75 protein-coding genes (1 of these 75 running past the window's edge) are annotated in these 115,343 nt (G+C 74.1%); 18 read left to right on the top strand and 57 right to left on the bottom strand.

All coding sequences use genetic code 11. The annotated features are described in order from the left end of the window. The 10 genes from ACFWAR_RS15755 to ACFWAR_RS15710 all read right to left on the bottom strand — a co-directional run. Window positions 1-356 carry the 5' portion of an ABC transporter substrate-binding protein gene (locus ACFWAR_RS15755; protein WP_385777280.1) on the bottom strand. It extends 1,393 nt beyond the left edge of the window, so 356 of the gene's 1,749 nt are visible here — the first part of the coding sequence; its start codon is at window positions 354-356; its stop codon lies beyond the left edge, outside the window. 219 nt (window positions 357-575) lie between these two features. Further along, window positions 576-1,298 (bottom strand): GntR family transcriptional regulator, encoded by a 723-nt coding sequence (locus tag ACFWAR_RS15750; protein ID WP_385777278.1) that lies wholly within the window; start codon window positions 1,296-1,298, stop codon window positions 576-578. A gap of 40 nt (window positions 1,299-1,338) precedes the next feature. After that, window positions 1,339-2,256, bottom strand: a complete 918-nt coding sequence (locus tag ACFWAR_RS15745) for an ornithine cyclodeaminase family protein (RefSeq protein WP_385777296.1) — start codon at window positions 2,254-2,256, stop codon at window positions 1,339-1,341. Window positions 2,257-2,312: 56 nt separating this feature from the next. Then, a complete protein-coding gene (locus tag ACFWAR_RS15740; protein ID WP_385777276.1) occupies window positions 2,313-3,392 on the bottom strand; it encodes a proline racemase family protein in 1,080 nt (359 codons plus the stop codon). Further along, window positions 3,389-4,393 (bottom strand): proline racemase family protein, encoded by a 1,005-nt coding sequence (locus ACFWAR_RS15735; protein WP_385777274.1) that lies wholly within the window; start codon window positions 4,391-4,393, stop codon window positions 3,389-3,391. Before ACFWAR_RS15735 ends, ACFWAR_RS15740 begins: the two co-directional genes overlap by 4 nt. Window positions 4,394-4,463: 70 nt before the next feature. Then, the gene (locus tag ACFWAR_RS15730; RefSeq protein WP_385777272.1) at window positions 4,464-5,393 is read right to left on the bottom strand and encodes a dihydrodipicolinate synthase family protein; all 930 of its coding nucleotides are present in this window, start codon (window positions 5,391-5,393) and stop codon (window positions 4,464-4,466) included. Between the two features lie 88 nt (window positions 5,394-5,481). Next, window positions 5,482-6,891: an NAD(P)/FAD-dependent oxidoreductase gene (locus ACFWAR_RS15725; protein ID WP_385777270.1), complete on the bottom strand. Its 1,410-nt coding sequence runs from the start codon at window positions 6,889-6,891 to the stop codon at window positions 5,482-5,484. Next, a complete protein-coding gene (locus ACFWAR_RS15720) occupies window positions 6,872-7,210 on the bottom strand; it encodes a (2Fe-2S)-binding protein (RefSeq protein ID WP_385777268.1) in 339 nt (112 codons plus the stop codon). The genes ACFWAR_RS15725 and ACFWAR_RS15720 overlap by 20 nt, the downstream gene beginning before the upstream one ends. Next, complete coding sequence (locus ACFWAR_RS15715; RefSeq protein WP_385777266.1) at window positions 7,210-8,370, bottom strand: NAD(P)/FAD-dependent oxidoreductase; 1,161 nt, start codon at window positions 8,368-8,370, stop codon at window positions 7,210-7,212. Before ACFWAR_RS15715 ends, ACFWAR_RS15720 begins: the two co-directional genes overlap by 1 nt. Before the next feature lie 89 nt (window positions 8,371-8,459). Beyond that, on the bottom strand, window positions 8,460-10,871 hold the full coding sequence (locus tag ACFWAR_RS15710) for a collagenase (RefSeq protein ID WP_385777264.1): 2,412 nt from the start codon (window positions 10,869-10,871) through the stop codon (window positions 8,460-8,462). A 168-nt stretch (window positions 10,872-11,039) separates the two neighbouring features. Between ACFWAR_RS15710 and ACFWAR_RS15705 the strand changes: the two genes are divergently transcribed. Next, window positions 11,040-12,410, top strand: a complete 1,371-nt coding sequence (locus tag ACFWAR_RS15705; protein WP_385777262.1) for an aminopeptidase P family protein — start codon at window positions 11,040-11,042, stop codon at window positions 12,408-12,410. Between the two features lie 21 nt (window positions 12,411-12,431). Here the strand turns inward: ACFWAR_RS15705 and ACFWAR_RS15700 are convergent, their stop codons facing one another. From ACFWAR_RS15700 to ACFWAR_RS15690, 3 genes are read right to left on the bottom strand one after another with little or no spacing between them, the layout of a single operon-like run. Continuing rightward, the gene (locus ACFWAR_RS15700; protein WP_385777260.1) at window positions 12,432-12,878 is read right to left on the bottom strand and encodes a hypothetical protein; all 447 of its coding nucleotides are present in this window, start codon (window positions 12,876-12,878) and stop codon (window positions 12,432-12,434) included. Between the two features lie 55 nt (window positions 12,879-12,933). Further along, on the bottom strand, window positions 12,934-13,329 hold the full coding sequence (locus ACFWAR_RS15695; protein ID WP_385777258.1) for a RidA family protein: 396 nt from the start codon (window positions 13,327-13,329) through the stop codon (window positions 12,934-12,936). After that, the gene (locus tag ACFWAR_RS15690; RefSeq protein WP_385777256.1) at window positions 13,326-14,480 is read right to left on the bottom strand and encodes an acyl-CoA dehydrogenase family protein; all 1,155 of its coding nucleotides are present in this window, start codon (window positions 14,478-14,480) and stop codon (window positions 13,326-13,328) included. The genes ACFWAR_RS15695 and ACFWAR_RS15690 overlap by 4 nt, the downstream gene beginning before the upstream one ends. A gap of 163 nt (window positions 14,481-14,643) precedes the next feature. Here ACFWAR_RS15690 and ACFWAR_RS15685 point away from each other — a divergent pair, with 163 nt between their 5' ends. From ACFWAR_RS15685 to ACFWAR_RS15675, 3 genes are read left to right on the top strand one after another with little or no spacing between them, the layout of a single operon-like run. Further along, window positions 14,644-16,242 carry an AMP-binding protein gene (locus tag ACFWAR_RS15685; protein ID WP_385777294.1) on the top strand — a complete coding sequence of 533 codons (1,599 nt, stop codon included), beginning with the start codon at window positions 14,644-14,646 and terminating at the stop codon, window positions 16,240-16,242. 4 nt (window positions 16,243-16,246) lie between these two features. Next, window positions 16,247-17,068, top strand: coding sequence for a PaaX family transcriptional regulator C-terminal domain-containing protein (locus ACFWAR_RS15680; protein WP_385777254.1), 822 nt, complete (start codon window positions 16,247-16,249; stop codon window positions 17,066-17,068). A 36-nt stretch (window positions 17,069-17,104) separates the two neighbouring features. After that, window positions 17,105-17,962, top strand: a complete 858-nt coding sequence (locus tag ACFWAR_RS15675) for a GNAT family N-acetyltransferase (protein ID WP_385777252.1) — start codon at window positions 17,105-17,107, stop codon at window positions 17,960-17,962. Window positions 17,963-17,986: 24 nt separating this feature from the next. Here ACFWAR_RS15675 and ACFWAR_RS15670 read toward each other — a convergent pair whose 3' ends face one another. Beyond that, on the bottom strand, window positions 17,987-20,293 hold the full coding sequence (locus ACFWAR_RS15670; RefSeq protein WP_385777250.1) for a bifunctional salicylyl-CoA 5-hydroxylase/oxidoreductase: 2,307 nt from the start codon (window positions 20,291-20,293) through the stop codon (window positions 17,987-17,989). After that, window positions 20,247-21,074, bottom strand: coding sequence for an enoyl-CoA hydratase family protein (locus tag ACFWAR_RS15665; RefSeq protein ID WP_385777248.1), 828 nt, complete (start codon window positions 21,072-21,074; stop codon window positions 20,247-20,249). The genes ACFWAR_RS15670 and ACFWAR_RS15665 overlap by 47 nt, the downstream gene beginning before the upstream one ends. A 228-nt stretch (window positions 21,075-21,302) precedes the next feature. Between ACFWAR_RS15665 and ACFWAR_RS15660 the strand changes: the two genes are divergently transcribed. After that, window positions 21,303-21,716 (top strand): ATP-binding protein, encoded by a 414-nt coding sequence (locus ACFWAR_RS15660; protein WP_385777245.1) that lies wholly within the window; start codon window positions 21,303-21,305, stop codon window positions 21,714-21,716. 56 nt (window positions 21,717-21,772) lie between these two features. Here the strand turns inward: ACFWAR_RS15660 and argF are convergent, their stop codons facing one another. The 5 genes from argF to ACFWAR_RS15635 all read right to left on the bottom strand — a co-directional run bounded on the left by argF (window position 21,773) and on the right by ACFWAR_RS15635 (window position 28,913). Next, window positions 21,773-22,780 (bottom strand): ornithine carbamoyltransferase, encoded by a 1,008-nt coding sequence (argF, locus tag ACFWAR_RS15655; protein ID WP_385777242.1) that lies wholly within the window; start codon window positions 22,778-22,780, stop codon window positions 21,773-21,775. A 131-nt stretch (window positions 22,781-22,911) separates the two neighbouring features. Further along, entirely contained in the window at window positions 22,912-24,138 is a 1,227-nt protein-coding gene (locus ACFWAR_RS15650; RefSeq protein ID WP_385777240.1) for an arginine deiminase, read from the bottom strand. 46 nt (window positions 24,139-24,184) lie between these two features. Beyond that, the gene (locus tag ACFWAR_RS15645) at window positions 24,185-24,652 is read right to left on the bottom strand and encodes a hypothetical protein (protein WP_385777238.1); all 468 of its coding nucleotides are present in this window, start codon (window positions 24,650-24,652) and stop codon (window positions 24,185-24,187) included. 191 nt (window positions 24,653-24,843) lie between these two features. Beyond that, window positions 24,844-27,432: a polynucleotide kinase-phosphatase gene (locus ACFWAR_RS15640; protein ID WP_385777236.1), complete on the bottom strand. Its 2,589-nt coding sequence runs from the start codon at window positions 27,430-27,432 to the stop codon at window positions 24,844-24,846. Next, window positions 27,429-28,913, bottom strand: a complete 1,485-nt coding sequence (locus tag ACFWAR_RS15635; RefSeq protein ID WP_385777234.1) for a 3' terminal RNA ribose 2'-O-methyltransferase Hen1 — start codon at window positions 28,911-28,913, stop codon at window positions 27,429-27,431. Before ACFWAR_RS15635 ends, ACFWAR_RS15640 begins: the two co-directional genes overlap by 4 nt. Before the next feature lie 219 nt (window positions 28,914-29,132). Between ACFWAR_RS15635 and ACFWAR_RS15630 the strand changes: the two genes are divergently transcribed. Next, window positions 29,133-30,164 (top strand): S41 family peptidase, encoded by a 1,032-nt coding sequence (locus tag ACFWAR_RS15630; protein WP_385777232.1) that lies wholly within the window; start codon window positions 29,133-29,135, stop codon window positions 30,162-30,164. 12 nt (window positions 30,165-30,176) lie between these two features. On the opposite strand, the gene mmuM is transcribed toward ACFWAR_RS15630, so the two are convergent. After that, window positions 30,177-31,037, bottom strand: coding sequence for a homocysteine S-methyltransferase (gene mmuM / locus ACFWAR_RS15625; protein ID WP_385777228.1), 861 nt, complete (start codon window positions 31,035-31,037; stop codon window positions 30,177-30,179). A gap of 43 nt (window positions 31,038-31,080) precedes the next feature. After that, window positions 31,081-31,596: a GNAT family N-acetyltransferase gene (locus tag ACFWAR_RS15620; RefSeq protein WP_385777226.1), complete on the bottom strand. Its 516-nt coding sequence runs from the start codon at window positions 31,594-31,596 to the stop codon at window positions 31,081-31,083. A 252-nt stretch (window positions 31,597-31,848) separates the two neighbouring features. Between ACFWAR_RS15620 and ACFWAR_RS15615 the strand changes: the two genes are divergently transcribed. Continuing rightward, window positions 31,849-32,121: a hypothetical protein gene (locus ACFWAR_RS15615; RefSeq protein ID WP_385777225.1), complete on the top strand. Its 273-nt coding sequence runs from the start codon at window positions 31,849-31,851 to the stop codon at window positions 32,119-32,121. A 79-nt stretch (window positions 32,122-32,200) separates the two neighbouring features. Here the strand turns inward: ACFWAR_RS15615 and ACFWAR_RS15610 are convergent, their stop codons facing one another. The 4 genes from ACFWAR_RS15610 to ACFWAR_RS15595 form a co-directional block, all read right to left on the bottom strand. Continuing rightward, a complete protein-coding gene (locus ACFWAR_RS15610; RefSeq protein ID WP_385777223.1) occupies window positions 32,201-32,686 on the bottom strand; it encodes a DUF6099 family protein in 486 nt (161 codons plus the stop codon). A 126-nt stretch (window positions 32,687-32,812) separates the two neighbouring features. Continuing rightward, entirely contained in the window at window positions 32,813-33,196 is a 384-nt protein-coding gene (locus tag ACFWAR_RS15605; protein ID WP_385777221.1) for a nucleotide pyrophosphohydrolase, read from the bottom strand. After that, window positions 33,193-34,548: an AAA family ATPase gene (locus ACFWAR_RS15600; protein WP_385777219.1), complete on the bottom strand. Its 1,356-nt coding sequence runs from the start codon at window positions 34,546-34,548 to the stop codon at window positions 33,193-33,195. The genes ACFWAR_RS15605 and ACFWAR_RS15600 overlap by 4 nt, the downstream gene beginning before the upstream one ends. Before the next feature lie 66 nt (window positions 34,549-34,614). Beyond that, window positions 34,615-35,010, bottom strand: coding sequence for a cell division protein SepF (locus ACFWAR_RS15595; RefSeq protein WP_385777217.1), 396 nt, complete (start codon window positions 35,008-35,010; stop codon window positions 34,615-34,617). A gap of 98 nt (window positions 35,011-35,108) precedes the next feature. On the opposite strand from ACFWAR_RS15595, the gene ACFWAR_RS15590 reads away from it, so the two are divergent. The 3 genes from ACFWAR_RS15590 (at window position 35,109) to ACFWAR_RS15580 (ending at window position 37,563) form a co-directional block, all read left to right on the top strand. Further along, on the top strand, window positions 35,109-35,744 hold the full coding sequence (locus tag ACFWAR_RS15590; protein ID WP_385777215.1) for a TetR/AcrR family transcriptional regulator: 636 nt from the start codon (window positions 35,109-35,111) through the stop codon (window positions 35,742-35,744). A gap of 53 nt (window positions 35,745-35,797) precedes the next feature. Beyond that, the gene (locus tag ACFWAR_RS15585; protein WP_385777292.1) at window positions 35,798-36,571 is read left to right on the top strand and encodes a DUF2470 domain-containing protein; all 774 of its coding nucleotides are present in this window, start codon (window positions 35,798-35,800) and stop codon (window positions 36,569-36,571) included. Window positions 36,572-36,633: 62 nt separating this feature from the next. Further along, a complete protein-coding gene (locus tag ACFWAR_RS15580) occupies window positions 36,634-37,563 on the top strand; it encodes an NADP-dependent oxidoreductase (RefSeq protein ID WP_385777213.1) in 930 nt (309 codons plus the stop codon). A 97-nt stretch (window positions 37,564-37,660) separates the two neighbouring features. On the opposite strand, the gene ACFWAR_RS15575 is transcribed toward ACFWAR_RS15580, so the two are convergent. From ACFWAR_RS15575 to ACFWAR_RS15550, 6 genes are read right to left on the bottom strand one after another with little or no spacing between them, the layout of a single operon-like run. Next, the gene (locus ACFWAR_RS15575; RefSeq protein ID WP_385777211.1) at window positions 37,661-39,001 is read right to left on the bottom strand and encodes an LLM class flavin-dependent oxidoreductase; all 1,341 of its coding nucleotides are present in this window, start codon (window positions 38,999-39,001) and stop codon (window positions 37,661-37,663) included. Between the two features lie 56 nt (window positions 39,002-39,057). Beyond that, window positions 39,058-40,041, bottom strand: a complete 984-nt coding sequence (locus ACFWAR_RS15570; protein ID WP_385777209.1) for an ABC transporter permease — start codon at window positions 40,039-40,041, stop codon at window positions 39,058-39,060. Beyond that, window positions 40,038-40,850 carry an ABC transporter ATP-binding protein gene (locus tag ACFWAR_RS15565; RefSeq protein WP_385777207.1) on the bottom strand — a complete coding sequence of 271 codons (813 nt, stop codon included), beginning with the start codon at window positions 40,848-40,850 and terminating at the stop codon, window positions 40,038-40,040. Before ACFWAR_RS15565 ends, ACFWAR_RS15570 begins: the two co-directional genes overlap by 4 nt. Window positions 40,851-40,855: 5 nt before the next feature. Continuing rightward, window positions 40,856-41,899: an ABC transporter substrate-binding protein gene (locus ACFWAR_RS15560; protein WP_385777205.1), complete on the bottom strand. Its 1,044-nt coding sequence runs from the start codon at window positions 41,897-41,899 to the stop codon at window positions 40,856-40,858. Window positions 41,900-41,945: 46 nt separating this feature from the next. Beyond that, window positions 41,946-42,515, bottom strand: a complete 570-nt coding sequence (gene ssuE, locus ACFWAR_RS15555) for an NADPH-dependent FMN reductase (RefSeq protein ID WP_385777203.1) — start codon at window positions 42,513-42,515, stop codon at window positions 41,946-41,948. A gap of 35 nt (window positions 42,516-42,550) precedes the next feature. Next, the gene (locus tag ACFWAR_RS15550; RefSeq protein WP_385777201.1) at window positions 42,551-43,522 is read right to left on the bottom strand and encodes a TauD/TfdA dioxygenase family protein; all 972 of its coding nucleotides are present in this window, start codon (window positions 43,520-43,522) and stop codon (window positions 42,551-42,553) included. Between the two features lie 1,174 nt (window positions 43,523-44,696). Here ACFWAR_RS15550 and ACFWAR_RS15545 point away from each other — a divergent pair. From ACFWAR_RS15545 to meaB, 4 genes are all read left to right on the top strand, one after another. Further along, on the top strand, window positions 44,697-45,884 hold the full coding sequence (locus tag ACFWAR_RS15545; protein ID WP_385777290.1) for an ROK family protein: 1,188 nt from the start codon (window positions 44,697-44,699) through the stop codon (window positions 45,882-45,884). Window positions 45,885-45,962: 78 nt separating this feature from the next. Further along, window positions 45,963-47,837 carry a methylmalonyl-CoA mutase family protein gene (locus tag ACFWAR_RS15540; RefSeq protein WP_385777199.1) on the top strand — a complete coding sequence of 625 codons (1,875 nt, stop codon included), beginning with the start codon at window positions 45,963-45,965 and terminating at the stop codon, window positions 47,835-47,837. Then, window positions 47,834-50,032, top strand: a complete 2,199-nt coding sequence (scpA, locus tag ACFWAR_RS15535; protein ID WP_385777197.1) for a methylmalonyl-CoA mutase — start codon at window positions 47,834-47,836, stop codon at window positions 50,030-50,032. Before ACFWAR_RS15540 ends, scpA begins: the two co-directional genes overlap by 4 nt. 16 nt (window positions 50,033-50,048) lie before the next feature. After that, on the top strand, window positions 50,049-51,053 hold the full coding sequence (gene meaB, locus ACFWAR_RS15530; protein WP_385777195.1) for a methylmalonyl Co-A mutase-associated GTPase MeaB: 1,005 nt from the start codon (window positions 50,049-50,051) through the stop codon (window positions 51,051-51,053). Between the two features lie 52 nt (window positions 51,054-51,105). Here meaB and ACFWAR_RS15525 read toward each other — a convergent pair whose 3' ends face one another. Next, window positions 51,106-52,107 carry an asparaginase gene (locus ACFWAR_RS15525; protein ID WP_385777193.1) on the bottom strand — a complete coding sequence of 334 codons (1,002 nt, stop codon included), beginning with the start codon at window positions 52,105-52,107 and terminating at the stop codon, window positions 51,106-51,108. A 127-nt stretch (window positions 52,108-52,234) separates the two neighbouring features. Here ACFWAR_RS15525 and ACFWAR_RS15520 point away from each other — a divergent pair, with 127 nt between their 5' ends. Together ACFWAR_RS15520 and ACFWAR_RS15515 are read left to right on the top strand one after the other, a co-directional pair. Next, window positions 52,235-52,684, top strand: a complete 450-nt coding sequence (locus tag ACFWAR_RS15520) for an Lrp/AsnC family transcriptional regulator (protein WP_354379099.1) — start codon at window positions 52,235-52,237, stop codon at window positions 52,682-52,684. Window positions 52,685-52,786: 102 nt separating this feature from the next. Then, on the top strand, window positions 52,787-53,230 hold the full coding sequence (locus ACFWAR_RS15515) for a cold-shock protein (protein WP_385777191.1): 444 nt from the start codon (window positions 52,787-52,789) through the stop codon (window positions 53,228-53,230). Between the two features lie 55 nt (window positions 53,231-53,285). Here the strand turns inward: ACFWAR_RS15515 and ACFWAR_RS15510 are convergent, their stop codons facing one another. The 3 genes from ACFWAR_RS15510 to ACFWAR_RS15500 all read right to left on the bottom strand — a co-directional run bounded on the left by ACFWAR_RS15510 (window position 53,286) and on the right by ACFWAR_RS15500 (window position 57,028). Continuing rightward, complete coding sequence (locus ACFWAR_RS15510; RefSeq protein WP_385777189.1) at window positions 53,286-54,443, bottom strand: glycosyltransferase family 4 protein; 1,158 nt, start codon at window positions 54,441-54,443, stop codon at window positions 53,286-53,288. 50 nt (window positions 54,444-54,493) lie between these two features. Beyond that, window positions 54,494-55,903, bottom strand: coding sequence for an FAD-binding oxidoreductase (locus tag ACFWAR_RS15505; protein WP_385777187.1), 1,410 nt, complete (start codon window positions 55,901-55,903; stop codon window positions 54,494-54,496). A gap of 102 nt (window positions 55,904-56,005) precedes the next feature. Then, window positions 56,006-57,028 carry a hypothetical protein gene (locus ACFWAR_RS15500; RefSeq protein ID WP_385777185.1) on the bottom strand — a complete coding sequence of 341 codons (1,023 nt, stop codon included), beginning with the start codon at window positions 57,026-57,028 and terminating at the stop codon, window positions 56,006-56,008. A gap of 103 nt (window positions 57,029-57,131) precedes the next feature. Between ACFWAR_RS15500 and ACFWAR_RS15495 the strand changes: the two genes are divergently transcribed. Continuing rightward, window positions 57,132-58,247 (top strand): methyltransferase, encoded by a 1,116-nt coding sequence (locus ACFWAR_RS15495; RefSeq protein WP_385777183.1) that lies wholly within the window; start codon window positions 57,132-57,134, stop codon window positions 58,245-58,247. A gap of 60 nt (window positions 58,248-58,307) precedes the next feature. On the opposite strand, the gene ACFWAR_RS15490 is transcribed toward ACFWAR_RS15495, so the two are convergent. The 19 genes from ACFWAR_RS15490 to ACFWAR_RS15400 all read right to left on the bottom strand — a co-directional run bounded on the left by ACFWAR_RS15490 (window position 58,308) and on the right by ACFWAR_RS15400 (window position 111,907). Beyond that, complete coding sequence (locus ACFWAR_RS15490) at window positions 58,308-59,084, bottom strand: class I SAM-dependent methyltransferase (protein WP_385777181.1); 777 nt, start codon at window positions 59,082-59,084, stop codon at window positions 58,308-58,310. Further along, on the bottom strand, window positions 59,081-60,427 hold the full coding sequence (locus ACFWAR_RS15485; RefSeq protein ID WP_385777179.1) for an acyltransferase family protein: 1,347 nt from the start codon (window positions 60,425-60,427) through the stop codon (window positions 59,081-59,083). The genes ACFWAR_RS15490 and ACFWAR_RS15485 overlap by 4 nt, the downstream gene beginning before the upstream one ends. Continuing rightward, window positions 60,420-61,415 carry an alpha/beta hydrolase gene (locus ACFWAR_RS15480; protein WP_385777177.1) on the bottom strand — a complete coding sequence of 332 codons (996 nt, stop codon included), beginning with the start codon at window positions 61,413-61,415 and terminating at the stop codon, window positions 60,420-60,422. Before ACFWAR_RS15480 ends, ACFWAR_RS15485 begins: the two co-directional genes overlap by 8 nt. A gap of 144 nt (window positions 61,416-61,559) precedes the next feature. Further along, window positions 61,560-62,777 carry a sensor histidine kinase gene (locus ACFWAR_RS15475; RefSeq protein WP_385777174.1) on the bottom strand — a complete coding sequence of 406 codons (1,218 nt, stop codon included), beginning with the start codon at window positions 62,775-62,777 and terminating at the stop codon, window positions 61,560-61,562. Beyond that, window positions 62,774-64,108: an FtsX-like permease family protein gene (locus tag ACFWAR_RS15470; protein ID WP_385777172.1), complete on the bottom strand. Its 1,335-nt coding sequence runs from the start codon at window positions 64,106-64,108 to the stop codon at window positions 62,774-62,776. The genes ACFWAR_RS15475 and ACFWAR_RS15470 overlap by 4 nt, the downstream gene beginning before the upstream one ends. Beyond that, window positions 64,102-64,869, bottom strand: a complete 768-nt coding sequence (locus ACFWAR_RS15465) for an ABC transporter ATP-binding protein (protein ID WP_385777169.1) — start codon at window positions 64,867-64,869, stop codon at window positions 64,102-64,104. Before ACFWAR_RS15465 ends, ACFWAR_RS15470 begins: the two co-directional genes overlap by 7 nt. A gap of 261 nt (window positions 64,870-65,130) precedes the next feature. Next, window positions 65,131-65,778: a response regulator gene (locus ACFWAR_RS15460; protein WP_385777167.1), complete on the bottom strand. Its 648-nt coding sequence runs from the start codon at window positions 65,776-65,778 to the stop codon at window positions 65,131-65,133. A 48-nt stretch (window positions 65,779-65,826) separates the two neighbouring features. Further along, a complete protein-coding gene (locus tag ACFWAR_RS15455; protein WP_385777165.1) occupies window positions 65,827-66,813 on the bottom strand; it encodes a TauD/TfdA family dioxygenase in 987 nt (328 codons plus the stop codon). Further along, complete coding sequence (sbnA, locus tag ACFWAR_RS15450; RefSeq protein WP_385777163.1) at window positions 66,810-67,823, bottom strand: 2,3-diaminopropionate biosynthesis protein SbnA; 1,014 nt, start codon at window positions 67,821-67,823, stop codon at window positions 66,810-66,812. Before sbnA ends, ACFWAR_RS15455 begins: the two co-directional genes overlap by 4 nt. A gap of 29 nt (window positions 67,824-67,852) precedes the next feature. Beyond that, window positions 67,853-68,896 (bottom strand): 2,3-diaminopropionate biosynthesis protein SbnB, encoded by a 1,044-nt coding sequence (gene sbnB / locus ACFWAR_RS15445; RefSeq protein WP_385777161.1) that lies wholly within the window; start codon window positions 68,894-68,896, stop codon window positions 67,853-67,855. A gap of 16 nt (window positions 68,897-68,912) precedes the next feature. Beyond that, complete coding sequence (locus tag ACFWAR_RS15440; protein WP_385777288.1) at window positions 68,913-69,896, bottom strand: TauD/TfdA family dioxygenase; 984 nt, start codon at window positions 69,894-69,896, stop codon at window positions 68,913-68,915. Between the two features lie 2 nt (window positions 69,897-69,898). Beyond that, complete coding sequence (locus ACFWAR_RS15435; RefSeq protein ID WP_385777159.1) at window positions 69,899-72,973, bottom strand: amino acid adenylation domain-containing protein; 3,075 nt, start codon at window positions 72,971-72,973, stop codon at window positions 69,899-69,901. A gap of 78 nt (window positions 72,974-73,051) precedes the next feature. Next, window positions 73,052-73,879 carry an ABC transporter permease gene (locus tag ACFWAR_RS15430; RefSeq protein ID WP_385777155.1) on the bottom strand — a complete coding sequence of 276 codons (828 nt, stop codon included), beginning with the start codon at window positions 73,877-73,879 and terminating at the stop codon, window positions 73,052-73,054. Further along, a complete protein-coding gene (locus ACFWAR_RS15425; RefSeq protein WP_385777153.1) occupies window positions 73,876-74,808 on the bottom strand; it encodes an ATP-binding cassette domain-containing protein in 933 nt (310 codons plus the stop codon). Before ACFWAR_RS15425 ends, ACFWAR_RS15430 begins: the two co-directional genes overlap by 4 nt. A gap of 4 nt (window positions 74,809-74,812) precedes the next feature. Next, the gene (locus ACFWAR_RS15420; protein WP_385777151.1) at window positions 74,813-75,025 is read right to left on the bottom strand and encodes an MbtH family protein; all 213 of its coding nucleotides are present in this window, start codon (window positions 75,023-75,025) and stop codon (window positions 74,813-74,815) included. Further along, entirely contained in the window at window positions 75,022-78,663 is a 3,642-nt protein-coding gene (locus ACFWAR_RS15415) for an SDR family NAD(P)-dependent oxidoreductase (protein WP_385777148.1), read from the bottom strand. The genes ACFWAR_RS15420 and ACFWAR_RS15415 overlap by 4 nt, the downstream gene beginning before the upstream one ends. Continuing rightward, a complete protein-coding gene (locus ACFWAR_RS15410; protein ID WP_385777146.1) occupies window positions 78,660-79,448 on the bottom strand; it encodes a thioesterase II family protein in 789 nt (262 codons plus the stop codon). Before ACFWAR_RS15410 ends, ACFWAR_RS15415 begins: the two co-directional genes overlap by 4 nt. 60 nt (window positions 79,449-79,508) lie before the next feature. After that, window positions 79,509-89,540 (bottom strand): amino acid adenylation domain-containing protein, encoded by a 10,032-nt coding sequence (locus ACFWAR_RS15405; protein ID WP_385777145.1) that lies wholly within the window; start codon window positions 89,538-89,540, stop codon window positions 79,509-79,511. Then, window positions 89,540-111,907 (bottom strand): non-ribosomal peptide synthase/polyketide synthase, encoded by a 22,368-nt coding sequence (locus tag ACFWAR_RS15400; protein WP_385777142.1) that lies wholly within the window; start codon window positions 111,905-111,907, stop codon window positions 89,540-89,542. Before ACFWAR_RS15400 ends, ACFWAR_RS15405 begins: the two co-directional genes overlap by 1 nt. Window positions 111,908-112,101: 194 nt before the next feature. Between ACFWAR_RS15400 and ACFWAR_RS15395 the strand changes: the two genes are divergently transcribed. Continuing rightward, window positions 112,102-113,025: an ornithine carbamoyltransferase gene (locus tag ACFWAR_RS15395; protein ID WP_385777140.1), complete on the top strand. Its 924-nt coding sequence runs from the start codon at window positions 112,102-112,104 to the stop codon at window positions 113,023-113,025. A 24-nt stretch (window positions 113,026-113,049) separates the two neighbouring features. Here the strand turns inward: ACFWAR_RS15395 and ACFWAR_RS15390 are convergent, their stop codons facing one another. Beyond that, window positions 113,050-114,495: an amidase family protein gene (locus ACFWAR_RS15390; protein WP_385777138.1), complete on the bottom strand. Its 1,446-nt coding sequence runs from the start codon at window positions 114,493-114,495 to the stop codon at window positions 113,050-113,052. Further along, window positions 114,488-115,249 (bottom strand): thioesterase II family protein, encoded by a 762-nt coding sequence (locus ACFWAR_RS15385; RefSeq protein WP_385777136.1) that lies wholly within the window; start codon window positions 115,247-115,249, stop codon window positions 114,488-114,490. Before ACFWAR_RS15385 ends, ACFWAR_RS15390 begins: the two co-directional genes overlap by 8 nt. Window positions 115,250-115,343 lie beyond the last annotated feature (94 nt).

Below are 115,343 nucleotides of genomic sequence, written 5' to 3'. Positions count from 1 at the left end.
GAGGGGGTGCCGAGGTCGGTGGCGAGGTCGGGGACCAGCTCGCTGCCGCCCTTGCCCGGTTCGGCCTTGAAGGTGACCAGGGTGCGGTAGAGGAGCCGGGTGCCGAAGTCCATGGTCGGCATCACCCAGTTGCGGGCCGGGTCGAGGTGGGCGAAGTCCTGGTTGGACAGGACGGTAAGGGTGCCGCCCTTGGCCGGGGTGCCGCCGATGATCAGGCCGTCGTTGGCGGCGGCCGGGTTGGGCCTGCCCGCGCCCGCGCCCTCGGAGCCCTTCTTGGTGCCGGAACAGCCCGAGGCGCCGAGTGCGAGGGCCGCCACCAGGGCGGTGGCGAGGGCGAGTTGATGGCGCTTGGTCATGGGTCACTCCAGGGAAGGGCCGCGCTCTACGATGTGACCGGTAACATAGTAATGTGAAATTGCACTGACAAGGGGTCTGCACCGCCGTTATCCAGCCGTGTCCAAATACGGCGCGCGGCGGGCGAGTTGGGGCCGCACATGCCACCGGGGCCCCGACCGTTCAGGAGGTCGGGGCCCCGGTGGGGCGGGCGCGGCGGCCGGGGCGGCGGCCGCCGCCCATCAGGCCCGGGTGGCCGCCGCGCCGCCCAGGCGGACCGTGCTGCGGCCGACGGGCTCGTCGCGGCCCTGGGCCCACAGCGAGCGGACGTGCCCGAGGTGGCGGGTCATGCAGGCCTGGGCCGCCGCCGCGTCGCCCGCGATCATCAGGTCGAGCAGCTCGACGTGCTCCTCGGCCGAGGAGACCAGCTTGCCCGCCTCGTCCAGGCCCGTGAGCCCGTACAGCCGGGAGCGCTTGCGCAGGTCGCCGACCGTCTCGACGAGCCGGTCGTTGCCGGCGAGGGCCAGCAGCGAGAGGTGGAAGCGGCGGTCCGCCTCCAGGTAGCCGATGAGGTTGTGCTCGCGGGCGCTGGTGACGATCTCCTCGGCGATCGGCCGCAGGGCCTCCAGCTGCGCGACGGTGGCGATCTCGGTGACCCGGCCGATGGTCGGCACCTCGATCATCGTGCGCAGCTCGGTGTACTGGTCCAGGTCCCGCTCGCTGACCTCGGTGATCCGGAACCCCTTGTTGCGCACGGGCTCCACCAGGCCCTCGCGGGCCAGGTCCAGCATCGCCTCGCGCACCGGAGTGGCCGAGACCCCCAGTTCGCCGGCCAGCCCGGGCGCCGAGTAGACGTTGCCGGGGCGCAGTTCACCCGCTATCAGGGCTGCCCGCAGGGCGTGCCCGACCTGGTCGCGGAGCCGCTCCTGGGCCTTGATGAGACTGTTCTGCTTCAGGTCACCCATAGCTTTTCCTCCGAGGATCGCAGAGGCACAGCGTACAATGTCACGTTTCGCCGTTGCCCCCGGCGGCCGTGTACAGGGCCACCGCCACGGCAAGATCCTCCCAGGCCATGCCCACGCTCTTGAAGAGCTGTGGACAACCCTGCGGCCGCGCGCCCGCCGACCGCCCCGCGACCAGGTCGGCCAGGGTGCCGTTGATATGACCGGGGCCGATGGCGCCCTCGGCCTCCGGGATCAGCAGGTCCCCCGCCTCGCGCAGCGCGGCCGCGCGGGACTCGACGTAGACGGCGGCCCGGCGCACCAGCGCCGTGTCCACCTCGCGGGCGTCCGGCTCGTGCGAGCCCACCGCGACCACGGTGGCGCCGCCCGCCACGAGCCGCCCGTCGAAGAGCGGTTCGCGGGCGGTGGTGCAGCACAGGACCAGGTCCGCCCCGGCCACGTCGCCGGGGCCACCGGCGCGGGCGGGCACGCCGCGGGTGCGGGCGTGCGCGACCAGCTTCTCGACGCCCGCCGGGTCACGGGCGACCACCACCACCTCGGCCAGCTCCCGCACCGCCCGCGTCGCTTCGAGGTGCCCGTACGCCTGGGGGCCCGACCCGAACAGGACGAGCCGCAGCGGCCGCCCGACCGGGGCGAGGTGGCGCAGGGCCAGGGCGGAGACGGCCGGGGTGCGCAGGGCGGTGAGGGCCGCCCCGTCGAAGAGGGCCAGCGGGCGCAGGGTGGGGCCGTCCAGCAGCAGGTAGGAACCGGTGATCCGGGGCAGCCCGCGGGCCGGATTGCCGGGGGCCACCCCGGCGACCTTCACCCCCGCGTACGCGCCGGACGCGGCAGGCATCAGCAGCAGTTCGCCGCCGGGCACCGCCAGGGCGGTCCGCTGCGGGCAGCCCTCGGGGTCGGGGCCCTCGCGCAGCGCGTCCGCCAGGGCGTCGACCGCGGCGGCGGGGGTGAGCAGGTCCGCCATCCGCGCGGCCGAGAACTGGGGCAGCGCGCCGGGGTCGGCGCCCGCGCCATCGGCGCTCACAGGGCGAATCCGGTGCCGAGGACGTCGTGCGGGTCGCGCAGGAAGACGTGCTCGCCGGTGCGGTGGGCGGTGCCGGTGACCTCGGTGACCAGGCCGTCGGCGGCCGGTCCGGCGGAGTCGGCGGGCCGCAGCACCCGCCCGGTGAAGACCGTGCCGGTGACGGACTCGTGGAGCAGGTCCTCGTGCGCGCCCAGCCGACCGTCCTCGGCGAGGAGCGCGAGCCGGGCGGAGGTGCCCGAGCCGCAGGGCGAGCGGTCGATCTGGCCGTCGCCGAAGACGGTCACGTTGCGCTGGTGGGGCCCGAAGGGGGTGTCGGGCAGTTCCTCGTGGAGGATCACCCCGTACACCCCGGACAGCAGCGGGCCGTCCGGGTGCCAGGTGCCCGGGTGGCCGGCCAGCGCCGCCCGGATCTCCTGCCCGGCCCGCACCAGCGCGGGCAGCGCCTCCCGGTCGGTCTCCAACCCGAGGTCGCGTGCGGCGACCGAGGCGTAGCAGGCCCCGGCGTGCGCGAGGTCGACCTCGACCACGCCGTAGGAGGTGGCCACGGGCACCTTGCGGGCGGTGACCCTGGCCGGGACGTTGCGGAAGGTGACCCCGGTGGTGCGGCCGGCGGTGCGGTGGACGGTGGCGGTGACCCGGCCGGACGGTACGTCGATGCGCACCCGGGCGTCGCCGTCGTGCGGGGCGGGGACCAGCCCGCTGTCCACGGCCCAGGCGCCGAGCGCCATCGTGCCGTGTCCGCAGGCCGTGGAGTAGCCGTCCTTGTGCCAGAAGAGCACCCCGAAGTGGGCCCCGTCGTCATCGGGCGGGACCACGAACCCGCCGTACATCCCGGCGTGCCCGCGCGGCTCCTGGACGAGCAGGCGGCGTACGTCGTCCAGCGCGCCCCGCCGCGGCGCCGTGCCGCTGCCCCCGGGGCCGATGGCGGTGGCGCAGCGCTCGGCCACCGTGTCCCCGGGCACCGGCGGGAGGCCGCCGGTGACGATCCGGAAGGGTTCTCCGGCGGTGTGGTAGTCGGTGGTCCGCACGGACGCGGGCGCGGCGGTCGGGTCGTGCGGGGCGTGCTCGGCGGTCACAGCTGGAACCCTCCGGGGAAGGGGTCGGACGGGTCGAGGAAGTACTGGGCGGTGCCGGTGATCCAGGCCCGTCCGGTGACGGTGGGGACGACGGCGGGAAGGTCGCCGACGGTGGTGTCGCCGATCAGGCGGCCGGTGAACTCGGTGCCGATGAAGGACTCGTTGACGAAGTCGCGGCCGAGCGGGAGGAGGCCCCGGGCGTGCAGCTGGGCCATCCGCGCGGAGGTCCCCGTACCGCAGGGCGAACGGTCGAACCAGCCGGGGTGGATGGCCATCGCGTGCCGGGAGCGTTCGGCGTCGGAGCCGGGGGCGGCCAGGTAGACGTGCTTGACCCCGCCGATGGAGGGGTTCTCGGGGTGGACCGGCCGGTCCTCGCCCGCGTTGATCGCCTCCATGATCGCGAGTCCGGCGGCGAGCAGGTCGTTGCCCCGGGCGCGGTCGAAGGGCAGGCCTAGGGCGTCGAGTTCGACGAAGGCGTAGAAGTTGCCGCCGTAGGCGAGGTCGTAGGTGACGGTGCCGTGGCCGGGGACCTCGGTCTTGAGGTCGAGGCCGACGCAGAAGGAGGGGACGTTGGTGAGGGTGACGTGCTCGGCCACCCCGTCCCGGACCTGGACGTCGACGCTGACCAGGCCCGCGGGGGTGTCGAGGCGGACCGTGGTGACGGGCTCGACGACGGGCACCATGCCGGTCTCGACGAGGACGGTGGCGACCCCGATCGTGCCGTGGCCGCACATCGGGAGCAGCCCCGACACCTCGATGTAGAGGACCCCGAAGTCGGCGTCGGGGCGGGTGGGCGGCTGGAGGACGGCCCCGCTCATCGCCGCGTGTCCGCGCGGTTCGTTCATCAGCAGGGTGCGGATGTGGTCCATGTGCGCGATGAAGTGGAGCCGCTTGTCGGCCATGGTGGCGCCGGGAATCACCCCGACTCCGCCGGTGATCACCCGGGTGGGCATGCCCTCGGTGTGTGAGTCCACGGCGTGGTAGACGTTGCGGGTGCGCATGGGGTCCCCCAGGAGTCTCGGCCGGCGGCCGGGCGGGCGAATGGGCGGGCGGTGGGCGGTGGGCGGTGGGCTAGTTCAGGCCCTCGGCGAGGGCCTTCTCGGTGGCGGCGCGGACGGCTGCCTCGATCTCGCCCGTGAGCGGGAAGCGGGGCGGGCGCACCGAGCCGCCGGGGCGGCCGGCCAGGTCCATGGAGAGCTTGATGGCCTGGACGAACTCGGTCTTGGAGTCCCAGCGCAGCAGCGGGTGGAGGGACCGGTACAGCGGCAGTGCGGTCTCCAGGTCGCCGGCGACGGCGGCCCGGTAGAGGGTGGCACAGGAGCGGGGCAGGGCGTTGGGGTAGCCGGCGATCCAGCCGACGGCGCCGGCGAGGGCGAGTTCGACCAGGACGTCGTCGGAGCCGATGAGCAGGTCGAGGCCCGGCGCGAGTTCGGCGATCTCGTAGGCGCGGCGGACGTCGCCGGTGAACTCCTTGACGGCGACGATGCTGGCGTCGGCGTGCAGCCGGGCGAGCAGCGCCGGGGTCAGGTCGACCTTGGTGTCGATGGGGTTGTTGTAGGCGACGACGGGCACCCCGGCCCGGGCGACCTCGGCGTAGTGGGCGCGCACGGCGTCGTGGTCGGCGCGGTAGGCGTTCGGCGGGAGCAGCAGGACGGATCCCGCGCCCGCTTCGGCGGCCTGTTCGGCCCAGCGGCGGGACTCGGCGCTGCCGTAGGCGGCGACGCCTGGCATGACGCGGGCCCCGTCACCGGCGGCCTCGACGGCGGTGCGGACGACCCGGGCGCGCTCCTCGTCGGTGAGGGTCTGGTACTCGCCGAGCGAACCGTTGGGCACGACGCCGTCGCAGCCGTTGGCGATCAGCCAGGCCACGTGGTCGGCGTAGGCGTCGTAGTCCACTGAGTGGTCCGCGCGCATCGGCAGCGCGGTGGCGACCATGATGCCGTGCCAGGGGCGGGTGCGGGGCGTGGCGGTGCTGGGCGCGGGGGTGTGCGCGTGCGTCATGACAGAACTCCTTATGTGATGTGTGACATTTTACTAGGGGGCGAAGGGCGGCCACAAGGGGTGTGGCCGCCCGATCGGCGCAGGCCGGTCAGTGGTCCGCGGGCAGCTCGGCGAGCTGGCGCAGCGGTACCGGGCAGGACAACGGCCGCCGGTCCGCGGCCGCTTCGTCCCCGGCGAGCGCCGCGACGGCGGCGCCGCACATCCGCCCCTGGCACCAGCCCATGCCCGCACGGGTGAGCAGTTTGACGGTACGGGCGTCCCGCGCGCCCAGGTCGGCCACGGCCTCCCGGATCGGCCCGGCCGGGACCTCCTCGCAGCGGCAGACGACGGCGTCGTCCGGCAGCCATCCGGTCCATCCGGACCCCGGGCGGTGGGCCGCGCCCATCGCGTCGGCGAAGGCCCGCAGCCGGGCCCGCCGACGCACGAGGGCGGCCGGGGCGGTCCGCCCCGCGATCGACAGGGCCGCCAACTCCCCTTCGACCAGGGCCAGTCCGGCGCCGCCGATGCCCCCGGTCTCGCCCGCCGACCAGACGCCGGGGACGGAGGTCCGCTGGCTCGCGTCGAGGTCGAGCGCCACCGTCCCGTCCGCCGCGCGCACGGTGGCGCAGCCGAGCCCGGTGGCCAGCTCCAGCTGGGGCACCAGGCCGTGGCCCACCGCGAGCGCGTCGCAGGGGATCCGGCGCTCGGTGCCGGGTACGGGCTTCCAGTCGCGGTCGAGCCGGGCCACGACCACGGCCTCCACCCGGTCCTTCCCCTGGGCCTCGACGACGGCGCGGCGGGTGCGCAGCCGCACCCCGTGGCGCAGCAGCGCCCCACCGTGGACGGCGCCTTCGACGAGCTTGCCGGGGTTGCGCAGCAGGGTGGGCACCCGACCGGCGTAGGCGGCGTAGGAGGAGGCCTCGACGACGGCGGGCACCCGGGCCCCGGCGGCGGCCAGGGAGCCGGCGACCGCGAGCAGCAGCGGGCCGCTGCCCGCCACCACGATCCGGCGGCCGGGCAGCACGAGGCCGCCCTTGAGCATGGCCTGCGCTCCCCCGGCCCCGATCACGCCCGGCAGGGTCCAGCCGGGGAAGGGCAGTTGCCGCTCGTGGGCGCCGGTGGCGAGCAGGACGGCGCGGGCCCGCAGGGTGACGGCGCGCTCGTCCTCGCCGCGGGTTCCCGCGACGGCGTGCAGCAGCAGGCCGCCCCCGTCGGAGCCGGGGTCGGCGGCGGGGACCACCGTCCAGACGTGGTGGGCGGGCAGGAAGGTGATCCGGCCCGCCGACTCGTGGGCGCGCAGGCGCCGTTCGCGGGTCTCGAAGGCGGCCCAGTCGTGGTGCAGGGCCTCGGGCCGGGCGGCGCCGAGCCCGGGCGCGGGGTGGCGGTAGTACTGGCCCCCGGGCTGCTCCCCGGCGTCGACGAGGGTGACGCGCAGGCCCAGGTCGGCGGCGGTGACCGCGGCGGCGAGCCCGGCGGGACCCGCCCCGACGACGGCGAGGTCAGACGGCGAGGTCGGCACGGCCGGTTCCCTCCTGGGTCGTGATGGCGTCCCCGGGCCGGGCCGGGACCAGGCAGGCGCGCTGGTTGGGGCGGCCGTTGACGGTGACGAGGCAGTCGTAGCAGCTGCCGATCCCGCAGAACGCGCCGCGCGGGGCGCCGCCCTCCCGGGTGGTGCGCCAGGCGAGGATCCCGGCGGCCCACAGCACGGCGGCGACGCTCTGGCCGCTCTGCGCGGGCAGCGTACGGCCGTCGAACTCGACGGTGTGGACGGCCGGGGCCGCGCCGCCGACGAGGTCGCGCGGTTCCCGGGAGCGGCGGGTGCGGCGCAGGCTGGCCATCAGGCTTCCTCCGTGAAGCGGTCGGGGCGGAAGGGCGCGGGGTCCAGCGGGGCCCCGACGCCGGTGAGGGCGGCGGCGATCAGGACGCCGGTGCCGGGGGCGAGGCCGATCCCGGCGCCCTCGTGGCCGCAGGCGTGCAGCAGCCCCGGGACGCGCGGGTCGGGGCCGATGGCCGGCAGGTGGTCGGGGAGGTAGGGGCGGAAGCCGTGGTAGGCGCGCAGCACCCGGACGTCGGCGAGGACCGGGAAGAGGGCGGCGGCCTGGGCGGCGAGGCGGCGCAGGGCTTCGGTGGACAGACCGCGGTCGAAGCCGACCCGTTCCCGGGTGGCGCCGATGAGGACGGGGCCCGCGGGGGTGCCCTCGACCACGGCGGAGGACTGGAGGGCGGCGGAGCCGCTGGCGACGTCGGCGATGTAGTCGGCGGCGTACACCTTGTGCCGCACCACGCGCGGGAGGGGCTCGGTGACCAGGACGAAGCCGCGCCGGGGCATGACGGGCAGGGTGGTGCCCGCGAGCCCGGCGACCGCGCCGCCCCAGGTGCCGGCCGCGTTGACGACGGCGGGGGCGAGCAGTTCGCGGCGCGCGGTGCGCACGCCGCGCACCGCGCCGCCGGTCGAGCGCAGCACCGCGGTGACCTCCTCGCCGGTGAAGAGGCGGGCGCCGGAGGCGGCCAGCAGTCGGGCGGCCGCCTGCGCGGGCTGGACCTGGGCGTCCTCGGGATAGTGGAAGCCGCCCGCGAGGCCGGGGGCGAGGTGCGGCTCCAGGTCGTGGAGGGCCCCGCCCGCCACCTCGGTGGCCCGTACGCCGACGGCGCGCTGTCCGTCGGCGAAGACCCGCAGGGCCTTCAGGGTGGCTTCGTCGGGGGCGACGACCAGGCCGCCCTTGGCCTCGTACTCCGTCTGCGCCGGGAGGTCCGCGGCCAGTTCGCGCCACAGGGTGGTGGAGAGCAGCGCGAGGTCCAGTTCGGGGCCGGGCCCCTTGTCGGAGACGAGCAGGTTGCCCTCCCCGGCGCCGGTGGTGCCGCCCGCGACGGGGCCGCGGTCGACGACGGCTACGGAGAGTCCGGCGCGGGTGGCGTAGTAGGCACAGGCGGCTCCGACGACGCCCGCGCCGATGATGACGGCGTCCAGGGGCGCGTCCGTGGGTGGTCTGTTGGGCACGGCAGTAATATGTCACATTCTTTATCGGTCATCCAGGGTGTGGCCGGACCGGTCCCGCCCCCCGTCGAACGGGACCGGTCGGCGCTCGATCAGCTGCGGAGCGGGCCCTCGCAGCTGTAGCTCGACGTGCCCGCGACCTTGTTCGACCAGATCTCCACGGCGCCGAAGGAACAGTTCATGTCGGCGAGGTTGTTGGAGACCGCCCCCGCCCGGTCGAGGATGAAGTAGTCGACCGTCTCGGACATGTCCTTGAAGTTCTGGTCGTCGCTGCGCCAGTTCTTCAGGTTCGCGGTGATGCGGCCCGTACAGGTGAAGCGGCGCTTGCCGGGGTCGCCGTTCTCCACGCAGTCGGGGGTGTTGTAGGTGGCGGACGCGAAGGAGGACTTCACCGACGCGAGCGCGGAGTCGCGCAGCCGGTCGTTGGCGGTGAAGACGGTGTTCGGCACGTACAGGTCGTTCACCTTGGCGATCTGCGCGTCCAGGAACTTGTCGTAGTCGCGCTGGAGGTAGCTGTCCGAGCCCATCCGCACGCGCCAGGCGTCGTAGCCCGCCACGTCGTTCGCGCGCAGGTGGGTGTACATCTCGCGCAGCGCCGAGGGCTTCTCGTTCCACAGGAACTCGAAGAACGTGCCCGCGTAGTTGTAGAAGCGGAAGCCGTCGCCGTCGTAGGTCGCGCTGAGCAGCTGCTGGACGCTCATCCGCGGCCCGCCACCGGCGGTGTCGTTCATGACCCCCTTGACCAGGGACTTGCGGACGGCGATGCCGTTGTCGCGGGTGGCGCCGTCGAAGAACTCCGCGGTGCCCTCGTCCATGGCCGTCGTGCGGTCGTTCTCGTACCAGGGGCCCTGGCCGAAGAAGCCGGGCACGGCGTAGCGGCCGTTGAGGTAGTGGGTGTACTCGTGGCGGAACAGCTCCTCCAGCGTGAGGGAGGAGTCCTGGGGCACCCGGCGCTGGTAGGTGTAGAAGGTGGCGCCGTTCTCGATGTAGACGCCGCCGTTGTTGGTGCCCATGCCGGTGAGGATCGGGTGGTAGTTCTCGTAGTCGGCGCGGGAGGCGTACAGCACGATGTTCAAGGTGGTGTTGGGGTCGCCGGCGAGCGGCTGGTCGGTCCCGAGCACCCGGTGGAACTGGGTCTTGACCTGCTTGCTCGCGTAGTAGAGCTGGTCGACGGTGGCCCGGTCGAGGGCGGTGCGGACCTTGATGCCGCCGTTGTCGTAGGAGTAGGTGTTGGGGAAGAGCTGCTTCTCGATGTCCTCCTTGCACACCCCGTACTGCTTGCAGGCGTTGTAGGTGTTGAGCCAGGACACCACCTTGGCCCACTGCTCGCTGCCGTTGCCGAAGGTCGCCCTGACCGGTTCGAGCAGGGCGCCGAGGTCGGCGGATATCTGCGCCTGCAGGCCCTCGACCTGGCCGAACCGCCCGTACTCGCTGATCGCGTCGCGCGCCGCCCAGGCGTTGACGGTGCCCTTCAAGTGACCGTAGCCCGCGTAGGCCTTGAACGCGGCGCGGTAGGCGGGGTCGGCCGCGACCGCCGCGTGGAAGGCGGCGTCGTTGTTGCCCGGATAGACGCCCAGGTAGTTCACGGACAGACCGGCCAGGACCGCGCCCGCCCAGGAGGCGTCCAGGTTGGTCTGCGGGTGCGCCGGGTCCAGGGTGACCAGGACCTTCTTGATCAGGCCCACCTGGTGCTGGCGCAGGCCCGGGGCGCTGCCGGCGTAGAGGGCCTCGCGCAGGGTGCGGGCGTTGGAGGCGCTGACGTCGAAGGTGCGGGCGGCGGCGCCGAAGTCGGCGATCGCGCGGCGCATGGCGTCGACCGTCGGGGCGTCGGTGACGTCGATCTCGGTGCGCGAGTAGTCGTGGTAGGCGACCGCGTGCAGGTAGGTGAACATCTCCTCCAGGTGCGAGGAGTTCCGGCCGTCGTGCGCGGCGGCCAGGCTCGATATCCGCCGGGACACGGCCTGGACGTGGGCGTCGGACATCACCGGGGCGAGCCGGGCGTCCCAGGTCCAGATGAGCCCGCGCAGGCAACCGTCTGCGGTGACCGCGGAGTCGCCGAGGAAGTCGGCGAACTGCTCCGGGCTCAGGCCCGTGATGCCGTCGAGGGTGCAGGGGACGCCCGCGGTCACCAGGGCGCTCGGGGCGGCGCCCCGGGCCGTCGCCCCGCCCGCCTTCTCCGCGCCGCGGTCGGCGAGTTGGGTCGCGCTCGGGGCGGGGGCCGGGGCGGGACCCGCGATCCTGCCCGGCTCCTGGCCGGTGCCCGGCGCGGGGGCCGGGGCGTTGGTGAGCGCCGGGGCGCTGGCGAGGCGGTCGACCTCGTCGAAGGGGTTCTGACCGGCCGGGGCCTGGGCCGGGGCGGCGGGCGTGCCCGAGGCGAACGTCGCGGGGACCGGGGCGGAGCCGGTACCGGCCGTCTGGGCCACGACCTGGCCCGCGGAGGCGAGCAGGGTCACCGTGACGGCGGCGGCGAGGAGGGACGTACGCACAGCTCTGTGCTGGGACACCGGGAACTCCTGGTTGCGGTGAGGGAGGTGGGGGAGGTGCAACTGCCCTGATTCACACGGCGTTTGACGGGGATTAACTGGCCGCCGTGTGACCTGTAACATAGTAATGTGAAATTGCACTGACAACCCCTGTGCGCCCACCAGTTCACGCCTTCCCAGGGAGCTTTCGTGACCGACCGCATCTCCCGCCTCAATACGGGCAGCCACGATCTGCCCGTATCGGCCGAGTTGTCCGCCTTCATGTCCGGAAACTGGTCCGCCTCACCCCTGCCGACCGACGCCCGGGTCGCCGCGCACGCGGTCACCCCGGCCCGGCGCGCCCGTCTGTCGGCCCGCTTCCCGGGCGAACGGCTGCTCGTCCCGGCGGGCGAACTCAAGGTCCGCTCCAACGACTGCGACCACCGCTTCCGCCCGCACAGCGCCTACGCCTGGCTCACCGGCCTGACCGGCGAGGACCAGGTGGGCCACGTGCTGGTGATGGAACCGGCCGGGCCGCAGGGGCACGAGGCCGTCCTGTACCTGCGCCCGCGCTCGGCGCGCACCGACGGGACCGAGGAGTTCTACCGGGACCGCCGCTACGGCGAGTTCTGGGTCGGCCGGCGCCCCGACCTCGCCGAGGCCGAGCGGCTCACCGGCATCCGCTGCGCCCACCTGGACACCCTGGGCACCCCCGACGCCCGCGACGCCTCGCGCGATCCGGCGCTCGCCACCGCCCTCTCCGAGCTGCGCCTGGTCAAGGACGCCTGGGAGGTGGGCCAGTTGCAGCTCGCCGTCGACCACACGAGCGCCGGTTTCGAGGACGTCGTGCGGGCGCTGCCGCGCGCGCTGGCCCACCCGCGCGGCGAGCGCTGGATCGAGGGGGTCTTCGGGCTGCGCGCCCGCGCCGAGGGCAACGGCACCGGCTACGACACGATCGCGGCCTCCGGCGCGCACGCGTGCGTGCTGCACTGGATCCACAACGACGGCCGACTGAACCGGGACGAACTCCTGCTCCTGGACGCGGGCGTGGAGACCGACACCCTCTACACCGCCGACGTCACCCGCACCCTCCCTCTCTCCGGCCGCTTCTCACCCGTGCAGCGGCAGGTGTACGAACTGGTGCTGGCCGCGCAGGACGCGGGCATCGCGGCCCTGCGCCCCGGGGCCAGCTTCCGCGACTTCCACCGGGCCGGGATGCGGGTCATCGCCGAGGGGCTCGCCGACTGGGGCGTCCTGAAGGACGCGGAGGGGGACCTGCACCGCCGCTACACCCTGTGCAGCAGCGGCCACATGCTGGGGCTGGACGTCCACGACTGCGCACAGGCGCGCCAGGACGCCTACCTGGACGGGGTGCTGGAGGAGGGGCAGGTCCTCACCGTGGAGCCCGGCCTCTACCTCCAGCCGGACGACGAGACGCTCCCGGCGGAGCTGCGGGGCATCGGCGTGCGGATCGAGGACGACCTGGTCATCACCGCGCAAGGAGCGCGCCTGATGTCGGGCGCGCTCCCCCGCACGGTCGCGGGCATCGAGGAGTGGATGGGGACGCTGATGGAGGGCTGACCCCGCGGGGTCCAGACCGCCCTACCGGCCGCCGCGCCACCCGGCGTCGTGGTTCCAACCACTGTTGTCCCAGTTGCCGTTGCCGTCGTTGTTCCAGTTCCCGTCGTGGTTCCAGTTCCCGTCGTCGTGGTTCCAGTGGTCGTTGTTCCAGCTGCTGTTGTCCCAGTTGCCGTCGTGGTTCCAGCTGCTGTTGTCCCAGCCGCTGTCGTGGTTCCAGTTGCCGTCGTGGTTCCAGTTGCTGTCGCCGCTGTTGTCCCAGCACCAGCTGGGACGGTCGTCCCCGCGCGAGGGGTCGCAGCAGGTGCGCCAGTCCTGGCCGCGCCAGTTGTCGGAGCACCACCAGGTCTGCGGCTGGGTCTGTGGGGCGGTCTGCGGAAGGCCCGCGGCGACGGCGCTGCCGAGGGGGGCCAGGCCCAGCAGGATTCCGGCGGCTCCGGCGACGATGGCCGGGGCGATCGCACGGCGCATGTCCATGCACCTCCGAGTATCGGAGAGGAACTACAAGAAAAGGGGCATATCAACCCTAGGCGAGGAGTGCGATGCCGTCGAGTTCGACCATCGCCTGCTCGTCCCAGAGCCGGGTGGTGCCGATGACGGCCATCGCCGGATAGTCGCGACCCGCCAGCCGGTGCCAGATGCGGCCCAGCTCCGGGGCGCAGGCCCGGTACTCCGCCACGTCCACCGCGTACACGGTCACCCGCGCCAGGTCGGCGGGGGTGCCGCCGGCGGCCGCGAGGGCGGCCAGCAGGTTCCCCAGGGCCCGCTCGAACTGCTGCGGCAGGGTGTCCCCCACCACCTTGCCCGCCGCGTCGAGCGCCGTCTGGCCCGCCAGCAGGACCAGCCGGGACCCGGTGGCCGCCACCGCGTGCGAGAAACCGGTCGCCGGGGAGAGCCCGGGCGGGTTGATGCGTTCGATCACCGGTCCACCCCCGCCGGGCCGTGCCCCGCCTGCCCGCCGTACAGCGATCGCGCGATGATCGTGCGCTGCACCTCGCTCGCCCCTTCGTAGATCCTCGGCGCCCGCACCTCCCGGTACAGGTGTTCCAGCAGGTGGCCGCGCTGGAGCGCGACCGCGCCGTGCAATTGGACCGCGTGGTCGACGACGTACTGCGCCGTCTCCGTGGCCAGCAGTTTCGCCATCGCCGCCCGCCGCGGCACGTCCGGCGAGCCGCTGTCCGCGTCGTACGCCCCGGCCGCCGCGTAGACGAGCAGCCGGGCGGCCTCCGTGCGGGTGGCCATCTCGGCGACCCGGTGGGCCACCGCCTGGAGGTCGCCGAGCACGCCGCCGAAGGCGGTGCGGTGCGCGGTGTGCGCCAGCGTCGCGTCCAGGGCCGCCCGGGCCATGCCGACGGCGAAGGCGCCCACGCTGGGCCGGAAGCGGTTGAGGGTCTCCATGGCGACCCGGAAGCCGCGGCCCGGCTCGCCCAGCAGGTCCTCGGGTCCCACCGGCACCCCGTCGAAGCGCAGGGCGCCGATGGCGTGCGGGGAGAGCATGTCGAGCGCCTCGCCGCTCAGGCCGGGCCGGTCGGCGGGGACCAGGAAGGCGCTGACGCCCTTGGCGCCCGGCCCCTCACCCGTGCGGGCGAAGACGGTGTAGAAATCCGCTTCGGGGGCGTTGGAGATCCACCGCTTCTCCCCCGACAGCCGCCAGCCGCCGACCCCGTCCGGCCGCGCGGCCAGCGCCAGGGCCGCCGCGTCCGAACCGGCGCCCGCCTCGCTGAGCGCGAAGGCGGCGACGGTGCGACCCGCCCGTACGCCGGGCAGCCAGCGCTCGCGCTGCGCCGCGCTCCCGGCGCTCAGCACCGGGTGCGCCCCCAGCCCCTGGAGGGCCAGGGCGGTCTCGGCCTCGGTGCAGCCGTAGGCGAGGGACTCCCGCAGCAGGCACAGCTCCAGCGCGCCCGCGCCGAAGACGCGCTCCAGCAGGCCGTGTTCGCCGAGCGCCGCCAGCAGCGGCCGGTTGACGCGCCCCGGTTCACCTTTTCCGGCGAGCGGGACGAGCCGCTCCGCTGCCAGCGCGCGCAATCGCTCGCACCATTGTTCCTGTTCCGGGTCGAGCGCGAATCCGGCCATCCGATGCCTCAGTTCTCCGCTTGGGCCACTGGGATCCTGCCGTACCAGTCTTATCGCGTGCGGTTGACTGTCGTCACCATCACGATACGCTCGTGACGCGTCCGCACGGCCGGCACCACCCCATCCGGGACCGTCGCAAGGGGGCGAACCCGCCTTGAAGCTCATGCCTTCCGCCCATGCCGACACCTTTGCCCGTGACCACCTGCCGCCCGACCACGAGTGGCCGGAGCTGCTCTTCCAGCTGCCGGAACTGGCCTATCCGGACCGGCTGAACTGCGGGGCCGAGCTGCTCGACGCCACGGTCGCCCGGTTCGGCGCCGACCGACCGGCCTTCCGCACCGGCTCCGGCGAGGTCTGGTCGTACGGCGAGCTGCGCGAGCGGGTGGACCGCCTCGCCCACGTGCTCACTGTCGATCTCGGCGTGGTCCCCGGCAACCGCGTGCTGCTGCGCGGACCCACCGGGCCCTGGCTCGCCGCGTGCTGGCTGGCGGTCATGAAGGCGGGGGCGGTGGCCGTCACCGTCCTGGCCCAGCAGCGGTCCCAGGAACTGGCCACGGTGTGCGAGATGGCCGAGGTCCGGCACGCCCTGTGCCACGCGGACGTGACGGCGGACCTGGCCCGGGCCGAGGTGCCCGGGCTGCGGATCACCCCCTACGGCGGCGAGGACCCCGACGACCTGCTGCGACTGGCCGAGCGCAGCCCCGCCACGCCGTACCGCGCCGTGGACACCTCGGCCGACGACGTGGCGCTGATCGCCTTCACCTCGGGCACCACCGGGCGGCCCAAGGGCTGCATGCACTTCCACCGGGACGTGCTGGCGGTGGCCGACACCTTCTCCCGGCAGGTCCTGCGGCCGCGGCCGGACGACGTCTTCACCGGCAGCCCGCCGCTGGGCTTCACCTTCGGCCTGGGCGGGCTGGTGGTCTTCCCGCTGCGGGCGGGGGCCTGCGCGCTGCTGCTGGAGCAGGCGGGGCCGCGGATGCTGCTGCCGGCGCTCGCCGAGCACCGGGTGACCGTGCTGTTCACGGCCCCCACCGCCTACCGGGCGATGCTGGACGAGCTGGCGGCGTACGACATCTCGGCGCTGCGGCGCTGCGTCTCGGCGGGCGAGAACCTCCCCGCCGCCACCTGGCACGAGTGGTACGAGCGCACCGGCCTGCGCATCATCAACGGCATCGGCGCCACCGAGCTGCTGCACATCTTCATCTCCGCGGCCGACGGGGACATCCGCCCCGGTACCACCGGCCGGGTGGTGCCGGGCTGGCAGGCGCGGGTGGTGGACGGCGCGGGCCGGGAGGTGGCCGACGAGGAACCGGGGCTGCTGGCGGTGCGCGGTCCGGTCGGCTGCCGGTACCTGGCCGATCCGCGGCAGGGCGAGTACGTGCGGGACGGCTGGAACGTCACCGGTGACACCTACGTCCGCGACCGCGACGGGTACTTCCGCTACGTCGCCCGCGCCGACGACATGATCATCTCGTCCGGTTACAACATCGCGGGCCCGGAGGTCGAGGAGGCCCTGCTGCGCCACCCGGACGTGGTCGAGGCGGCGGTGGTCGGCCGCCCGGACGAGCGACGCGGTCAGATCGTGGTCGCCTACGCGGTGGCCCGGCCCGGCGCCGAGCCGTCCGAGGAGGAGCTGCGCGCCTTCATGCGGGCGGAGCTGGCCCCCCACAAGTGCCCGCGCGCCTTCGTCTTCCTGAGCGCGCTCCCGCGGACTCCCACGGGGAAGCTGCAGCGCTACCGGCTGCGCGATCTAGAGTGATCCCGTGGCCGAGCAGCACACCCCACGATCCTTGATCGTCACCTTCTACGGCGCCTACGGGCGCACCTTCGACGGGCCCGTCCCGGTGTCCGCCCTGATCCGCCTCCTGGGCGCGGCCGGGGTGGACGCCCCGGCGGTCCGCTCCTCGGTGTCCCGGCTCAAACGGCGCGGGTTCGTCCTCCCGGCGCGCGGGGCGGACGGCGCGGCGGCGTACGACCTCTCGGAGGAGGCCCGGCAGCTGCTGGCGGACGGCGACCGGCGGATCTACTCCGGCGCCGGTGGCGACGGCGGCGGCGAGTGGCTGCTGGCCGTCTTCTCCGTGCCCGAGGAGGAGCGGCACAAGCGCCACCTGCTGCGCTCGCGCCTGGCCCGGCTCGGTTTCGGCTCGGCCGCGCCGGGCGTGTGGATCGCCCCGGCGGCGCTGCACGACGAGACCCGGCACACCCTGGAGCGGCTCCAACTGACCCCGTACGTGGACCTGTTCCGCGGCGCGCACCTCGGCTTCGCCGCCACCGCGCAGGCGGTGTCCCGCTGGTGGGACCTGGCGGGCCTGGCCAAGCAGCACGAGGAGTTCCTCGGGCGGCACGAACCGGTGCTGCGCGGCTGGCTGTCGGGGCCCGGGCCGTCGGCCGAGCAGGCCTACCGCGACTACCTGCTGGCGCTGGACTCCTGGCGGCGGCTGCCGTACGCCGACCCCGGCCTGCCCCGCGAGCTGCTGCCCTCCGACTGGCCGGGCGAGCGCGCGGCGGCGGTCTTCGCGGAGCTGCACGCCCTGCTGTGGGAGCGCGGGGCCGCCTTCGTCCGGCCCGGGTCACCGGAAAACTGAGGTGCCCGGGCCCGCCGCTCCCCCGCACAATGGCCCATGACCTGGACTTTCACTGAGGACCTGACGGCCTACCTGGATGCGGCGGGCGCGGTGGTCGCCGCGGATCCCGTGTCCAACACCCTCCTGCTGACCACCGCGGACGCGCTGCGGCGGCGCGGTACGCACGCCTTCGGCGACGGCACCCCGTACTTCGGCTGGTGGACCGACCCGGACGGGGTGGTCCGGGCCGGGCTGGTGTGCACCCCGCCCAACCCGCTGCTGGTGGGATCGCTGCCGGGCCCGGCGCTGAGCGCGCTGGCGGCCGCCCTGCACACCGAGCCGCTGCTGGCCGGGGTGGCCGGCTTCAACGCCCGGCGGGCGGACGCGCGGGTGCTGACGGAGGCCTGGGGGCGGCCGGTCGACGTCGAGGAGAACCGGCTGTTCCGGCTGGGCACCCCGGTGGCGCCGGACCCGGCGCCCGAGGGTGCGGTGCGGCGGGCCGCCGAGGAGGACCTGCCGCTGCTGCTGGAGTGGTTGGGCGCCTTCGCCGACGAGGCCGACACCCCGCGGGCCGGTGCGCCCTGGGTGCGCGACCGGCTGGGCTACGGAGGGGTGCTGCTGTGGCAGGACGCGGCCGGGACGCCGGTCTCCATGGCGAGCTTCTCGCGACCGCAGGCCGGGGCCGCGCGGGTCGGCCCCGTGTACACCCCGCCCGGCGCCCGTGGGCGCGGCTTCGGTGCGGGGGCGACGTACGCGGCCACGCTGGGGGCGCGGGCGGCGGGTGCGGCCGAGGTGATCCTGTTCACCGACCTCGCCAACCCCACCAGCAACCGCCTCTATCCGAGGCTCGGTTACGCCCCGACCGGCGACCGCTCGGTGGTCCTGGCCCGCCGGGAGCCCACCCCGACCCCGTAGGGCACCGCCGCCCCGGTCACGGCACTAGCCGCGGCCGGTGGGGGGTGGGCGGCTGCCCGCGCGGTAGGGGGCGGGCCAGGGGGCGGCCGGGCCCGCGTAGTCCTGTTCGGCGGCGGCGTGCAGGGTCCAGTGGGGGTCGTACAGGTGCGGGCGTCCCAGGGCGCACAGGTCCGCACGGCCCGCGAGCAGCAGGGAGTTGACGTCGTCCCACGAGGAGACCGCGCCCACGGCGATGACCGGGACGCCCAGTGCGTTGCGGATCCGGTCGGCGTAGGGGGTCTGGTAGGAGCGGCCGTACTCGGGCTCCTCCTCGGCGACGACCTGGCCGGTGGAGACGTCGATCGCGTCCGCGCCGTGGGCGGCGAAGGCCGCCGCGATGGCCACCGCCTCCTCGGCGGAGGTGCCGCCGGGCGCCCAGTCGGTCGCCGAGACGCGGACGGTCATGGGGCGGTCGGCGGGCCAGACCTCGCGGACCGCGTCGAAGACCTCCAGCGGGAAGCGCATCCGGGCGGCGGGCGAGCCGCCGTAGGCGTCGGTGCGGTGGTTGGTCAGCGGCGAGAGGAACCCGGAGAGCAGGTAGCCGTGGGCGCAGTGCAGTTCGAGCAGGTCGAAGCCGCAGCCGGCCGCGCGGACCGCGGCGTCCCTGAACAGGTCCCGTACACCGGCCAGTTCGGCGGCGCCCAGCTCGTGCGGGACCTGGGAGACGCCGGGCCGGTACGGGAGCGGGGAGGCGGCGACGAGCGGCCAGTTCGCGGTGCCCGCCCCGGGGTCGAGCGGTTCGTCCATGCCCTCCCACATGCGGCGGGTGGATCCCTTGCGGCCCGAGTGCCCGAGCTGGACGCCGAGCGCGGTGCCGGGCGCCGAGGTGTGCACGAAGTCGGCGATCCGGGTCCAGGCGGCGGCCTGTTCGTCGGTGTACAGGCCGGCGCAGCCGGGGGTGATCCGGCCCTCGGCGCCGACGCAGACCATCTCGGTCATGACCAGGCCCGCGCCGCCGAGGGCCCGCGCGCCGAGGTGGACGAGGTGGAGGTCGCCGGGGACGCCGTCGGTGGCGCTGTAGATGTCCATCGGGGAGACCACCACGCGGTTCCTCAGGGTCAGGCCGCGCAGCCGGTACGGGGTGAACATGGGCGGGGTCGCCGGGTCGGGGCAGCCGAAGTCCCGTTCGACGGCGCGGGTGAAGCGCTCGTCGCGCAGCCGCAGGTTGCCGTGGGTGACCCGGCGGCTGCGGGTCAGCAGGTTGAAGGCGAACTGCCGGGGCGGCTGGTCGACGTATCCGGCGAGTTCCTCGAACCAGCGCATGCTGGCGGCCGCCGCGCGCTGGGTGCTGGCGACGGCCGGGCGGCGCGCGGCCTCGTAGGCGGCGAGGGCGGCCGGCACGTCGGCGGGTTCGGGTCGTTCCCGGACGGCCTCGGCGAGGGCGAGGGCGTCCTCGACGGCGAGCTTGGTGCCCGAGCCGATGGAGAAGTGGGCGGTGTGCGCGGCGTCCCCGAGGAGGGTCACGTTCCCCTGGGACCAGCGGTCGTTGACGACCGTCCGGAAGGCCGTCCAGGCGGAGCGGTTGCCGCGCAGCGCGCGCCCGCGCAACGCCTCGCTGAAGGTCTTGGCGCAGCGGGAGGCCGATTCGGTCTCGTCGCAGAGGTCGAGCCCGGCGGCCCGCCAGACCTCCTCCCGCATCTCGACGATGACGGTCGAGGCGTCGGCGCGGTAGGGGTAGCCGTGCAGCTGCATGACGCCGTGTTCGGTCTCGGCGATCTCGAAGCGGAAGGCGTCGAAGGCGAAGTCGGCGGCGAGCCAGATGTACCGGCTGCGGCCGGTGTCCAGCCGGGGGCGGAAGGTGTCGGCCCCGGCCTCCCGGGTGGCGCTGTGCACTCCGTCGGCGGCGACGACCAGGTCGTACGTCGCCCCCAGCGCCTGGGCCGCGGGCAGTCGGGTGTGGAAGCGGAGCCGGACGCCCAGCTCGGCGCAGCGGGCGTGCAGGATCTCCAGGAGCCGGCGGCGGCCCAGGGCGGCGAAGCCGTGGCCGCCGGAGGTGAGGATCCGGCCGCGGTGGACGACGTCGACGTCGTCCCAGCGGACGAACTCGGCGGACAGGGCGGCGTAGACCTCGGTGTCGGCGCGTTCGATGCCGCCGAGGGTCTCGTCGGAGAGCACCACGCCGAAGCCGAAGGTGTCGTCGGCGGCGTTGGCCTCCCACACCTCGACCCGGTGTCCCTGCCGGGCCAGCAGAGCGGCGGCGTACAGTCCCCCCGGCCCCCCGCCCACGACAGCGACCTTCATGGCGCTACCTCCCCCTCCACTGGGGTGGCCGCTTCTCGGTGAAGGCGGCATGGAATTCGGCGTAGTCCGCGCCGTTCATCAACAGGGCCTGGGTGGCCGCGTCCAGCTCCACGGAGGCCGCCAGCGGCATGTCGAGTTCGGCGGTGAGCAGGGCCTTGGTCTGGGCGTGGGCGAGGGCGGGGCCGCCGGCGAGGCGCTCGGCGAGTTCGGCGGCGCGCTGGTCGGCCTTGCCCTCTTCGGTCAGTTCGCTGAGCAGGCCGATGCGTTCGGCCTCGGCGGCCCGGACGGTTTCGCCGAGCATCAGCAGTCGGGTGGCGTGGCCGAGTCCGACGACCCGGGGCAGCAGGTAGGCGGCGCCCATGTCGCCGCCGGAGAGGCCGACCCGGGTGAAGAGGAAGGCGAACCGGGCGGTGGGGTCGGCGATCCGGAAGTCGGCGGCGAGGGCGAGCACCGCACCCGCTCCGGCGGCTACCCCGTGTAGCGCGGCGATGACGGGGAAGGGGCATTCACGGATGGCCCGGACGACCTGTCCCGTCATCCGGTTGAAGTCGAGGAGCTGCGCGGTGTCCATCGCGAGCGTGGCGCCGATGATCTCGTCGACGTCGCCGCCGGAGCAGAAGCCGCGGCCTTCGCCGCCGAGCACGAGGGCGCGCACCGATCTCTCGCGGGAGAGTTCGGACAGCAGGTCGCGCAGGTCGGCGTAGGCGCCGAAGGTGAGCGCGTTCAGCTTGTCGGGACGGTCGAGGGTCACGGTGGCCACGCCGTCCTGGCGGGTCAACCGGATGTGGCGCCACCGTTCGGTGGCTGCTGCGGAACCGGTGAAGGGGCTCACACGGTGACCGTATCACCGGATCGTGACTGTCGTCAGGGAAACGCGACACAGGAGGGAGACGTCATGTCGGCACGACACGGGTCCGAAGGTCCCTCGCGGAGGGATCGCTGGTCCCCCGCGCTTGCGCCGGGGTGCCCTACGCCCCGGGAGTTCCACTTCGTATCGTTGAAACCAGGATCTCTTCGTCAGACCCCTCGCCAACCCCCTCGACGGAACGGACGGACGCGCATGCCCGACGCCTCCGCGTGGCGGATCACCCTTCCGCACACGACCGCGGCCGTACCGATCGCCCGCGCCCTGGTCCGCACCGCGCTGGCCGAGATCGAGGCGTCCGCGGACAGCGACACCGCCGAGCTGCTCACCGCCGAGCTGGTCGCCAACGCCGTCGAACACACCAGCCCCGACGCCCCCATCGAGCTCGTCGTGGAACTCCTGGCGAACGGCTGCCAGGTCGAGGTGCACGACGGCGACCCCCGACTCCCCGCGGACCTGCGCCCGCGGCAGCCGGACCCCTGGCAGGAGCACGGCCGCGGCCTGCTGCTGATCCGGGCCCTCAGCTCCGCCTGCGGCCACCGGGCCACCGCGCACGGCAAGGCCGTCTGGTTCACGCTGCCCGCGCGACCGCCCGCCGCCCTGCGCTGATCACGGCCGCGGCGGCTCGGCTGCGACTTCGACTACGGCTGCGACTTCGGCCACGACTACGGCTTCGCGAGCGTCGCGACCAGGACCGCCTTGATCGTGTGCAGGCGGTTCTCCGCCTCGTCGAAGACGACGGAGTGCGCGGATTCGAAGACCTCGTCCGTCACCTCCAGCGACTCCAGCCCGTGCTGCTCGTGGATCTCCCGGGCCACCTTGGTGCCCAGGTCGTGGAAGGCGGGCAGGCAGTGCATGAACTTGACGTCCGGGTTCCCCGTCGCGCGCAGCACGTCCATGGTCACGGCGTACGGCGACAGCGCCGCGATCCGCTCGTCCCAGACCTCCTTGGGCTCCCCCATGGAGACCCAGATGTCGGTGATGACGAAGTCGGCCTGGGCCACGCCCTCGGCGATCTCCTCGGTGAGGGTGATCCGGGCGCCGCTCGTGGCCGCGAGCTCGCGGGCGGCCGCCACGACCGACTCGGCGGGCCAGTAGGCGCGGGGCGCCACGATCCGCACGTCCATCCCGAGCAGGGCGCCGGTCACCAGATAGGAGTTGCCCATGTTGAAGCGGGCGTCGCCCAGGTAGGCGAAGGCGATCCGCTCCAGCGGCCGACCCGGGCAGTGCTCCGTCATGGTCAGGACGTCGGCGAGCATCTGCGTCGGGTGCCAGTCGTCGGTGAGCCCGTTGAAGACCGGGACACCGGCGTGCTCGGCCAGCTCTTCCACCGCGGCCTGGCTGTCGCCCCGGTACTCGATGCCGTCGAACATCCGGCCCAGCACCCGCGCGGTGTCCTTGACCGACTCCTTGTGGCCCATCTGCGAGCCGGAGGGGTCGAGGTACGTCGTGTGGGCGCCCTGGTCGGCGGCCGCCACCTCGAACGCGCAACGGGTGCGGGTGGAGGTCTTCTCGAAGATCAGCGCGATGTTGCGACCCCGGAGCCGGCGCTCCTCGACGCCCGCCCGCTTGGCGGCCTTGAGCTCGGCGGCCAGCGCGACCAGGCCGCGGAACTCGGCGGCGGTGAAGTCGAGCTCCTTGAGGAAACTGCGGCCGACGAGGTCGGTGGCCATGGGAAACGCTCCAGAGTCGCGGTGACAGGGGATACTGGAAGTCTATACGATCCTCTGCATTGATATACAGACCCCCGTATGCATCCCGCCCCCGCGACCGACGGCGGCCGCCCCCGCCCCCGGCCCCGCCCTCAGACCGCGTCGCGTTCGACGGGGCAGCTCATGCAGCGCGGCCCGCCGCGCCCCCGGCCCAGTTCGCTGCCCGGGATCTCGATCACCTCGATGCCCTCCTTGCGCAGGTGGGTGTTGGTCGTGACGTTGCGCTCGTAGGCGACCACCACGCCCGGCTCCACGGCCAGCACGTTGCAGCCGTCGTCCCACTGCTCCCGCTCCGCCGAGTGGACGTCCTGCGTGGCGGTGAGCACCCGGATGGAATCGAGTCCCAGAGCCGTCGCTATGGCCCGGTGCATGTGCTCCGGGGGGTGGTCGGTGACCTTGAGTTCCTGACCGTCGCCCCCCGGTTCGATCGTGTAGGAGCGGAGCATGCCGAGCCCCGCGTACTGGGTGAAGGTGTCCCCGTCGACCATCGTCATCACCGTGTCGAGGTGCATGAACGCCCGCCGCTTGGGCATGTCCAGCGCCACGATGGAGGTCGCCGAACCCGCGGCGAACAGGCCGCGCGCCAGCATCTCCACCGCCTGCGGGGTGGTCCGCTCGCTCATCCCGATCAACACGGCGCCGTTGCCGATGACCAGGACGTCGCCGCCCTCGATCGTCGAGGGGTAGTCGGCCTGGCCCTGGGTCCAGTAGTGGAAGGCGCCGGAGGCCGTGAAGAGGGGGTGGTGCTTGTAGATCGCCTCGAAGTGCACCGTCTCGCGCTGCCGGGCGGGCCAGCGCATCGCGTTGATGGACACGCCGTCGTAGATCCAGGCCGAGGTGTCGCGGGTGAAGAGGTGGTTCGGCAGCGGCCCGAGCAGGAAGTCGTCCAGTTCCAGGGCGTGGAAGCGCACCGAGACGGGCTCGTCGTGCCGCTCCAGGAACTCCCGCTTGGTCATCCCGCCGACCAGCGCATCGCCCAGTTCGGCGGAGGGCAGCGCCTCGAAGACGGTCCGCAGGTGGTCGGTGGCGAGGGGGCCGTACTCCTTCTCGTCGAAGACCCGGTCCAGCACGAGGCGGCGCGCCTCCGGGATGTCCAGGGATTCGCTCAACAGGTCACCGAAGAGGTGCACCTCCACGCCCCGGTCGCGCAGCACGTCCGCGAAACCGTCGTGCTCCTGCCGGGCCCGGCGCACCCACAGCACGTCGTCGAAGAGCAACGCGTCCTTGTTGCTCGGCGTCAGCCGCTTCAGCTCCAGATCGGGGCGGTGGAGGATGACGCGGCGGAGCCGCCCGGTCTCGGAGTCGACATGGAATCCCATGGCGTACACGTTCGCAGACCGGACGGCTTTTTGACGTGCCGTTGGCTCAGCGCAGGCCGAGCAGGGCCGAAGGGGCACCTCGCAGTTCCGGGGCGATCACTCCCAGCTTGGGGGCGACCACGTTCGGCAGGCCGAAGTTGTGCCCGTCGGGCATCGACAGGGGCGCTCCGACGATCACTCCGCCCGTGCGGGTGACCAGGTTCGTGGCGGGCGACTCGAGCGAACCCTCACCGTCGGTCTCGGGACGGCCCAGCAGGTTCGGCACCGGCGAGCTGATCCCGGTACGACCCAGCTCGGCGCCGATCGGGACGGTCGGCAGGAGCGGGGTGGGGAGCAGGTCCCCGGTGTGGTGCCGGGGCACGTCGGGCGCGCCCACGACCGGCACGGGCACCCCGGTGGCCACCCGCGGGGTGTCCACGCCGAGCGAGGTCTCCACGGCGTCGAGCGGGACACCCACCGGCACCGAGTCCGCGAGGGCCGGGCTCGCCGCACCCGCCGCGGCCATACAGGTCATGAGTGCCGCAAGGCTTCCGCGCGCGGTCATCTTCATATGTGACGTTCCGTCCTTCCAGGGTCGCGGACAATTCCGCTGCCCTGGAAGAACGATCCCGCCCGGTGTTTCCAGGGAGTTCCACGGCAAAGTTCCCCCATACGACCTAATCGGGAGCACGTGGGTTCACACGGATCGCGGCACCGGCCGACCGCTCACAGCCGTGGATCGACCGGTTCCGACTCCAGCGCCAGCACCGCGAAGACCGGCTCGTGCACCCGCCACAGCGGCTCGCCCGCGGCCAGTCGGTCCAGCGCCTCCAACCCGAGCGCGTACTCGCGCAGGGCGAGCGAGCGCTTGTGCCCGAGGAACCGCGCGCGCAGCCGCTCCAGGTGCTCCGGCCGCGTGTACTCGGGACCGTAGACGATCCGCAAGTACTCCCGCCCGCGCACCTTGAGCCCCGGCTGCACCAGCCGCGCGCGCCCGCCGCGCACGTACGCCGCCAGCGGTTTGACGACCATGCCCTCGCCGCCCTCCGTGGTGAGCCGCAGCCACCAGTCGGTGCCCGCCCGGACGGATTCCGCGTCGCCGGTGTCCACCAGGATCCGCTCGGTCCGGCGCAGCAGCGCGGCCTCGCCCGTCTCCTTCGCGCGCCGCTCGTCTGCCTCGACCAGCCGGTCCAGCCAGCGCAGTTGTTCGTCATGCGGGACGGCCGCCAGGGACCGGCCCGCGACCGCGAGCAGCTGGAAGGGGGCCAGCCGCACCCCGTCCAGGCCCTGCGTCGGCCAGCAGTAGCGCCGGTAGGCCTCGGTGAAGGCGGCGGCGTCGGCGGACCGCTGCCGCTGCCGGTCCGCGAGGTCGCCCACCTCCACACCGCGGGCCGCGGCCGCGTCCAGGGCGGCGAGCGCGTCGGGGAAGACGGCGCCGGCCGCCGCGCCCACGGCGGCGTACTGGTGGCGCAGCAGACCGGTGGACTTCAGCGACCAGGGCAGCAGTTCGCCGTCGAGGAGCATCCAGTCGGTGGCCAGCTCCTCCCACAGGCCGGCGCCGGTGACCGCGGCGCGCAGCCGTTCCAGCACCTCCTCGGTGAGGGCGGGATCGGTGAAGAAGGGCCGCCCGGTCCGGGTGTAGACGGAGCCGGTGACGCCGCCGGTGACGCCGAAGCGGGCCCGCGCCGCCGCGGCGTCCCGGCAGAGCAGCACCGTGGCGCGGGAGCCCATGTGCTTCTCCTCGCACACGACCCGTTCGACGCCGTCCGCGCGGTACTGCGCGAAGGCCTCGGCGGGGTGCTCCAGGTGGTCCTCCTCGGCGGACGCGGCGGTGGGGGCCATGGTCGGCGGGAGGTACGGGACGAGGCGCGGGTCCACCGCGAAGCGGCTCATCACCTCCAGGGCCGCCGCCGCGTTCTCCTCGCGCACGGTGACCCGGCCCAGGTGCCGGGTCTCCACCGTCCGGCGTCCCCGTACGTCGGCCAGGTCCAGCGGGCGGGCGTCCAGCCCGCCGGGTGCGTCGGCCACGAGGGGGCGCGCGGGCTCGTACCAGACCCGCTCGGCCGGTACGTCGACCAGCTCGCGCTCGGGCCAGCGCAGCGCGGTCATCCGGCCGCCGAAGACGACGCCGGTGTCGAGGCAGATGGTGTTGTTGATCCAGGTGGTGTCCGGGACCGGGGTGTGGCCGTAGACCACGGCGGCCCTGCCCCGGTAGTCCTCGGCCCACGGATAGCGCACGGGCAGCCCGAACTCGTCGGTCTCGCCGGTGGTTTCTCCGTACAGGGCGTGCGAGCGGACCCGGCCGGAGGTGCGGCCGTGGTACTTCTCGGGCAGACCGGCGTGCGCGACGACCAGCTTGCCGCCGTCGAGCACGTAGTGGCTGACCAGGCCCGCGATGAACTGCCGTACCCCGCGCACGAACTCCTCGTCCTCGCCGGCGAGCTGTTCGATGGTCTCGGCGAGGCCGTGGGTGTGCTGGACCTCGGCCCCCTTGAGGTAGCGGCCGAGCTTGTTCTCGTGGTTCCCGGGCACGCACAGGGCGTGGCCGGCCTCGACCATGCCCATCACGCGGCGCAGCACGCCGGGGCTGTCGGGGCCGCGGTCGACGAGGTCGCCGACGAAGACGGCGGTGCGGCCCTCGGGGTGGACCCCGTCCCGGTAGCCCAGTTCGGCGAGCAGGGTCTCCAGTTCGGAGGCGCAGCCGTGGACGTCACCGATGATGTCGAAGGGGCCGGTGAGGTGGGTGAGGTCGTTGTACCGCTTCTCCAGGACGACCTGGGCGGCGTCGACCTCCTCGACGGTGCGCAGGACGTGCACCTTGCGGAAGCCCTCGCGCTCCAGCCCGCGCAGCGAGCGGCGCAGGTCGCGCCGGTGGCGCTGGATGACCCGCCGGGGCAGCCCGGCCCGGTCGGGGCGCTCGGCGTTGCGCGCGGCGCACACCTCCTCGGGCAGGTCGAGGACGATCGCGAGGGGCAGCACGTCGTGGGCGCGGGCGAGCCGCACGAGCTCACGGCGGGCCTCCGGCTGGACGTTGGTGGCGTCGACGACGGTGAGCCGCCCGGCGGCGAGGCGCTTGCCCGCGATGTGGTGCAGGACCTCGAAGGCGTCCTTGCTGGCGCCCTGGTCGTTCTCGTCGTCGGCGACCAGGCCCCGGCAGACGTCGGAGGAGAGCACCTCGGTGGGCTTGAAGTGCTTGCGGGCGAAGGTGGACTTGCCCGAGCCGGTGGCCCCGATCAGGACGACGAGGCTGAGGTCGGTGACGGGCAGCGTGCGCGGTGCGGTGGCGGTCGTCGCCGCCGCTTCGGTGGTGCTCATGCGGTGTTGCCCTCCTTCGGGGCGGTGGTGGACGCGGGTGTTTCCCGCCGGTGGAAGACGGCCATCTGCGTGGGCGGGCCCACCTCGGGGTGGTCCGGGCCGACGGGCACGAAGTCCACGGCGTAGCCGAAGCGGGCGGCGACCCGCCCGGCCCAGTCGCGGAACTCGGCGCGGGTCCACTCGAAGCGGTGGTCCGCGTGCCGGACCGCCCCGGCGGGCAGCGTCTCCCAGCGGGCGTTGTACTCGACGTTGGGGGTGGTGACCAGGACCGTGCCGGGCCGGGCGGAGCCGAAGACGGCGTACTCCAGCGCGGGCAGCCGCGGCAGGTCGAGGTGCTCGATGACCTCGCTGAGCACGGCCGCGTCGTAGCCGGTCAACCGCTTGTCGGTGTAGGTGAGGGAGCCCTGCGTCAGCCGGACGCGCGCGCTCTGCCGCTCGCCCATCCGCTCCAGGTCCAGGCGCCGGGCGGCGATGGTCAGCGCCCGCACCGACACGTCCACGCCGACGATCTCGGTGAAGGACGCGTCCCCCATGAGGGCGCGGATCAACTGGCCCTGGCCGCAGCCGAGGTCGAGGACCCGGTGGGCGCCCGCGGCGCGCAGGGCGTCGAGGATCGCCGCGCGCCGCTGTACGGCGAGCGGCACGCACCAGTCGGCCTCCGGCGTCTCCCGCGGCGCGGGGTCGTCGAGTTCCTCGACCTCGCTGCCGTCGGACTCGGCGAGCCGGACCAGTTCCAGGCGTTCCAGCGCGTCCCGGGTGAGTCGCTTGGAGCGGGCCAGGTAGCGGCTGGTGATGATGCCGTGCTCGGGGTGCGCGGCGAGCCAACCGTCGCCGACCCGCAGCAGCTTGTCGACCTCGTCGGGGGCCACCCAGTAGTGCTTGGAGTCGTCGAGGACCGGCAGCAGGACGTAGAGCTGGCGCAGGGCGTCCGCGAGGCGCAGCTCCCCGTCGAGCACGAGGCGCACGTACCGGGAGTCGCCCCACTGCGGGAAGCGGGTGTCGAGGGGTACGGGCGTGGCCTCAATCGCGCTCCAGCCGAGCGGGCCGAAGAGCCGGCGGACCAGCTCCGGGCCGCCGCGCGCGGGCAGTACGGGGATCTCCACGCGCAACGGGCGCACCTGTTCGGTGAGTTCGGGGCGGGCGGCGCAGCGGGAGTTCAGCGCGCTGCGGAAGACGGCGCCGAGGGCGACGGCGAAGAGGGACGAGGCGGCGTAGGGGCGGTCGTTGACGTATTGCGCGAGCGCGGCGTCGGGCGCCCCGCCCCGACCCCGGCCCCGACCTCGGCGCACGAGGGCGACGGGGTCCACCTCCAGCAGCAGCGCCGCGGTGCAGCGCTCGGGCGTCGCCTCGGGGTAGAGGACGTGCGCGGTGCCGTGGGAGGTGCTGAACGCCTGTGCCTTCTGCGGGTGCTTGTGCAGCAGGAAGCCCAGGTCAGTGGCTGGTTTCTCGGCGTCGCCGGTGGTCGTGATCGTCATGAACATGCGCTTCAGTATGTGCAGCGCGCGCGAGCGCGGACAATGCGTTTTAGCGGCCGCGGATCCCTCGCGCGGCCGGTGCGGACGACCAGTGGAGGCGATCCCATCCCGACCCCTTCGGACCCCACGTCGGACCCCACGTCGGACCCCGCGCCGAAGGCCTTGCCGAAGGCCGCTCCGTCGCGGTGGGTGGTGAGGTCGGCGGTGGGGCCCGTGGTGCGGTCGGTGGTGCGTCGTCGGCGGGCCGCTCCCGCGCTCCTGGCGCTCGTCCTCCTCGCGGCCGGGGACGTCCGGGGTGCCTCCGGCGCCGCCGGTCGGCACGTGCCCGAGAGCGCGCGGGAGTACCTGGCGCGGGCGCTGGACGTGATGCAGGAACGTTCCGTGCACCGGAACGGGATCGACTGGCCCCGGGTGCGGCGGGACGCCCACGCGCGGGCCGCATCGGCGCGCACCCCGGCGGAGACCTATCCCGCGATCGTCGCGGCGCTCACGGACCTCGGCGACCACCACAGTTCCTTCCTCACCCGCACGGAGGCCGAGATCACCCTGGGCGGGACCGAGGACGCCGACGCCTTCGCCGGTCTCACCGGCCGCCGCCTGCCCGGCGCGGTGGGCTACCTGGCGCTCCCCGCCGTCGTCGGGTCCCCGAAGACCTTGGACCGGTACGTGCGCCAGGGGCGCGCCGCGGTCAAGGACGCGGAGCGGGAGGGAGCCGCCTGCGGGTGGATACTCGACCTGCGGCAGAACGGCGGCGGGAACGTGTGGCCGATGTTCGCCGTCGCGGCGCCGCTGCTGGGCGAGGGCGCGGTGGGGTCGTTCGTCTTCCCGGACGGCAGCCGCACGCCGTGGTACGTGAAGAACCGCAGGCCGGGCCTGAACGGCGAGGAGTCCCCCTGGGGGCCCTCGGATCCGGTGGGGACCCCGGACCCCGCGGTCGCCGTGCTGACCGACGGCGGGACCGCCAGCGCCGCCGAGGCCCTCCTCATCGCCTTCAAGGGCCGCCCGAACACCCGGACCTTCGGGAGCGCTACGTACGGCGTACCGACGGGCAACGACGGGTTCCCGCTCTCCGACGGCGCGGTCATCAACCTGACCACCGCGCTGGACGCCGACCGCGGCGGGCGGACCTACGATCGGGCGGTTCCGCCCGACGTGGAAGTCCCCACCTTCCGCCCGGACATCGGCACGGACCGCGACGAGCCCCTGCGGGCCGCGACCGGGTGGCTGACGGGCCGCGCCCCCTGTCGGCAGGGGTGACGCGGCCGCCGTTCAGCCGCTGGCCGCCAGGGCGGCGATCCGCCGCGGGCCCACTCCGCAGCAGCCGCCGATCAGGCGGGCGCCCGCGCGCCGCCAGTGCGCGACCGGCCAGTCGGCCGTGCCCGAGGCGTCGTTCGGGTACGCGAGCAGCGGTTTCGAGGTGGTGCGGGCCGCCGCTTCCAGGGCGGGCAGGACGTCGGACGCCGCGCAGCAGTTGACCCCGACCGCGATCACCTCGGGCGCGGCCGCCGCCAGGGCGAAGGCCTCGGCGAGCGGTTGGCCGGCCCGGGTGCGCTCCCCCGCCACCGTGTACGACAGCCAGGCCCGCGCCCCGGTCCCGGCCAGCAACGACAGCAGTGCCCGCGCCTCGTCGGTGTCCGGGACGGTCTCCAGGGCCAGGACGTCGGCCCCGGCCGCCAACAGGGCCTCGATGCGGGGGCGGTGGAAGTCGGCCAGCTCGCGCACGCTCAGCCCGTAGCGGCCGCGGTACTCGGAACGGTCCGCCAGCACGGCCCCGTAGGGGCCGACCGACGCCGCCACCCACACCTCGTGCTCCACGGCCCGCGCCGCCCGGTCGGCCAGTGTGACGGCCTCGCCCAGCAGGGCCGTGGTCCGGCGGCGGTCGTAGCCGTGGCGGGCGAAGGCCGCGTAGTCCACCTGGTAGCCGGCGGTGATCAGCACCTGGGCCCCCGCCCGCGCGTACGCCGTGTGCGCGGCGGCCACCTGCTCCGGCTGCTCGGCCAGCACGCGCGCCGACCACAGTCCGCCGGACAGGTCGCAGCCCTGGTCGGCGAGCTGGGTGCCGAGTCCGCCGTCCAGGGTCAACGTCCGCTCGCGCAGGGCGTCGGCCAGCGGGGTACGTGCGCGGGACATCGCGGGAGCTCCTCCTGCGGTGCGGGACGGCGGGCGAGGCGTCTCAGACGTGGTCGAAGGGTTCGGGATAGATGAATTCGCCCTGTATCGACCGATCGTATGCCGTCAGGGCGCGGACCTGGAAGGCGTCGCCCCAGCCCGGCTCCTGGCCGACGATGCCGAAGTCCGTGCTGGGGCGGAAGCCGTACCGCCCATACAGCTCGGGGTCACCGAGCACGACGACCAGCGGGAGGTCGAGGGCGTCCGCGGCGCCGAGCAGCGCGTGGACCAGGGCGCCGCCGACCCCGCGCCGCCGGTGCGCGGGGTGCACGCCGAGCAGGCTGATGTTCGCCGCCCTGGTGTCACCGATGCGGCCCCAGGAGCCGAGGGCGTATCCGACGACCTCGCCGTCGGCGTTCTCGGCCAGCAGCGACAGGGCCGGCAGCGCCCAGCCGCCGCCCCGCAGCGCGTCCGCCAGGGACACCTCGACGGGGACCTCGTCCTGCGGCTTGTAGGCGGCCGCGGCGGTCACGGCCCGGACGGCCGTCAGGTCGGCCGGGGTCACTCGTCTGATCAGCACGGACGCAGTCTGCCCGACCCGTCCGGAGCGCCCCGGTGGCGGGGTGCGTCGTCGTCGCGGCGCTTCCGCACCCCGGCCGGGTGAATCTGGGTCGACCGGAAGGGCCCCGCTCCGGCCGCGCCAGTGACCAGCGCCGAGGGGGATCGTTTGCTCGGACGGAGCCGGACCGCCCGGCCCGCGCGCCGGCGGCCTTCGCCAGCGCGTCCACCGCCCCCTTCCGCTTCCGGAAGGGCCAGGGCCGAGGAGGCCGCCATGTCCCACGAGTCCGTGCCAGAGCACCCCGGACAGACCGGACAGGCAGCAGAGCACCAGGCACACCAGGGCCACCAGGACCGCGGGGTTCCCGCGCAGGGCGGCGGAGCGCCCAAGGGGCTCCTGCAGCAGATGGAAGAGTTGATGGCGGCGCTGAACGCCGACCTCTCCGATCTCGACGCCGATCTCCAGTCCTCCGCGGGTCGCTCCGCGGGGACCATCGCGGCTCCCGGCCTCGCCGTCGAGAGCGAGCGGCCTTCCGGAGCCCGCTGAGCGGGCCCCCTGATCCCGTGGGTCCCGCCGCCCCGGTACGGCGGGACCTCGCCCGGCGGCAACCGCCGGACGGGTCCCCTCAGACCACGCCCGAGGCGGAACCCCGCTCGCGCACCGTCATCCGGCGCAGGATCGCCCGTACCCGGTCGCTCGACTCGTCCGCCGCGTCGATCGACTCTATGCACTGCCAGTACAGACCCTCGTCGTCCGTGGCACAGGCCACCCCGACGAGCGCTATGCCGACTTCGCCCAATAACGCCTGGAGCCCGAGCAGGCACTGGCGGACATCCGCCACCTCGGTCAACTGGGCCGCTCTCGGGGGATAGTCGGGCACCCGGCCCTCGCCGCGCACCGCGGCCCGATCGATCACCCCGCAGCCTCTGGTCCCCGCCTCCCCCAGGCCCCGGGCCTCCGCTCTCAGCTCCGGCGGCCCCGTGATGGCCAACCATCCCCCTATTCCCTGCGCGAGGGCCTGGGCCTGCCAGGCCTCGCCCACGATGTCCATCGCCGCCCCGCTCTGTGCCAGAGCATGTCGGCCGGCCGCGATCAGCCGTACCGCGTCCATATGCCGTCCCTCGTCCGCACGACACCCCGCTGTTCCCCTATCACTACCCAGAGTGAGGGCAACGAGCCAGTAAAGCCAGGGGTATTCGGAAATCTGTGGACACAAACATGGTTGTGGACAGCGCCATCACTCCGAAGAGTGACAATTTGCTTCCGAAGTGCCCTTCACAGGAAAACGAAGTTCATTCCTGTCGATCTTCGCGGCGAGCGCATCGAGCACGTCCACCCCCAGTACCTCACAGAACTGCAGCAGATAGGCCAGCACGTCAGCGACCTCATCGGCCACACGGTGCGCGGTTTCCGGCCGCTCCATGACCCGCTCCGACTGCTCGGGCGTCAGCCACTGGAAGATCTCGACCAGTTCGGACGCCTCCACGCTCAGTGCCACCGCCAGGTTCTTCGGGGTGTGGAAGGGCTGCCAGTCGCGCGCCGCCGCGAAGGCGGCCAGCCGCCGCTGGAGCAGCGCCAGCCGCTCGTCGGGCGCGGGCTCGGGTGAGGGGTTCTCGTTCATGGGTGCAGGTCTACCACTGACACCCCCGCCCGCTCCCGGGCGATGTCGGCGCCCTCCTCGCCCACCGCCGCCACCAGCCGGACGTGCCCGCGGCCGCACGAGAGCAGGGCCAGGCGCAGCAGTTCGGCGCGCTGGGTCCGGTCGAGGTCGCGGTCGAAGCCGTCGGCGAGGACGGTCAGCGCCTGCTGGGCGGGCAGGAGTTCGGCGCTCTGGTCGACGGCCAGCACCCCGGGCCCGGTGAGCAGGACGAGGGCCAGCCCCAGGAAGCGCAGCTCTCCCGCGCCGAGCCGACCCAGCTCCGTCGCCGGGAGGTCGCCGCGCAGCAGCTCGGCCAGCACCCGCCCGTCGGCCGTGGCCCGGTCCCCCAGCCCTTCCACCGGACCCGCGCAGCCGGTGCGGGCGGCCTCGGTCAGCAGGGCGTACCGGGTGCCGCACTCCTGCCGGGTCCGGCGCAGTACGTCGGCCAGGTTGCCGCAGTCGCCGCGCAGTCGGCCCGGACCGGGCGGCACGGGGGCGCGCATCGCGGCGGGTCGCGGGTCGACGGGGAACACCGACCGCAGCGCGATCACCACCTGTTCGGCGGCGGCGAGCACCTGCCGCTGACCCTCCGTGCTCCCGGCCACCCGCAGCGGCAGCAGCGCGGTGCCGAGCCGGTCGTCGGGGAAGGGGGCCCGGGTGACGCCGGTGGAACCGCCGGTCAGCCAGGCGGCCTGGACCGAGCGGCGCCCGGGGTCGCGCAGCGCGGTGTTCAGCAGGATCTGCTCGCCCGCGACGAGTCGTTCGCCGACGATGCGCAGGGCGGGTTCGGCCTGGACGGCGAGGTCGAGCCGGACCGGGCCCACGGGCCCGTCGACGGTGCAGCCGATCCGGAACCCGCGGCGCCGCTGCGCGTCGGGGCGGGACCGCTGCGGCACCAGGGCCACCGGATCCGGGAACACCTCGGCCAGGTCGGCGCCGGAGCCGAGCCGTGCGAGGGCCTCGTACCCGGCCAGGGCCTGGGACTTGCCGCTGCCGCTGGGTCCGGCGAAGAGGGTGACCGGGCCGAGCGGGAAGACCGCCGCGCGGTGGGCGGCGAAGGCGGACAGGCGCAGTTCGGTGACGGCGGGCCGGGCGTACGGCGCTCCCCCGGCGCCCCGCCCCGCCCCCGGTCGCGCTGCGGCGGCCCCCGCGCGCCGGCCGGCGTAGGGCCGCGGGGCGGGCACATGGGCCGAGGGTGCGGGTGGGGCTAAGGGGGTGGGCGGGGGCGGAGCGGCGGCGGGGGCCCTGCGGGTGCGGTCCGACGTACCGTCCGAAGCGGCGTCCGACGTGGTGTCCGACGTACTGCCCGACGTGGTGTCCAACATGGCGTCCATGCCCGGACGCTACGGGCCGGTCGGGCACCCCGGGCCGCGCTGAACCGTTCCGCCGCCGCGACCTTCCTACGATCGGGGGACGGCCGCGGCCGCGATCCCCTCCACTTCGGTGCCCACCGGCGCCAGCAGGAAGACGTTGCGGTCGACCCGGTGCATGCCGCTGCCCAGCCCGAAGACCACGCCGCTGCTGAAGTCCAGGATGCGCTTGGCCACTTCGCCGTCGGCACCCGTGAGGTCGAGCAGCACGGGGATCTGCGCGATGAGGTACTCGGCCACTTCGCGCGCGTCCGCGAAGACCTGCACCCTGATCACCACGAACCGGCGCTGCGCCGAAACGGCGGCGCCGGGGGCCGTCGGGATGGTGCGGTGGTCCACTCTGGACGGCCACTCGTTGCGGCTGCGCAGGGGCACCACCTGCGCGAGACCCTCCCACTGTTCATCGGTGACGTCGTACCTGCTCACCAGGCCGCCTCGGCCAGACGCTTCTTGTGCATCTCCCCATCCTCTCGCGTTTCACCCGTTCAGCCCAACAGCGACACGAAGCACGTAGGGTCGCCGCCATGACCCCTCGTGACGAGATCCCCGCGGTCCGTGAACCCGCGGGTCGCCCGGCCCCCGCAGCCAGGTTCGTCAAGCGCGCGGACGCGTTACGCAACCACGCGCAGATACTCGCCGCGGCGGAGCAGCTCTTCGCCGAACACGACCCCCGCACGGTAACGATGGACCGGATCGCGAAGACCGCCGGGGTCGGCCGGGCCACCCTCTACCGCCGCTTCCCCGATCCGCGGTCGATCGCGGTCGCGCTGCTGGACGAACACGAGCGCGTCCTCCAGGGCAGGCTCGCCTACGGCCCGCCGCCGCTCGGCCCCGGCGCCCCCGCCGCCGAGCGGCTGTCCGCCTTCTACTCCGCCGCCCTCGACCTGCTGGAGCGTCACCTTCCGCTGGCCCTGGGCGCCGAACACGGCCCGGCCCGCTTCACGGGCGCCGCGTACAGCCACTGGCGGGCCCACGTACGGACCCTGCTCGCGGACGCGGGCATGGAGGATCCGGAGAGCGGTGTGGACATCCTGCTCAGTCCGCTGGCGCCCGAGGTCTACCAGCACCAGCGGCACACCCTCGGCCTCAGCCGGGAGCGGATCATGCGGACCCTGGACCGGTTGGCGCGCCGGGTACTCAGCGACACCGAGATAGGTTAGGTTAGGCATACCTAACCAGCCCGCCTCGGGACGATGGAGAGATCCGCATGCGCATGTCCGGCGACCCTGCCCACCCGGCCGCATCCGACACCCCCGCCCCCGCCGGGTCCGGGGCGGCGTCGCCCGCCCGCCCGAGCGACGCGGAACGGGTGCGGTCCATCCTGGCCGCCGCCCACTCCATGACCGTGATCGCCGACGGGGTGCGCACCGAGGTCTGCCACCTGGACGGCGCCGACGTGCTCGGCCGCCTGCACCTGCACCCGGCCGCACCGGCCGCCGGGAACCCGATGGACGGGCGCTCCGCGCTGCACGACGGCAGGCCGGCGATCCGGCTGGAGTTCACCGACATCGCCTCGACCCCGGTGCGCGACCGGGTCCGCGCCCGGGTCACGATCCTCGGCCACCTGCTGACCCCGTACGCCGACGACGCCGACACCAGCACCTGCGTGGAATTCGTCCGGGCCGTCCTGGAGACGGACGAGGGCCGCTCGTACATCGGACTGGCTGACCTCGACGCGGCCTGCCCCGATCCGCTCGCCGCCTACGAGTCGGGGATGCTCACCCACCTGCTCGACGAGCACAACGAGCTGGTCACCCTGCTCCTGCGGCTGGTCCAGCCGCAGCCCGCGAACAAGGTGCTGCGCGCGCTGCCGCTCGCCATGGACCGCTACGGGATCACCCTGCGGCTCGAGGAGCGCGTCGGGCACCGCGACGTCCGGCTGTCCTTCCCCTCCCCGCTGGACGACGTCGAGCAGTCGGGGGTCCAGATCCAGGCCCTGCTGGCCGCGGCGCGGCGGCTCTCGCACCGCAACAGCCTGCCCGCCTGATTGGCCTGATCTCGCCCCGGTCGCACCGGAATAGCCCTGGATCAGGGGCAGTTGGAGCGATCATGAAGGCAATCACTTTCTCCGCTTACGGTACCGACGGCGCCCCCGGCAGCCTCGCTCTCGTCGACGCGCCCGCACCCAAGGTCGGCCCCGGCGAGGTGCTCGTCCGGGTGAAGGCCGCCGGGGTCAACCCGGTCGACTGGAAGATCGCCGCCGGATACCTCGACGCGACCACGGAGACCCGCTTCCCGGTCATACCGGGCTGGGACGTCGCCGGAGTCGTGGAGGCCCTCGGCGCAGACACCTCCGAGTACGCCGTGGGCGACGAGGTGTACGGCTACCTCCGCAAGGAGTGGGTGCAGCTCGGCACCTACGCCGAACTGGTCTCGGCCCCCGTGCGCACCCTGGCCCGCAAGCCCCGCGCCCTGACCTTCGAACAGGCCGCGGGCGTCCCCCTGGCCGGGCTGACCGCCTACCAGTCGCTGGCCCGGGTACGGGTCGCCGCGGGCGAGACCGTGGTCATCCACGCGGCGGCGGGCGGCACCGGATCGCTGGGCGTGCAGATCGCCGTCGCCCTCGGGGCCCGGGTGATCGGCACCGCCGGGGCGCACAACCACGACTACCTGCGCTCGCTGGGCGCCGAACCGGTGCTGTACGGCGAGGGGTTGGCCGACCGGATCCGCGCGCTGGCGCCCGAAGGCATCGACGCGGGCCTCGACTTCCACGGGGACGGGGCCGTCGAGGTCCTCCAGGGTCTGGTCAAGGAGCGCGGCCGGGTGGTCTCCATCGCCGACCCCGGCGCCGCGGCCAAGGGCGCGCACCAGCTCTGGGTGCGCCCCGACACCGCCGACCTGACCGCGCTGGCCCGGCTGGCGGACGACGGCAAGCTCAGCGTGCACGTGGAGCACGCCCTGCCGCTGGCGCAGGCGGCGAAGGCCTGGGAGATCAGCGCGGCGGGCCGCACCCGCGGCAAGATCGTGCTGACCGTCTGATCCGGCTCCCCCTGCCGCCCGTACGCACGCGCGGCAGGGGGGTGGGTGCCGGGCCCGGCACCCACCCCCCTCCTCCCGCGGCCGTCCGGCCCGGGGGTCAGTGCGCCCCCGCCGCCGCGTACCGGCCGGCCGGGCGCCCCAGGCCGTAGTTCTCGCGGAGGGTGCGTCCGGTGTACTCGGTGCGGAAGAGGCCGCGCCTCTGCAGGATCGGCACCACCTGGTCGACGAAGTCGGTGAGCCCGGTGGGCAGTACGGGCGCCATGATGTTGAACCCGTCGGCCGCGCCCTGGGTGAACCACTGCTCCAGCTGGTCGGCGATCTGCTCCGGGGTGCCCGCGAAGACCCGGTGGCCGCGACCCGCGCCGAGGCGGGCGATCAGCTCGCGCAGGGTGAGGCCGTCGCGGCGGGCGAGTTCGGCGACGAGCGTGAAGCGGCTCTTGTTGCCGTTGATGTCGCGCTCTTCGGGCAGTTCGGGCAACGGGCCGTCCAGCGGGTGCCCGGTGAGGTCGGTGCCCAGCATGCCGGAGAGCTGGGCCAGGCCGTACTCCGGCACCTGGAGGTCGGTGAGCTGCTGTTCCAGCGCCTTGGCCTCGGCCTCGGTGGACCCGATGACCGGTGCGATGCCGGGCAGGACGAGCAGGTCGCCCTCGGTGCGGCCGTAGCGGGCGAGGCGGGACTTGAGGTCCTTGTAGAAGGTCTGGCCGTCGGCGAGGGTCTGCTGCGCGGTGAAGACGGCCTCCGCGTACTGCGCGGCGAACTCCTTGCCGTCCTCGGAGGACCCGGCCTGGACCAGGAGCGGGTGGCCCTGGGGCGAGCGGGGCACGTTGAGGGCGCCGGCGACGCCGAAGTACGTGCCGCGGTGGTCGGCCGGGTGGAGCTTGTCGGTGTCGGCGTAGATCCCCCGCTCCTTGTCCAGGACGATCGCGTCGTCGTCCCAGCTGTCCCAGAGCTTGGTCGCCACGTCGAGGAACTCGCGGGCCCGGTCGTAGCGCAAGCCGTGCTCCAGGTGCTCCTCCTGGTTGAAGTTGCGGGCCTCGTCGACGGTGCCGGAGGTGACGATGTTCCACCCGGCGCGGCCGTTGCTGATGTGGTCGAGGGAGGCGAACTTGCGGGCCGTGTGGAACGGCTCGTTGAAGGTCGTCGACACGGTCGCGATCAGACCGATGTGCTCGGTGACGGCCGCGATCGCGGAGAGCAGGGTCAACGGCTCGAAGCCGCCGAGGGCGTTGTAGCGGGCCTTGCCCCACAGCGCGAGGCCGTCGGCGAAGAAGATGGAGTCGAGCAGCCCGCGCTCGGCGGTCCTGGCCAGCTCCTGGAAGTAGCGCAGGTCCGTGATCCGCTCGGGGCTGCTGTCGGGGTGGCGCCAGGCGGCGTCGTGGTGGCCGGCGTTCATCAGGAAGGCGTTGAGGTGGAGGGTGCGGCGGGAGTCGGTGCTCATGACGGGGTCCTCAGGGGAAGGCAGGGAAGGCGGGCGGGGCGGGAGTGCGGCGGCGGTCAGCCCGCGGCCGGGACGCGCCACAGGCTCAGGCGGCGTTCGATCGAGACGAGGATCTGGTTGAAGCCCACGCCGATCGCGGAGATGGTGATGATCCCGGCGTACATCTGCGGGATGGCGAAGTTGAACTGCGAGGCGTTGATCAGGTAGCCGAGGCCCGCCTTCGCGCCGATCATCTCGGCGGCGACGAGGACGAGGATGGAGACCGCTCCGGCCAGCCGGATGCCGGTGAAGATGGTCGGCACGGAGGACGGCAGGATCACCTTCTGGAACAACCGGAGGGTGGACAGGTCCATCGAGCGGGCGAGCTTGACGAGGGTGGGGTCGGCGCCGCGGACGGCGCTGATGGTGTTCAGCAGGACCGGCCAGACGCAGGCGTAGACGACCATCGAGATCTTCGAGGTCTCGCCGATGCCGAGCAGCAGCACGAAGACGGGGAGCAGCGCGAGGGCGGCCGTGTTGCGGAACACCTCCAGCAGGGGCCCGAGCAGTTCGGCGACCGGTCGGTACCAGCCGATCAGCAGGCCGAGCGGGACGGCGACGACGACGGCGATGCCGAAGCCGCCGAAGGAGCGGACGAGGCTGGCCCAGGTGTGTTCGCCGAGCTGTCCGTCGGCGAGCAGCTCCCACCAGGCGACGGCGACCTCGCTGAAGGGGGGCAGGAAGGTCCGGTCCACCAGGCCGAGGCGGGGTGCGGTCTCCCATACGAGGAGCAGTGCGACGAGGGCGGCGGAGCGGAGGGTCGCGCCGCGGATCCAGCGGATGGTGCGGGACCTCACTGCCGTGAGGGGGGTGGCGGGGGTTCGTGGCGCCGGCGGCTCGGTCGCGGGGGCGGGGGTGGGGGCGGTCGCGGGGGCGGGGGCGGTCGCGGGGGCCGGCTGGGGCTCGGGGGCCTCCGGCGGCGCCTCGAACGCCGGCGGGGCTGGATTCGGCGGGGCTGCGCTGGTCGGCGGGGCGGTTGTGGTGTGGGTTTCGGTGCTCATGCGGTGGCCTGTTCCTTTTCCAGTTGCTGGGCACGGGCCACCTCGTCGTGGAGCAGGGTCCAGATCTCGTGGCGGTAGCGGGCGAATTCGGGGCTGGAGCGCAGGTCCTCGCCCAGGAGGCCGTCCGTACGGCCCCCGAAGGAGACCGGGACGATCTCCTTGACCCGGCCGGGGCGGGAGGTGATCACCGCGACGCGCTGGCCGAGGTACACCGCCTCCTCGATGCTGTGCGTGATGAAGACGACCGTCTTGCCGGTGGCCTGCCAGATCCGCCGCAGTTCGTCCTGGAGGGACTCGCGGGTCTGGGCGTCGAGCGCCGCGAAGGGCTCGTCCATCAGCAGCACGTCGGGGTCGTAGGCCAGCGAGCGGGCGATCGCGACGCGCTGGCGCATCCCGCCGGACAGCTCGTGCGGATGCCGGTCGCCGAAGCCGGTGAGGCCGACCAGGTCGAGGAACTCCCTTGCCTTCTCGGTCCGTTGGCGGCGCGGTACGCCGGTGGCCTCCAGGCCGAACTCGATGTTGCCCAGCGCGGTGCGCCACGGCAGCAGCGCGTACTGCTGGAAGACGATGCCGCGGTCCAGGCCGGGGCCGGTGACGGGCTCGCCGTCGAGCAGGATCCGGCCGCCGCTCGGCCGGGTCAGCCCGCCGAGCAGGTCGAGGAGGGTGGACTTGCCGCAGCCGCTGGGGCCGACGACGACCAGGAACTCCCCCGCTCCGATGGAGAGGTCGATGCCGTCCAGTGCGGTGAAGTCGCCGCGGGACGCGGACGGGAAGGTCTTGGTGACCGATTCGAAGACGATCTTCGCCATGTCGCTCAGGCCCCCTTCCGGTAGTCGTTGAACTCGTTGGTGTAGAGGTCGGCGGCCTTGAGCTGGCCCTTCTTGATGTCTCCGCGCTCACCCAGCCAGTCGAGCCAGAGCTGGAACTCCTTGTCCCCGATCCGGCCACCGGTCTCGGCCACGCCGTACGAGTGCCAGTACTGGAGGGTGGAGGTGTCCTCGTTGCGGCCGCGCTTCTTGACGATGGCCGTCAACCGGGCGATGACCTCCTCGCGCGGGGTGCTCCGGGACCACTCGATGGCCTTGGCGACGCCCGTGACGAAGGTGCGGACGGTGTCCGGGTTCTCCTTGATGAAGCGCTGGGTCATCACGTAGGTGCCGGCGCTGAAGGCGCCGAGGAGTTCGAAGTCGGTGAACAGCGGGCGGATGCCGCCGTTCGCCAGCGCCTTGTCGCGCAGGACGCCGCCGAGGACGGCTACGTCGAGCTGCTTCTGGCGCAGCGACTGCTCGGCGTTGACGGGGGGCACGACCAGGGCCTCGACCTTGGCCGAGTCGGCCTTGGAGAGGCCGTTGCGGCTGAGGTAGATGTCCAGGAGGGCCTGGGAGTGCGCGCCCAGGGTGTTCATGCCGACCGATCTGCCGATCAGGTCGCGGGCGGAGCGGATCGGGCTGTCCTCCAGCACGTAGTAGCCGCTGTAGGCGTACTGGTCGGAGCCGTAGTAGGAGACGACGGCCTTGATCGGGGCCTTGCCCGACGCGAGTTTGACGACGGCGCCGTTGAAGGCTCCGCCGAAGTGGATCTGGCCGGTGGCGGCGGACTGGATGTCCTGCGGGCCGCTGATCGTGTTGCCGACCCAGTCGAGGGTGACGTCGCCGAGGTAGCCGAGGTCCGCGGCGAGTTCGGGCAGCGTGACCGCGCCGACCGAGCCCTGGTACTTCAGCTTCTTGATCTGCGCGCCCCCGCCCCCGCCGCCGCCGGAGGCCGTGGCCGTGCCGCAGCTCACCGCGGCCGCCGAGATGCCGATCAGGGCGAGGAACTGGCGCCGGGAAGTGGTGGTCCGGGTGGGTGTCGCGGGCATGGCTGGTCCTTCTCGGGACGGTGGGGCGGGGCGGTGGGGCGGGTGGTTACGGGGCGACGGTCAGGGTGGGGCGCGGGTGCGGGGCGGTGTGCAGGTGCAGGGCCTCGGCGAACTCGTCGACGGCCTGGAAGAGGTCGAGTTCGGCCTCGGGGCGCAGCCGGTCGGGCCCGTCGCCGCGCTCGACGGAGGAGTCCAGGACGAAGCGGCCGGTGGTGACGTGCCGGGCTCCGAGCGCGGTGAGCACCGGGCGCAGGGCGTAGTCGAGGGTCAGGACGTGGGCGAGGCTGCCGCCCGTGGCGAGCGGCAGGACGGTCTTCCCGGCCAGGCCGTCCTGCGGGAGCAGGTCGAGGAAGGCCTTGAGGAGGCCGGTGTACGAGGCCTTGTAGACCGGGGTCGCGATGACCAGGCCGTCCGCCTCGGCGACGGCGGCCAGCGCCCGGCGCAGTTCGGGCTGGCCGCTGCGGGCGGCGAGCAGGTCGGCTGCGGGGAGTTCGCGGACGGCCAGGTGCGCGGTCGCGAATCCGGAGTGGGACAGGCGGCGCAGGACGTGGTCGGCGACGACGGCGGTGCGCGAGTGCAGGGAGGGGCTGCCGGTGAGGGCGAGGATGCTGGCCACGGGGGCTCCTTGGGCGGCGTGCGTGCGGGGCGGGGTCAGACGGCGGCCGGAGCGGCGGGGGCCTCGGTCGTGGAGGCGCCGGAGGGGATCCCGAAGGACGGGTCGGGGACGCTCTCCGGGCTGATCAGGCGGGAGGAGCGGCCGTCGGGGCCGACCGGGACGTCGCCGTCGACGGTGACCCGGCGCAGGGTGCGCTCGTGGTCGTCGGAGTCGTCGACCCCGTAGTGCTGGGTGGCGCGGTTGTCCCAGATGGCGACGTCGCCGGTGCTCCACTGCCAGCGGACGGTGTTCTCCGGGCGCTCGACGTGCGCCTGGAACAGGTCGAGGAGGGCGCGGGAGTCGCGGCCGGTGAGGCCCTCGATGCGCTGGACGAAGTTGCCGAGGAGCAGGGTGCGTTCGTCGGTCTCGGGGTGGACGCGGACCACCGGGTGCTCGGTGAGGAAGGTGGTGGAGGTGAACACCTCGCGGTACTGGGCGAGGGCTTCGGGGAGGGCGTCGGGGCGCAGGGCGGCGTAGTCGTACTCGTTGGAGTGCACGGCGCGCAGGCCGTCGGCGAGCGCCCGCAGCGGTGCGGGGAGGTTGGCGTAGGCGGTGGCGGTGTTGGCCCACAGGGTGTCGCCGCCGTAGGGCGGGATGGTGACGGCCCGCAGGATGGAGAAGGCGGGGTAGGCCGGTACGAAGGTGACGTCGGTGTGCCACTGGTTGGCGCGGGCGCCGTGGTGGGAGTCGATGCCGAGGGCGTAACGCCCGTCCGCGGAGGGGACGGTGGGGTGCGCGACGGGGGTGCCGAGGAGCTGGGCGAAGGCCTCGTGGCCGGCCTCGTCGAGGTGGTCCTGGCCGCGGAAGAAGACGACCTTGTGCGTGAGGAGCGCGGCGCGGATCTGGGCGACGGTCTCGGGGCCGAGGTCGCCGCCGAGGCGGACGGAGCCGAGCTCGGCTCCGATCCGGCCGCCGACCTTCCTGACGGTGACGGTGGGGGCGGGGGCGGGGTGGGTGGCGGTGCTCATGGGGGCCTCCTGGGGATTCTTTCCTCAGCGGAAGAAATGTGGGTGGGCGGGCGGACTCCGCGGCGTCGCGGGGCGGGGCGTGGCGGGGTGTGCGGGGGCGCGGTGCGGTGGGGTGGGTGCGGTGGCTCGTGCGCCGCGGTGCGGACGGCGGGTGCGGGCCGCGCGCCGCCCGGAGGGGACCGGCCTGGGCCGGTGGCTTCGGGTGGCGGGGCCGGGGGCCCGGCTCCCCGGGTGTGGCTCGGGGAAGGGGCACGACCAGATCGCGGCCGCGGGCCGCGGGGTGCGGTGGCGGCGCGGGGCGCGGGTGGCGCGGGTGGGGCGGTCAGGCCCGGGAAGGGGCCGGACAGCGGCCCGGACATCCGCCCGGAGCGGTACACGCGCCGGGGGTGTGGAGCCGCGAGACGTTTCGATCGGTCGCGGACATGGCTCGGAGCCTGTCAGCGGGTCCGCCGCCGGTCAACCCCCTCGGGGAGGGGTGTGAACCGGCCAAACGGGCGGGTGGGGGGTGGTCGGGTCGGCCGCTCTGACCTGCGGTGATGGTGGTCGTGGGGTGGGTGGGGAGTGGCCGGTGGCGCATGATCGACCCTGGGGGATTTCATGGCGCCGCAACGTGGGCGCCATGCGATCGACCGACACGGGGTGGGGGGGTGCCGGTGCCGGTGCCGGTGTGGGGGCGGTGCCGGTGCGGGGGCCGGTGCGGGTGTGGGTGCCCTCCGGGGGGGGGGGGGGCGCCCCGGGGGGGGGGGGGGGGTGGGGGGGGGGGGGGGGGGGGGGGCGGGTGGGGGGGGGGGGGCCCTCGGGGGGCGCCTCAAACGCCGGCGGGGCTAGAGAGGTGAGGCTGCGTGCGCGGGGGCCGGGCTGGGATGGGGGCGGCTGCGTGCGCGGGGGCCGGGCTGGATGGATGGGTGCGGCTGTGTGGGCGGGGGCCGGGCTGGATGGATGGGTGCGGCTGTGTGGGCGGGGGCCGGGCTGGATGGATGGGTGCGGCTGTGTGGGCCCTCCGGGGGCGCCTCAAACGCCGGCGGGGCTGGATGGGGCGGGTGCTGGGATGGATGGGGGCGGCTGCGTGGGCGGGTGGTGGGCTGGATAGGTGCGGGTGCTGGGGTCCGGCATGATCTGGGGGAGGTTGTTGGCGCTCTGGGGGGGTCGGTTGAAGGTCGGGGACGGGGTGGGGGTGGCGCGTCGGGCCGGGGACGGGCGGGCGGTGGCCAATGCCGCCACGGTGCTGCGGACCGTGCTCGACCACGGGCCCGTCGCCCGTAGCGCGGTCTCCGGGCTGTGCGGGCTGAGTCCGGCCGCCGTGTCCCGGCAGACCACCCTGCTGGTCCGGCGCGGCCTGCTGCGCGAGGTGCCCGCTCCCCCGGCCGGGCCCGCGACGGCCGCGGGGCGGCCCCGGATCCCGCTGGACCTGCACACCGGGGCGGTCGGCGGCCCGCTGGCCGGGGCCCTGCACATCGGGGTGCGGGCCTGCGTCCTCGGGCTGGTCGACCTGCGCGGGCAGGTACTGGCCCGCCGGGCCCTGCCCCACGAGGAGGGGCTCGGCGCGCAGCGGCTGCTCGGCCGGGTCACGGGCGAACTGGACCGCTTCCTGGCCGAGTTCGGCGGCGGGCGCCCGCTGCTCGGGGTCGGCGCGGCGCTGGGCGGGTGGGTCCGCCCGGACACCGGGACCGTGGTCCGGCACGCGGCCCTGGGCTGGCGCGACGTACCGCTGGCCGACGTGCTGTCCCGGGAGCTGGGCGTGGCGGTCCGGGTGGACAACCACGCGCGCGCCGTCGGGCACGCGGAGATCCTCTTCGGGCACCCGCAGGCCCGCCGCAGCCTGGTCCACCTCTTCATCGGCAACGTCGTGGACGCCGCCTTCGGCATCGAGGGCGCCGTCCACCAGGGCCCCGGGGCCGCGGCCGGCGACGTGGCGCACCTGCCGGTGCCCGGGTCGACCGTGCCGTGCGCGTGCGGACGTACCGGCTGCCTCCAGGCCACCGCGTCCGACACGGCGCTCGGCGCGGAGGCGGTGCGCCGCGGGATCGTGCCGGAGCCCTCCGTCGGGCTGGTCGTCGACGCGGCGGCCACCGGCGATCCGCGCGCGGACGCGCTGCTGCGCGAGCGGGCCCGCGGCGTCGGGCGGGCGGCGGCGCTGCTCCTGGACGTCTTCAACCCGGCCGTGATGGTGATCTCCGAGCTGTCGAGCGTCCTGCACGAGGGCTATCTGGATGAAATCCGCGCGGCGGCGGCCGAGCTGTCCCCGGGATCGGCCGGCCCCGGGCGGATCGTCGCCCCGCACGCCGGGCCCGCCGTGCTCCCCCAGGCGGCGGCGACCGCGCTGCTGGGTCCGTTGTTCCGGGATCCCGCCGGTCTGTCCTGAAGGTGATACGCACCGCGAGTGACAGATCACATAGAGGGAATGTGGCTTCGCTTTAGCGCCGCCCCTAGCATTCGAGCCATGACGGTCCTGCCTGATGACGGGCTTTCCCTGGCCGCCGAGTTCCCTGACGCGACGCATGAGCAGTGGCAGCGCCTGGTAGAAGGCGTGCTGCGCAAGTCGGGCAAGGAAGTCTCCGGCGAGGCAGCTGAGAACGCGTTGTCCACCACGCTCGAGGACGGGCTCAGTACGCGCCCGCTCTACACCGCAACCGCTTCCGGGGGCTCCGCGGACACCACGGCCATCGGCCTGCCCGGTTTCGCGCCGTTCCTGCGCGGGGGCCGGGCCGAGGGCACCGCCGCCACGGGCTGGGACGTGCGCCAGCGACTCGCGCACACCGACCCCGCGCTCCTGAACGAGGCCGTCCTCGCCGACCTGGAGAACGGGGTCACCTCGCTGTGGCTGACCGTGGGCCGGGCCGGCGTCCCGATCGAGGGGCTGGACCGCGCACTGACCGGGGTCTACCTGGACCTCGCACCGGTCGCCCTGGACGCCGGAGCCGAATTCCTGGGGGCGGCGCGGGAATTGCTGCGCCTGTACGCCGAGCGCGAGGTGGCCCCCGAGGCCGCGCGCGGCAACCTCGGCGCCGACCCGCTGGGCCACGAGGCCCGTACCGGCGAGGCGCTGGAGCTCGCCGGGGCCGTGGAACTGGCCCGCGAGAGCGCGGCCGACTGGCCCGGCCTGCGCGCCCTGGTCGTGGACGCGCTCCCCTACCACGAGGCGGGCGGCTCGGCGGCGCAGGAGCTGGGGCTGTCCCTGGCCACCGGCGTGGCCTACCTGCGCGCCCTCACCGACGCGGGCCTGGACACCGCGGCCGCCCTCGGGCAGCTGGAGTTCCGCTACGCCGCCAGCGCCGACCAGTTCCTCACCATCGCCAAGCTGCGGGCCGCGCGCCGCCTGTGGGCCCGGATCGCCGAGGCCTGCGGGGCCCCGGAGGCCGGCGCCCAGCGCCAGCACGCGGTGACCTCGCCGGTCATGATGACCCGGCGCGACCCGTGGGTGAACATGCTGCGCACCACCGTGGCCTGCATGGCCGCGGGCGTGGGCGGGGCCGACTCGGTCACCGTGCTCCCCTTCGACCACGACCTCGGGCTGCCGGACGCCTTCGCGCGCCGGATCGCCCGCAACACCTCCACCATCTTGATGGAGGAGTCGCACCTGGCCCGGGTGATCGACCCGGCGGGCGGTTCCTGGTACGTCGAGCAGCTCACGGACGAACTCGCGCACGCCGCCTGGGAGTTCTTCCAGACCGTGGAGAAGTCGGGCGGCCTGCCCGCCGCGCTGCGCTCCGGTCTGGTCGCCGAACGACTGGCCGCCACCTGGGCCGAGCGGTCCAAGAAGCTCGCCAAGCGCCGCGAACCGATCACCGGCGTCAGCGAGTTCCCGCTGCTGTCCGAGAAGCCGGTGGTGCGCGAGAGCGCGCCCGCCGCGCCCTCGGGCGGGCTGCCGCGGGTCCGCCGCGACGAGGCCTACGAGGCGCTGCGCGCCCGGTCCGACGCGCACCTCGCGGCGACCGGCTCCCGGCCGCGGATCTTCCTCGCGGCGCTGGGTCCGGCCGCGGCGCACACCGGTCGGGCCACCTTCGCCTCCAACCTGTTCCAGGCGGGCGGCGTCGAGGCGGTGCACGACCCGGTGTCCGTGGACGCGGACACCGCGGCGGCCGCCTACGCGGCGAGCGGCGCCGACGGCATGGCCGTGCTGTGTTCCAGCGACGCGCTGTACGAGGAGCGGGCCGGGGCGGTGGCGGCCGCACTGCGCGCCGCGGGCGCCCGGACCGTCTTCCTCGCGGGTCGACCGGGCACCTGCGCGGACGATGTGGACGAGTACGTCTTCGCCGGCTGCGACGCGGTCGCCGTGCTGTCCTCCGTACTCGACCGGATGGGAGTGACCACGTGAGCATCCCCGATTTCTCCGAGCTGGCGCTCGGCGGGACCGCTCCCGCCGGGTCCGAGGAGCAGTGGCGGGCGGCGGTGAAGGAGTCCACCGGCTCCGCCACCGAGGACCTGCTGTGGGAGACGCCCGAGGGCATCGGCGTCAAGCAGCTGTACACCGGGCGGGACGTGGAGGGCCTGGACTTCCTGGGGACCTACCCGGGCGTGGCCCCGTACCTGCGCGGCCCGTACCCGACGATGTACGTCAACCAGCCCTGGACGATCCGGCAGTACGCGGGTTTCTCCACGGCCGAGGAGTCCAACGCCTTCTACCGGCGCAACCTGGCGTCCGGTCAGAAGGGCCTGTCGGTCGCCTTCGACCTGCCGACGCACCGCGGCTACGACAGCGACCACCCCCGGGTGACGGGCGACGTCGGCATGGCGGGCGTGGCGATCGACTCGATCTACGACATGCGCCAGCTGTTCGACGGGATCCCGCTGGACAAGATGTCGGTGTCGATGACGATGAACGGCGCGGTGCTGCCCGTGCTGGCGCTGTACATCGTGGCGGCCGAGGAGCAGGGGGTGTCCCCCGACAAGCTCGCGGGGACCATCCAGAACGACATCCTCAAAGAGTTCATGGTCCGCAACACCTACATCTATCCGCCGAAGCCGTCGATGCGGATCATCTCCGACATCTTCTCCTTCACCTCGCAGAAGATGCCGCGGTACAACTCGATCTCGATCTCCGGCTACCACATCCAGGAGGCGGGGGCGACCGCCGACCTGGAGCTGGCCTACACCCTGGCCGACGGGGTGGAGTACCTGCGGGCCGGGCTGGGCGCCGGGATGGACGTCGACGCCTTCGCGCCGCGCCTGTCCTTCTTCTGGGCGATCGGCATGAACTTCTTCATGGAGGTCGCCAAGCTGCGGGCCGCCCGCCTGCTGTGGGCGCGCCTGGTCAAGCAGTTCGACCCGAAGAACGCCAAGTCCCTCTCGCTGCGCACGCATTCGCAGACCTCGGGCTGGTCGCTCACGGCCCAGGACGTCTTCAACAACGTGACGCGCACGTGCGTCGAGGCGATGGCGGCGACCCAGGGGCACACCCAGTCGCTGCACACCAACGCCCTCGACGAGGCGCTCGCGCTGCCGACGGACTTCTCGGCGCGGATCGCGCGCAACACCCAGCTGCTGCTCCAGCAGGAGTCGGGGACCTGCCGGGTGATCGACCCGTGGGGCGGCAGCGCGTACGTCGAGAAGCTGACCTACGACCTGGCCCGCCGGGCGTGGCAGCACATCGAGGAGGTCGAGGCGGCCGGCGGCATGGCGCAGGCCATCGACGCGGGCATCCCGAAGCTGCGCGTGGAGGAGGCCGCGGCCCGCACGCAGGCGCGGATCGACTCGGGCCGCCAGCCGGTGATCGGGGTGAACAAGTACCGGGTGGAGAGCGACGAGCTGATCGACGTGCTCAAGGTGGACAACTCCTCGGTGCGCGCCCAGCAGATCGCCAAGCTGCGGCGGCTGCGCGAGGAGCGCGACGAGGCGGTGACGCAGGACTGCCTGCGGGCGCTGACGAACGCCGCCGAGCGCGGTGCGGGTTCGGGCCTGGAGGGCAACCTCCTCAAGCTGGCGGTGGACGCGGCCCGCGCGAAGGCGACCGTGGGCGAGATCTCGGACGCGTTGGAGAAGGTGTACGGGCGGCACGCGAGCCAGATCCGTACGATCTCGGGTGTGTACCGCAACGAAGCAGGCGAGTCCCCGTCGGTCGAGCGCACCCGTGCGCTGGTGGACCGGTTCGAGGAGGCGGAGGGCCGTCGGCCGCGCATCCTGGTGGCCAAGATGGGCCAGGACGGGCACGACCGCGGCCAGAAGGTGATCGCGACCGCCTTCGCCGACCTGGGCTTCGACGTGGACGTCGGCCCGCTCTTCCAGACGCCCGAGGAGGTCGCCCGGCAGGCGGTCGAGGCGGACGTCCACGTGGTGGGCGTGTCCTCGCTGGCGGCCGGCCACCTCACCCTCGTACCGGCGCTGCGCGAGCAGCTCGCGCACGAGGGGCGCGAGGACATCATGATCGTGGTCGGCGGGGTGATCCCGCCCGCGGACGTGCCGACGCTGCTGGAGATGGGCGCCACCGCGGTGTTCCCGCCCGGCACGGTCATCCCGGACGCGGCGCACGACCTGGTGACGCGACTGGCCGCCGACCTCGGCCACGAGCTGTAGGCGAGGCGGCGACCCGATGCCCCCGAAGATCGACATCGAGGCCTACGCCAAGGGCGTGCTCGACGGGAAGCGCGCGCACATCGCGCGCGCGATCACCCTCGTCGAGTCCACCCGGGCCGATCACCGCGTGCTGGCGCAGCGGCTCCTGACGGAGCTGCTGCCGCACACGGGCGCCGCGCGCCGGATCGGGATCAGTGGTGTGCCGGGCGTGGGCAAGTCGACGTTCATCGATGCCTTCGGCACGATGCTGACCGGGCTCGGGCACCGGGTGGCGGTGCTGGCCGTGGACCCGTCCTCCACCCGCACGGGCGGCTCGATCCTGGGCGACAAGACCCGGATGGAGCGCCTGGCGGTGGATCCGGCGGCCTTCGTCCGGCCGTCCCCCTCGGCGGGCACCCTGGGCGGGGTCGCGAAGGCGACCCGCGAGTCGATGATCGTCATGGAGGCCGCGGGCTACGACGTGGTGCTCGTGGAGACGGTCGGCGTCGGCCAGTCCGAGACCACGGTGGCCGGGATGGTCGACTCGTTCCTGCTGCTGTCGCTGGCGCGTACGGGCGACCAGCTCCAGGGCATCAAGAAGGGCGTCCTGGAGCTCGCGGACGTGCTCGCCGTGAACAAGGCGGACGGGCCGCACGAGCGGGACGCCCGGGCGGCCGCGCGCGAACTCTCCGGTGCGCTGCGGCTGATGCACCCGGTGGACGCGGCCTGGACCCCGCCGGTCCTGACGTGCAGCGCGCGCGAGTCGGCGGGGCTGGACGAGGTCTGGGAGCGGCTCGAGGCGCACCGCAGGGTGCTGGAGGCGGACGGCCGGCTGGCGGCCAAGCGGGCGGCGCAGCAGGTGGAGTGGACCTGGTCGATGGTCCGCGACGAGCTGCTCGGGCGGCTGCGGGCGGACCCGGCGGTACGGGAGTTGGCCCCGGGCCTGGAGGCGGGGGTGCGGGCGGGCACGGTGACCGCGACCTCGGCGGCGGACCAGCTGTTGGCGGCCTTCGGTCGGGGCGGCGGGCCCGCCGGAGCCTGAGGTGGATCCCCCGGATCCGGGTCGGTCGCACGGCGACCCGGATCCGGGGTGCTCACGCGTCGACGAGGACCGGGCCCTCGGTCACGAGCGAGCGGTGCAGGATCCGCACCCGCTCGGCCGGGTCCTGGCTGGCCAGCAGCGCGGAGAGGACCGCTATCCGGGCCTGCCCGGCGCGCAGCGTGCCGCTCTTCACGGCCCCGACGGCGACCAGGTCGACGGCTCCGCCGTGGGTGTAGATCTCGGTGACCGGTCCCGCCGCGACGCGGGTGGTCAGCGCCACGAGCACGCCGCGCGCGGTGGCGGCGCGGACCGCTTCCACGATCTCGGGGGTGGCGTTGCCGGCGCCGGTGGCGACGAGGACGATGCCCTGCGCGCCGGCCGCGACGGCGGCCTCGAAGAGCACCGGGTCGGCGTCGGCGTGGTGCATCACCATGTCCACGCGGGGCGGCAGTTCCGGCATCGCGGGCAGCGGGAGGGCCTGCGGGCGCACCGCGTGGCGCAGCACGGTGACCTTGCCGAAGCCGACCTTGCCGAGCTGTTCGCCCGAGGGGTCGGCGAAGGCGTCCGCGATCAGCGTCTGGGTCTTGATCGTTCCGCGGGCGGCGTGGACCCGTCCGGCGAAGGCGATCAGTACGCCGAGCCCGCGGGTGGTGGCGGCGGTGAGCAGGGCGTCGTAGAGGTTGCCGGGGCCGTCGCCGTCCGTGGCGCCCATGGGCAGCTGCGAGCCGGTGAAGACGACCGTGCGCGGGTCGTGGTGGTGCAGGTCGACCAGGAAGGCGGACTCTTCGAGGGTGTCCGTGCCGTGGGTGACGACGATGCCCTGGACGTCGGGGTCGGCGAGCACCTCGTGCACGGTGCGCAGGAGGGTCAGCTGGTGGGCGGTGGTGAGCCGGGGGCTGTTCACGCTGAACAGGTCGACGATCTCGACCGTGATCCCCTCGGGCAGCGGCGCCGTGGCCATGACCTCGCGCCCGTCGGCGTCGGCCGCGAATCCCGAACCCTGCCACCGGCTCGCTATCGTCCCGCCGGTGCTGATGACGACGATCCGTCCCATGGCTGCCCGCCTTTCCCCACATAGCCCCCGTACATGTTTTCGTATCCAGCAATCATAGGAATATCCACGCGCAATGTGATTGCGATTTCAGCCCGAGATTTAACGCACCATGGGTGATGATTGCTCCATGGACGCCATCGACCGTGAAATATTGCGTGAGCTACAGAAGGACGGGCGGCTCACCAACCAGGAGCTGGCCCAGCGGGTGGGACTCACCCCCTCCCCCTGCATGCGCCGGGTCCGCCAGCTGGAACAGGACGGGGTGATCCAGGGCTACCGGGCGGTGATCGATCCGGACGCCGTCGGGCGCGGCTTCGAGGTGCTGGTCTCGGTCGAGGTGCGCCGCGACCGGGAGTCCGTCGAGGCCTTCGAGGCGGCCCTCCAGGACATTCCGGACGTGATCGAGGCCTACCGGCTCTTCGGCAGCCCCGGCTGCCTGCTGCGGATCGCGGTCGCGGACCTGCGGGCGTACGAGCGGCTGTGGATCGAGCAGCTGACCGCGCTGACCGGGATCACCGAGGTCAACTCGCAGATCATCATGAAGCGGATCAAGGAGCCGACGGGATTGCCGGTGTGATCTGACGGACCACCACGGCGGCGCTCCCGCGCCGGGGCGCGGCGCACTAGGGTGGCCCGGTGGTGTTGTCCGGGCACAGGTGCCCGAAGTCCATTGGGGGTTGTGGTGGTTTCTGGTCGTGTGATCCGGTTCGACGGTACCCGGGGTTACGGGTTCATCGCTCCGGAAGACGGTGGGGAGGACGTCTTCCTCCACGTGAACGACATGCTGATCCCGGAGTCCTACGTGCGCTCCGGGACCGCGCTCGAATTCGAGGTGGAGGACGGGGACCGCGGCCTGAAGGCCTCCTCGGTCCGGCTCGCCACGAACCCGGACGGCACTCCCGTGACGCCGCCGGTGGCGGCCGCGGCGGCCACCGGGGCCGCGTCCGGTCGGACCGCGTCCGGTGACGACGCGCTGTGCGACGCGCTGAGCCGGGGTCAGTACCTGCGCGAGGTGACCGAGGTGCTCCTGGAGTCGGTGCCCACCCTGACCGGCGCCCAGATCGTCCAGGTCCGCAACCGCTTCCTCCAGGTGGCCCAGGGCCACGGGTGGATCGAGGGGTAGTGCCGGGCCCCCTCCGCCGGGCCCGGGCCCGGCGGAGGAGGGGCGCACGGCCGGTTCAGGACGTGCGCGCGTCCGCGACCGGCGCGTGGGCCGGGTCGAGCAGTCGGGTCAGGTGCCGCGCCTGCGCGTCCCACGACCAGGACTCCCGCGCCCACGCGCGGCCCGCGGCGCCCATCTGCGCCGCCCGCCCGGTGTCCAGCAGCAGCCGGGTCAGCACGGCGGCCACGACCGTCGGGTCGGTGCCGTCCACGACGCGCCCGGTGGTGCCGTCGAGCACCGTGTCGGGGGCTCCGCCGGAGTCGCCGACGACCACCGGCAGGCCGCTGGCCGCGGCCTCCAGGAAGACGATGCCGAGGCCCTCCGCCTCCAGCCCGCCCTTGCGGGTCCGGCAGGGCATCGCGAAGACGTCGGCCGCCGCGTAGTACCGGGGGGTCTCCCGGTGGGTCTTGCCGCCCACGAAGCGGACCGCGTCCGCGCCGCCGTGCCGCAGCGCCAGCTTGCGCAGCCGGGCCTCGTGCGGCCCCTGGCCGACCACCAGCAGCACCGCGTCGGGCACCTGTCGCCGGATCAGCGGCATCGCCTCGATCAGCTTGTCCTGCCCCTTGCGCGGCACCAGCCGGGACACGCACAGGATGATGCGCTTGCCCTCCAGCCCCAGCTCGGCGCGCAGCGCGGCGCCCGCGTCCGGGTCGGGGCGGTACGCGTCCGCATCCACGGCCGGCACCAGGCGGCTCAGCTCGGCCGTCGGGCCGAGCGCGGGGGCTATCCGGGAGCGGGTGTACTCGCCGAGGTAGGTGACCACGTCCACGCCGTCGCCGATGCGGCGCATCATCCGCCGGGCACCGGGCAGTCGGGCCCACCAGATCTCGTGACCGTGGGTGGTGGCGACGATGCGCCGCACGCCGTTCGCGCGCAGGGCCGGGGCCATCATGGCGAGCGGCGCGGCCGCACCGAACCAGACCCGGTCGCAGCCGTGGGCCCGGGCTATCTCGACGGCCTTCTTCGTGACCCGGCCGGTCGGCAGCAACATGCCGCTGGTGTCCCGGACGACGGGGAAGGGGAGCGTGGCGTCGTAGGCCGCTCCCCCCTCTTCGTGCGAGGTGTAGACGACGACGTCACCTCCCGGGACCCGGGTGGTCATGGCGTGGACGAACGTCTCGATGCCCCCCTGGCGCGGCGGGAAGTCGTTGGTGATGACAAGAGTGGAGCCCATGACAGTCCAGGATCGTGCAACCGGGGGCGATCGGACGCACCGCGACCGGCTTATTGCCGAACTCGTCCGTGACCTCGATCACCGCGCCCACGCTCCGTCGCCCCGTCGGCGCCCCGCGTAGTCGCGGCGGGCGGTACGAAGCGGCCCCGGGCGAAGACCCCGTCCGGGTCCAGGGCCCGGGCCAGGCGGTGGTGCAGCGCCGGGTCCGCGGCGGCGGGCCGGGGGTGGTCGACGTCCGTGCGGTACGGGGGCCAGCCGTGCGCCGCGAAGGAGGCGTGCAGCCGGTCGAGGGTGCGGTGCGCCGCGCCGGTGGAGCGGGCGTCGGCGGGGTCGAAGCGGAGCGTGATCACGTGGTCGACGGTGTCGGCGTCCAGCACGTTCATGGTGATCCCGGGCCGGTCCTGCCCCTCGGCCAGCGCGGCCCGGACCAGGGCGGCGGCCGTGGCCACCGCGCCGCCCTCGAAGGGGATCACCGGGAGGAACATCAGCAGGCCGCGGGCGCGGTCCAGGCAACGGGCGCAGCAGCCGCCGGTCTTGCGGCGGAAGAGGCCGTCGGTCGGATCGTGCGCGCCCGCGTACGCCGCGTGCACCTCGGCGTCGGCGGCCCCGGGCGGGCCCGCGGCGAGCGGGCAGCGCTCCTCGCCCAGGCGTGCGGCGAGCACCGCGGCGAGGGCGGAGGTGAGGTCGGGGTCCCCGGTGAGGGCGAGATGGGCGAGGTAGGCGTCGGGCGGGCCGCCCGGGTCGTAGGTGCGGGCGGCGACCGGATCGTAGATCTTGGTGGTGGCGGGGACCAGTGCGCCCGCCGTCCATCCGCGCAGGGTGTCGACGGCTTCGGCGAGCCGGGCCGCGGGGAAGGTGACGGGCAGGATCCGCACGGAGCGGGGCCGGGGCAGCAGGCGCACCACGGCCGCGGTGACCACGGCCCAGGAGGCCTGGGTGAAGGCGTGGTTGAGGGAGGGCCCCGCGCCGTGCGGCTGGACCACGGCCGGGCCGTCCTCGGCGGGCCACCAGCCGGTGCGCACCCGTTCTCCGTCCGCGAGGACGAGCTCCAGCCCCGCGAGGTCCTCGGCGCGCGGCCGGTGCAGGCCGACGCCGCGTTCCAGGACGTTGCCGATGACGCTGGTGTGGCGGGAGGCGCCGGTGAGGTTGAGCATCCGGTCCGTCCCGGACAGGTGGCGGGTCAGCTCGCCCTGGGTGACGCCGGGTTCGATGACGGCGTAGCCGCGCCGGGTGTCGCTCTCGCGGATCCGGTCGAGTCCGGAGAGGTCGAGCAGGGTGGCGCCGTCATCGACCGGGAGGGCCGAGCCCAGGCCCCAGTTGCGTCCGGTGGACACCGGGTGCACCGGGGTGCGGGCGGCGGCCGCCGTCCGTACGAGGGCGGCGACCTCGTCCGCCGTGCGCGGTCGCAGGACCCCCGCGAGGCGGCGCGGTCGAAAGCGGCCGGAGTCGGGCGGGGTCATCCTGGTGCCTCCTGGTGATCGCTGCGCTGAACGGGGGCGAGGGGCTCCGACGCGGTGGCGGAGCGTTTCCTCAATTCCTTCGTACGGGTGAATCCGGCGCGGTCAGGCGGTGCTCGGCGGGGTGAGGAGGCCGAGCCGCTGGCGCGCCAGCCGCTGGGCCGCGGCGACCCCGCTCTCGGCCCGCTCACCGGCGGCGTCGGCGGCCTGCGCCATCAGCAGGCTTGGCTCGACGGCGCCGCCGAAGCGGTCGCACACCCACACGTGGGCCTCGTAGAGGTGCTGGACCGCGGCGTGCACGGCCGTGCTCGACGCGGGAGCGAGGCGGGCGAGGCCGCCGCCGCGCTTGAGCCGCCGCATCCAGGCGACCAACTCCAGGTGGTCGCGGGTCTGCAGGCCGCTGAAGCCGGCGTTCACCGCGGGCGGCGCCATGGTCTCGCGCACCCGCGGGTACCACTCGGGCGGGAAGTCGGCGGCGTAGCGCATGGAGACCGCGGCGCTGCGGCACAGCCAGGCGAAGGAGCGGACGGCCTCCCGTTCCTGCTCGGCGGTGGCCTCCTCGCGGTCCAGGCCGCGCAGGGCGACGGTGAGCAGTTGCAGCATCACGAAGAACCGCTGGTGGCCGACGAGCCAGCGCTGGTTGGCCGCGTCGACCGGATCGTGATCGGCCTGCCAGGGGGCGGACTTGGCCACCTGGGGCAGGGTCCCGGTGAGGAATCCGGTCACCCCCAGGAGCAGGTTGTCGGGGTCGGGCTCCAGGGTGCTGCCGCTGCTCGCGAGGTCCTCCTGCGCGAGCACGTCGCTGGCCAGGATCGCCCCGGCGAGCAGGGCCGCGCTGTCGCCGAGGCCGCGGCGCACGGCGAAGAAGGCGTCGTGCACGCAGCTTCCGGCGGGCGGTTCGGCGTCGACGCGGACCGCGTCGCCGGCGTCACCGGCCAGGCGCGCGAGGAGTTCGGCCCGGGCCGCCGGGGCGTCCGGGTCGGCGCTCATCGCGGTGTCGTACAGCGCGCGGCGGCCTTCCATCAGGTCGGTGAGCCGATCGGCCACGGGACCGAGGGTTCCGGGCAGTTCGGCGGGGAGCGGCAGCACCAGAGCGGTGAGACCGTCCAGACCCGCAACGTACGTCACAGAAGTCTCCTGAACCTCAGAGGGTTACTCGTTGCACTTGAGTAACTACGATACGTGTCGACAGGGGCGGGTTCGGAACGTCGTGCAGACGAGGAGCAGTGCGATGACACGTTCGATCACGGTGGGACAGGAAATTCCGGTACGGCGGGAGGAGTTGGCGCGGCCCGCGGCGGCGGCCGCCGCCACCCCGGTCGCGCTGATGGAGCTGACCACGGGGTTCTGGCGGTTCAAGGTGTTGGCGGCGGGGGTCGAACTCGGCCTCTTCACCGCGCTGGAGCGGCTCGGCGGGGCCGACGCCTCCCGGATCGGCGCGGAGTTGGGCCTGCCCGCGCGGCCGACGCGCATGCTGCTCGCCTGCTGCACGGCCCTGGAGCTGCTGGAACGGCGGGCGCCCGGTGAGGGGGCCGGCGGCGGCGCGCGCTACCACAACACGCCGATGGCCGCGCAGTTCCTGGTCGAGGACCGCCCCCACTACTTCGGCGGCTTCGTGCGCTACTCCGACCGCTACGGCTACCCGGGCTGGGACCGCCTGACCGAGGCCCTGCGCACCGACCGCCCCACGACCTGGGACCCGGACGTCCAGGAATCGGCCTTCGTGACCGCCGATCCGGCGCTCCTGGAGGGCTTCTGGGGCGCCATGTTCACCCTGTCCTCCTTCACGGCCGCGGCTCTGGGCGAGGCGTACGACTTCACCGCCCACCGGCGCCTGCTGGACGTGGGCGGCGGCGCCGGAGCCTTCCCGGTCGGCCTGTGCCGCCGCTACCCGCACCTGCGCGCCACCGTGCTGGACCTCCCCCGGGTGGCCGCGATGGCCCGCGCCAAGGCGGCGGAGCTCGGCCTGGAGCAGGTGATCGAGGCGCGGGAGGGCGACTTCCTGCGCGATCCCGAACTCCCCGGCGGCCACGACGTGATCCTGCTGAGCATGATCCTGCACGACTGGGACGAGGCGACGGGGCGGCGGCTGTTGGAGAAGTGCTACGCGGCCCTGCCGTCCGGCGGCACGGTGGTGATCTGCGAACTGGTGCTGGACGACGACGAGTCGGGGCCGCCGTCAGCCGCCCTGATGGGCCTGAACATGCTGGTCGAGACCCGGGCGGGCCACAACTGGACCTACGCGGAGTACGCCGACTGGCTCGCGGCCGCCGGATTCGGCCCGCTCACCGTGCTCCCGCTGGACGCGGCGGGCGCGAACGCGGCCCTGGTGGCCCGGAAGCCCTGACGGCGCGGGGGTGTTCGCCGTCAGGGCCGCCTCCGGGTCGACGGCGTCCTTCGCCGCGCGTCAGCGCAGGGTGAAGAACACCATCGGGTTGTGGCCGCTGGTGCGGACCGGGACGTCGAGGCCCAGTCGCTCCTTCGTGCTCCCGAGGTGCTCGATGACCTCGGGGGCCTTCGCGGCCGACGGCGTGAAGTACGGGATGCCCCGCTCGGCGAGCCACTTCACCAGGACCGATCCCTCGCTGAACGGCTTCGGGCGCCGCCCGTGGAAGACGTCGTGGACGCTGGTCGGGGTCCCGGCGCGCATCTTCGGCAACAGGTGCTCGACGTACCAGCGGGCGAACCGGGCGCCGTGGTCGGCGTCGATGAAGAGGTAGTCGGTCGCGGCGGGGATCTCCTCCAGCCGGTCCTTGACGTCGCCCTTGGTGAAGGTCCACCGGTCGGCGGAGAGTTCCGCCGGCACGTTGCTCACCACCCGGTCGACGATGTCGAAGGAGTGCAGGTGGCCGACGCCGTTGTCGCGCAGGGCGCTGAGGATCCACATCGTGGACCAGCCGTAGAACGTGCCGATCTCCACCACCGTCTCGGGGCGGTGCTCGCGCAGCAGCAGATAGGTGATCTCCGCCTCGTAGTCGTCGAGTTGCGCCTTCATCGAGGCGCCGCGCCACTTCAGGAACGCCCGCTGCTCGTCCCTGACCAGGCTCAGGTCCCGCGCGTACTTCTCGTAGAGCGCCGCCACGGATTCCACCGTGAGGTCGTACGGGGGACGGCCGGAACGCCGCGGGGAGGCCCCGCGGACGCAGCGCTCCTCGGAACTTCCGATGCCCTGGGAAACGGTCACGACATTTCTCCTTGCAGCTGGTGGGGTTCGACGGACGTGCACGGCGTGCTCGCGGGCTCGCGCCGCCGGGCCGATCGCTCCAGGTCGCGGAACGACAGCCAGCACAGGGCGAGCACCCCGGCGAAGACGGGGAGCCAGGCCAGGCGGAAGAGGACCCAGAGCGGACCGTCCGGCGCGGTGTGCAGGCCGGACCAGTAGCCGCCGAGACCGAGCGCCACCACGGTGGTGGCGAGCATGGACGTCTGGTGCCAGAGGAAGACCGTCATGGCCGAGAGGTTCAGCAGCGCCACGGCCGCCCAGCGGAACTGACCGGCGGTGGCGCGGACGGGCGCACCCGCGGCGGGCGGCGGGGTCGGCCGCTCCCGCTGGCCGGTCAGGCGGCGCAGCGCCCCGCACAGCAGCAGGCCGAGGCCGCACTGGGCCACCCCGAAGCAGACGGCCGCCGGGGTCGGCGGGCTGAGGTTGGAGACGGCGGCCCCGGGGACGCCGACCATGCTCGCCGGGTAGCCGCACCACAGGACCAGGGCCGCCAGCGCGCCCGCACCACCGGCCAGCAGGGCGAGGGCGTACCGGCGCCGGGCCAGGCCGCCCGCCGCCCAGAGCGCGCCCAGCGCGTAGGGGACGAGCCAGCCCGCGAGGACGTTCAGCGAGCGGAGCGCGTCCAGTCCCGCCACGTCGCCCACCAGCGCGCGGACCAGGTCCGGGGCGGCGACCAGGGCGCCGGCCGCGAGGGCCAGTCGGCCGGGGCGGCGCCGGATCAGCGGGGTGGCCGCGGTGATCACCGCGTACACGCAGAGGAACCAGAGCGGCGAGAGGGCGAGTTGGACCAGGGTGCGGACCGTCTCGTAGGCGGCGCCCGCCGTGGCGAGCCCGATGAGGACCAGGCTCCACACGGCCAGCAGGGCCAGCGCCGGGCGCAGCAGCTGCCGCAGCCTGCGGGCCAGCCAGGCGCGGTAGCCGGTGCCGGCGGCGACGGCCGAGGCGTAGCTCCGGGAGCCGACGCGGCCGCCGACGAAGAAGAAGAGGGCGAGCGGCTGGAGCACCCAGGTCAAGGGGGTGAGGGCCGGGACGTGGCGCAGGGGGCTGTCGCCGGCCAGATGGCCACCGGCCCGCAGCACCACCGCGCTCACCAGCCAGTGGCCGAGCACCACGCCGAGGATGGAGTAGGCCCGTAGCGCGTCGACCGCGCGGTCCCGGGAGGACGGCGTCGCCGCGTCGATCGCCAGCACCGCCCGGTGCAGCCGGTCCCGGGCGCCCGGCCGGGCGGACGCCGCGGGGGCCGGGCCGGGCGGGGTCCGGCGGGGGGCGGGCACGGTGGCGGGGCGGACCCGGAGATCAGCCACGGGACACCTGCGCCCCCCGGCCCAGGCCGATCAGGGCGATGTTGCGCAGGGCGGCTCCGCCGGGGCGCAGGTAGCCGCCGTGCGGGCTGTCGCCGGTGGGGAGCGTGCGCGCGCCGAAGGCCGGGGACGCCGGGTCGGCGCCGAAGCCGACGCTCTCGCCGCCCAGGGTGAACTGGACGTGGGGCACGTTCGAGATCCAGTCCCGGCTCCCGCGGCCGGCCCAGAACGGGACGGGGATCCGCAGGGCGGAGAGCGAATCGACGCCGAGGCCCGGGCTGCCGAAGACGGCGACGCCGGTCAGGGCGGAGGAGGTCCACCGCTGCGTCCCGCGCACCGCGTCCGCGCAGACCACGGAGCCGTACGAGTGGCAGAGCAGGGCGACGGAGGCGTCGGGGGCGAGGTCCCGCAGCAGCGCGAGCTGCTCGCGGAGCCGACCGCCGCCCTCCACCGCCCGGTCCTGGGTCACCGTGTCACGGCTCTTGGTGCGCGGGGCCCGGTAGCCGTACCAACCGATGACCGCGACCGGGGTGTCGGGGTCGAGCGCGCGCATCTCGTCGTACAGGGCGCGGGTTCCGCCGCCGACCGAGGAGTGCGGGGAGCCGAGGTGGTCGAAGGTGTCGATGGTGGTGTCCGCGCCCGGCACCAGGAGGGCGATCCGCCGGGCGCGCGCCAGGTCGCCGAGCACCTCCACCGCCCGGCCGTCGCCCGTGGCGTCGACGTCGAGGAAGGTGCGGTCGGCGGCGCCGAGTTCGCGCAGCACCCCGGCCCGGTCGGTGTCGCCCATCCGGTCGGCCGCCGCGGCGGCGTCGGCGAGGTAGCGGCGGTTCTCCGCGTAGCGGCCGGGCAGGTCCCGCGCCGCCGCGGCGGTGTGCCGGGGCGCGGTCGGCAGGCCGGGCACCGCCGACGCGGTGGCGGCGTTGACGGACGCGACGATGCACCCCGCGACGGCGGCCACCAGCATTCCGTGTCTGATCCGCGCAGCACGCATGGTCAGCTTCCCTTCCTGTGGGCATGGCTCGGCCCGACGTGTCGGACCGGTGGGGGGCGGCGCCGCGGTACGGCGGCGCGCCGGAGCGCCCGGGCGGGGGTTCGGCCCGGGGAGGTTCGGGGGTACGGGGCTCGGGTTCCGGCGTCAGATCCGGACGGGCAGTTCCAGCACGGCGGTGGTCGAGCCCGTGGGTGGGCTGTCGAGTCTGAGGGTCCCGTCGACGGCGGCCAGTCGTTCGCGCAGGCCGAGCAGGCCGCTGCCCGCCCCGATCCGGGCGCCGCCGGCGCCGTTGTCGGCGACCGTGATCCGCAGCTGCTTCCCGACGAGGTCCGCGTCCACCGAGGCCCGCGTCGCCCCGCTGTGCTTGCTGACGTTCGTGAGGAGTTCGGCGACGCAGAAGTACGCCACCCGTTCGATCACCGGGTCCGGCCGCTCGGGCACGTCCACCGTCAGCGTGACGGGCACGCCGGCCTGCTCGGTCAGTCTGGGCAGTGCGTCGAGGAGCCCCCGGTCGAGCGCGGCGGGGCTGATCCCGTCGATGAGGCGCCGCAGCTCGGCGATGGCCTCGTCGGTCTGGGTACGGGCCCGGGCGACCAGGGCCCGGGGCCGGTCGAGTCGCGGGGCGCCGTCGAGCGCGTCCGCGGTGAGCGAGAGCGTCATGGCGATCGCGACGAGCTGGGCCTGCGTGCCGTCGTGCAGGTCGCGCTCGAACTGCCGCAGGCCGCGGTCGCTCTCGGTGAGGGCCGTGCTGCGCGCCCGTTCGAGGGTGCGCACGCGCAGCTGGGAGGCGGTGGGTCCGAGCAGGGTGCGGGCCAGCAGTCGGTGCAGGTCCATCACCGCGCGGGACGCCACCGGGGTGAGCGCCACCGCCACCGGGCAGCAGACGACGGCGGCCGCCTTCAGCCACGGCGGCTCGGCTCCGGCCAGTGCCCAGACGGCGCTCCAGATGCCGAAGACCGGCAGGCCGATCGTCAGGGCGAAGGCCAGGAGGTCGACCGGCAGCCGCAGCAGCAGGTAGAGCATCCCGCGCCAGGCGCTGACGTCGGTCAGGGCGCCGCGGACCCAGCGCAGCGGGCCACCGGCGGCGGCCGGGGGCGCGGGGGCGGCGACGACCTCGCCGAGCAGCGCCCGTACCAGCCGGGCGTGGGCCCGGCCGAGGTGGCGGGCTCCGCGCAGGCCGACCGCGAGCAGCGGCAGCCCGATCAGGGTCAGCGAGAGCAGACCCCCGGCGTAGAGGACGACCGCGACGTAGGCGGCGCCGAGCAGCGAGAGCGGCGGCCCGGTGAGGGCCATGGCGAGCGCCCCCGGCCGGATCCGCCACCACGGCTCGCGCTCCCCGTCGCCGGGGCGGGGCGCCGTCACGGCGCGGCCACGGCGGAGAGGGCCGGTTCGGAGGTGGCCCGGGCGCCGGTGGCCAGGATCGTCAGCACGGTCAGGGCCACGGACCCGAGCACCAGCGGGCCGTAGGTGTCGAGCGGGACCACGGGGACCGGGGAGCCCGTGGCGGCCACCGAGAAGGCCATGGTCATGGGGGCCGCGACCGCGACGCCCAGCAGGACTCCGGCCGCGGCGGTCAGGGCGGCCTCGGTGCCCAGCATCCGCATGAGCTGGGGCCGGGTCGCTCCGGTCAGCGTGAGGAGCGCGTACTCCCGGCGCCTGGCGACGGTCAGGGAGGCGAGCGTGTTCACCGTGGCCACCGCGCCGAAGCCGGCCAGCATGGCCAGCTCCACCCCGCGCAACCAGACGTCGCTGCGGGCGTACGCGCCGGGCGGGGCGACCTGTTCGAGGGTCGCGGTGACGGCGGCGAAGGTGGTCGAGAGCCCGACCAGCAGGGCGATCGGCACCACCGCGGAGGACAGGCGGTGGGCGTGGCCGCGCAGGTTGTCGGCGGCGAGGGCGCCACCGGCCTCGCCCCGGTGCCGTGCGCCCGCCAGCCGGAAGGGCAGACCGAGCAGGGCCATGGCGAGCCGTGCCAGCAGGGGGCCGAGCAGCCCCACCGCGATCATGAGGAGCAGGGTGCCGAGCAGGGTGAGCTGGACGGACTTGTCGACGGGTTGGCGCGAGGTGAACACCACGAGGGGCACGGCGCCGCCGAGGACGAGCAGGCCCGCGAGGGTGCGGAGCCAACCCGTGCGGCCCTGTTCGGCCGTCTGCGCGAGCGCCGCCGACGGCCGGCCGCGGACGGTGCGGCGGGCGGCGATCTTGGTGGCGCCGACGCCGACCAGCAGCGTCGCGGCCGTACCGATCATCGGGGGGCCCGCCGACCACGACACGGCGGCCCCGGCCGGGGCGATGTCCCGGGCGACCAGTTCGGTCAGGAACCAGCGCGCGCCCCAGGAGCCGATCAGCCAGGCGGGCGGCGAGACGAAGAGGGTCACCAGCAGCACCTGGCACCGGACCAGTCGCTTGATCTGGGCGGGGGTCGCGCCGGTGGTCCGCAGCAGGGCCATGGCGCGGGCCTGCTGCCGTACGGCGAGGGCGAGGGTGTTGGCGACGACGAACAGTGCCATCAGCATGGCGATCTCACCGAACGCTCCGCCGATCAGCCCGAGGCGGGAGCCGCCGCCGTCGATGGCCGTGGCGATGAGGGAGCCGAAGAGGGTGATCACGGTGACGGCCAGCAGGAGCGCGGCGGCCAGTCCGGCGAAGGCGGAGGGCCCGGACCGCAGGACTCCCAGGGCGAGCCTCAGCATCCCAGCCCGCCCAGCTTCTCGGCGATCAGTGCGGCGGAGGGGCGGACCAGCTCGTCGACCAGGACGCCGTCGGCGAGGATGACGACCCGGTCGGCGAAGCTCGCGGCGACCGGATCGTGCGTCACCATCACGCAGGTGCGGCCCTCGACCTCGACGCCCTCGCGCAGCAGCCAGAGCACTTCCCGGCCGGTGGCCCGGTCGAGGGCGCCCGTCGGTTCGTCGGCGAAGAGGATGCGCGGCCGGGCGTACAGGGCGCGCGCCACGGCGACGCGCTGCTGCTGACCGCCGGAGAGCCGGCCGGGGCGTTCCTTGAGCCGGTCCGCGAGGCCCACCTGGGCGAGCGCGGCGCGGACCGCGTCCCGGTCCACCCGGTGGCCCGCGAGCCGGGCGGTCAGGGCGACGTTCTGCTCGACCGTCATGGCGGGCATCAGGTTGTAGGACTGGAAGATGAAGCCCGCCTCGGCCCGCCGCAGCAGGGCGAGCCGCCGCTCGGGCAGGGCGGTGATCTCGGTGGGGCCCCAGTGGACCGTGCCGGAGGTCGGCTGGTCCATGCCCGCGAGGCACTGCAGCAGGGTCGACTTGCCCGACCCGGACGGGCCCATCACCGCGGTGAAGGTGCCGGGCTCGAAGCCGATGTCCACGCCGCGCAGGGCGTGCACCGCGCCGCGGCCACGACCGTACGAGCGGTGCAGGTGTGCGGCGCGCAGGCCCGTACCCGTTTCCACGGTGGGCCGGACAGGGGTCTCGGTGCTCGGTGACATGTCTCTATTCTTGGCCGCTGGGCCGCGCCGGACCACGGTGCTACCTCCCGGCTTCGGGGTTCGGATATCCGCCCCCCTCCCGCTGCGGGTGGGAGAGGGGCTAGTGCCGTGGCCGGAAAGGTTTGCCGGGTCGCGGTGTCCGGTGCGGTGCATCGCAAGGCGGAGGGCCACGGCTCGTACTGGACGTACTTGCGTGGGCCGACAACGCGGCGAGGTGCCGTGCCGGGCGCCGTGACACGGTGAACCTTTCCGGTCACGGCACTAGGGACCGACCTCCTGCAGGTACGTCACGACGGCCTTGACGCGGCGGTTGTCGGCTTCGGTCGCGGGCAGGCCGAACTTGGCGAACACCGAGGCCGCGTGCTTCTCCACCGCGCGTTCGGAGATCACGAGCAGGGCGGAGACGGAACGGTTGGAGTGGCCCTGGGCCATCAGGTCCAGGACCTCGCGTTCGCGGGCGGTCAGCCGGTCGAGGGGGCGGGTGCCCCGGTTCAGCATGCGGCTGACGATCTCCGGGTCGAGGGCCACGCCGCCCGCCGCGACCCGGCGCAGCGCTTCGACGAAGTCGGCGGTGGCGGCGACGCGCTCCTTGAGCAGGTAGCCGACGCCCGCCGCCTCGCCCGCCAGCAGCCGGGCCGCCCATGACGGCTCGGCGTGCTGGGAGAAGACGAGGACGCCGACCCGCGGGTGGTCCGCGCGCAGTTGGACGGCCGCGCGGATGCCCTCGTCCGTGTGGGTCGGCGGCATGCGGATGTCGACCACCGCGACGTCGGGGGCGTGCTCGGCCACCGCGGCCAGCAGTTCGTCCGCGTCGCCCGCGGTGGCGACGATCTCGCAGCCGCGGGCGGTCAGCAGCTCCACCATGCCCTCACGGAGAATGACCGAGTCCTCGGCGATGACCACTCGCACTGTGCGCTCCCCCCGTTCGCCGTCGGCGGTGCGCCGTCGACCGGACTTTCATTCAACCAGCACATACCCGTCGTCCGGGCGCCTGCCCCGCGAGCGGCGCAGCGCGCTGTGCACGAAGGTGCGCTGCAACCAGCGGTCCCTGCCGTCGTAGCGCGGGGTGAAGGCGGTGCGGCCGTGCGCGGTGACGTGGTTGTCGACGATGACCAGGTCGCCCGGCATCAGTTCGGACGTGGACGACACCCGTTCGAAGAGTTCGCCCAGCTCGGCGAGGGCGGCGGCGCCCTCTTCGGTGGTCGCCCGGGTGGCGGCGAAGTCCACCCGCAGGTCCGGGTCGTCCCGGGCGCCGCCGAGCACCGGGTGGTGGACGGCGCCCTGGCAGCCGGGTCCGAAGGAGGGCGGGGCGTCGGTGATGAACTCCGGCAGGCTCAGCCGCTTCCTGGTGACCGGGTCGAGCAGGTCCAGGACCTCGCGGACGCACGCGGTGCGGGTGCCCGCGACCCCTTCGTGGTCGGCGCGCAGGCACAGCAGCATGACGAAGTCCGGGCGGTGCTCGTGGAAGGCGTTCTCGGTGTGGAAGGAGAGCCGGACCGAGCCCGCGTTGCCCTGGAACCGTTCCAGCCCCGCGACGGGTACGACGTCGTGCACCAGGGCGCCCGACTTCTCCTGGCGGAAGCCGACGGGGTCGCCGAGGCCGCAGGCCACCATGAGGAGGGTCGCGGCGACGACGGAGGACTCCCGCTGGACCGAGCCGGCGACCGAGGGGGTGTCCCGGTCGTCGTCGCCCACGGGGAGTCCGCGGATCAGCAGGCGGCCGCGGGGGCCGGAGTGCCGGCGGAACCGGCGGATCTGCTGGCGCAGCGGGGCCGGCAGGCCCTCCCACGCGTCCCGGGCCGCCGCCACGAACTCGGGCGAGTCGACCCGGCCGTCGGCGACGTCGAGCAGCTCCCGCGCGGCGGCTTCCACCAGGGCGGCGGCCGCGCCGCCGAGCGCGAAGGCGGTCTCCTCGCCGATGCCGTTCTCCAACAGTTCCGTCATCGGGCACCTCCCGTACCGGACATCATCGCCACTTCCTCGGGCCTCTCGAACGCGTCGGCGAGCGCTGCGCTGCCGTATATCTCCTCGACCCATCCCTGGTGGTAGACCGAGTCCAGGTACCGGTCGCCCAGGTCGGGGGCGATCGCCACCGTGGTCAGCTCCTCGCCCGGGGCGTGCTCGTCGAGCCAGCGCAGGGCGCCGCTGATCACGGTTCCGGTGGAGCCGCCGAAGAGGAAGCCCCGTCCGGCCAGCCGACGGCAGGCGCGGATGGTCTCCGCCTCGGCGACGTGCACCACGTCGTCGATGTAGGACCGGTCGAGCAGCGGCGGGCGCACCCCGGTGCCGAGACCGGGGATCATCCGCGGCAGCGACGGGCCGCCGAAGGTGACCGAGCCGACGGCGTCGACCGCCACGACGGTGACGTCCGGCCGCTTCTCCTTGAAGTACCGGGCGCACCCCATGAGGGTGCCGGTGGTACCGGCCCCGATGAAGGCCACCTTCAGGTCGGGGAAGCGCGCGGCGATCGCCGGGGCCGTCGACCGGTAGTGCGCCAGCGCGTTGTTCGGATTCGCGTACTGGTTCAGCCAGACGTAGCGCTCGTCCGACTCGCACAGCTCCCGCACCAGGCGCAGCCGCGCCCCGAGGAACCCGCCCTCCGCCGCGGGCTCGGTGACGGTGTAGACGGTGCCGCCCACGGACTCGATGAGCTGCTTGGTGGCCAGGTTGCACCTGTTGTCGGTGACGCAGACGAAGGTGTAGCCCTTGCTGGCGGCAAGGATGCTCAGGGCGACGCCGAGGTTGCCCGACGACGACTCCACCAGGATGGATCCGGGGCGCAGGACCCCGCTCGCCTCGGCGGCCTCGACCATGGCCCGGGCGGCCTTGAGCTTGATCGATCCCGCGAAGTTGAACCCTTCGCACTTGAGGAAGAGCCTGCGCCCGAAGGTTCGCCGGAGATCGACGAACAGGTCCTCCTCGTGGTACTCCTGCGCCTCTGAGATGATCGGCACAGCTACCTCACCTTCTCGGGCAGTCGCCCCTAGCCGCCGTAACGGTTCATCTCGTGGAAGAAGTCCTCGACCACCTGCAGGTCGCCGCCGCGCGAGACCTGGTCGTACACGTGGGCGCTGACCGCCAGGTCGAGCACGCCGAGGCCGAACGGGGAGAAGACCACCGTGCGGTCGGTCGGGACGCTCGCGCGGCCCGTCATCACGTCGTGGAGGGTGCCGGCGATGAAGTCCCGGTTCCCGGTGAGCTGTTCGGCCAGGTGCGGCGAGGTGTTGGCCTTGAGGCAGTGCTCGACGTCGTCGACGTAGTTGACGGAATCGAGGATGATCTCCGGGGCCAGGTCGCGCAGCGAGACGTGCAGCACCAGCGGGTGGTGTGCGAACAGCTCCGGGTCGGTGACGTACGGGGTGCCGGCCACGGTGGCGAAGACCACCAGGTCGCTGGCGCGGATCAGCTCGTCCACGGTGTCGTGCACCGTCACCCGACCGCTCTCGCCGGAGCGTTCCAGGTAGTCGGCGAAGCCCGCCGCGTGGTCGGCCGACAGGTCGTGCACGCCGACCTCGTCGAAGGACCAGTCCGTGCCCGCCAGGTAGGTGTGCAGGTAGCGGGCGATCAGGCCGGTGCCCACGAAGCCCACCTTGGTGGGGCGGGTCCGGCCGCGGCTGAGCCGGTCGGCGGCGAGCGCGGCGGACGCGGCCGTCCGGCTCGCGCTGATGATCGAACTCTCCAGGCAGGCGTACGGGTACCCCGTGCGCGGATCGTTGAGTATCAGGACGGCGGAGGCGCGCGGCAGCCCGGACGCCACGTTCTCCGGGAAGCTGGAGATCCACTTGAGCCCGTCCACGCCGTCGTCGCCGTTCTCGCCGCCGCCGAGCGATGCGGGCAGGGCGATGATGCGGGCCGTGGGGCGGTCGGGGAACTGGAGGAAGTAGGAGGGCGGGTTGACCGTCCTGCCCTCGCCGTGCGCGTGGTACGCCGCCTCGATGATCTCCGTGACCAGTTTCTCCTGGCCGCTCAGCGCATGCTGCACCTGTCGGCCCGAGATCACGGAGAAGGTCGGGTTGTGCTTCGTCATCTGGATCCTCGGACCTCTATGCGGATGCGGATCGGGTGGTGGGGTTCGCCATCGCGACGAGCACCTCGCGCGCCCCGTCGTACGGCAGTCGGCTGTGCGCCGTGCGGAGGTTGTCGACGAGCATCAGGTCGCCCGCGCGCCACGGCTCGGCGACGGTGACGGAGTCGTACACCTTGTTGATCAGGGCGACGACGTCCTCGGTGATCTCGCCTCCGTCGCCGAAGCCCGTGTTGAACGGCAGGCCCTCGGGCCCGTAGACGTCGACGAGGTACTCGCGGACCTCGGGCGCCATCGTCCACTCGTTGAGGAAGGCGATCTGGTTGAACCAGAGCCGTCGGCCGTCGGCGGGGTGGCGCAGCACGGCCGGGCGGCGCTGGCTGGTGCGCAGGTCGTCACCGTGCCAGGTGAAGGAGATCTCGTTGGCCCGGCAGTACCGCTCGACCTCGGCGCGGTCGGTGGTGCCGAAGGCCTCGGACCACGGGACGCCGATGTCCTCGGTGTAGCTGCGCCTGAGCAGCCAGCCCTCCCGCTCGAAGCGCTCGACGAGGTCCGCGGGCAGTTCCTCCAGGACGCGGCCCGCGTCGGCCAGGGCGGTGGCCCCGCCGCTGGTGGGCGCGCTCAGGCAGGCGAAGGCCATGGTGGCCGGGAACTCCAGTGCGTAGCTCAGCTCGTGGTGCATGCACATGGGCTGGTTCGGCGGCCACTTGGAGGACGAGTAGATCCGGTCGTCGTAGGTCCAGCGGGGCGCGAACGCCTCGCGCTCGGGTACGAGGTCCTTGCCCAGGGTCGTCAGTACCGCGGCCGCGCCGGTGGCGTCGTGCAGCCCCAGACCGCGCACCAGGACGGCGCCCTGCGAGGCGACGACCCGGTAGAGCGCCTCGCGGTGTTCGGCGGCCCAGGCCACCGGGTCCGCGGGCGCGGCCACGGTGACGATGGCCGGGCGGCCCTCTTCACGCTGTCCGTCGAATCCGGCGAAGGGATCCGTGTCGTGCGTCGGCACTGTCACACTCGCTCTCTGTCGTGCGTGTCATGGACGGCCCGCACCACGGCGGCGCTCTGCGCCGCTCGGGTGCGGAAGAAGTGGTGCCCGCCGTCGGGCAGTTCGCTGACCGCCACGTCCCGGGCGAGGGCGCGCCAGGCGTCGAGGCCGCTCTCGTGGCCCCGGGTCGCGGGGTCGTCGGCGGCGACCACGAGGGTCAGCGGGGCGGCGAGGGGGCGGGCCGGGGGGTGTTCCACGGCGTCCGCGAAGAAGGCGTTCGCCTCCCGGACGTCGTGCCGGTACGCCGCGCCGACCAGCTCCGCCCGGCTCGTGTCCGTACCGGACAGGGCGGTGTAGCCGCCCTCGTCGCCGAGCCGCGCGGCGATCTCCAGCGGGGTCAGGGCCGCGAGTTCGGCGCTGAAGGCGCGCCGGGCCCCGGGGTCGCCGACCAGCTGGCCGCCGATCAGGACGGCCCGCGGACCCCGGCCCTGCTCCTCCAGCAGCCGTGCGGTCAGGACGGCCAGGGCGGCTCCGGAGGAGTGCCCCCAGAGGATGACCGGTCCCGCGGGGCGCCGCAGGAGCTCGCTCGCGACGGCCTTGGCGACCTGTTCCAGCGGGGCGAAGGGCTCGTCCTCGACCGTGAGGTCGTGGCCGGGCAGTTCCACCGCGTGGACGGCCAGCGCGCTGTCCGCCAACGCGGTCGCGAGGGGACGGAAGTTGACGGCGTTGCCACCCGCGTACGGGAAGCAGACCAGGGTGGCGGTCGGGGTGGGCGGTGTCAGCAGGGGGATCAGGTGGCCGGTGCCGGTGTCCGCGGCGTCGGCCGCGCCCGGTCCGCCGGTCGGGGCGCTCCCGTCGACGAAGGCGGCCAGGTCGCTCAGGCGCGGGTAGCGGGTGAGGTCCTTCAGGGAGACGACCCGGCCGAGCTTCACGACGAGGCGCACGGCGGAGAGGGAGGTGCCGCCCGCATCGAAGAAGTGGCTGGCGCGGCCGACCTGTTCGGGCGCCAGGCCGAAGACGGCGGCCCAGGCCTCGGCGATGCGCCGTTCCGTCGGGGTGACGGGGGGCTCGGGGCCGTCCTCGTCGACCTCCGCCAGCTCCGCCAGCCGCTTCTTGTCGATCTTGCTGTTGGCGGTGAGCGGCAGGGCGTCCAGGCGCTGGAACCGGCTCGGCACCATGTACTCCGGCAGCGCCGCCCCCAGCCGGTCGCGCAGCTCCTCGACGGGCACGTCGGCGGCGGCGGCGTAGAACGCCACCAGGCTCTCGCCGACGACGATCACGGCGGTGTCCCGGATCCCGGCGACGCCGAGCAGCCGGTTCTCGATCTCGCCGAGTTCGATGCGGAAGCCGCGCAGCTTCACCTGTGCGTCGCGGCGGCCCAGGAACTCCAGCTTGCCGTCGGGGCACCAGCGGCCGAAGTCGCCGGAGCGGTAGAGCCGTTCGCCCGGGCGGTGCGGATCGGTGCCGTAGGCGGCGGCCGTGCGCTCGGGGTCGTTGACGTAGCCGCGGCCGACGCAGATCCCGGCGAAGACGATCTCGCCGGGCGAGCCGAGCGGGACCGGTTCGAGGGCGGGGTCGACGACGTAGACCCGTACGTTGGCGACGGCGGGTCCCAGGGGCACCCGGTCGCCGCGCGGCGGCTCGGTCATCACCTCGTGGTTGGTGTCGTCGGAGGTCTCGGTGAGGCCGTAGGCGTTGACGAGCGAGGTGCCGGGGAAGGCCGCGAACCAGCGCTCGACCAGCTCCTTCTTGAGCGCCTCGCCGGTGGCCGAGAGGCAGCGGATCCGGCCCAGGCCGCCACCGTGCTCCTCCAGGTGGGAGAGCACCACTTCGAGGTAGGACGGCACCAGTTGGGCCACGTCCGCGCCGCGGGCGACCTCCACGAACCGCTCGACGTCGAGGATCGCCGCCTGCGGCACGATGAGCGTGGTGCCGCCGACCAGCAGGGCCGAGACGAGCTGCCAGAGCGAGATGTCGAAGCACTGCGGGGCGACCTGGGCGACGACGTCGTCCTCGCCCACCCCGAGGTCGTCGGTCTTCGCGTAGAGGTGGTTGAGCATGCCCTCGTGCTCGCACATCACCCCCTTGGGGGTGCCGGTGGAGCCGGAGGTGAAGTAGATGTAGGCCAGCCGCTCGGGGCCGATGGCGAGGCCGAGGTCCGTCGGGTCCGCGTCCCGGCTCTCCGCGACATGCAGGGCGGTGACGGACGGGCGGGAGCGCAGCGCCTCCTCCAGGCCCGTGCCGCCGCCCGGTTCCGTGAGGACGAGGGAGCACTGCGCGCGGTCGAGGGTGGTGCCGATGCGGTCCGCCGGGAAGTGCGGCTCGATCGGCACGTAGACGCCGCCCGCCTTGAACACGGCGAGGACGGACGCCATCCAGTCCAGGTTGCGCTCGGTGACCACGGCGACGCAGTCCTCGGCGCGCAGGCCGTGGGCGAGGAGGGTCCGGCCGATCCGGTTGGCGCGGGCGTTCAGCTCGGCGTAGCTGATCCGGTGCTCGCCCATGATCGCGGCCGTCTTGTCCGGGTACAGGCGCACCCGGTCCTCGAAGAGTTCGTGGAAGCGGCGGTCCGGCAGCTCCCGGTCCCGTCCGGCCATCCCGACGAGCTGGTGGTGGCGCTCCTCGGCGGAGAGCAGGCTGCGGCCCTCGTGCGGCGCGTCGGGGGCGGTGGCGATGAGGTCCAGGGCGGCGCGGTGGTAGCCGGCGACCCGGAGCGCGTGCTCGGCGTCGAAGTCCTCGGTGCGGTACGTCAGCACGAGGGCGCCGTCGGTGGCGCGGACCCCGAACACCGCGCCGTCGGGCAGCGCGTCGTGATCGGCGCCGACCACGCTCTCGTAGCCGTGGTCGGGGGCGACGGGCGCCGTACGGGCGCGCTCCACCAGCCCGGCCCAGGTGGCGCCGGCCACCGGCACCAGGTGGGGGGCGGGGCCGACGGCCACCTCGTCCTCACCGCTGAGGATCGCGACGACCTTGCTGTGGGCGGCAAGAAGTTCTGCCGGCTCCGGCGCGTATTCCAGGGGAATGCGCACGGATGCCGTGCCCGGTGCCGCACCGGCAGTCGTCTGCCATCGCGGAACGACGGTATGACCGGACCTCATGAGAGGACTCCTCCACTCGGGGAGTTGGAATGGGGAAAAGGTATTCGGGAGGGTTTCCCTCTCGTTATCGATCACTTTTCAGCGACGTCGATAACGGGATATCGCCAGCGGAACCGCGAAGCACATGAGGCCCGCGCTCCACAGCACGGTGCCGAGGACGGGCACGGCGACCGGTCCCCCGCCGAGCAGGTTGCGGCACGCGTCCGTCACCAGGGTCGTGGGGTTGACCTCGGCGAAGGTCCGCAGCCAGCCGGGCATCGTGCTGGTCGGGACCAGCATGGAACTGCCGAACTGGAACGGGATCATCCACAGGAAGCCCACCGACTGCACGGTGTTGGGGCTGCGGATCGAGAGCCCGATGAAGGCCGAGACCCAGGCCAGCGCGGTGCCGTACAGCAGGGTGAGCAGGACGGCGGCCACCGCGTGCAGGACGCTGGTCTCCACCCGGAAGCCGATGAGCACCGCGAAGAGGAGCATGACGACCTGCCCCAGCAGGAGCCGGGTCATGTCGGCCACGATCCGGCCCGTCAGGACCGCCGAGCGCGCGATGGGCAGGGACCGGAACCGGTCCATCACCCCGTTGTCGAAGTCGACGGCCAGCATGTAGCCGGTCGACCGGGACGCGAACATCAGCGTCTGCACCATGATCCCGGGGAGCAGGAACTGCCGGTAGTCACCGGGCCGGTCCCCCCAGATGGCGCCGCCGAAGACGTACAGGAAGATCAGCGTGAAGACCATCGGCATGACCACGGAGTCGAGGAGCTGTCCGGGGTCGCCGCGGAGTTGGAGCATGTTGCGCCGGGCGATGGCGAGCGACTGCCGCAGGGTGTCGCGCGGTCCGTTGCGGGCGGAACCGGCGAGAGCGGGTGGCCCGACGGTCGGCGCGAGGTCAGTGGTCGGGCTCACGCGGCGCTCCTGGTCAGTTCGATGAAGGCCTCGTCGAGGCTGGCGACCCGGGTGTCCACGGCCAGGACGTCCACCGCGGAGGCGGTGACGGCCCGTACCGCACGGGTCAGTTCGTCCGGTTCCACGAGCGCCAGCCGGACCAGGCAGGCCTCCCGGTCGATCCGGCCGTCCAGCCCCTCGAGGGTCAGGCTGCCCGCGAGGGCCTCCAGGTCCCGGGCGTGCGCGGGCCGCACCTCCAAGGTGCGGCCGCCCACCCGGGCCCGCAGCTCCGAGGCCGTACCCGCGGCGATCACCCGCCCCTTGTCCACGACGACGACCGAGTCGGCGAGCGCCTCGGCCTCCTCCATGTACTGGGTGGTGAGCAGGACGGTCGAGCCGGCGCGGGCCCGTTCCTTGACGATGGCCCACAGCTCGTTGCGGCTGTGCGGGTCCAGGCCGGTGGTCGGCTCGTCGAGGCAGATGAGCCTCGGCTCGCCCATGAGCGAGGCGGCGAGGTCGAGCCGCCGGCGCATGCCGCCGGAGTACTCCCGGGCGAGCTTGCCGCCCACGTCGTCGAGCCGGAACCGTTCCAGCATCCCGTTCGCCTGCGCCCGGGCCCGCCGGGCGGGTACGCCGAGGAGGCGGGCGATGAGGTACAGGTTCTCCCTGCCGGATATCTCTTTGTCGACCGAGGCGAACTGCCCGGTCAGTGCGATGCAGCGGCGGACCTGGTGGGGCTCCTTCGCCACGTCGTGCCCGAAGATCCGGGCACGCCCGGCATCGGGCCGCAGCAGGGTCGCCAGGACGCGCACGGTCGTGGTCTTGCCCGCTCCGTTCGGGCCGAGGAGGCCCAGGACCTGCCCGGCGGGCACCGCGAGGTCGACTCCGTCGAGGGCCCGGTGGGCGCCGAAGCGCTTCACCAGACCCTCGACCTCGATGGCCAGAGTCATGGCGCTATTGCGCGTCCATCGCGGTGGCCAGACTGCGCGGGCGCATGTCGGTCCAGTGGGCCTCGATGTAGCCGAGGCAGGCCTCGCGGGTGTCGGCCGGGTGGGCGGTCAGCCAGCCGGCGGGCACCTCGACGAAGGTCGGCCACAGGGAGTGCTGGCCCTCGTCGTTGACGAGCACCAGGTAGGTGCCGTCCGCGTCCTCGAACGGATTGGTCATACTCGTTCTCCTTCCAACCGGGGCGTGAGCACCGCGGCGAGCGCGCCGACGGTGGGGTGTTCGTAGAGGTGGTGCACCGACAGCCGGGCCGTCAGCGCACTGTTGATGCGGTTCACGAGCTGCGCGGCGCGCAGCGAGCTGCCGCCGAGGTCGAAGAAGCGGTCGTCGCGGCCGACTTCGTGGCCGAGCACGCCGCTCCAGAGGTCGGCCAGGGCCTTCTCCAGCTCGGTGCCCGGTGCCACGAAGGGCCGTCCGCCGCGTTCCAGCGCCGCGACCGCGACGGTGAGCAGCTGCTCCCGGTCGTCGGGCAGCCGCTCGACGCGCAGGGTGCGCAGGGGGTGGTCCAGCTCCCGGGCCACCGGCGCCACGGCCGCTCGCACGTCGTCCTCGGCGGCGGTGCCGGTGTAGACGACGATCGCCTCCGCCGTGTGCAGGCTCTCCGGGGCGAGGGCGCGGGCGATGTGCCCGTTGCGGCCGTCGAGGCCGACGAGCACGGTGGGCCGGTCCTGGCCCAGCACCGCGAGGAGCGAGGCGAGGCCCTCGTCGGGGTCGAGGGTGCGGAACCCGCGGGCCGCGGCGGCGCCTTCGGGCGCCCCCCGGTTCATGCCCAGGCCGCTCCAGGTGCTCCAGGCGAGGCAGTGCACGGGGCGGCCGCGCTCGCGGCCCCAGTGGTCGGCGAAGCCGTGCAGGAAGCCGTTGGCGGAGGAGTACGCCGCGAACGAGCTGCCGCCGAACTCGCCGTTGACCGAGGAGAAGAGCACCAGCGGCGTGCGGGGGCGGTCCTCCAGCAGCCCGGCGAGCGCGAGGGTGCCGCTCACCTTGGCGCGGTAGGCGTCGAGGAAGCCCTGCGGCGATTCCCGGACGACCTGGTGGAGTTCCAGCTGCCCCCACTGGTGGGAGACGTCGGCGCCGGCCAGGTGCAGCACCCCGTCCAGCGGCGCTCCCCAGCGCGCTTCCGCCTCGCGTACCGCGGCGCCCAGGGCGACCGGGTCGGCCACGTCGAGCGCCCGGTAGGCCACGTCGCCCAGGACGGCCAGGTCCGCCAGCCGCTCGGCGCGTTCGCCCCGGTCGGCCGGGCCGCGGCCCACCAGCAGCAGCTTGGCGCCGAGGGCGGCCAGGAGGTACTCCGCGACCGGGTGGGCGACGCCGCCGAGGCCGCCGGTGATCAGGTAGCGGCCGCCCGTGACGAAGGCGTCGCCGCCCCGGTCGTCGAGGGCGATCGGCCGCAACCGGGGCACCAGGCGCCGCGCGGCGCGGTGGGCGACGAGGTCGGCCCCGTCATGGCAGGCGAGTTCGGTGACGATCGCGGCGCCCCGGGCGGCGGGGTCGGCCACGTCGAGCTGGCGCACCGACGGCAGGGTCCGCTCCGCCGCGGCCGTGCGCAGGAGTCCCGGCAGGCCCGCGGCCGTGAGGTCGAGGCGCTCTCCCTCGGCCGTCCACAGACCGCCGCTGGTAACGACCAGGAGCGGGGGCGCGGGATGGTGCGCGGCCAGGTCCTGGAGCAGGCGCAGCACGTCGAGGGCGACGCTCTGCGCGTCGGGCCCCTCGGCCAGGTGCACCACGGCGCCGACCGGTGCGGGCACGGGGGCCCCGGCCCCGGGGAGCGCGCGGAGTTCGGGGACGCCGGGTACGGCGGCCAGCTCCGGCCGGAGCGCCTCGCTGACCAGCCACGGGCCGGGCGGCAGCGCGCCGCGGTCGGCGGGGGCCGGGGTCCAGGTCCGCTCGAAGTACCAGGAGCCGCCCGGCTCGTCGACCCACTGCGCGTACGTGCCCGCGTCGAGGTCGGCGATCAGCTGGGCGCGCTGGATCTTGCCGCTGCCCGTCTTGGGGAAGTCGGCCCGCTCCACCGGGATCACCAGGTCGGGCTGGAGGCCGAGGGCCTCGGCGACCCGTGCCCTGATCGCGGTGATGGTGTCGTGGACCGCGGTCCGGTCGCCGTCGGCGGGGACGAAGAAGATCACCAGCTTGTCGGTGCTGTCGCCCGCGCCGGACCAGCCGCAGGCGGCGACCCAGGTGGCTTCGGTGCCGGGCACCTGCTCGGCGATGGACTCCACGTCGTAGCTCAGGATGTTGGCACCCTGGACGATGATGAGGTCCTTCTCGCGGCCGGTGATGGTGAGTCGGCCCTCGTGCAGGAAGGCGAGGTCGCCCGTGACGAACCAGCCGTCGGCGGTGAACGCCTGTGCGTTCGCGGCCTCGTTGCGGTAGTAGCCCTCCATGATCGTCGGCCCGGTGATCTGGAGCCGCCCCACGTGGTCCTCGGGCAGCACGGTGTCGTCGGGGGCGACGACGCGCAGCCGGACGCCCGGGATCGGCGGGCCGACCTCGGTGAAGGTGACGGCGTCGGCGTCGGCCTCGGTGGACCAGCGCAGCGCGCCGCCGAGGGAGGCCTTGTCCACCCGCAACCGGCCCGCGAGCGGGTCCCCGGCGCGCAGCGTCGAGTAGGTCACCCCCGAGCTGGTCTCCGACATCCCCCAGCAGGGGCGCATCGCGTCGGCCCGCATCCCGTGCGCCGTGAGCAGCTCGATGAAGCGGTCCGCGGTGCGGCTGACGACGGCTTCGCCCGCGTTGCACAGGTGGCGCAGCGTGGTGAGGTCCCAGGACCGGCCGGTCATGGCCTCGGCGCGCTCGTTGACCAGCGCGAAGGCGAAGTTGGGGGCCCAGGTGTTGGTGACGCCGTGGCGGTCGATCCAGTCGAGCCAGCGCAGCGGGTCCGCGAGGAAGGCGTCGATGGTGGCGTTGACGTGGCGGCAGCGCAGGACGACGTCGCGCACGTTGTACATCACGATGCCGCCGACGTGGTCGAGGGGCATCCAGTTCAGCGCGACCTCGGCGGAGTCGAAGCCGTTGGCCGCCGCGGTGGCCCGGGTGCGGGCCAGGATGCTGCGGCTGGCGTGCCGGACCACCTTGGGCACGCCGGTGCTGCCGGAGGTGAGCAGGTGCACGGCGGGGGTGTCCGGGGTCGCCGGGAACCAGTCCGTGCTCTCGGGGCCGTCGCTCAGGTCCTCGAAGACGGCGACGCGCAGGTCGTCGACGCCCCAGAGGGCGGAGAGCTTGGCCACCGCCGGGGCGAGGGAGGCGTCGGCGAGGACCAGCGGCCGGTCCAGCAGCTCCCAGGCGTTGCGGAGCTTGGTCGTGACGGCGTTCTCCCGGTCGTAGCCGGGTGCGGCGCCGACCGGGGTGGGCAGGTATCCGCCCAGGACGCACGCCCAGAACGCCGTGACGAAGGCGCGGTTGTCGTCGAACTGGAACAGCACGGAGTCGCCGGGGGCGATGCCGGTGGTGCGCAGGCCGGTGAGCAGGCGCTGCGCGTCGGCGAGCAGCTGCGCGTAGCTCTGGACGCGCTCGCCGTCCTCCGTCAGGTACACGGTGCCGTGCTCGGGGGCGAGTTCGGCGGCCCGGCGCAGGGCCTCTTGCAGCGTGGTCGGGAAGTCGGGGTCGGGGGGCAGCTCGCCGCCGTGGGCGAGGGCCGGCGCCGCGGAGTGCGCGGGAGGGGCGTCCGTGGCGCGGGGCGCGGCCGGGCGCACCCGGTCGCGCCGGGCCTCCCGGCGGAGCAGGGGTACGGCTTCCTCGACCCCCGCGACGGATTCGGCCGCGGCCCTCAGCCGGGCCACCGCGTCGTGTCCGGGCATCGTCATCGGATCCGTTCCCCCTGGCCCGCGTGGGCGGGCTCGCGGCCCAGCAGGGTGCTGCCGAGCATCGTGGTGAGCTCCTTCTGGGAGTCGTCGAGGTAGAAGTGGCCGCCGGGGAAGACCCGGGTGGCGAAGGCCCCGGTGGTCTGCTCCCGCCAGCCCTGGAGGGCGCCGACGGGGGCGCGCGGGTCGGTGTCCCCGCCGAGTGCCGTGATCGGCACGTCGAGCGGCTCGCCGGGGACGTGCCGGTGGTTCTCCCAGAGGGTGAAGTCGGCGCGCAGCGTGGGCAGCAGCAGCTTCATCAGCTCGGGGTCGGTGAAGACGCCCTCCGACGTGCCGTCCAGGCCGCGCAGCGCGGCGCCGAAGTCCTCGTCGGAGAGCCGGTGCAGCTCCGGTGCGCCGCTGTCGGCGCCCGGGGCGCCCTGCCCGGACAGGAAGAGGTGTCCGGGCTGGGTACCCCGCTTGCGCAGCGCCCTGGCCAGCTCGAAGGCCAGCAGGGCGCCGCCGCTGTGGCCGAAGAAGGCGTAGGGGCCCTGGAGGTAGGGCCGCAGCGCCACCGCGACCATGCGCACGGCGACCGCGACGGAGGCGGGGTGCGGCTCGCCGACGCGGTCCTCGCGGCCGGGCAGTTGCACGGCCACGATTTCCACCTCCGGCGGGAAGAGCGCCGGCCACGCGGTGAAAGCGCTCGCCCCCGCTCCCGCATGGGGAAAGCAGAAGAGACGAACCCTCCGGTTCGTCCGCCGCGCACGGCGGACGAATGGAGTTTCTGCTATGAGCCTGTCAGGCATGACCGAGCCGCCTCAAAATCTGCGGGACAACAGGAATGAGGACCACGGTATTGAGCGGCCTTATCGGTCCTCTATTACGGCCATTTCCGGGCCGCATTCGAAGGTGCCCGCGATACGGGTGGCCACGTCGCGCAGCACGGCCGCGTCCAACAGGTCGTCGTGCGCGCAGTCGTACGGGGTCGTCCTCAGCTCCCCGTCCACGTAGGGGGCCCAGTGGGCGGCCAGCTTCGCGCCACCCTCCGCGCCGCCCGAGGTGAACAGGGCGACCTCGCCCTTGTAGGCGGCGGGCCGGTGCGCGGTGACCACCATGATCGTGTTGATCATGACGTCGAAGAGCCGTTCGTCGGCCGCGCCGCCGAGGACGTCCTCGACCAACGTGAGGCCCCGCTCGCGCTGTTCGGCCTCGTCCCCGCGGTCCTCGGGATCACCGCCCGCGTCGTCGCTGATCCGGGCGAGCACGTCGGCGGCGGTGAGCAGCCGGTGTTCCTCCACCGGGCCCCGCTGGCCGGGGTCGCCCGGCCGCGCGTCCATGATGGCCAACAGGTCCACCTGTTCGCCCTGTTCCTGCAGGGCGGTGGCGATGGCGTGCGCGACGTTGCCGCCCGTCGAGTACCCGAGCAGGTGGTAGGGGCCCCGCGGCTGTACGGAGCGAATCTGCTCCACGGCGTCGAGCGCCCACTCGGCCAGCGACCGCGGCAGCGGTCCCGGGCCGTCGAGTCCCCGCGCCTGCAGCCCGTACAGGCCCACGTCCCCGGGCAGTCCGCGCAGGAGTCCGGCGTAGCACCAGCTCAGTCCGAGGGAGGGCGGTGCGCAGAACAGCGAGGGACGGTCCGCGGCGCGGCGCAGTACCACCAACGGCCCGGTGTCGTCGGGGGCGTCGAGCCGCGCGGCGAGCAGGGCCGGGGTGGGCGCCTCGAAGAGGGTCCGCACGTCGGTCGCCACGTCGAGCGCCGTGCTGATCCGGGTGGCCAGGCGCATCGCGAGCAGCGAGTGGCCGCCGAGTTCGAAGAAGTTCGCCTCGACGCCGACCCGGGGCAGTTCGAGCGCCTCCGCGAAGAGGCCGCACAGGAGCTCCTCGCGCAGGCTTCGCGGGTCTCGCCCGGCCGTCGCCTCGGGCGCCCGGGGCACGGGCAGGGCCTTGCGGTCGAGCTTCCTGTTGGGGCTCAGCGGCAGCACGTCCAGCACCATGACGACGCCGGGCACCATGTGGGCCGGGAGCGCCGTGGCGAGCCGCCCGCGCAGTGCGCCCGGGTCCAGGGTCTCCCCCGGGGCCGCGACCGCGTAGCCGACGAGCCGTTCGCCGTGGACGGCGGCCGCGGCGTGGGAGACACCGGGCTGCTCGGCGAGCGCGGACTCGATCTCGCCCAGTTCGATCCGCAGGCCGCGGAGCTTGATCTGGGTGTCGGCCCGGCCGACGAAGACCAGTTGGCCGTCGCGTTCCCAGCGGACGAGGTCGCCGGTGCGGTACATCCGGGCGCCCGGTACGAAGGGGTTCGCGACGAACCTCTGGGCGGTGAGCCCGGGGCGCTCCAGGTAGCCGCGGGCCAGGCCGGGGCCCGCGCTGTACAGCTCGCCGGGCACGCCGGGCGGGACCGGCCGCAGGTGGCGGTCGAGCACGTACGCGGCGGCGTTGGCGACGGGCCGGCCGATCGGGGCGGGCTGGCGTCCGGGGGCGTCGTGCACCCAGGAGGCCACGTCCACGGTGGCCTCGGTCGGGCCGTAGGCGTTGACGAGCCCGCGCCCCCGCGACCAGTGGGCGATCACGTCCGCCGGGGGCACGTCGCCGCCCGTGACGATCATCCGCAGGGCGGGCAGCTCGATCCGCGGCAGGCCGGACAGCACGGCCGGGGTGAGGTGCGCGTGGGTGATCCGCCGGTCGGCGAGGAAGGCGGCGAGTTCGTCACCGGCCAGGGCGCCCGGGGGGATCACCAGGCAGGAGCCGCTGAGCAGGGCCAGGCACAGTTCGGAGACGCTCGCGTCGAAGCTCGGGGAGATGAGCTGCGCGACGCGGTTGTCCGGTCCGGCCCCGTAGCGCTCGGCCTGGTTGGCGACCAGCCCGGCGATGCCGCGGTGCGTCACCACGACGCCCTTGGGGCGGCCCGTCGAACCGGAGGTGTAGATGACGTAGGCGGCGTCGTCGAGGTGGCGGGCGACGACCGGCTCCGTGTCCGGGAGCCCCCGCGGGACCGGGAAGGAGGCGGCGGTGAGCTCGCACACCGGGCGGGCGTCCTCCAGCATGAACGCGATCCGCTCGGCCGGGTAGTCCGGGTCGACCGGCAGGTAGGCGGCGCCCGTCTTGAGCGTCGCGAGCACGGCGACCACCAGATCGGCCGAGCGGGGCAGCCGCAGGGCGACGATCTCCCCCGGTCCCGCACCGCGCTCGCGCAGCAGGTGCGCGAGCCGGTTGGCCCGCCGCTCGAGTGCCGCGTAGTCGAGCGTCTCGGCGCCGTCCTGGACGGCCGGGCGGTCCGGGGTACGGGCCGCCTGGCGCGCGAACAGCTCCGGCCAGGTGAGGGCGGGGACCTCGCGGGCGGTGTCGTTCCATTCCTCGACGAGCCGGTGGGTCAGCTCCGGGCCGAGGACGTCGAGCCGCTCCAGCGGCTCGTCGGGCGCGGCCACGGCCTCGGCCAGCAGCCGGACGAAGGCGTCGGCGAGGCCGCGGACGGTCTGCGGGTCGAACAGGTCGGTGGCGTAGCGCAGGATGCCGTTCAGCCCCGTGCTCCCGTCCTCCTCCAGGACGAAGGCCAGGTCCACCTTGGCGGACTCCGCGTCGACCTGTTCCCCGCGGACCACCAGGCCCGGGAGCTCCGGCTCCGAGATGTCGAGGTTCTGCAGGGTGAGCATCACCTGGAAGAGCGGGTGGTGCGACAGCGAGCGGGCCGGGTTGAGCACCTCGACCAGCCGCTCGAAGGGCACGTCCTGGTGGGCGAAGGCGGCCAGGTCGCTCTCCCGCACCCGGTCGACGAGTTCGTTCAGCGAGGGGCTGCCGGAGACGTCGGTGCGCAGCACGAGCGTGTTGACGAAGAAGCCGACCAGCTCGCGGGCGGCCTCCTCCTCGCGTCCGGCGACCGCGCAGCCGAGCGGGACGTCCGTGCCGCAGCCGTACCGGGCGAGCAGGGCGGCCACCGCGGCCTGGAGCACCATGAACACGCTGGCGTGGCGGCGCCGGGCCAGGTCCGCGACGGCGCGGTACAGCTCGGGCCCGATGACCAGCGGCTCGGTGCCGCCGCGGTGGCTGAGGGCGGCGGGCCGGGGACGGTCGAGGGGCAGGTCCAGCAGGTCGGGCGCGCCCGCGAGGGTGTCGCGCCAGAAGGCGGTCTGGCGCGCCAGGACGCTGTCCGGGTCGCTCTCCTCGCCGAGGACCTCCTGCTGCCACAGGGCGTGGTCGGCGTACTGCACCGGCAGCGGCGTCCACTCGGGAGCGCGGCCCGCGCGCCGGGCGCCGTAGGCGGTGCCCAGGTCGCGCAGCAGCGGTCCCATCGACCAACCGTCGCTGACGATGTGGTGGACGAGCACGAGCAGCACGTGTTCGCCGGGTGCCTGGGTGAACAGCCAACCGCGGATGGGTAGTTCGCGGTCCAGTACGAAGGCGTGCGCCGCGGCGGCGGTGACGTCGCCGCCGGCCACCTCCTCCAGGACCGGCTCGTCGGCCACGATCCGCTGGTACGGCACCCCGTCCTCGTCGCCGAAGACGGTGCGCAGGCTCTCGTGCCGCCCCACCACGTCGGCGAGGGCGGCCCGCAGCGCGTCCCGGTCGACCTCGCCGGTGAGCCGCAGCGCGAGCGGCACGTTGTAGGTGGGCGACGGCCCCTCGAAGCGGTACAGGAACCACAGGCGGCGCTGGGCGGCCGACAGCGGCACCCGCGCGGGCCGCGGGCGCGGGGCGAGCGCGGGCCGTCGCGGCCGCTCGGGCGGCCCCGACGCGGCGATCCGCGCGGCGAGACCGGCGACGGTGGGCGCCTCGAAGAGGGTGCGGATGCCGACCTCGACGCCGAGTTCGTCCCGCACGCGGGCGACGACCCGGGCGGCGAGCAGCGAGTGCCCGCCGAGGTCGAAGAAGACGTCGTCGACGCCTACGGTCGCCACGCCCAGGCTCTCGGCGAAGATCGCGCAGAGGGCTTCCTCGCGGGCGTCCCGGGGACCCCGGGCCCCCACGACCGCCTCCTCGGGCGCGGGCAGCGCGTCCCGGTCCAACTTGCCGTTGCCGGTGGCGGGCAGCCGGTCCAGCGCCACGTAGGCCGAGGGCGTCATGTACTCGGGCAGCCGCTCGGCGGCGTACGCCCGGACGGCGTCCAGGTCGAGCCCGGCGGGCGTCACATACGCCACCAGGCGCTTGTCGCCCGGCCGGTCCTCGCGCACCACGGCGGCGGCGTGCGTCACCTCCGGGTGGCCGCCGACGGCCGACTCCACCTCGCCCAGCTCGATCCGGAAGCCGCGCAGCTTCACCTGGTGGTCGACGCGCGCGACGAACTCCAGCTCGCCGTGCCGGTTCCACCGGCCGAGGTCGCCGGAGCGGTACATCCGCGAACCCGCGGGGCCGTAGGGGTCGGCCACGAACTTGGTCGCGCTGAGACCGGGCCGGTTGAGGTAGCCGCGGGTGACCAGGTCGCCCGCGATGTACAGCTCGCCGCTCACGCCGACGGGCAGCGGGCGCAGCTTCGCGTCGAGCGCGTACATCCGGGTGTTCCACACCGGTCGGCCGATGGTGATGACCCCGCCGGGGACGGCGTCCCCGGGGGCGATGCGGTACTCGGTGCAGCCCACGGTCGTCTCCGTCGGCCCGTACTCGTTGACCACGGTGACGCCGGGGTGACGGCGGCGCCACTCGTCGAGCAGCTCGCCCATCAACGACTCCCCGCCCAGGACCAGTTGCTCGGTCGGGGAGAAGGCGTCCGGCAGCTCGAGCAGCAGCGACAGGTGGCTCGGGGTGGCCTTGACGAAGGCGGGCCGCTCGGCCGGGGCCTCGCCCTTGAGGTCGACGAGGTCCACCGCACCGCCCGCCGTCAGGGGGGCGAAGACGCCGGTGACGGTGAGGTCGAAGGAGATCGGCGAGTGCACGAGCGCGCCGCGCCCGACCGAGTCGTAGGCGCTGCGGGCCCACGCCAGGTACGCGCTCAGCGAGCGGTGCTCCACCACCACGCCCTTGGGCCTGCCGGTGGAACCGGAGGTGAAGATGACGTAGGCGGCGGCCCGGTCCGACGCGAACCGCGGCAGCGGCGCGTCGGCGCCCTCCTCGTGGGCGGGGTCCTCGTCCAGGTGCAGGCGCGGACGTGTGCCGGGCAGGGCGGTCGCCGCGGTGGTCAGCACCAGCACCGGATCGACGTCGTCCAGGACAAAGGCGAGCCGCTCGGCCGGGTGGTCGGGATCCAGCGGCAGGTAGGCGGCCCCGGCGCGGAAGACGGCGAGCACCGCGACCACCAGGTCGACGGACTTCGGCAGGGCGATGGCCACGAACGTCTCGGGGCCCGCGCCCCGCGCGACCAGGGTCCGGGCGAGCCGCTCGACCCGGTCGGCCAGTTCGGCGTAGTCGATCCGGTCGTCCCCGCAGACCACGGCCAGGTTTCGGGGGGTGGCGGCCGCCTGCGCGGCGAACAGCTCGGGCACGGTCGCGCGGGGCACGTCGCGGCCGGGGTCGTTCCAGCCGACCAGCACGTCGTGGCGCTCCTGCGCGGACAGCACCGGCAGGTCGCCGACCGGCAGGTCCGGGTCGGCCGCGGCCGCGGTGAGCAGTCGGACCAGGCGGTCCGCCAGCGCCCGTACGGTCTCGGCGTCGAACAGGTCGGTGGCGTACTGGATCGCCCCGTGCAGGCCGTCGGGACGGCCGTCCTCGGTGTGCTCCTCGGAGAGGAAGAAGGACAGGTCCAGCTTGGCGCTGTCGCCGCCGACCTGTTCGCGCTCGACCCGCAGCCCGGCCATGCCGAAGTCGCCGCCCGCGGTGTTCGCGAAGGTCAACATCACCTGGAAGAGCGGGTGGTGGGCGAGCGAGCGGGCCGGGTTGATGACCTCGACCAGCCGCTCGAAGGGCACGTCCTGGTGGGAGTAGGCGGCCAGGTCGGCCGTGCGGACGCGGCGCAGCAGCTCCGCGAAGGACGGGTCGCCCGAGACGTCGGTGCGCAGCACCAGCGTGTTGACGAAGAAGCCGACGAGGTCGTCGAGCGCCTCGTCGGTGCGCCCCGCGATCGCCGTCCCCAGGGGGATGTCGGTCCCGGCGCCCATGCGGGTCAGCAGGGCCGCGATACCGGCCTGGACCACCATGAACAGGCTCGCCTGGTGGTCGCGGGCCAGGGCCGCGAGCGCCGCGTGGGCGTCGGCCGGCACGGACAGCTCCACCACGGCGCCGCCGGTCCCGGCCACCCCGGGACGCGGGCGGTCGGTGGGCAGTTCGAGGAGTTCGGGGGCCCCGGCCAGCGCGGTCCTCCAGTGGTCGAGCTGGCGGGCGATGAGGCTGTCCGGGTCCTCCTCGCCGCCGAGCAGCTCCTGCTGCCACAGCGCGAAGTCGGCGTACTGCACGCGCAGGGCGGCCCATCCCGGCTCCTCACCGGCGCAGCGGGCCGCGTAGGCGCTCGCGAGGTCGGCGGCGAGCGGCGCGGCGGACCAGCCGTCACCGGCGATGTGGTGCAGGAGCAGCAGCAGCGTGTGCTCCTCGGGGCCGGACGCGAAGAGCGTGACCCGCAGCGGGGCCTCGCGCTCCAGGTCGAAGGCGTGCGCGACCGCTTCGTCGAGGGCCCGCGGGGAGAAGGGCTCGGTCCGCAGGTCGACCTCGGCGGGCAGGACCCGCTGGTAGGGCGTGCCCGCGAAGTCGGGGAAGACGGTCCGCAGCGCCTCGTGCCGCTCGACGACGTCGGTGAGCGCGGCGTGCAGCGCGGCGCGGTCCAGGCGCCCGGTCAGGCGCAGCGCGATCGGCAGGTTATAGGTGGCGCCGGGGCCTTCGAGGCGGTCCAGGAACCACAGGCGTCGCTGCGCGTACGACAGCGGCGGGTGCTCCGGGCGGGGCCGGACCAGGACCGGCGGGCGCGCGGCGGCCGCCGTGTCGAGGCGGGCCGCCGTCGCGGCCGGGGTCGGCGCCTCGAACAGCGCGCGGATGGGCAGTTCGACGGCGAAGGTGGACCGGATGCGGCTGACCAGCCGGGTGGCGAGCAGCGAGTGCCCGCCGAGGGCGAAGAAGTCGTCGTCGACGCCGACCCGGTGCAGGCCGAGGACCTCGGCGAACAGGCCGCAGAGGATCTCCTGCTGCGGAGTGGTCGCGGCCCGCCCCGCGGGGGCGGCCGTGAACTCGGGTGCGGGCAGGGCGGCGGTGTCGAGCTTGCCGCTGGGGGTCAGCGGCAGGGCGTCGAGCACGACGACCGCGCCGGGTACGAGCGCCTCGGGCAGCCGTGCGGCCAGGTGCTCGCGGACCGTGCGGGCCAGGTCGGCGGCGGCCGGGCCGGACCGGGCGGGCACGACGTGGGCGACGAGGCGCTCGTCGACCATGGTCACGACGGCCTGGCCCACCTCGGGCAGTTCGGCCGCCGTGGCCCGGATCTCGTCCAGCTCCACGCGGACGCCGCGCACCTTGACCTGGCGGTCGGCCCGGCCCTCGAACTGGATCGAGCCGTCGGGGTTCCACCGGCCGAGGTCGCCGGAGCGGTACATCCGCGAGCCCGCCGGGCCGAAGGGGTCGGCGACGAAGCGCTCGGCGCTGAGGCCCGGCCGGTCGAGGTAGCCGTGCGCGAGCTGGACGCCCGCGAGGTACAGCTCTCCCACGACGCCGGGCGGAACCGGGCGCAGCGCGTGGTCGAGGACGTGGACGCGGGTGTTCCACACGGGGAAGCCGATCGGCGCGTTGCCGGGGCCTATCTCCTGACCGCCGTGCCACGCGGTGACGTCGACGGTGGCCTCGGTCGGGCCGTACAGGTGGTGCAGGGGGACGCCGAGCAGGTCGCGGAAGGTCCGGTGCAGGTCGGCGGGCAGCGCCTCGCCCCCGCAGAACACGCGCCGCAGGCTGGTGCAGTCACCTGCCTGCGGCGTCCGCACGAAGGCGTCGAGCATGGCGGGGATGAAGTGCGCGGTCGTCACGCCTTCGGCGCGGATCAGCTCGGCGAGGTACTCGGGGTCGCGGTGCCCGTCCGGCTTGGCCATCACCATCGTGGCGCCTTGCAGCAGCGGCCAGAAGAACTCCCACACGGACACGTCGAAGCTGGTCGCGGTCTTCTGCAGGACCCGGTCGTCGGCGGCCAGGCGGTAGGCGCGCTGCATGCCGTCGAGCCGGTTGACGGCCGCGGCGTGCGGGATGACGACGCCCTTGGGGCGGCCCGTCGAGCCGGAGGTGTACATGACGTACGCCGGGTCGGCCGGGTGCAGGGGGCGGAGCCGGTCCGCGTCGGTGAGCGGGGTGTCCGCCTCCACCGGCTCCGCCGCGTCGACCTCGGCCAGCAGGGCGGCGTCCAGTACGCAGATCGGGGCGGCGTCGTCCAGCATGTAGGCGATCCGCTCGGCCGGGTAGCCGACGTCCACGGGCAGGTACGCCGCGCCCGTCTTGACGATCGCGAGCAGCCCGACGAGGAGCTCCACCGAGCGGGGCAGGGCGAGGGCCACCAGCCGGCCCGGGCCCGCGCCCCGGCCGACGAGGTGACGGGCCAATCGGTTGGCCCGGGCGTGCAGTTCGCCGTAGCCGACCTCCGCGCCCGCCATGACGAGCGCGATCCGGTCGGGGGTGCGGGCGGCTTGGGCGTCGAGCAGCTCGGGCAGGACGGCGGACGGCAGGTCCAGGTCGGTGGCGTTCCAGGTCTCCAGGACCCGCGCGCGCTCGGCGGGCAGGGTCACCTCGATGCGCCCGACGGGACGGTCGGGATCGGCGGCGACGGTGTCCAGGACCTGGAGGAACCGGGCGGCGACGGCCTCGCCGCCCGCCCGGTCGAAGGCACCGGGACGTACGTCGAGCCGCAGGACGAGGCGGTCGCCCAGGACCCCGGTGACGAGGCTGAGCGGGTAGTGGGTCGCGCCCCCGCCGTCGATGTCGGTGACCTTGAGCTTCCGCGCGGCCTCGGCGTCCGCGCCCTCGTCGGATTCCTCGAACGGGTAGTTCTCGAAGACGAGGATCGAGTCGAAGAGTTCTCCCGCGCCCGCCGCCCGCTTGATCTCGGCGAGGCTGACGTGGTGGTGGCCGAGCAGGTCGCCCTGCTGTCGCTGAAGGGCGCCGACGGCCTCGGCGAACGGCACGGCGGGGTCGAGCCCCACGCGCACCGGGAGGGTGTTGATGAAGAGGCCGATCATCCCCTCGACGCCGGGCAGGTCGGCCGGGCGGCCGGAGACCGTGGCGCCGAAGACGACGTCGCCGCGCCCGGTGAGCTGCCCGAGCACCATCGCCCAGGCGCCCTGCACCAGGCTGTTCACGGTCAGGCCGCGTTCGGCGGCCAACCGGAGGAGCCGTGCGGTGGACCCGGGCGACAGCTCGGCGCTGATCCGCTCGGGCAGTACGGTGCCCGCGGGGGCGCCGGGGGCCACCAGGGTCGGCCCGTCGAGGCCGGCCAGGGCCGATGCCCACGCCGTGGCCCCGGCGGCCGCGTCCTGGCGGCCGATCCAGCCCAGGTAGTCCCGGTAGGGGGTGACCCGGGGCAGGGCGTCGGCGCTGCCCCGGGCCTCGTAGACGGCGAAGAGCTCACCGACCAGGAGGGGCGCGGACCAACCGTCGAGCAGGATGTGGTGGTTGGTCACCACGAGCCGGTGCTCGTCCGGCCCGAGGTGGACCAGGTGGAACCGGATCAGCGGCGGGCGGGCGAGGTCGAAGCGGGTGGCCCGTTCGGCCGTCAGGAACGCGTCCAGTTCCCCGGCCGCGAGGGTCGACTCGGACCAGCCGGGCGCCACCTCCCTCGGGATGATCTGCATCGGGCGGCCGTTCGCCCGCATCCGGAAACCGGCCCTGAGGTTGGCGTGCCGCTGGAGGACGGCCTCGGCGCTGCGGCGCAGCAGGGCCGCGTCGACCGCGCCGGAGAGCTCCAGCACGAGCTGGGTGTTGTAGACGTCCACCGCCTCGTCGTCGTAGAGGGAGTGGAAGAGCAGTCCCTCCTGCAACGGCGTGAGCGGCAGTACGTCTTCGAGGCGCGAGCGCTTCATTACCAGTCCCCCAGTTCAGCCTCAAGGCTGTCGATCTCGCTCTGTGTCAGGTCGTCGCTCAGGTCGGAGGGCGTCAGCCCGACCGTGTCCGGCCGCTCGTCCGCGAGCGCGGTCAGCGCGTCGAACCACGCCCGCGCCAGCGCCCGTACGTCGGACTCGGCGAGCGCGCCGGTCGCCCAGGCCCAGGTGGCGACCAGGTGCGGGCGGCCCCCGCGGTGTTCGGTCACCGCGGTGATCTCCACCGCGTGCGTCATCGCCATCCGCGGCGACCGCGGCGCGGGCGTCGGCCCGTCGACGGTCTGCCAGTCGGCGCCGGTGTCCTCGCCGTCCCCGAAGCGGCCCAGGTAGTTGAAGCCGATCTGCGGTGCGACGGCCAGCTCGGGCGCGCCGCCCGAGTGGCGCAGGATGCCGTACCCGACGCCGTTGTCCGGGAAGGCCCGCAGCTGCTCCTTGACCCGCTTGAGCCGGTCGGTCGGCGTGTGGCCCCGCGGGTGGAGGGCGACCGGGTAGAGGCTGGTGAACCAGCCGACCGTCCGGGAGGTGTCCACCCCGTCGGCGACGTGCTCGCGCCCGTGGCCCTCCAGGTCGACGAGGACCGGTCCGGCGCCGCGCACCTCCTCGACCGCGCTCGCCAGCCCGTAGAGCAGCACGTCGGTGACGTTGCCGTTGACGCTCGTCGGGATCCTGGTGAGCAGCGCCTCGGTGACGTCCGCCGCCAGGGTCAGCTCGAACTCCGCGGCCGTGGCGGCCGTGTCGAGCGCCGGGTCGAGCCGCCGCGTGCCGAGCGGCGGGTCCGGGGTGGCGGCGATCTCCTGCCACACGGGGAGCTCGGCCCGCCGGTCGGCGGCCGCCAGGTGGCCCGCCCAGGTGCGGTACGAGGTGAGCACCGGGGCGAGTGCGGGGGTCCGCCCCGCCGCGGCCGCCTCGTAGGCGGCGGCGAGGTCGGGCAGCAGGATCTGCCACGACACCGCGTCCACGACCAGGTGGTGCAGGGTGATCAGCAGCGTGCCCGGTGCGTCGGGTCCGGCGTCGAACCAGACGAACCGCGAGACCTCACCGGCCGCCGGGGACAGTTCCCGGCGGGCCGACTCGGCGGCTTCGCCGTCGCCCGCGTCCACCCTCCTGATCGAGACCGGCACGGAGCCGCGCTCGCGCACTTCGTACGTGCCGTCCTCGTGGCGGCGCAGGCGCAGGACGTCGTGGTGGTCGACCAGCGCCCGGGCCGCTTCGGCCAGGGCCCGCTCGTCCGGCCCGGCGGGGACCCGTACGGTCATCGACTGGTTGAACCCGTCGGTGGCCCCGTAGCCCTCCAGCCAGCGCATGATCGGGGTGGGCGCGAAGGTGCCCGTACCCGCGTCCCGGTCCTCGACCGTGGTGGCGACCGCGGTCGCCCCCTGCGCCAGGAGCGCGGGGGTGCGTTCGCGGAAGACGTCCCGGGTCGTCAGCAGGAGTCCGCCCGAGCGGGCCCGGCTGACCACCTGGATCGACATGATGCTGTCGCCGCCGAGGTCGAAGAAGCTGTCGTCGGGGCCGACGGCGGGCAGGTCGAGGACGTCGGCGAAGATCCGGCAGAGCAGTTCCTCGCGCGGGCCGACCGGCGCGCGCCCGCTGCCGGTGGTGGTCCACAGGGGCGCGGGGAGCGCGGCCCGGTCGACCTTGCCGTTGGGCATCAGCGGGATCTCGTCCAGCGCCACCAGGGCGGCCGGGACCATGTAGTCCGGGAGCCCGGCGGCGACCCGGGCGCGCGCCGCGACCGGATCCGCGTCGCCGACGTAGTACGCCACCAGGCGCCGGTCGCCCGGGCGGTCCTCGCGGACCACCGCGGTCGCCCGCGCCACGCCGTCCACGGCGTTCAGCGCGGACTCCACCTCGCCCAGCTCGATGCGGAAGCCGCGCAGCTTGACCTGCGTGTCCGCCCGCCCCAGGTAGGTGAGTTCGCCCTCGGCGTCCCAGCGCGCCAGGTCGCCGGTGCGGTACATCCGCGAGCCGTCGGGGCCGTAGGGGTCCGCGAGGAACCGCTCGCCCGTCAGCCCGGGACGGCCCAGGTAGCCGCGGGCCAGGCCCTCGCCCGCGACGTACAGCTCACCCGTGACACCGGGGGCCACCGGGCGCAGCGCGGCGTCCAGGACGTAGACCCTCGCCCCGGCGATCGGACGTCCGATCGGCGGTGCGACCTCGCCCGACAGCGGGGCGCTCATCGTCGCGCACACCGTCGTCTCGGTCGGGCCGTAGGCGTTGATCATCGTGCGCCCCACCGACCAGCGCGCCACCAGCTCCGGCGCGCAGGCCTCGCCCGCCACGACCAGCGTCGTACCGGCGGGCAGCGCGTCCTCGGGCAGGACCGCGAGCGCCGTCGGCGGCAGGGTCACGTGGGTGACCGACCGCTCGGCGCAGAGCGCGGCCAGGTCGGGGCCGGGCATCAGCCGCTCGGCCGGGGCGACCACCAGGGTCGCCCCCGACAGCAGGCCCATCACGATCTCCCAGGCCGCCGCGTCGAAGCTGAGCGCCGCGAACTGGAGGACCCGGCTGCCCGGGCCCACGCCGAAGGCGTCCCGCTGGGCCCGCGCCAGGGAGGCGAGGCCGCTGTGGGGCACCACCACGCCCTTGGGGCGGCCCGTCGAACCCGAGGTGTAGATCACGTAGGCCGGGTGGTCCGGGCGGATGTCCGCCGCCGCGGGCGCCGGACGCGTCGGCGCGTCCTTGTCGATCCCGTCGACGAGCACCACCGGGACGGCGCTCCAGCCGAGCCCGGGGAGCGTCGCGGTGTCGGTCACGAGCAGCAGCGGCCGGGAGTCGGAGAGCATGTACGCGACGCGGTCGGCCGGGTAGTCCGGGTCGACCGGCACATACGCGCCACCCGCCCGCAGCACCGCCAAGAGCGACACCACCAAGTCGACCGACCGGGGCAGCGCGACCGCCACCACGGACTCCGGACCCACCCCGCACGAGGCCAGATGCCCCGCGAAGGCGTCCACCCGCGCCGCCAACTCCCCGTACGTCAGCTCGATGTCCTCGAAGACCAACGCGAGCGCCGAAGGATCCTCGACCACCCGGGCCTCGAACAACTCCGGGAACGAAGCACGCTCCTCCCCCGCACCCGCCTGAGCGGCCCACTCCCCCAACACCCGGTCGCGCTCACCGGCCGACAGCACCTCGACCTGCGAGATGCGACCGTCCACATCCGCGACCAGACCCTCCAGCACCCGCACGAACCGCTCGCCCAACGCCTCGGCGCTCACCCCGTCGAACAGGTCCGAGGCGTACTGGACCTCTCCCGACAGGCCCTCGGGGGTCTCCTCCAGGTGGAAGGTGAGGTCGAACTTGGCCACGTTCAGGTCGACGCCCTCGAAGGCGACGTCGAGGCCGGGGAGGCCGAAGTCGGCCTCGCTGTTGTTGTCGAGGACGACCATCACCTGGAAGAGCGGGTGGTGGGCCAACGACCGCTGCGGGGCGACCACTTCCACCAGGCGCTCGAAGGGGACGTCCTGGTGGGCGAAGGCCGCCAGGTCCGTCTCCCGCACCCGGGCCAGCAGCTCGCGCACCGAGGGGTCGCCGGACACGTCCGTGCGCAGCACGAGCGTGTTGACGAAGAACCCCACGAGCGCGTCCAGGGCCTGGTCGGAGCGGCCCGCGACCACCGTGCCCAGGGGCACGTCCGTACCGGCGCCGACCCGGGAGAGCAGGACCGCGACGGCGGCCTGGACCACCATGAAGGGGGTCACCCCGCAGGTGCGGGCCACCTCCGCCAGGCGCTCCCGCAGGGCGGCGTCGGTGGTGAACCGGGCCACTCCACCGCGGTACGACGGGGTCTGCGGCCGCGGTCGGTCGAGGGGGAGCTCGATCAGTTCCGGTACGCCGTGCAGCGCGGTGCGCCAGTGCTCGATCTGGCGGCCGGCCGGGCTCGACGGATCGCTCTCGTCACCCAACACCTCCGCCTGCCACAACGCGTAATCCGCGTACTGCACCGGCAACGGAGCCCAACCCGGCACCCCACCACCCACACGCGCCGCATACGCCACCGACAAGTCATCCGCCAACGGAGCCAACGACCACCCATCCGACGCGATGTGATGCATCAACACCACCAACACCGACGACCGCTCACCCACCCGCAACAACGACACCCGCAACGGCAACTCCACCGACAGATCGAACGCATACCCCGCAGCGCGATCCACAGCAGCCGACACCCCCTCCTCGGAGACGTCCACCACCTCCCACACCACACCCGCATCCGCCACCGGAACCACCCGCTGGTACGGCACACCATCCACCGCCGCGAACACCGTCCGCAGACTCTCGTGCCGACCCACCACATCACCCACCGCGAGCTCCAACGCACCCGCGTCCAGCTCACCCTCCAACCGCAACACCAACGGAACGTTGTACGTCGCCGACGGACCCTCCAACGCGTGCAAGAACCACAACCGACGCTGCGCCGCCGACAACGGCACCCGCCCCGGACGCACACCCGCCGACAACCCCCGACGCGCCACCTCCGCACCCGCCACCCGCAACGCCAACCCCGCCACCGACGGCGACTCGAACACCGCGCGGATGCCGAGCTCCCGTCCGAACGCCGAACGGATCCGGCTCACCAGGCGGGTGGCGAGCAGCGAGTGCCCGCCGAGGTCGAAGAAGTTGTCGTCGGGGCTGACCGCGGTCAGGCCCAGGACGTCGGCGAAGATCTGGCAGAGCAGTTCCTCGCGGGCGTCGGCGGGCCGGCGGCCGCTCGCGGCCGTCGTGGTCCACAGGGGCGCGGGGAGCGCGGCCCGGTCGACCTTGCCGTTGGGCATCAGCGGGATCTCGTCCAGGGCCACCAGGGCGGCCGGGATCATGTACTCCGGCAGCGTGGCGGCCACCTGGGCGCGCACCGCGACCGGGTCGACGCCGCCGACGTAGTACGCCACCAGGCGCCGGTCCCCCGGGCGGTCCTCGCGGACCACGGCGGTGGTCCGCACGACGCCGTCCACGGCGAGCACCGCGGACTCCACCTCGCCCATCTCGATGCGGAAGCCGCGCAGCTTGACCTGCGTGTCCGCGCGGCCCAGGTAGACGATCTCGCCGTCGGCGGTCCACCGGACCAGGTCGCCGGTGCGGTACATCCGCGAGCCGTCGGGGCCGTAGGGGTCCGCGAGGAACCGCTCGCCCGTCAGCCCGGGACGGCCCAGGTAGCCGCGGGCCAGGCCCGCACCGGCGACGTAGAGCTCACCCGTGACACCGGGGGCCACCGGGCGCAGCGCGGCGTCCAGGACGTACGTCCGGGTGCCGACGATGGGGCGTCCGATCGGCACGACGGCCTCGTCCGACAGCGGGGCGCTCATCGTGGAGATGACGGTCGTCTCGGTCGGGCCGTAGGCGTTGACCATCGTGCGCCCGACCGACCAGCGCGCCGCCAGTTCCGGCGCGCAGGCCTCGCCCGCCACGACCAGCGTCGTACCGGCGGGCAGCGCGTCGTCCGCGAGGACGGCCAGCGCCGCGGGCGGCATGGTCAGGTGCGTCACGCCCTGTTCGGCGCAGAGCGCGGCCAGGTCGGGGCCGGGCATCAGCCGCTCGGCCGGGGCGACCACGAGGGTCGCCCCCGACAGCAGGCCCATCACGTTGTCCCAGACGGACACGTCGAAGCTGAGCGCCGCGAACTGGAGGACCCGGCTGCCCGGGCCCACGCCGAAGGCGTCCCGCTGGGCCCGCGCCAGGGAGGCGATCCCGCCGTGCGTCACGACGACGCCCTTGGGGCGGCCCGTCGAACCCGAGGTGTAGATCACGTAGGCCGGGTGGTCCGGGCCGGGGCGCACCCGCGGGGGCAGCGCGCCGGACGGTTCCACCTCGTCCACGAGGAGCACCGTGGCCGGGTGCCCGCCCAGCCGGGGCAGGGTCGCGGTGTCGGTGATCAGCAGGAGCGGTCGGGAGTCGGAGAGCATGTACGCGACGCGGTCGGCCGGGTAGTCCGGGTCGACCGGCACATAGGCGCCACCCGCCCGCAGCACCGCCAGCAGCGACACCACCAGATCGACCGACCGGGGCAGCGCGACCGCCACCACGGACTCCGGACCCACCCCGCACGCGGCAAGGTGCCCCGCGAAGGCGTCCACCCGCGCCGCCAACTCCCCGTACGTCAGCTCGATGTCCTCGAAGACCAACGCGAGCGCCGAAGGATCCTCCGCCACCCGGGCCTCGAACAACTCCGGGAACGAAGCGCGCTCCTCCCCCGCACCCGCGTGCGCCGCCCACTCCCCCAACACCCGGTCGCGCTCACCGGCCGACAGCACCTCGACCTGCGAGATACGACCGTCCACATCCGCGACCAGCCCCTCCAACACCCGCACGAACCGCTCGCCCAACGCCTCGGCGCTCACCCCGTCGAACAGGTCGACGGCGTATTCGAGTTCACCGCTGACTCCGACGGGCCGGCCGTCGGCGTCGTGGCGCTCGAAGAGGGAGAAGGACAGGTCGAACTGCGCCACCGTCGTGGTGGAGTCGCCCTCGGTGACCTCCAGGCCCGGCAGTTCGAGGGAGGCCTCGCTGTTGTTGTCGAAGACGACCATCACCTGGAAGAGCGGGTGGTGGGCCATCGAGCGCTGCGGGCTGACGACCTCCACGAGCCGCTCGAAGGGGACGTCCTGGTGGGCGTAGGCCGCCAGGTCCGTCTCCCGGACCCGGGCCAGCAGTTCGCGCACCGAGGGGTCGCCGGACACGTCCGTGCGCAGCACGAGCGTGTTGACGAAGAAGCCGATCAGACCCTCCAGGGCCTGGTCCGAGCGCCCGGCCATGACGGTGCCCAGGGGGACGTCCGTACCGGCGCCGACCCGGGAGAGCAGGACCGCGACGGCGGCCTGGACCACCATGAAGGGGGTCACCCCGCAGGCGCGGGCGGCGGCCAGCAGACGCCCGTGCAGCGCGGCGTCGAGCTGGAGGTCGACGGCGGCGCCCCGGTAGGAGGCCACCGCGGGGCGGGGCCGGTCCGTCGGGATCTCGATCAGTGCGGGCGCGCCCTGGAGCGCGGTGCGCCAGTGCTCGATCTGGCGGCCGGCCGGGCTCGACGGATCACTCTCGTCACCCAACACCTCCGCCTGCCACAACGCGTAATCCGCGTACTGCACCGGCAACGGAGCCCAACCCGGCACCCCACCACCCACACGCGCCGCATACGCAGCCGACAAGTCATCCGCCAACGGAGCCAACGACCAACCATCGGAAGCGATGTGATGCATCAACACCACCAACACCGACGACCGTTCACCCACCCGCAACAACGACACCCGCAACGGCAACTCCACCGACAGATCGAACGCATACCCCGCAGCCCGATCCACCGCCGCCGACACCCCCTCCTCGGAGACGTCCACCACCTCCCACACCACACCCGCACCCACACCCACACCCGCGGCCAACTCCGCCACCGGAACCACCCGCTGGTACGGCACACCGTCCACCGCCGCGAACACCGTCCGCAGACTCTCGTGCCGACCCACCACATCACCCACCGCGAGCTCCAACGCACCCGCGTCCAGCTCACCCTCCAACCGCAACACCAACGGAACGTTGTACGTCGCCGACGGACCCTCCAACGCGTGCAGGAACCACAACCGACGCTGCGCCGCCGACAACGGCACCCGCCCCGGACGCACACCCGCCGACAACCCCCGACGCGCCACCTCCGCACCCACCACACGCAGGGCCAACCCCGCCACCGACGGCGACTCGAACACCGCGCGCACGGGGAGTTCGACGCCGAAGGCCGTACGGATGCGGCTGATCAGGCGGGTGGCGCGCAGCGAGTGCCCGCCGAGTTCGAAGAACCCGTCGTCGACGCCGACCCGGTCGACGCCGAGGACCTCGGCGAAGAGCCCCTGGAGGATCTGCTCCGCCGGGCTGGCGGGGCCGCGGTCCGCCGCGGTGTCCGCGCGGCCGGGCAGGGGCAGCGCGTCGCGGTCCAGCCGACCGTCCGCGGTGAGCGGCAGCCGGTCCAGGGCCACCATGGCGGCCGGGACCAGGTGATCGGGCAGGGTGGCCCGGGCGAAGGCCGTGACGGCTCCGGGCGCGACGGTGGCGCCGGGGGCCGCGACGAGGTAGGCGACGAGGGACCCGTCGCGCACCGCCACGGCGGCCCGGGCGACGTCGTCGTGCTCGGCCAGGACGGCCTCCAGCCGCGTCGGCCGGACGGTGAAGCCCGGCAGCGGCAGCGCCGCCCCGACGAACTCCAGCTCGCCCTCGGCGGTCCAGCGCGCCAGGTCCCCGGTACGCACCATCCGCGCACCGTCCGGGCCGAACGGGTCGTCGACCACGCTCGGCGCGGAGCCGAGCAGCGGCCCGCCGACGTGGAGCTCGCCGACGACGCCCGGCGGAACCGGGCACAGGCCCGCGTCGAGCACGTACAGGGCGGTGCCGGGCAGCGGGGCGCCGAGCGGCACCACGGTGTCCCAGTCGTCCGGGTCGCAGGCGCGTTCCGTGACGGTACCGGCGGCTTCGGTCAGCGCGTAGCCGTACCACAGCGGGACGTCCACGGCGTCGAACCAGGCCCGCTGGAGCGGCTCGGCCAGGGCCTCGCCGGAGCAGAGCACGCGCCGCAGGTCGGCCCCGGCCAGCGCCGGGTCGGTGAGCAGCTCGGCCAGTTCGGAGGGCGTGACGTGCAGCGTGGTGACGCCCAGCGCCCGGGCCAGGGGGGCCGTGCGCTCGGCGCGCACGACGGTCGCGCCCGCGGTGAGCGGCCAGAGCAGCTCGTCGATCTCGCCCGGGGTCCCCGGCTCGGCGGCCGACCGGACCCGGTCGGTGGCGTCCAGGCCGTGGACGGCCTGGCGGGCCGCGATCCGGGCCGCGACGACGTCCTGCGGGACGACGACGCGGGTGCCGGTGCGGGTGCGCAGGACGAGGGGTCCGCCGCTGACGACGGCGGCCAGGATTCCGGCGGGCGGCCGCGCCAGCAGCTGCCCGTAGGTCGTCTCGACGTCCCCGTCGACGAGCGCGACGGCGTCCGCCGGGTGCGCGCCGATCAGTTCGAGGAGCGTCGGCGCGGCCACCGGGGCGCCGCCGTCGCGGCCGGTCACGGCGTGCGGCAGGGCGATCCGGTCCACGACGGCGTCCGCGTCGGCGGCGACCGTCTCCAGCAGGTGCACGAACTGCTCGGCCATCCGCCGCGCCGTGCTCGCGTCGAAGAGGTCCTCGGCGTACTCCAGGTCGATGCCGATGCCTTGGGCGGACCCGTCCTCGCCGACCTTCTCCTGCACGTGCAGGGTGAGGTCGAAGCGGGCCGCGCCCATCTCGACGTCCTCGTCGAAGGCGGCGTCCAGACCGGCGAGCGCGAAGTCGCCCTCGTCGTCGTTCTCGAAGACGAGCATCACCTGGAAGAGCGGGTGGTGGCCCAGCGAGCGCCCGGGGCGGACCACGTCCACCAGTCGTTCGAAGGGCACGTCCTGGTGCGCGAAGGCCGCCAGGTCCGCCTCGCGGACCCGGCCCAGCAGGTCGCGGAAGGACGGGGAGCCGGACACGTCGGTGCGCAGGACCAGGGTGTTGACGAAGAAGCCGACGAGGTCCTGGAGGGCGTCGTCCGTGCGGCCCGCGATCGGGGTGCCGATCGGGACGTCGGATCCGGCGCCCAGCTTGGACAGCAGCAGGGCGAGGGCGGACTGCACCACCATGAACAGGGTCGTGTTGGTCTCCCGCGCCACCGCCTGGAGGCGGCCGTGCAGTGCGGCGGGGACGCGGATGGCGACCTCGGCGCCGCGGTGGGTGGCCTCGGCGGGCCGCAGCCGGTCCGTCGGCAGGGGCAGCAGCTCGGGAATGCCGTCGAGGGCGTTCTTCCACCACGCCAGCTGGCCGCTGACGACGCTGTCCGGGTCGTCCTCGGAGCCGAGCAGTGCGGACTGCCACAGCGTGTAGTCGGCGTACTGGACCGGCAGTCCGGGCCAGCGCGGGGCGCGGTCCGCCCGGCGGGCGGCGTAGGCGGCCGACAGGTCACGGGCGAGCGCCCCGGTGGACCAGCCGTCGCTGGCGATGTGGTGGACCAGCAGGAGCAGCCGGTGCTCGTCCGGGCCGTCGGCGAACAGGGTGGCGCGCAGCGGGGGTTCGCGGTCGAGGTCGAAGGTGTGCCGGGCCGCCTCGGCGGGCCCCGCGACGCCGGTGATCAGTACGGGCCGGGCCTCGTCGACCCCGAGCACGCGCTGGTACGGGGTGCCGTCGGCGTCGGACGGGAAGACGGTGCGCAGGGTCTCGTGCCGGGCCACGACGTCGCCCAGCGCCGCTTCGAGGGCGGCGGCGTCGAGCGCGCCGGTGAGCCGGATCAGCAGCGGCACGTTGTAGGTCGTGCTCGGGCCCTCCAGCCGGTGCAGGAACCACAGGCGCTGCTGGGCGAAGGACAGCGGCACGCGCGCGGGGCGCTCCGTGCGGACCAGGGCGGGCCGGTCGGGGGCGGCGCCGTCGATCCGGGTGGCGAGTCCGGCCACCGTCGGCTCGGCGAAGAGCGAACGGACGGTCAGTTCCGCCCCGAGCTGGGACCTGATCCGGCTGAGCAGCCGGATCGCGGACAGCGAGTGGCCGCCGAGGTCGAAGAAGTTGTCGTCGATGCCGACGGCGGCGACGCCCAGGGTCTCGGCGAAGATGCCGGCGATGATCTCCTCGGCGAGGGTGCGCGGGGCGCGCCGCACGACGGCGGCGGCGAGGTCCTCGGCCGGGAGTTCGGCGGGGAGGTGGGCGCCGACGACGAACGCGGCGGGCATCAGGTAGTCGGGCAGCACGGTCTCGGCGAGGCGCCGCGCGGAGGTCGCGTCGCCGTCGTGGACGACGTACGCGACGACCCGGGCGGATCCGGCCACGACGGCCGCGTCCGCGAAGACCTCGCGCAGCCGGGCCGCGACCTCCGCGGGGATGACGCGGAAGCCGCGCACCGTACGGACGTCCTCGGGGCGTCCGAGCGCTTCGGTGGCGCCGTCCGGGGAGCGGCGCGCCAGCTCTCCGGAGGCGAGCGTGGCGATCACGCCCGGGGGCACGGCCCGTCCTTCGCCGTCGACGAGCGCCGTGTCGCGCTCGCCCTCGGCGAGCAGGTCGATGGCCGAGACGGGCGCCGTCGGGTCGGCGGCGGCCGCGGTGAGCAGCCGGATCAGGCGGTCGCCGAAGGCGTCCATCGTCGCCCGGTCGAACAGGTCGGTGGCGTACTCGATCTCGCCGACGATGCCGGCCGGCTCGCCGTCCGGGCCGTAGCGCTCCTGCAGGCGGACGTCCATGTCGAACTTGGAGGCGTCGCCGACCACGTCCTCGAGCCGGGTCTCCAGGCCGGGGACGGCCAGCGTGACCTCGTCGAAGTTCTCGAAGGTCAACATGACCTGGTAGAGCGGGTGTCGAGCGAGCGAGCGGACGGGGTTGACCACCTCGACGAGCCGCTCGAAGGGCACGTCCTGGTGTGCGAAGGCGGCCAGGTCGGTCTCCCGGACCCGGTCGAGCAGCTCGGGGAAGGTGGGGTCGCCGGAGACGTCGGTGCGCAGCACGAGCGTGTTGACGAAGTAGCCGAACAGGTCTTCCAACGCCTCGTCGGTGCGCCCCGCGACGGGGGTGCCGATGGCGATGTCGGTGCCGCCGCCGAGTCGGCTCAGCAGGGCGACCAGACCGGCCTGGATGGTCATGAACAGCGTGGTGTTGGCCGTGCGGGCGAGCCGCAGCAGGGCGTCGTGCAGCGCGGCGTCCAGGCGCAGCGGCGCCTCGGCGCCGCCGTAGGTGGCCACCGGCGGGCGGGGCCGGTCGGTGGGCAGGTCCACCAGCTCGGGCAGGCCGCGCAGGGTCTCGCTCCAGTAGGCGAGCTGCCGGGAGATCGCGCTGGTGGGGTCGTCCTCGCGTCCGAGCAGCGCGCGCTGCCAGAGGGTGTAGTCGGCGTACTGCACGGACAGGGGTGCCCAGTCGGGGGCGCGGCCCGCGGCCCGCGCCGTGTAGGCGAGGGACAGGTCGTCTCCGAGGAGGGTCTCCGACCAGCCGTCGCTGGCGATGTGGTGCATGAGCGGCAGCAGGGCGTGCTCGTCCTCGGCGAGCCGGAACAGGGTGCCGCGGATGGGCAGTTCGTTCACCAGGTCGAAGTGGTGGCGCGCGGCCTCGGCCAGGGCCGATTCCAGGTGCCGCTCGTCGTCGACGTCGACGAGGGTCAGCTCCACCACCGCTTCGTCGGCGGGCACGATGTGCTGGTACGGGGTGCCGTCGGCCTCGCGGAAGAGGGTGCGCAGCCCCTCGTGGCGGGCGACCACGTCGTGCAGGGCGGTGTGCAGGGCCGGGACGTCGAGCGGTCCGCAGAAGCGCATGACGAGCGGCACGTTGTAGGTGGAGCTGGGGCCTTCGAGCCGGTTGAGGAACCACAGTCCGCGCTGCCCGAAGGAGAGCGGCACCCGTTCGGGGCGCTCCATGGGCACCAGGGCGGGCCTGGCCTCCCCCGCCCGGTCGGTCCAGCCCGCGAGCCCGGCGACGGTCGGCGTCTCGAACAGGGCCCGGACGGGCACCTCCACGCCGATCGCGGACCGGATGCGGCTGATGAGCCGGGTGGCGAGGAGCGAGTGGCCGCCCAGCGCGAAGAAGTTGTCGTCGATGCCGACCCGGTCCACGCCCAGTACGTCGGCGAACAGGACCGCGAGGAGTTCCTCGCGCGGGTTGCGCGGCCGTCGGCCCTCCGCGGCGCCGGTGAGGGCCGGAGCGGGCAGGGCCTTGCGGTCGAGCTTGCCGTTCGGGGTGAGCGGCAGCTTCTCCAGCGTGACGAAGGCGGCGGGGACCATGTGCGCGGGCAGCACGGCCGCGGCGTGGTCGCGGGCGCGGTCGGTGTCGCCGCCGACGAGGTAGGCGGTGAGGCGCAGGTCGCCGGGCTGGTCCTCGCGGACCACGACGGCGGCCTGGGTGACGTCCGGCGCCCCGAGGACGGCGGACTCGATCTCGCCGAGCTCGATCCGGAAGCCGCGGATCTTCACCTGGTCGTCGGCCCGGCCGAAGTAGGACAGCGTGCCGTCCGCGGCCCGGCGGGCCAGGTCCCCGGTGCGGTACATCCGGGTGCCGGGAGCGCCGTAGGGGTCGGCGACGAACCGCTGCGCGCTGAGCCCGGGGCGGCCGAGGTAGCCGCGGGCCAGGCCCGCTCCGGCGACGTACAGCTCGCCGGTGGTCCCCGCCGGGACGGGCTGGAGCCCCTGGTCGAGGACGTACACGCGCAGGTCGGGGATGGCGACGCCGACGACGCTGGCGGCGGTGGCGGCCGCGCCGACCCGGTCGAAGGCCTGGTGGGTGACGTGCACGGTGGTCTCGGTGATGCCGTACATGTTGACCAGCACGGGGGCGTCGTCGGCGTGCCGCTCGTACCAGGACGCGAGCCGTCCGGGGTCGAGCGCCTCACCGCCGAAGATCACGTACCGCAGGGCCAGGTCCGTGCCCGGCTCCTCCTCGTCGGCCCGCATGAGCTGGTAGAAGGCGGACGGCGTCTGGTTCAGGACCGTGACGCGCTCGTCGCGCAGCATCCGCAGGAAGTCGCGCGGCGAGCGGCTGACGTCCTGCGGCACCACGACGAGCGTGCCGCCGCGCAGCAGCGGACCCCACAGCTCCCAGACGGAGAAGTCGAAGGCGTAGGAGTGGAAGAGGGTCCACACGTCGGACTCGTCGAAGCCGAACCACTGCTCGGTCCGCGTGAAGAGCCGTACGACGTTCTGGTGCGGGATGACCACGCCCTTGGGCTGTCCGGTGGAGCCGGAGGTGTAGATGATGTAGGCGCCGTTGTCCGGGCGCAGCGCGGGGCGCGCCGGGTCGGTGACGGGGCCGTCGGCGGGCAGGTCGTCGATGACGACGCGGGTGATGCCCTCGGGCAGCGCCACGTCGAGGTCGGCGCCGGTCACGACGGCGGCCGGGCGGGCGTCCGCCAGGACGTAGGCGATGCGCTCGGCGGGGTAGTTCGGGTCGAGGGGCAGGTAGACGCCGCCGGCCTTGAGGACGCCGAGGACGCCGACCACGAGGTCCGCGCCGCGCGGCAGGGCGAGGGCGATCACGCTCTCGGGTCCGACGCCCTGCGCGAGGAGGGTGTGGGCGAGCCGGTTGGCGCGTGCGTTGAGCTGCGCGTAGGTCAGCCGCTCGGCTCCCGCGACGAGTGCGGTCGCCCCGGGGTGCGCGGCGGCGGCGGCCTCGAACAGCGCGGGCACGGTGGTCTGTTCGGACGGCTCGGGGGCCGGCGCGGTCCACTGTTCCAGCAGTTCCCGGCGCTCGGTCGGGGCCAGGATGTCCGTCTGCCACAGCCCCTGGTCCGGGTCGGCGACGACCGCCCGCAGGAGCCGGGCCAGCCGGTCGACGATCTGCTCCACGGTGGAGCGGTCGAAGAGGTCGGTGGCGTATTCGACCAGGCCCGACAGGCCCGCGGGCGCGCCGTCGGGGCCGTGGTTCTCCTGCATGTCGAAGTCGAGGTCGAACTTGGCGACGCCGGAGCCGACGTCCTCCAGAGCGGCCCGCAGCCCGGGCAGGCCCAGGTCCGCCTCGGCGTTGTTCTGGAAGAGGATCATGACCTGGAACAGCGGGTGGTGCGCGAGCGAGCGGGTCGGGTTGAGGACCTCGACCAGGCGCTCGAACGGCACCTCCTGGTGGGCGTAGGCGGCCAGGTCGGTCTCCCGGACCCGGGCCAGCAGTTCCCGGAAGGTCGGGTTCCCCGAGGTGTCGGTGCGCAGCACCAGGGTGTTGACGAAGAATCCGATCAGCTCGTCGAGCGCCTCGTCGGTGCGTCCGGCGATGACGCCGCCGAGCGGGATGTCGTCACCGGCGCCGAGCCGGGTCAGGAGTCCGGCCACGGCCGCCTGGAACACCATGAAGAGCGTGGTGTTGGTGTGGCGGGCGAGTTCGAGCAGTCGGCCGTGCAGTTCGGCGTCGAGTTCGAAGCGGACCTCGTCGCCGCGGAAGGAGGCCGCGGCCGGTCGGGGCCGGTCGGTCGGCAGTTCCAGCTGCTCCGGGAGCCCGGCGAGGTTCTGCTGCCAGTAGGCGAGCTGGCGCGACAGCAGGCTCTGCGGGTCGTCCTCCGAGCCGAGCAGTTCCCGCTGCCAGAGGGTGTAGTCGGCGTACTGGACGGGCAGCGGGGCCCAGGCCGGTGCGCGGCCCTCGGTCCGGGCGCCGTAGGCGACGGAGAGGTCCCGTGCGAACGGCGCGTCGGACCAGCCGTCGCTGGCGATGTGGTGCAGCAGGAAGAGCAGCACGTGCTCGGTCTCCGAGAGCCGGAACAGCGTGATGCGCAGCGGGAGTTCGGTGGCGAGGTCGAAGCCGTAGCGGGTGGCGACGGCGAGTTCTTCGGCGAGCCCCTTCTCGTCGGTCTCGACCAGGGTGACCTCGGGCCGCTCCGCCTCGGTGATCAGCTGGTAGGGCTGGCCGTCGACCTCGGGGAAGCGGGTGCGCAGGCTCTCGTGCCGGGCCACGATGTCGCCGAAGGCGGCTTCGAGGGCGTCCCGGTCGAGCGCCCCCGACATGCGCAGCAGCAGCGGCACGGTGTAGGTCGCGCTGCGGCCTTCGAGCCGGTACAGGAACCACAGGCGCCACTGCGCCGCCGAGACGGGGACGTGCTCCGGCCGCGGCATCGGGGCGAGGGCGAGGCGGGACTGTTCGGCGCCCCCCAGCCGTTCGGCGAGTTCGGCGACGGTGGGCGCCTCGAAGAGGTGCCGGATGGCCAGCTCCACGCTGAACATCGAGCGGATGCGGCTGAGCAGCCGGATCGCGGTGAGCGAGTGCCCGCCCAGCTCGAAGAAGCTGTCGTCGATGCCGACGACCGGCACGCCGAGCACGGCGGCGAAGAGACCGCAGAGGATCTCCTGCTCCGGGGTGCGCGGTGCGCGGAAGGAGAGGGCGACGGCGGCCCCCTCCGGGGCGGCCGGTACGGCGGTCTGCGCGGCCACCGGTGCGGCGTGCGGCGCGAGGGCGGTGGCCGCTCCCGTGGCGACCAGCTCGCCGACGGCCGCGTCGGCGTCGTCGACGAAGGCGGTGAGCAGGCGGACGAGGTCGGTGGCGAGCGCGTCGATCTGGGCCGCGTCCAGCAGGTCCGGGCGGTACTCCAGGCGCAGCTTCAGCCGCGCGCCGGGCAGCACCGACAGGGTCAGCGGGTAGTGGGTGGCGTCGTGGTCCTCCAGCACGCTCGCGCGCAGGCCCGGCGCGGGCTCCCACACGTCCTCGTCGTCGTGCGGGTAGTTCTCGACGACGGTCAGCGTGTCGAAGAGTTCGCCCAGCCCGCCCAGGCGCTGTACGTCGTTCAGCCCGAGGTACTGGTGCGCGATCAGCCGGGACTGCTCGTCCTGGACGCGCTCCATCAACCGGCGCAGGGACTCCGCCCCGTCGAGGCGGACCCGGACGGGCAGCGTGTTGATGAACATGCCGACCATCGCCTCGCTGCCGGGGAGTTCCGCGGCGCGGCCGGAGTAGGTGGTGCCGAACACCACGTCCTCGCGCCCGGTGCGGGCACCGAGCAGCAGGCTCCACAGGCCCTGGACGGCGGTGTTGAGGGTGATGCCGTGCTCGCGCAGCCGGTCCTGGAGCCGCCCGGACATCGTGTCGGGCAGGTCGCAGTAGACCTGCACGGGACGGGCGGGCGCCGCCGAGGAGGGCTCGGCGAGCAGGGTCGGCGCGCCGAGCCCGGCCAGTGCGTCGCGCCAGACGTCGTGGGCGGCCGTGCGGTCCTGCCGGGCCAGCCAGGCGAGGTGGTCGCGGAAGGCGGCGGGCTCGGGCAGGCTCTCGCCGCGGTAGAGCGCGAACAGCTCGTCCAGCAGCAGCTGCATGGACCAGCCGTCGAAGAGGATGTGGTGGTTGACGAGGACGAGGCGGTGCTCGTCCTCGGCGAGCCGGACCAGGGTGAACCGCAGCAGCGGCGGTCGGCTCAGGTCGAAGCGCTCGGCGCGCGCCTCGGCCACGACCCGGGCCAGGGCGTCCTCGCGTTCGGCCGCGGGCAGGTCGGCGAGGTCGACCTCGCGCCAGGGCAGTTCGAGGCCGTCGACGACGACCTGCACGGGCCGGGACAGCCCCGCGTGGTGGAAGCCCGCCCGCAGGTTCGGGTAGCGCTCCAGGACGCCCGCCGCGGCGGCGCGCAGGGCGCCGGGGTCCAGCGGGCCGCTCAGCGCGAAGACCTCCTGGACGGAGTAGACGTCGGCGCCGTCGGAGTCGTAGAGGGCGTGGAAGAGCAGGCCCTCCTGGAGCGGGGCGAGCGGCAGCACCTCGACGATGCCGGGCAGGGCGCCCTCCAGCTCCTCGATGTCGCCCTGCGAGAGGTCCACGAGCGGCAGGTCGGAGGGGGTCAGACCACCGGCGTCGACGGTGGACAGGGCGGTCAGCGCGGCGAACCAGCCCTCGGCGAGGTCGCGGACCTCGTCCTCGCCCAGCAGGCCCTCGGCCCAGGTCCAGGTCGCGACCAGGCGCGGCCCGTCGGCGTGGTCGACGGTGACGGCGTCCAGCTCGATGCCGAGGCCGAGCGGTGCGGCGTCGTCGAAGCCCGCGCCGAGGGCCGGGGCCTCCGGGGCCGGGGCCCAGTCGGCCAGTTCGGGTGCGGCGAAGCGGCCCAGGTAGTTGAAGCCCAGCTGGGGGCGGGCGTGGTCGGCGAGCGCGGCGGCGGTCCGCGGGTTGCGGTGGCGCAGCATGCCGTAGCCGATGCCGTTGTCCGGGACCGCGAGCAGCTGCTCCTTGACGAGCTTGAGGGCGCGGACGCCGTCCAGGCCGCCCGCGTCGACCCGGACGGGGTACGCGCTGGTGAACCAGCCGACGGTACGGGTGAGGTCGACCCCGTCCACGATGTCCTCGCGGCCGTGGCCCTCCAGTTCCAGGAGCAGCGCCGCGGCGTCGACGCCGCGGCGGCCGCGCCAGTCGGCGACCGCCAGCGCGAGAGCGGTGACCAGTACGTCCCGCACGCCCGTGCGCACGGCGGCGGGGACCGCGCCGAGCAGCGGCGCGGTGGCGCCGGCGGGCAGGGTGAGCGTGAGGGTGCCGGCTGCGGCCCGGGTGTCGGTGGTCGGGTCGAGGGGGCGGCTGCCGAGCGGCGGGTCGGGCGTCTCCACGATCGAGCGCCACAGCGGCAGTTCACCGGCGCGGCGGTCCGCCTCCTCGTCGAGCAGGGCGCTCCAGCGCCGCAGCGAGGTGCCGACGGGTTCGAGGGTCTCGCCCTCCCAGGCGGCCCGCAGGTCACCGAGGAGCGGCTGCCAGGACACGCCGTCCACCGCGAGGTGGTGCACGAGCAGCAGCAGTCGCCCGGGGGCGGCTCCGGCGTCGAACCACACCGCGCGCACGAGGTCGCCCTGGTACGGGTCCAACTCGGCCTGGGCCGAGCGGTGGTGCTCCTCGATCACGCGGCGCAGCGCCTCGGCACCGGCGTCCGCGTCGATGCCGCTGACGTCCACGCGGCGCACGGCGGCGGGCGCGCCCGGCGCGGGGACGGAGAACTGCTGCTCCTCGTCGAGGGTCAGCCGCAGCGCGTCGTGCCGGTCGAGGACCGCCTGGAGCGCGCCGGTGAGCCGGTCGGCGCCCAGGTCGGCGGGCACCACGAGCAGCATCGACTGGTGGTACCCGGCGAGGGGGCCGCCGAGTTCGAGCAGCTCGGCCATGACCGGTGTGGGCAGCAGGCCGCCGGTCGCGACGTCCTGGACGGCCGGGGCGGCGGGCGCGGCCGTGCGGGCGGCCGCCGCGAGGCGGGCGACCGTCTTGTGCTCGAAGACGTGCCGCGGGGTGATGTGCAGCCCCGCCCTGCGGGCGCGGCTGACCAGCTTGATGGAGACGATGCTGTCGCCGCCGAGGTCGAAGAAGCCCTCGTGCAGGCCGACTTGCGGCAGGCCGAGCACCTCGGCGAAGAGCGAGGCGAGCAGTTCCTCCTCGGGCGTGCCCGCGGCGGCGGGGCCCTCGGCCCCGGGAGCGGGCAGCGCGCCGGTGTCGAGGCGGCCGTCCGCGGTGCGCGGCAGCTCGGCGAGGGTGACGTAGGTGTCCGGGACGAGGTGGTCGGGCAGCGTGCGGGCGAGGTGCTCGCGCAGGTCGACGGCGCGCACCGAGAGGCCGGGCGTGGGCACGACGTAGGCGACGAGGCCGTCCGCCACGTCCGCCTCGACGAGCGCGGGGTGGGCGAGCAGCGCGGCGACGGTACGGGTGACGTCGAGCGGGGCGCCGCCCACGAGGACGGGCGCGCCGAGGCGTTCGAGGCGGCCGTCGAGGGTGTACCGGGCCGGGGCGCCGTCGAGCGTGCCGGTCACGCCGTCGGGCACCAGGGAGCCGGACGCGTCGACGACCTGCGCGGAGCGGGCGGTGAGCGCCGCGCGCTCGTCGCCGGTGAGCAGGTCGATCTGGGCGATCGGGCGCCCGGGGTCGGCGACCGCGGCGCGCAGCAGTCGGGCCAGTCGGCCGACCAGCGCGTCGACGGTGGAACCGTCGAAGAGGTCGGTGGAGTACTCGGCGACCACGTCCACACCGGCGGGCGCGCCGTCGGCGGCGAAGCGCTCCTGGAGGCGCAGGTCGAGGTCGAACTTGGCGACCCCGGTGGCGGCCTCGTCCACCTCGACGGCGAGGCCGGGCAGCGCGGGGCCGGCCAGGCCCAGGTTCTCGAAGGTCAACATCACCTGGAACAGCGGGTGGTGCGCGAGCGAGCGGGCCGGGTTGAGCGCTTCGACCAGCCGGTCGAAGGGCACGTCCTGGTGCGGGTAGGCGGCGACGGCGGCGCCGTGCACGCGGTCCAGCAGCTCCTGGAAGCTCGGGTCGCCGGAAGTGTCCGTGCGCAGCACCAGGGTGTTGACGAAGTAGCCGACGAGCCCGTCGAGCTGTTCGTCGGAGCGTCCCGCGGACGGCGTGCCGAGGGCGATGTCGGTGCCGGCGCCGAGCCGGGTCATGAGCGCGGCGAGCGCGGCCTGCACCACCATGAAGACGGTCCGGCCGGTGGAGCGGGCGAGCGCGGTGACGTCCCGGTGCAGCGCGGCGTCGAGGCGGGTGCGCAGCTCGTCGCCGCGGAAGCTGGCGGCCGGGGGGCGGGGGCGGTCGGTCGGCAGGCCGACGAGCCGCGGCAGTCCGGCGAGCGCGGTCCGCCAGTGGTCGATGCCCTCGGCCTCGGCCCCGCCCTGCCACAGGGTGTAGTCGGCGTAGGTCACGGGCAGTTCGGTCCACCGCGGCGCGTGTCCGGCGCGGCGGGCCGCGTAGGCCAGGGACAGGTCCTCGATCAGCGGGCGCTCGGACCAGCCGTCGGCCGCGATGTGGTGCATCAGCAGCAGCAGGGTGTGCCGGTCCGTCCCGGTCCGGGAGAACAGGGTGGCCCGCAGGGGGGCCTCGGTGTGCAGGTCGAAGGGGTGGCGGGCCGCCGCGGCCACGGCGGCCCCGACGTCCGCGGTGGTGACGACGGTCAGCTCGGCGGGGGCGTCGAGGACGACCTGGCGGGCGACGCCGTCGGTCTCCGGGAAGACCGTCCGCAGGGTCTCGTGCCGTTCGGCGACGTCGCGGACGGCGGCGCGCAGCGCCCGCTCGTCCAGCTCGCCGGTCATCCGCAGCACCAGGGGGATGTTGTAGGTCGCGCTCGCGCCCTCCAGCCGGTGCAGGAACCACAGTCCGCGCTGGGCGTGCGAGAGCGGCATCGGGTCCGGGCGTCCGGCACGGACCAGCGCCGGCCGTGCGGCCCCGGCCCCGTCGAGGCGGGCGGCCAGGGCGGCCGGCGTCGGTGCCTCGAAGAGGGCGCGCAGGGACACCTCGCGGTCGAAGGCGGTGCGGATGCGGCTGATCAGCCGGGCGGCGAGCAGGGAGTCGCCGCCGAGGTCGAAGAAGCCGTCGTCCATGCCGATCCGGTCGGCGCCCAGGACGTCGGCGAAGAGGCCGCCGAGGATCTCCTCGGCGGGCGTGCGGGGGGCGCGCCCGGCGCCGACGGCGGCCTCGGGCGCGGGCAGCGATGCGCGGTCCAGCTTGCCGTTCGGGGCGAGCGGCAGCGCGTCGAGGAGCACGAAGGACGACGGCACCATGTGTTCGGGCAGCCGGTCGGCCAGCCGCTCGCGCACGGTGGCGGTGTCCAGCGCGCCGACGAGGTAGGCGACGAGGCGCTGTTGTCCGGGCCGGTCCTCGCGCACGGTCACGGCCGCCCGGGCCACCTCGGGCAGCTCGGTGAGCGCCGCTTCGATCTCGCCGGGCTCGATCCGGAAGCCGCGGATCTTGACCTGGTCGTCGGCGCGGCCCGCGAACTCTATGAGGCCGTCGGCGTTGCGCCGGGCGAGGTCGCCGGTGCGGTACATCCGCTCGCCCGGGGCGAACGGGGAGGCGACGAAGCGCTGGGCCGTCAGCTCCGGTCGGCCCAGGTAGCCGCGGGCGAGCTGGACGCCCGCCACGTACAACTCGCCCTCCGTGCCCGGCTCCACGGGGCGCAGCGCGCCGTCGAGGAGGTGGACCTCGGTGCCGGCGACCGGGGTGCCGATGGGGACGGACCGGTGGGCGTCCCCGGGCCGCACCTCGTGGGCCGTGACGTCGATCGAGGCCTCGGTCGGGCCGTAGTGGTGGCCGAGCCGCACGCCCAGCTTGGTGACGACCTCGTCGGCCAGCGACGGCGGCAGCACCTCGCCCGCGACGAAGAGCAGCCGCAGGGCGAGGCCGGGGGTGTCCCGGAGCGCGGGGAGCGCGACGGACAGCAGCGAGGGGACGAACTGGGCGACGGTGACGCCGTGTTCGGCCGCGTAGGCGAGCAGCAGGTGCGGCAGGCCGAGCACGTCGTCGGGGGCCACGCAGATCGTCGCACCGGCGATCAGCGGCAGCCAGATCTCGGAGCCCGCCGCGTCGAAGCTGAAGGCGGTCCGGGCGAGGACCACGTCGGCGGCGTCGATCCGCCACTCGGCGGCCTGCCACAGCATGTGGTTGGCGACGCCCTGGTGCGGTACGACCACGCCCTTGGGCAGACCCGTGGAGCCGGAGGTGTAGATGACGTAGGCGGCGTTCGCGATGTCGAGGGCGACCTCGGGCGCGGTGTCCTCGCCCGAGGTCAGGTCGGTCTCGTCGAGGAGCAGGACGGTGGCCCCGACCTCGGGCAGCGCGCCGCGCGTGGCGGTGTCGGTGACCAGGGCCGAAGGACGGCCGTCGAGGAGCATGTGCGCGATCCGCCGGGCGGGGTAGCGCGGGTCGACCGGCAGGTAGGCCGCGCCGGTCTTCAGCACGGCCAGCATCGCGACCACCGCGTCGGCGGAGCGCGGCAGCGCCAGGGCGACCACCCGCTCCGGTCCCGCGCCGAGGTCGACGAGGCGGCGCGCCAGCCGGTTGGCCCGGCGGTCGAGTTCGGCGTAGCTGAGGACGGTCGTGCCGAAGACCACGGCCGGGTGACCGGGGGTACGTCGTACCCGTGCCTCCACCAGTGCGGGCAGCGGCATCGTCGCCACATCGCCGTCCAGGTCCGACCCGATCGGATTGCGCGTCGCACGACGGTCCACGCTGCTGACTCCTGTACTTCGACGAGAACTCGGAAGCGGCCGGAACGCGTATGCGTCCGACACGTTTCCAGACCGTACGGAGCGGCATTTTCAGCGTGTTATCGAGAACCCATCCGGTCCGCTTCGCAGGTCGATACCGGCCTGATATGCGGCGCCTCTACATTGCGAAGCCCGCTGAGCACAGGAGTCGCGCAATGGTCCGCAAACACGTCATCTCATTGGCCGATATCCCCGATGCCGATCTGTACCGGATCGTGGAAAGGGGAAAGCAATTCGCTTCCGGGGAGTGGTCGCGGGAGACGCTCGCCGGCGCGGTCGTCGGCATCTACTTCAAGGCGACGTCCACGCGCACGCGCACGGCGTTCTCCGCCGCGGCGCTGCGCCTGGGCGCGCGCCTGATCACCTACGGTCCGCACGACCTCCAGCTCAACACGGGCGAGACCACGCAGGACACCGGACGGGTCCTGGGCGGCATGCTGGACGTCCTGGTGGCCCGTACGGCGGGCAGCGTCGCGGAGCTGCGCGCGCTGGCCGCGCAGGACGCGATGGCGGTGGTGAACGCGATGGGCGCGCAGGAGCACCCCACCCAGGCCCTGACCGACCTGACCGCGATGGCCGGGCACTTCGGCGATCCGGCCGGGCGCAAGGTGCTCTACCTGGGCGAGGGCAACAACACGGCCGCCGCGCTGGCGCTGGCGCTGCCGCGCTACCCGGGCACGGAGCTGCACCTGCGGACCCCGGCGGGCTACGGCGTCGATCCCGAGATCATGGTGCGGGCCAAGGAGTTCGCCGCGGCGCACGGTTCGACCGTCACCGAGCGGCACGACACCTTCGACCTGCCCGAGGGCGTCGACGTCGTCTACACCACGCGCTGGCAGACGACCGGCACCTCGAAGGCCGACGCCGACTGGCGCGAGGACTTCGTCCCCTTCCGGGTCGACGAGTCCGTCATGCGCTCCAGCCCGGACGCGGTCTTCATGCACGACCTGCCCGCGCACCGCGGCGACGAGGTCACCGCCGCGGTGCTGGACGGGCCGCGTTCGATCGCGTTCACCCAGGCCGAGGCGAAGATGCACAGCGCCGCCGCGGTGCTGGAGTGGAGCCTCGGGGCGCTGTGAGCGGGGCCTTCGGCCCCGGGAGGTTCACCGGGCGGGCGGGCGGCGGGTCGGCCGCGCCCGCTCGAAGCCGTGGGCGAGCCGGAACAGCACCGGCTCGCTGAAGGCCCGTCCGGTGAAGGTGATCCCGACGGGCAGCCCCTCGGTCCAGCCCGCCGGCACGCTGATGGCGGGGTACCCGGCCAGTCCGGGCGCCAGGGCGGCGCCGTGCGGATCGGGGTCGCCCTCGACCATGTCGATCGGCCACGGCGGCGGGCACGTGGGCATGACCAGCGCGTCCAGCCGGTGTTCGTCCATGACGGCGTCGATGCCCTCGGCGCCCGCCAGCCGCCGTACGGTGGCCAGCGCCTCGCGGTAGGCCGGGTCGTCCGTGTCGGGGTCGACACCGGCCAGCATCTCCAGGACGTCCTGGTCGAAGAACTCCAGTTCGACCGCCGCGTTCTCCCGGTTCGCCTCGACCAGGGCGGCGATGGTGCGCGGATGGTCCCCGGGCGTGCGGGCGAGGTACCGGCCCAGGGCGTGCGCGGTCTCGTGCATCGCGACGGCGCCCAGCGCGGGACCGGCGAACCGGTCCGCGGTGGCGATGTCCGCGCCCTCGACGATGACCGCTCCGGCGCCCCGCATGGTCTCCAGGGCGGCGTCGGCGATCTCGTCGGCCGCCGCGCTGTAGCCGTAGAAGACCTTGCGGGGAACGCCGATGCGCATCCCGCGCAGGCCGTCCCCGTCGAGGAACGTCCGGTAGTCGAGGGTGGGCGCGCCGTCCGTCGCCCCGTCCAACGGGTCGGGTCCCGCGATCACCGAGAGGACGTCCGCCGCGTCGGCGACCGTACGGGCCAGGGGACCGATCGAGTCGAAGCTCGGGATGCCCGGGATCATGCCCGCGCGGCTGGTCAGTCCGGTGGTCGGCTTCACGCCGACGAGGCAGTTCGCGGCGGCCGGGCCCAGGATCGAGCCGATGGTCTCGGTGCCGAGCGCCACCGCGCACAGGTTCGCCGAGACGCCCACCGCGGATCCCGAGCTGGAACCGTGCGGCGAGCGGTCCGTGTCGTAGGGGTTGCGCGTCTGGCCGCCGCGGGCGCTCCAGCCCGCGGTTCCCAGGATCCACGAGGTCTTGTTCGCCTTGCCGAGCAGTACGGCTCCCGCCGCCCGCAGCCGGGCGACGACCGTGGCGTCGCGTGCGGGCCGGGAGCCGAGCATGACCGTGGAGCCGCTCGTGGTGTGCATCCGGTCGGCGGTGTCGAGGTTGTCCTTGAGGAGCACGGGAATCCCGTGCAGCGGGCCCCGGGCCGGGCCCGCGTCCAGCCGCGCCGCTTCCGCCTCGGCGTCCGGGTTCACCTCGATGACCGCGCGCAGTTCCCCGTTGTGGCGCTCGATCCGGTCCAGGTACCAGCGGGTCAGCTCGAGGGCGGTGAGCCGCCCGTCGGCGAGCGCCTCGCGCAGCTGGGCCAGGCTCGCTTCGGTCGGGTCAAACAAGGGACACCACCGGGAGGGAGGAGAGCGCGCGCAGCAGGGCGGGCTCGTGGTCGGTCAGGTAGAAGTGGCCGCCGGGGAACCGGTGCGCGCCGAAGCGGCCCGTGGTGGTCTCGCCCCAGGCCTCGACGTCGTCCGGCCGGGCGTCGAGGTCGTCCTCGCCGTAGTAGGCGTGCACCGGGCAGTCGAGCGGCTCCGCCGCCTGTGGCCGGTAGGTCCGTACGAGCTCGAAGTCGGACCGGATCGGCGGCAGGACGAGGTCGCGCAGCTCCGGGTCCTCGAAGAGCTGGGCGTCGTACCCGCCCAACCGCTTGACCTCAGCGACCAGTTGGTCGTCGGTCAGCGGACCGGCCCCGCCGCGGGGCGTCCCGTCGTGGGTCGACTCCCTTCGCGCGGGCGCCACCTGGCCCGAGACCAGCAGGGCGCGCACCGGCGTGCGCCGCGCGACCTCGTAGGCGATCCACGCGCCCATGCTGTGGCCGAAGAGGACGAGCGGCCGGTCGAGCAGCGGGGTCAGCGCCCGCGTGACGGCCTCGGCCATCGGCTCCATCCGGTCGACGCAGGGCTCGGTCACCCGGTCCTGGCGTCCCGGGTAGCGCACCGCGAAGACCTCGACGTCGGACGGCAGCGCGGCCGGCCAGGTGCGGAAGGCGCTCGGGCCACCGCCCGCGTGCGGGAAGCAGACGAGCCGGACCCGTGGCCGCTCGACCGGCCGGTACCTCCTCAACCAGGTGCTGGCCTGCTGAACGGCAGTCATGGTGCGCCTTTCGTGGGTGCGTTCGGGCGGGGGCCGCGACGCGGGCGCGGACGCGCCCCGCGGGCCGCGGCGACCGGCGCCGCGGCCCGGGGAC

Origin of the sequence: Streptomyces sp. NPDC059917 (assembly GCF_042730635.1) — a bacterium.
Taxonomy (GTDB): domain Bacteria; phylum Actinomycetota; class Actinomycetes; order Streptomycetales; family Streptomycetaceae; genus Streptomyces.
Note: the sequence above shows the minus strand (reverse complement) of the source record. Positions and strands in the feature narration are given on the sequence as shown.

Bases quoted from the DNA above. Each gene is read 5' to 3' on its own strand.
- ACFWAR_RS15395 (WP_385777140.1), top strand. From the start codon at position 112,102: ATGGTCCGCAAACACGTCATCTCATTGGCCGATATCCCCGATGCCGAT.
- ACFWAR_RS15420 (WP_385777151.1), bottom strand. From the start codon at position 75,025: ATGACCAATCCGTTCGAGGACGCGGACGGCACCTACCTGGTGCTCGTC.
- ACFWAR_RS15735 (WP_385777274.1), bottom strand. From the start codon at position 4,393: ATGCGCACCCGCAACGTCTACCACGCCGTGGACTCACACACCGAGGGC.
- ACFWAR_RS15540 (WP_385777199.1), top strand. From the start codon at position 45,963: ATGACGGTCCTGCCTGATGACGGGCTTTCCCTGGCCGCCGAGTTCCCT.
- ACFWAR_RS15645 (WP_385777238.1), bottom strand. From the start codon at position 24,652: ATGACCTGTATGGCCGCGGCGGGTGCGGCGAGCCCGGCCCTCGCGGAC.
- ACFWAR_RS15510 (WP_385777189.1), bottom strand. From the start codon at position 54,443: ATGGGCTCCACTCTTGTCATCACCAACGACTTCCCGCCGCGCCAGGGG.
- ACFWAR_RS15730 (WP_385777272.1), bottom strand. From the start codon at position 5,393: ATGACGCACGCGCACACCCCCGCGCCCAGCACCGCCACGCCCCGCACC.
- meaB (WP_385777195.1), top strand. From the start codon at position 50,049: ATGCCCCCGAAGATCGACATCGAGGCCTACGCCAAGGGCGTGCTCGAC.
- ACFWAR_RS15425 (WP_385777153.1), bottom strand. From the start codon at position 74,808: ATGACTCTGGCCATCGAGGTCGAGGGTCTGGTGAAGCGCTTCGGCGCC.
- ACFWAR_RS15385 (WP_385777136.1), bottom strand. From the start codon at position 115,249: ATGACTGCCGTTCAGCAGGCCAGCACCTGGTTGAGGAGGTACCGGCCG.
- ACFWAR_RS15575 (WP_385777211.1), bottom strand. From the start codon at position 39,001: ATGAGCACCGACTCCCGCCGCACCCTCCACCTCAACGCCTTCCTGATG.
- ACFWAR_RS15570 (WP_385777209.1), bottom strand. From the start codon at position 40,041: ATGAGCACCGAAACCCACACCACAACCGCCCCGCCGACCAGCGCAGCC.
- ACFWAR_RS15560 (WP_385777205.1), bottom strand. From the start codon at position 41,899: ATGCCCGCGACACCCACCCGGACCACCACTTCCCGGCGCCAGTTCCTC.
- ACFWAR_RS15670 (WP_385777250.1), bottom strand. From the start codon at position 20,293: ATGCCGCCTTCACCGAGAAGCGGCCACCCCAGTGGAGGGGGAGGTAGC.
- ACFWAR_RS15590 (WP_385777215.1), top strand. From the start codon at position 35,109: ATGACCCCTCGTGACGAGATCCCCGCGGTCCGTGAACCCGCGGGTCGC.
- argF (WP_385777242.1), bottom strand. From the start codon at position 22,780: ATGGCCACCGACCTCGTCGGCCGCAGTTTCCTCAAGGAGCTCGACTTC.
- sbnB (WP_385777161.1), bottom strand. From the start codon at position 68,896: ATGACGAAGCACAACCCGACCTTCTCCGTGATCTCGGGCCGACAGGTG.
- ACFWAR_RS15415 (WP_385777148.1), bottom strand. From the start codon at position 78,663: ATGACGATGCCCGGACACGACGCGGTGGCCCGGCTGAGGGCCGCGGCC.
- ACFWAR_RS15675 (WP_385777252.1), top strand. From the start codon at position 17,105: ATGACCTGGACTTTCACTGAGGACCTGACGGCCTACCTGGATGCGGCG.
- ACFWAR_RS15585 (WP_385777292.1), top strand. From the start codon at position 35,798: ATGTCCGGCGACCCTGCCCACCCGGCCGCATCCGACACCCCCGCCCCC.
- ACFWAR_RS15720 (WP_385777268.1), bottom strand. From the start codon at position 7,210: ATGGCCAGCCTGCGCCGCACCCGCCGCTCCCGGGAACCGCGCGACCTC.
- ACFWAR_RS15550 (WP_385777201.1), bottom strand. From the start codon at position 43,522: ATGAGCACCGCCACCCACCCCGCCCCCGCCCCCACCGTCACCGTCAGG.
- mmuM (WP_385777228.1), bottom strand. From the start codon at position 31,037: ATGTCCCGCGCACGTACCCCGCTGGCCGACGCCCTGCGCGAGCGGACG.
- ACFWAR_RS15435 (WP_385777159.1), bottom strand. From the start codon at position 72,973: ATGAGGTCCGGTCATACCGTCGTTCCGCGATGGCAGACGACTGCCGGT.
- ACFWAR_RS15610 (WP_385777223.1), bottom strand. From the start codon at position 32,686: ATGGACGCGGTACGGCTGATCGCGGCCGGCCGACATGCTCTGGCACAG.
- ACFWAR_RS15640 (WP_385777236.1), bottom strand. From the start codon at position 27,432: ATGAGCACCACCGAAGCGGCGGCGACGACCGCCACCGCACCGCGCACG.
- ACFWAR_RS15690 (WP_385777256.1), bottom strand. From the start codon at position 14,480: ATGGCCGGATTCGCGCTCGACCCGGAACAGGAACAATGGTGCGAGCGA.
- ACFWAR_RS15465 (WP_385777169.1), bottom strand. From the start codon at position 64,869: ATGTCACCGAGCACCGAGACCCCTGTCCGGCCCACCGTGGAAACGGGT.
- ACFWAR_RS15520 (WP_354379099.1), top strand. From the start codon at position 52,235: ATGGACGCCATCGACCGTGAAATATTGCGTGAGCTACAGAAGGACGGG.
- ACFWAR_RS15580 (WP_385777213.1), top strand. From the start codon at position 36,634: ATGAAGGCAATCACTTTCTCCGCTTACGGTACCGACGGCGCCCCCGGC.
- ACFWAR_RS15495 (WP_385777183.1), top strand. From the start codon at position 57,132: ATGACACGTTCGATCACGGTGGGACAGGAAATTCCGGTACGGCGGGAG.
- ACFWAR_RS15750 (WP_385777278.1), bottom strand. From the start codon at position 1,298: ATGGGTGACCTGAAGCAGAACAGTCTCATCAAGGCCCAGGAGCGGCTC.
- ACFWAR_RS15605 (WP_385777221.1), bottom strand. From the start codon at position 33,196: ATGAACGAGAACCCCTCACCCGAGCCCGCGCCCGACGAGCGGCTGGCG.
- ACFWAR_RS15565 (WP_385777207.1), bottom strand. From the start codon at position 40,850: ATGGCGAAGATCGTCTTCGAATCGGTCACCAAGACCTTCCCGTCCGCG.
- ACFWAR_RS15410 (WP_385777146.1), bottom strand. From the start codon at position 79,448: ATGCCTGACAGGCTCATAGCAGAAACTCCATTCGTCCGCCGTGCGCGG.
- ACFWAR_RS15600 (WP_385777219.1), bottom strand. From the start codon at position 34,548: ATGGACGCCATGTTGGACACCACGTCGGGCAGTACGTCGGACACCACG.
- ACFWAR_RS15660 (WP_385777245.1), top strand. From the start codon at position 21,303: ATGCCCGACGCCTCCGCGTGGCGGATCACCCTTCCGCACACGACCGCG.
- ACFWAR_RS15480 (WP_385777177.1), bottom strand. From the start codon at position 61,415: ATGCGTGCTGCGCGGATCAGACACGGAATGCTGGTGGCCGCCGTCGCG.
- ACFWAR_RS15685 (WP_385777294.1), top strand. From the start codon at position 14,644: ATGCCTTCCGCCCATGCCGACACCTTTGCCCGTGACCACCTGCCGCCC.
- ACFWAR_RS15745 (WP_385777296.1), bottom strand. From the start codon at position 2,256: ATGGCGGACCTGCTCACCCCCGCCGCCGCGGTCGACGCCCTGGCGGAC.
- ACFWAR_RS15405 (WP_385777145.1), bottom strand. From the start codon at position 89,540: ATGAAGCGCTCGCGCCTCGAAGACGTACTGCCGCTCACGCCGTTGCAG.
- ACFWAR_RS15455 (WP_385777165.1), bottom strand. From the start codon at position 66,813: ATGACGGAACTGTTGGAGAACGGCATCGGCGAGGAGACCGCCTTCGCG.
- ACFWAR_RS15525 (WP_385777193.1), bottom strand. From the start codon at position 52,107: ATGGGACGGATCGTCGTCATCAGCACCGGCGGGACGATAGCGAGCCGG.
- ACFWAR_RS15700 (WP_385777260.1), bottom strand. From the start codon at position 12,878: ATGCGCCGTGCGATCGCCCCGGCCATCGTCGCCGGAGCCGCCGGAATC.
- ACFWAR_RS15505 (WP_385777187.1), bottom strand. From the start codon at position 55,903: ATGACCCCGCCCGACTCCGGCCGCTTTCGACCGCGCCGCCTCGCGGGG.
- ACFWAR_RS15635 (WP_385777234.1), bottom strand. From the start codon at position 28,913: ATGTTCATGACGATCACGACCACCGGCGACGCCGAGAAACCAGCCACT.
- ACFWAR_RS15615 (WP_385777225.1), top strand. From the start codon at position 31,849: ATGTCCCACGAGTCCGTGCCAGAGCACCCCGGACAGACCGGACAGGCA.
- ACFWAR_RS15470 (WP_385777172.1), bottom strand. From the start codon at position 64,108: ATGCTGAGGCTCGCCCTGGGAGTCCTGCGGTCCGGGCCCTCCGCCTTC.
- ACFWAR_RS15650 (WP_385777240.1), bottom strand. From the start codon at position 24,138: ATGGGATTCCATGTCGACTCCGAGACCGGGCGGCTCCGCCGCGTCATC.